We start from the raw sequence: 115,343 nt of genomic DNA on the forward strand, positions 1-115,343 counted from the left end.
AATAATTTTGCATTAAGAAGCGATGCTTATGCAGCTTTGATACGAATGGTGGAGGGCGACAATAAGTTAGCTGAGTTTGTTGGTACATCTCACGATCTTTCTCTCTTAGATATCAATTTTATTGTAAGCGCGGTAATTAAAAATTTTAAGATGAATATTGATTATCACGACTTCTTAGCATCTCCTATTAAGAGGAAAATCATTGTAGGGTTAATCTTATCAAAATATAGATATCGTAAGAGTAGAAAAAGTTTAATCTTAATCTTGAATTTTATAGGCAATGAGGATTATACGATTAATTATTTAGCATGGGATGCATTTTTGAATCTAGTACCAAAAGATGAAGCTGCTGATATTATTGTAGATCGTTTTTTTCAAGAAAATGACCGAATACAACTAATGATTCTGAAAAGTTCGTACGGTATCTATAATAATAGACTCTACGACTTACTTGAGAAAGCCATTGTTAAAGGGTGTTTACAGGTTAAGTTAGAATCGATGCGAATATTATTTAAAGAAAGATTTGATAGGATTAGTAAATTTTATAAGAGCGAGGACTCTGATATTAAGGTGGTTTTAAGAGAAGTTGCAGATATACACATAGGCGTTTAATTATGGAATGGATCGAATATCTACATAAAGGATTTAATGTTTTTTTCTTCATTTATGGGTCGCTGTTATTCATATCCTATTTGCTCATTGGTGTTATATCCAGTATTGAGTTAAGGTTTTATACTCGCAGAAATAAATATTTTGACTTCACCAAGATAGCTACGTTTAAGGTTTTACCATCAATCTCCATTATTGCCCCTTGTTATAATGAAGAAATGAGTATTGTTGACAATATAAGGAGTCTCCTTTCATTACATTATAATAGTCTTGAAGTTATTGTAGTGAATGATGGTAGTACTGATGATAGTTTGAAATTAGTTATTCAAGAATATCAATTAGTTAAAATAAATTATGCTTATGAACACGTTATAAAAACAGCTAATGTTCGAGGTGTATATAAATCGACAAACCCTAGTTATAGTAATCTAATTGTAGTTGATAAAGAGAATAATGGGAAGGGGGACGCCCTAAATGCCGGAGTTAATATTTCTCGCTCCAATTTATTTTTGGGTATCGATGTTGATTGCATTATAGAACCCGATGCTCTATATCGTATGGTTAAACCCTTTCTTGAGGAGTATGGAATGAAAAAGGTAATAGCCTCAGGCGGGGTTATACGCGTGGCTAATTCTTGTACAGTTGAGAATGGACAACTTACGAAAGTTGTTTTTCCTAAGAATATATGGGCACAATTTCAGATTCTAGAGTATTTTAGAGCGTTTATTTTGAGCAGAATGGCTTGGAGTAGAATTAATGGTTTATTAATTATTTCTGGCGCTTTTGGCTTATTTGATAAGGATTTGGTGCAAAAAGTGGGCGGCTATGATACAAGTACTGTTGGTGAAGATTTAGAATTAGTAATACGTATGCGAAAATATATGCATGAGGTAGAAAAAGTTCCCTATCGAATTGCTTTTATCCCGGATCCGCTTTGTTGGACTGAAGTTCCCGATAGCCTGGGTGTTCTATATCGTCAAAGAAATAGGTGGACCAGAGGGTTGATAGATTCTTTATCAAAACACCGTAAAATGTTTGGTAATCCTAAATATGGCAGAGTAGGTTTAATTGCATTCCCATTTTGGGTAATGTTTGAATGGTTAGGTCCGGTTTTTGAGTTTATTGGTATTACTTACTTTATCATTATGTCTGCTTTGGGACGTATTAATTTAAAGTTTGTGTTATTATATACGATTTTCGTTCTCGCATTTTCGGTCCTTTATTCTGCATTTTCTGTATTTTCTGAGAAATATCTATATGATAGATATAAGGGTGTAAGTTTTATGTTTAAAATATTTCTAATATCAATACTAGAAATCTTAATATATCATCCACTAAATGTAATTTTTGCTTTAGCAGGGAATTTCGACTTTTTTATTAGAGGAAAAAGAAAGGGTTGGGGTAAAATGAGTCGTAAAGGATTTAAAAGCGATACTTGAAGATGGAATTACAACAAAATAATATTAGCGGAAGAGTAGAGATGATTCTAGACCTATTATGTGCCCAAGACCGTAAGTTTAAGGATGTAATAAGTACTAGTAATTCAATGTCTGAAGAGTTTGTTGATGTAGAATTTCTTTTAGATGTACTCACAGAGTATGTGAGTGTTTTTGAATTCGAAGAAAATGTTATGCACGAAGTTGCTTATACAAATGAGGATTTACATAAAGAGCATCATCAATATTTTCATCAAAAGTTAAAACAATTTCAACAAGAGTATAGAATGCGTAATACCACCATCATTCCTCGAATAATTATTTTCATGAAAAAATGGTTGGTGTCGCATATTGTGATTGAGCATGATGAGCTATTAAAAGAGGTACGTGCATTTAATTTTGATAAAAATTGAACTAGTTCGTAGATTATTAAAATTGACTTTATGATTCTAAGGCTTCTGTTGTTTTATGTTTCATGTATGCTTTTTACCGAAGCTAAAAGTCAGTGCTATATAGCTGAGGATGGTTTGATAAGATTCAGCAATTTTTTGTGGGTTGAGAAGGTGACTAGTATAAAGGTTGGGCCTGGACCTAATTATTTTGGTTTGCACAAGAAAAATGTTTTTGTAGATCGATTAGGAAACCTTCACCTAAGTTTAAAAAAGAAACAAACACATTGGTCGTGTGCAGAAGTGATTACAGATTCTATATTGAAAGAAGGGGTTTACGAGCTTAGTTTCTACTGTAATAATACTATGCCGAATAATGTTGTGTTTGGCTTATTTTTATATGATACGGAAAATCCACCATCCTATAATGAAATTGATTTTGAGTTATCTAAATGGAATGTACCTGAGGGGTTAAATGCTCAGCATGTAGTACACTCTAATAAAGACTTTATTGTTAATAGATTCGATTTGCCCAAGGTGCAAGATGAAACGAAGCACATTTTTAAGGTGTACTCTGATAGTATTTTCATAAGTAGTTATGCTACTAACCCTCTCAATTTGCTTCAGAATAGTGTTTTTAGAAGGCCAAAAGCCTTTAATCTAAAGCAAGCTAAGTTCAGGATGAATCTTTGGTTGATTAAATCTCCTGTTGAAGAACAAGAACCATTTGAGGTAGTTATAACCTCATTTAATTATAGGGCATTTTAGTTACTTAAATCTGTTTTATTCAAAGTAGGTTTCAAATTTTTTTAACGATTCTTTGATAATATAGAATGAGGATTTTACGTGTTCTTTGGTATATGGCATTGAACCGGAATCCCATTTCTCCCATTTATACCTTTCTGTTTCAATCATTGAATCCTCAAAGAAAACAGAAACCGCAATTCCATCAGACGTTTCTACTTGTTTGTTGTTTTTTCCAGTACCTCTTCTAGGTTCATAATCTAATATATCCATAACTTCCATTTGAGCAGGATTATTGAAGTTAATAATGGGCCATGGTAGTTTTATGGTAATAATGTTTTCGTTAATAATTACAGCATCTCCTCTAATTGGGTTTTTGCCTTCTCTTAATTTTAATTTGCTGGCATCAAATTCGCTTCCGGCACAATAGTCATCTTCTTGTTTATTTCGCCATAATACTTTATTCCAGCCTAAGCCATCACTTTTTGTAGAATAGAAATGTTGTCCTTCAACAGGGTATCCTTCAAGGCCAATACCAAACATGTCATAGGCCTTCGTAACAAATAAATTGCCTCCGTTATTAGTAAGTTTTACACAAAATTCAGCTCTATTATTCACGTTTTTATTATTAGGTAATATAGACTCACCTTTATTTTTATCGTAGGTATCTAATGCTAACCAAAGAGTATCTGTTGTTGTAAGTTCTGATTTAAGTTCTAGTTGAATGTAGAAGCCTTCAATATCAGAATCTAACTTAATGTTTTTGATTTTTTCTGATTTGGAATCTTGATCGTAATTTGAATATTCTGCTTCCTCAGGAATATAGGTAATCATTCCAAAATTTTGTTCTGGATTATACAGATTATGCCAATGTAATCGAGTATCAGGATTTACATTTTCCTGATAAATCCAGGTTACCTTAAACCACTCATCTATCCAGGCAAACTGTATTGCACCTGCGCAATCTGCATCTTTAATGTTATGCATCATTCTTATTGTTTGCGCAGCCTGAGTTTCTTCATTGGCACCCCCTTGATGCATTTCATTTGAACTATATCTAACAACACCCCAACCATTAGGTATACCAAATTCGGCTATCAATAGGGGACGGTTATTGTAATGGTTTTTTAAATCGTTTAAATAGCCTAAGTAACTGTTTGAGCCTTCATAGTCGCTATATTCTTGGTAGTCTGGATCACATGATATAAAATCAGGAAAATACGTGTAAGCATGATAGCTAGCAAAGTAACCTGCTGGGGCATTGTCTTCGTTTATGTGGTTTAGGTCGATTTGTGTGAGATCTTCATCTCCTATTTCGGTGGGATGATCCAAAGGGTCTAAAGTTGGCCAGCTTGAAAAACTGATGGGATGCTGTTGGTTGTACTTTTCTATCTCGTAGTTAACAGCTTTGTCTAAGCGCTCTGTAGCCCATGCCTCGGTAGGACTAGCATTGTTAATACTAAATGATAATCCATTGTAAGAGTTGATATCAGGATTGGCGTCATCTGTTTCGATTACTTCGTGTGGAGAAATTTCTCTTCCAATTATGTAGCCAATAACCCACTCAGAAACATCTGCAGTATAGTTTCCTGATGCCCATCCCCATCTTTCGGGTAAATTGGCATTTCCATGTATTACGTCTATAACTTCTCTAATTCGTTCATCGAAGTAATCCATTAATGGCATTTTTTCAAATTCGGTACTCTCATTTATATCTCTCACGAACCAAATTTCGCTAGTATAAAAATTGGTAGGCTTTTCATATTCCTCATCAAGCCATGCGCCTGGCATCAAGTATAGTGGAGTTCCTTGATTGGCATCATTAAATTCCTTTAGGGCTTCATAAAAACGAGGGTAATGAATGGTGTAAATTCTAATTGTATTATAGCCTGCGTTGGCCATCATCTTAAACCATTTTGCATATAACTCTTTAGAGGGAGCCATTTCTGCAGGACTGGTTCCGGGTATAGCCGCTCCAAGATTAATGCCTTTTATATAGAATGGAACGTATTTATCTCCATTGTGTTGTTCGATGAATTTTTGACCACATTGAAAAGGTAAGAAGGTGTCTTTATTAATAATAAAGTTTTGTGTTTTATTGTTAGCATTTAGATTTCGTATGGTGTGGGTAGGAAAGCCTTCACCACTTATTGTTGCCGTAAAAAGAGAGTTGTTGTAATCGGTTGTACTTAAATCATTACTATTTGATTCCTCAATGTAGAAATCGAGTCTATTAGTTACTGCCTGAATTAGTTTTACACTCTTGCTATTATTTGAAGACTTGAAATTGACAAAGTACATTTTGTTTTCAAGTAAGCCTTTTATATTTGAACAGTTATATGAGAACTGATGCACACCTGCACCAAAATCTTTGTTTATTATTAAGTCAATTTCTCTTCCTGATATATCATAGATCGCAAGTCTTAGTTTTGATTGATTTTTTAGGGCCACATTAAAATTCATAATTTGAGAGTGCCAATCAACCACCGCATAAGCATATTTAATGTGCTGCGAAAAAATGTTGGAGAGGTCAAGTTCATAATTGCCATTTTCGTCACTAGTTGTGCTTGAGGCTTCGTTGGGATTAATATTATTATATATATCAACCCTTACATTAGGGCAGGGGGTGCCATTAGTAAAGCTGATTCTACCATTAAATTCCTGTCCTGTTACATTAAAAGAGAGTATGTTAAAGAAAAGGAATAATGCGGTTAGCGAGTTGTATGTTTTTGTTTTCATAATGCACATGTTAATAATCTGTATATGAGTGCTGCCACTAATGCTACTATAGGCATTACTAAAATTAGTTAATTTATATTGAATTCATCATGATCTCCCAATAAAATCTCATTAACCAGTTTCTAACTAATTATTTACACTAATCTAAAGAGTAGTAGTGAAAATATCATAAGGTTGTTTTGTTATTTATGAGTACAAATGAGAAAACTATTTGTGTGGTATATTCCAAAATAGGAGTATTGTGGTTTGAATGTTGTTTTTTGTCATTTGGGGCTATTTGTGTGCGGTTATTTAGATTTAAAAATACATTTATATCAAATACACCCCTGTTTTAGAATTCGAATTCGGCTTATAATATAAAAATATTGCAAACAACCCCCTTGTTTAATAATATGATTTTAAACATCGTTTTTCAGTGATAATATTCATTTCTCAAATTCAAACTTCTTATTTAATTTGAAACATCATTAATACTTAAAAACAACAATAACTTTTTAATGCGTTAAGCTATGATTATAGGAGTTCCTAAAGAGATAAAGCCAGCCGAGAATAGGGTCGGTATGACTCCAGCAGGGGTTTTGGAGATGGTTAAAGCAGGACATACTGTTTATGTGCAATCAACAGCAGGTATAGGTACCGACTTTTTTGATGAGGATTATGAAAAAGCGGGCGCAAAAATTTTACCAACTATCGAAGATGTTTATGGCATTGCAGATATGATTGTGAAGGTAAAAGAACCAATAGAACCAGAATATAAATTGATTAAAGAAAATCAATTATTATTTACATATTTCCATTTTGCTTCGTGTGAGCCATTAACGAGGGCTATGATTGAGCAAAAAGCGGTTTGTTTAAGTTATGAAACGGTTGAAACTCCGGATAGAAAGTTACCTTTGTTGATACCTATGTCGGAAGTAGCAGGAAGAATGGCTACGCAAGAAGGCGCTAAGTATTTAGAGCGTACTTATGGCGGACGTGGGGTGTTGTTAGGCGGAGTTCCAGGAGTACCTCCTGCCAAAGTATTAGTAATTGGCGGTGGAATAGTAGGTACTCAGGCGGCAAAAATGGCTGCAGGATTAGGTGCTGATGTAACTATTATGGATTTAAGCTTAGAGCGATTACGTCAGTTAGATGATATTATGCCTGCTAATGTGAAAACTTTAGTTCCAAACGAGATGCGTATGCGTGAGTTTGTTCAGAATGTTGATTTAATTATTGGTGCAGTATTGATTCCTGGAGCAAAAGCTCCTAAATTAATTACGCGTGATATGTTGCCGACTATGCAACAAGGAACAGTTTTGGTGGATGTGGCAATAGATCAAGGAGGATGTTTTGAAACGTCAAAACCTACCACGCATCAAGATCCAACTTATATGGTTGATGATATTATTCATTATACAGTTGCTAATATGCCAGGTGCAGTTCCGTTTACATCTACCATGGCACTTACAAATGCAACACTTCCTTATGCCATTAAATTAGCAAATAAGGGGTGGGAGCAAGCTTGTAAAGAGGATTCTGCCTTAAGATTAGGATTAAATATTATCAAAGGTGATGTAGTTTATAAGGCTGTATCAGATGCTTTTGATATTCCATATGTACCTCTTGATGAGGTGCTATAATTCAACTTTAAGTTGAATATTAAATTGTAATAGATTCCATTTTGATATCTAAATTTGAAGTGGATTTATTAATATAGGTTAATTATAGGTTAGAAGCCGGCTTTAGGGGTAAAGCCGGCTTTTTTGTGTCTTTTATTTTAAAGTTTAGTGTTAATTAATAATTAACAATGTTCGCGCATTATAATTAATGGTTTAAATTTTTTATTTTTGCAGTCCTATCCTTCAATTGACTATTTCTATGTAGTATACCGAGCTTATAATTACCTTAAAAAATAAACAATAGACATATTAAAGAATGAAGAACAAAAAGCTTATTATTATTTTGGCTATCGTAGTTATTATGATTCCAATTGCTTACAATTTATTTAGTGATCACACATATCATCTGGAACACGCGACGGAATCAGTAAGAAACCAGGCTCTCGCCGTATTGAAAGATAATGACTGTATGGCATGTCACTCCGTAAATTCGGTTGCTCCACCATATTCAGTACTTCCTATTATTGGAGAAACAATTAAAAAGGATATGGAATTTGGAAAGCGAAGTCTGTTATTAGATGATGTAGTGGCTACACTAGAGAATGACGGATTGGTTGGAGAAGTTGATTTAGCAAAGATTGAGCATGCGGTTGATGCCAATACAATGCCTCCAAAACCCTATACTGCTATTCACTGGGGCGCTAATATTAAGAAAAACGAGGCTGAAGTTATTAAAAAATGGGTTGCTCATGAGAGAATGAATAACTATAAATCGATGAGCGCTTCTGCTGAATTTGCCTTAGAACCAATTAGACCAATTGAAACGGAGTTTGCCGTAGATGCAAATAAAGTTGCTTTAGGTAATCAATTGTACCACGATACGCGTTTATCTGCGAATAACACAATTTCTTGCGCAACTTGTCATGATTTGGCAAAGGGTGGTACAGACCAATTACCAGTTTCTATCGGTATTCATGATCAAGAAGGACCTATTAATTCACCAACTGTTTATAATGCAGTTTATAATTTGGCTCAGTTTTGGGATGGTCGTGCACATGATTTACAAGCTCAGGCTGTCGGACCTCCAATGGATGCCAAAGAAATGGGAAATAACTCGTTTGATGATATTGTAGAGCGTTTAAGTGCAGATAAGGAATTGGTAACGCAATTTGCTAATTTATATACTGAAGGAATCACTCAAAATTCAATTACTGATGCTATTGCTGAGTTTGAAAAAACTTTAGTAACTCCCAATGCGCCATTTGATAAATATTTAAAAGGTGATAAAGATGCCATTACTGCACGTCAGGCTGAAGGTTATGATGTATTTAAAAGAGTAGGTTGTGCTAGTTGTCATGTTGGTGAAGCAATAGGAGGACAGTCGTTTGAGCACATGGGTATATTTGATAATGGATTTGCGCTAAGAGGTTCTAGTATTGAAACTGCAGATAAGGGAAGAGCAAAATTCACAGGTGATGAAAAGGATAACTTTAAGCAGAAAACGCCAACCTTAAGAAATATTGCTTTAACAGCTCCATATTTTCACGATGCTTCGGCAAATAGCTTGGAAGAAGCAGTTTCTGCAATGGCTAAATATCAAGTAAAAGAAAATGTAACACAAGAGGAAATTACATTGATTACTGAATTCCTAGAGTCCTTAACGGGAGAATATAACGGACAGTCTTTGTAGACTATTAGTTTTACAAGACTAATTCAGTTTATTATAAAAGAATAGCCCCTAGTAAGTCTATTGATTTACTAGGGGCTATTTAGTTTATATCGCTAAGTTATTTGTTTCTTCTCCAGAGTGTTTTTTGTAAAATAATACCCCAGTATACATCTTTAGTATCTGCCATTACACAATATTCTACCCCCAGTTGAATTCCACCTAAAGCTTTTATGTTGTAGTATGCATCAACCCATAAAGAATTATTAGAATATGTACCTCTTGTGAAATTGGTAGTTGTACCTACTGCAAAATCAAACCTACCGCCATATGAGTAATATAAACCGTTTACAAGGGCTCCATTATTCCAAGTTTCTACATTATGATTGTACGTTGAGTAGGGTAGGAATAAATGGTTGTTGGCATAAAATTCATATCCATAACCCAGTCCAATTCCGAAATATTCTCCTTCAAACCTGTGGTGCGATAAACGTAAGTTTACGTTGTGACGAGGGTTATTACTCACAGAAGCCCAAAAACTTGCTTCTATATCATCGTAACCAGCGGTGTTGAATAGCTGAATTCCTAGGTTGTTGATTATACCGGTAGTTTTTGTTGGAGCATCAAGTTCAAAACGCTCGGTTGGTTCTTGTGCATAAATATTAGTTAAAAAAAGCAGCCCAATTATTATAAGCCCATGTTTCCTCAAGTCCTTAATTCGTATTAAAGGACACCTTCGTGTATTAGTTATGTTGTTCATATGGCAAGTGCTTTACAATAACTTTACCAATAAAACAGGTATTAAAGTAATTTGATACTTTTAAATAAATATTATATCACGTTAACGCTTATGATAAAATAATGGGGTTTAAGTAATTTTTCTCTATCAATGAATTGATGAATATTTATGAACTTGAATCACTTTAAGTTTTATTTACTCTCATATTAAAGAACTAAAGTGGCTCTCAAAAACAAAGAGGATGTTAAATATTGAGAAGATTAAGCAATTGAATACTCAATTGTATTAATAGAAGTTAAAGGAATGTATTTTGGTAATTATTGGCATAGGCTTTGATAAGTACTAATACGAAGAGCATGAGAGAGTTTTTCATAGATTAGGTTAGGGTTTAGGTTTAGATCGGAATGTCATTTCGGCATTCCGATTTTTAAAAGAACTCAACTATACAAAATAGACATAAGAAGTTTTTTTTCATAGATTAGGGTTTAGGTTAGAAGAAGAGGCTGTTTCAGAATAAAATGATTCAGCCTCTTTTTTTATGACTTTTTTGGGGAATTACCCAAAATATTTTTTAAATCTTAAAAGTTTAAATTGGGCATCTTACTAAAAAAGTGGGCAGAGTAAGAACTATAGTGAATAGCCCGTTAAACTTCCCTTATTTTATCTTAAAAAATTGTATTTTTTGTAATTGAGATATTATCGTTTAACCGCAATTTGCTTTACAAAACGCTGTGTGCCCGATTCAATTGCAATAATATAATTACCGCTAATAACTGCGCTACTTAAACTGGCAGATAGGGAGTTGCTATTGCTGCGTTTGATGTTTTTCTGCATTACTGCTTCGCCCGACATGCTATAGAGTGAAACGTTAACGATGGGTGCAATTACCGATGCAAAAGTGATATTTAAATCGGTATTGCTAGGGTTAGGGTATACCCTGAATTTAAGGGTTTCATCGTTCCAAATGCTTGAATTACTTGTGGCCAACTCGGGGAAGGTACGCTCCCAATTGGGCATGGCATTGCTATACCACTTGTTTTTTGTGTTTTGGTTGTGAAAAAACTGAGGTTCGGTATGGGTGCGAGTCCAGGCATAAGCTTCGTCCTTTATTTTATTGAGTACATCAGCATTGGCTCCGGCAAGGTTTCTATCTTCATGTAAATCGTTTTCAATATCGTATAGGAACCAAGTGCCATTGCCGTAGGTTTTTGCTTTCCATTTGCCTTTTCTAACATGTATTTTATTGTTTGGCGATGTTATGGCCATGGCAAATAAAGGTTGATCGGGGCGGGCATCTTCATTCTGAATTACTTTACTATAGATGTCGATTCCGTCAATTACTTTTGCTTTATTGCTATTATCGGTAATTAAGTTGATATCAACACCTGCTGCACTGGCGAAGGTTGGATACAAATCTAAACCAGAGACGGGATGATTATAGACATCGGGAAAATCAGAAACCGATTTAGGCCATTTTACAAACATAGGTACTCTATGCCCGCCTTCTTCAATATCTCCTTTATGCCCTCTGAGTGGGTAATTATTCCATGCCACTCGTTTGGGGTTTCCATATCCGCTCATGCCACCGTTATCGCTCATAAATACTATTATAGTATTATCTAGCTGGCCATTGTTTTCTAAAGCTTCAACCAATTTGCCAACTCCTCTATCAAGGGCATAAACCATTCCGGCTAAGGTTAGTCTGTCTTGTTCTTCACCATCATCAATGGTACCATTGTTATTGGCATCGTAGTTGAATGCATATTCGCCTCCATTATTCTTTGGTCGAGTGAGTGTTTCCATGTCTTCGGCCTTGGCATCTAATAAACTATGTGGGGCGTTATACGACACAAATAAATAGAACGGCGAATCATTGTTTTTTGCATCGTTTATAAAATGAACCGCTTTTGTTGTTAAAATATCAGTAATGTAATTTGAGCCTTCAATTTCACCATTAACAGGCTCTGGTGCCCAATTATTATTGTGCTTTAGCGGATCGGGGTATTCCCAACTGGCTTCGGCCTTTGCTTTATTATTGTATTGATTTACGCTAATCCATTTATTAGTGAAATACTCATGTCCACCACCAAGGAAACCATAAAACTCATCAAAGCCGCGCTGGTTTGGTTGGTAAGGTGTTTCTTCGCCAAGGTGCCATTTGCCTACTATGCCAGTTGTGTAGCCTGCTTCTTGTAATACCTGACTAATAAATTTCTCGTTCAAGTCGATACCTTCTTTGCTGTAAGATGCTAAGTTAAATTGAGAGCCTAAAGCATGAGGGTATCTCCCTGTCATTAATCCCGCTCTACTTGGTCCGCAAAAAGGATGAATGGCATAGGCCGATGTAAATTTTGTACCTGCATTGGCTAATTTATCGAGGTTTGGCGAAGCTATATCTATAGGTCTGCCAGGATGCATTTGGGCATTAAAGCCCACATCGGAATAACCCATATCATCTGCAAGTATAAATAATATATTAGGTATAGGCTCTTCAGCTTTTAGTATGCCAACAAAACAGAGAGTAAGTATACCTAGCAATAGTTTTATAGAATTCATATTGTTATAAAGTTTTATTTCTTGTGCACAAATCTATCCTCTTGCTATATATCCGGTTTATTTCTCCATACAATATGCATAAATATCTGTCCATTTATATTGTTTACAGTGTTCAAAGTGCTAACTATCAAATAGCATTTATTGTGCGGATTTTCTATTGACTCTATGGCTTGCATGCTTTATATTGCATCAATTGAGTAGAGCTTTGCCTAAGTGTTTAATTATACACACATTAAATATGATAAAGATAATACTATCTGCCACCCTTACCCTTTTAATGGCCTTTAATAGTTATTCTCAAGAATTTGAATTGGCGAGTACTTTAAGTAATACCACTAATGAATCTTCAGGATTAATACATATCAGCAATAGGCTTTTTACGCATAATGATTCTGGAGACAATCCTCATTTGTATGAAATAAGCAAAATTACAGGTGAGGTAGTTCGTACCATCACAATAAATGGAGCAAAACATATGGATTGGGAAGACATGTGCAGCGATGATACGCATGTGTTTATTGCAGATATGGGAAATAATGCTGGTAGCAGAACTGATTTGCTTGTATACAAAATTCGAATAGAGGATTTACTTTCGAAGGAATTGGTAGATACTGAGGAAATTCATTTTTCGTACGCTGATCAGTTTGATTATACTAGTACAGATAGAACAACAGAGTTTGATGCCGAGGCTATTGTTACCATAGAGGATAAACTCTATATCTTCACTAAAAATTGGACAAGCTATAGAACCAATATCTATGAGCTACCAAAGTCGCCAGGCACATATTCTGTTAGTAGAATAAAAGAAATTGAAGTTGGAGGATTAATTACAGGAGGTGTGTACAATCAACATTCAAACTCTGTTTTATTGGTTGGTTATGAATTGATATTTGTATTTCTTTCACCATTTAAGATAGAAATATCGGGTATTACCAATGGTAGTTTTGATGGTGTTTATGTAACTAAATCTGGTTTAAATGTACCAAGTGGCATGTCGCCGCAGATAGAGAGTATTACCTATAATAATGTTAATGGGTATTATCTAACAGCAGAAGAAAGCCCTTTCGGAGCTTCGGGTTTATATACCCTAAGCAATGGCGTTGCTACTAATAATGCCTTTGTTACTAAAAAAGTACGGGTTCGATATCCGACACAAACTCAAAGAAACCTTATCATTTCGTACCCCGAGCTTACCATAAATAGTATATACGGGGTGAATGGCTCACTCCTTATAAAAACAGAAGACCCTAAAATTATCACTGACCATTTGCAAAGGGGTATGTATATATTAAGAATTAGTGATACGAGTAATCAAATTCTTTTAACCGAGAAGTTTATAGTGCAGTAAAATGAGATAATGAAGTTTAGTATTTAACTCAGTTATTATTTAAAATAGATTATAGTAGAGTTCATGTTAAAATACCCCCCAAAGAGATGAAGCAATCTTCGGAAGGTATTAAAATCATAACGGTATCTAAAAACAATTAATCAGAGTCTATCCTTTTTTCTTCGCTTTATTTTCGGCTTTATCCTTCTTCTTGCTAGCTTTTACCTCATTATTATAGGTTTTGTATTCAGCCTTACTCATCAATTGCGATTGATCGTAGGTGCGCAAAGTTGTTTTATGCTGCACATAAGGCAAGGGAGCAATGGCGAAAAACCAAGGTTGCGCCACCGCTCCAATGGTAATTGCAGCAGTACATAAAGCCTTTTGGTTTTGTCCCTTTTTATATCGTTTTGTCGAGTAATACCTTAAAGCATCATTATCTAAATCCGACACATCCATACCAACCCCGGTTTTAGTTAAAAAATGATGCGTGGCATCGTAAGTATCCATCGAGTGCACAGTCATGCTTTCAATGGCATCTACTTCAATATATTTAATTTCCTTATCCACCTTAATGGCAATTTGAGTGTCCGACGATTTTTTAGCTTTCAACGCAGAAGGTAACACTCTAATTACTTCCCCTTCTTGCATTTTTACCTCTAGTAAATCGGCTGAAGTTGGCACCGATATAGAGCTTGCGATACTCGCTGCTATTATTGCTACTGGCATAAGCTGTAATTTTAGTAAAGGCTTTTTATCGCCTTATTGTTATACAACAAAACTAAACCATTGCGTAATAGTAAATTTGCAGAAAACAATCTATCGTTTACTCAAAACCGTATTTTAGGTATTTTTTAAGCATCTTATTTAGGGGCTTCCCTTCGGGGCGGGCTATCCACTATATCTTTGTTTCGCCCTAAAATCCTGAGTTCTATTATAAATAAAGTTTTATGAATAGGTGTTTTTATCTAAATTGGTGATGCAAACAAATACCGATATGAAAATACTAACTAGCACACCAATCTCCTCATTTGGAGGTTTAAGTTATGTGCTTGAGGAGGTTTTAAAACTAGTTTTACCAAACTTATTTCATGCTAAGCTTTTGAGCTACGGAGGCAAAGCCAAATTATCCTAATGGTCCATATTCTTTTGTGGAGGAACTTGAGCCGAGGATTCGATAAGCTTACAATAGCATCGTATTTCTAATTTACTTTTTATACTTTTGGCAGCTCTTTAATCGTAAATAACCAATAAAGTTATTTACGATATTCAGTACAATATTATAAACAAGAACGATGTCTGAGAATTATAAGTTTACCCAAAATCGCAAGTGCGAATATTTCCCTTGCCATAAAGTAAAAAATGAAGACGATTTTAACTGTCTTTTTTGCTTTTGCCCTCTGTATATGTTAAAAGATAAGTGTGGTGGAAACTTTAAGTATACAAACGGATTTAAAGATTGTAGCGATTGTACCATTCCGCATACCCGCAAATCGCACGCCTTTGTTATGAGTAAAATGAAAGAAGTAACTAAAATAGCTAGCGAACGCAACTAAAAGTAAGTACAAACATCATTATTATACCTAATATTTCTAATCTTCTTTAATTAGTATTCACCTTCTTCGGAAGACAAAGAACAACAAATGAAATTACGAGGATTATTAACACCATTATTTTTCACTCTACTAACTGTAGGAATTTTAACTAGCTGTAAAAAAGATACACCCAGTAACCCTTGGGACGATTATGATTTAGAAGAACAGCTAAAAATTGACGCCAAAATAATTGAAGATTATATAGCTGAAAATAATATTGATGCAGAGAATGTGGCTGTAGAAAACTCAGAAGGAGAGGCTGTTGAAACAGGAATTTATGTAGCTGTTACAGATTCATCACACTCTGAAGTTTACCCTAATAGCGATTCGCTTGTTGAGGTAAAGTATAAAGGCTATTTTACAAATGGAGATGTTTTTGAAGATACTGGAGACGAAAGTATTAAGTTTTTATTAGGGCAGGTAATTGTTGGTTGGAGAATTGGTTTTACAGCAGTTGCAGAGGGAGACAAAGCAACAATTATTATTCCTTCGGCATATGCATATGGACCTGTAGGTGCTGGTCCGATAGGACCGAATGAAGTAATAATATTTGATGTAGAATTAATTAAAGTTAGCAACGGGAATATATCCGAACTTTAATAGCTTAAGATATATAGACAGAGGTTGGCTAAGTTTAGTTATACTCAATAGAGTAATACCAAGTGAACTTAAAATGCGCTTTATTTCCACGTTCTGTGATTAATGAAACTGTACGCACTTTAAATTCATTTGGTCTAGCTGTAATTCTAAAGCTGCTGAATATTCATTATTAACTCGGCTGCCTTTTGGTTTTGACCGGTTTCTTTATAAACAACAGCCAAGTCATAAAGGGGGTCTAATTCATTCTTAGGTGCATATTGTATGGCTTTTTTTATATTTGTAATGCCAGCCTCTGATTCGCCCATTTTATGCATGCATAAACCTAGGCCTTTAAGGGCATACCAGTCTGTTGCATTATTTTTTAATATAACTTCATTGCTATTACGAGCAATATTATAATTACCCAAGAAGAAATTAACAAAACCATTTAAAGAATTAAGCTTTGTATCATCAGGATTGTTTTTTAACATGTGTTTTAATATTGTAGCAGATTCTTGATAGTTGCCACTAAGAGCTAAATCTTCTGAAAATTTATACAGATTAGATTCTGAGTAATTCAGTAAAGATGCGCTCAATTTACTTAATGCAACATTGTAAGCGCAGAATTTATTTTCGGCATAAATAGACCCTTCAGTGGTTAATCTGGTATTTGGGCAACCACCTAAACAAACATCTCCGTATTTACATTCATTGCACGTACCCTTTAGGTCGGCCTTTTTCATGTTTCGTGACCAAGCAAACGAATTTGCATCTTTCCATATTTCGGGTAAAGTCCGCTCACGAATATTACCTTCAATAAATTCACGGTCACGAATTGATGTACATCCTATTATATCACCATTGTGTAAAACACCAAAACCTCTTATTCCGGCATTGCATCCCGACCATGGCATATCAGTGGAGTTACCCAGACTAATTTTACGTACTTCTTCTTCTTCTTCGGTATAATAGCCTAAACAATCAGCAGGGTAAACTGTAATTTTATTTTCGCGTGCTGTTTCAAGGCAAAATTCTAATATCTTGGGTATGTCTTCAGGCTCTATAAGTTGTTCTTTTTGTGTTTTCATATTTCCCATAGGAATACAAATCTGTAGCTGCCAAGATTTCACACCTTTATCTACTAGGATATTCTTTATATCCCTTAATTGATTTATATTGGTTTTAGAGATACTTGTAATTGCCCCAGTATATTGATTATGCTTATGAAGTAACTCAAAAGCATGCATACTTTTATTAAATGAGCCTTTTTTACGTATATAATCATGTGTTTCTTCTGTACCATCTATACTGATTGCAGTTGTTCCTATTCCTGAGTCAACCATTTTAGAGACAATATCTTCCGTAATAGCCCATCCATTGGTTATAATATTAGGGATCACACCATTTGATCTTAGCGTTTTAGCAATAAGCGGCCAATCTTTTCGTGTTAATGGCTCACCACCAGAAAGTGTGATCCACTGTAAGCCTAACTCTGCAATCTCATCGCAAAGAGATAGAGCTTCTTTAGTGGATAATTCGCCTTTTAAGGCATTTTCGCAGCTTGATCCACAATGTTTGCATCTCATATTACAAGCCATTGTAATTTCCCAAACTGCTGTTGTAGCTTTATATTCCGACATAACAATAAAAATTTTAAATAAATAAGGGCTACTTAATAGCCCTTACCTTATTAGTTAACAACAATCTGAAGGATCATCACAAGGATCATCACAAGGATCACATTGGTAATTTGGATCACAAGGGTTTGGAAAACCGTAAGGTATCATTGGAGTGCACATGTTCGCACTATTGATAGGATATCCATAATACATGCGAGTATTTAGACCTTGTATATTTGGTCGAACATTATATAATGATGATATACCTGGTATATTGTATTGTGTTTGCGGACGTATGCCGTACTTCAATCTTCCGTCTCCAGGGCCTTGTGTAAGTACACCATATTTTAAGCGAAGATCTCCTCTTCTTTCGATAGGTATCCCATATTTCAAACGAATATCACCAATAGTACCGCTGCTTCTTTTAAGATCACTCGGCATTTGAACTGCATACAACATTGTTGGGTCGTATTGTCTTAATGATACCTCGGGCTTACTTACAAAGCCTTTTACTTTTAACTTATCTAGATCAATATTTTCTTCGCTCTGTTTATCTACAGTGATTTGATATTCAATTGTTTTAACAGGTTCTCCTTCTTCTTTCCATGAAGCAGCGAGCACAAATGTAACAACAGCTTTACCAGTACCTGTTGGTATAAAAGAAAATATTTGTTCAATCGGACCCATGCGTCTGCTAGAATTTTGTACTCTTATATCCAATAGATTAACACAACCATTTAGTCCTTCCAATTGCCATCCATATCCTGTTGAACCCATCATAGATTCAAGGCTAATGTCAATTACATGCCCAATTTCGGCGCTGAGAGTTTCTTTGTTTATTTTATCCATTATTGTTTAATTAAAGGTGTTTGAAGATTTATTTGCAAAGCTCAATTGATGAGATGTGTTCTTCTCCTTTTAAAGGTTGGAAAATTGTAATCATCGCAGGTTGTGTGATAGCTTTAAGGGCAGTTACCTTTGTATTACAGAAAAACTTGTAATTAGTACCAGCCACAACTTGTGTAGCAACAGCTATAGGTTGATAGTTTACACCATGTAAACCTTGGGTAGCTCGTTCGAAAATTTGTTTCTCATCATCAGAGATTTTTGAATTAAAGGCTGTGTAAGCTCCTGTCATTAATGAAGTTTCCATAATTTGTTTGTTAAAGTTAAAATAGAATAATTCCATAAAGTAAGTTAAACAACGTTGCGCTGTTTCTATTTAAATTTACGGGAAACTGGGAAGAAAAAATATTACACAATATTACATACAGCCAATTGGCTTTAACCTGTATTATATATTATAATTTCGTCATGAGTATTGAAATAGTAATAAAATATAGCTTTACAGAAATGCTCCAAGGCATATTTCTAAATGGTTGAGGTTAAGTAATTATGGGTCTTGTTTGAAGATAGTTTAAGGTAGAGTAGTTTTACAAATGTGGGTCTTATTATTTAGAATACGGAATAAATAAACTAAGAGCTTACAGGGTAAGGTCAGCATCTTCGTGATTAAAACTTGTGTTTGATTCTATTTGGTGTTTTATTGAGGTAAAATCTAATGAATTAAACTCATTAAAGATGATTTGAGATTCATTAGGTCGTTTATTTGGATCTTTATGGAGTACTTTTTTTAGTATAACTCCAAGTGGATGATTTGCAATGTTTGGGGGAATAAAAATATTGTTTGAAGATAATTGGAGTTGTAGTATTTCGTTTATAGAATTACCTATAATTGCCGGCCTGCCAGTTAAACATTCTAATAGAATTAGTCCCCACGAATACAAATCAGTTTTGTAAGTTGTGGGTTCTCCTCTTAATTGTTCAGGTGAACTATATGCTGGAGAGCCTGACATTTGATTATAGCAGTTATTTTTGTTAGAGTGAATATATAGGGTTTTGTTGGTAAACTGACTTATACCGAAATCTAAAATTTTAATATGCTTTTTTGCTCCTGAGTGCTGTATCATTATATTTTTCGGTTTTAGGTCTTTATGTATAATTCCCTTATTATGTATACAAACTAAAGCATCTAGCACTTGACTCATTAGCTCAACAATATCCGAAATAGACAATTTTTTCTTTGTTAAAATATAATCCTTCAGTGTTATTCCAAATATATACTCAAATACAGCAAACTGTAAGTTGTCATTTGTAATTCCTCTATCCAAAACTTTAATAATATTTGGATGACTTATTTTAGTACACAAGTGTATTTCTTGTTTAAATTTTGTTATCTGCTTATTTTCAAAGTTACTATAAGAGCCATTAGTGTATTTGATTACTTTTATTGCAACTACTTGTCCAGTACTAATTTGTGTGCCTTTATATACTCTGCCAAATTTTCCTTCGCCAATTTTATTGTGCAAAATATAATTATTGTGAGAGAATTGTTGGGTAATAGGATCAGTCATGATTTTTATCTAATAAAAGTAGGATTGGCTAAAAGTGGATCTCAATAATATGGATTGAAATATTTTAATGGACCCTTGAGTGCAATTACTAATAAATCTCGAGAACAGGCTGTTTCTGTTTTGCAATGTTTAGCGAATTACTTCTTATAATCTTGAAATGAGGATGCGTAAATCTAAGTTTTCCTTTTTTTCGTTCAATAATATTTGAGAAGAGGTATCCATATGGTTTAATTTCCATTATTTTTTTTCTTAATCGGTGTACCTGAATATTTAAATAGTAATCATCAATATCTATTAATAATTCTTTACTTAAGAAATTCTCCATTTTAGATACAGAGATCCACCCCTGATTTCTCTGATCAAGCCCACTATTTCTATCTATTAATTTCTGACGTACTAGCTCTAATAATAGATGGTTATATACTTTGACGCCTAACTCTAAGTGCAAATCATTAATGATAATCTTTACATCAACATCTTCCTCATCGTCGCTTATTGTAAAGAGAAAGTATGATTGATCGATGATATTACAAAAATCTATGGTGTACTCTATTATTTCATTTTCAATAAAGAGCCATTCATTATTTCCGAAAATATATTTATTACCATTCTTAAGTTCAATAGTTTCGTGACCAGTATCGGCATTCCATTTATAGGTATTAGTTTTAAAAAAAGATACTAGTGGAGTTTTATTATTTGGTAACATGTTTAAGGAATTTAGCTCGAAGATACAATTAGGTATTTTTGTTGAGAGTAAATAGCTAGAAGGAGGTTTATCATCAATTATTTCCCAAATTATTGATTTATCATTGGCAAATCGAATAATATTGCCAATAGATAATGTTTTGCATGAGTGATGAAAGTACTTGTTATCTAATATAGTTCCATTCTTACTATTGTCAATAATTTGCCATTCTGATTCTTCCCATCTAATTACAGCATGAAAGCGCGAAATGCAATTACATGTTAGTTGAGTTTGATTATGTTTCGCACGTCCAAATTGATGGATCGATTTTAAGATTATTTCTTCACCTGTATTTCTATTTTTAATGATACCCATGGGAGTTTGGTATTGAGTTTAATAAAAAGTATCATGATCTATATATGTTGAGAAAATAGACTCAATGTAAACAACTTTAGACCCATGTTGATTTTTATTCAAAATTATTAAAGCTGTATTTTAGCCGTAGTTTTTATTAAGAATGAAAATTGCAGAGTTTTAAAGTTGATTAATAGCTCTTGATATTGATTAGAATAAAGTTAACTCTTTTCTTGAGAAGAATAAAGGTCATTTTTTATATTCCATTAAAAAGTAATCCTACGTGGGTTGAGAATGTCTTTTATTCTTTATATCATAGAATAATAATGCCTCAATAAATTGTGGGTTATACATTTTATTGAGGCATTAATTATGATATTGTTTGTATTACTGTTTATTATTCAGGAGAATGTTCGTCAAACTCCATTATCAATGGATTTTTCATCATTCGTTCCTCAACCTTCTCAAATTTGTCAGTCCATTTATTTGCAAAAAATAAGAATTGCGACTTTTCTATACCATCTGCAATACGATAAATAACAGGATGGTGCAGGTGCGGGCTTAGCATTTCAGCATCATCAACCGCAAATATCTTCACTTTAGTCATTGGAATCCCTTGTACTGATAGTAACTCACCAATACGTTTTGGAGTTCCAATAACAACATCAACACCTTCGTAGATCATATCTTTTTGGTATTGCATTATTCCTTCATCAAAAACAATAAAAGAACGTAATTTGGTTTGTTTGCTTAGCAAGTCAAACTGTTCTTCTACAGCAAATGCTTTGGCTTTTGATTCAACCATAATTATGGCTCTTGGAGCCTCCTCAAAAGGTTTTTTTAATTGTTGAATAATAGAAATAATAATAGCAGTTGTTTTTCCGCTACCTTCAGGAGCAATTACAAACATATCTGCTCCTGATTTAATTTTAGGGATACATACTGTCTGTACCTCACGAGGTTCTTTATCGTACTCGTGATTTATAAGTTCCGAAGCTAATTCAGGTATTAATTTCTTTAATTTCATTAATGTTATTTTATGTTCAAACCTGACTAATTAAATAAAGTCAGTTTTGAGTTTTTGCTCTTGCCGTACCTGATTTAAAAGGTCGCGGGAGTTTTATTTCAATTCGTTCTTCACAATTATAGCAGATGTAAATTTCACACCCTGTACAAGCAAAACAATTACTACAGGCCCTCTTTAAGTCATCTTTTTGAAAGTATGCCTTACACGAGGGACAGTATATTTTTTCAGACTGGTTACTCATTAATCTATAATTGTGGTGCAAAAGTAATTAAATTAAACAAAGTTCTTACTGTTTGTAATTGCAGAAACAATATATAGGGCTTTAGTTAGTTTCTTATTATATTGGCAATCGATTATTCAATAAAAACAAGATAGGATGAAGAAACTTATAATTGCAGTATTATGCATTTTACCACTAGGATTATTTGCACAAATAAATGCAACTACTGAGGATGGGAAGAAAGTGTTACTCTACGAAAATGGTACATGGATTTTAGCTGACACAACAAGTTTTTCAGAAACAGTGCAGGCGGGTGCAGGCGGAGTATATGAGCTTGACGCCAATGTAAATAAAGAATCAAACATGGGGGAATTGCTCTATGAGGTTAGTCCTCGTTTAGAGAAGTATTTTGGCCCTATAAAAGGTAAGGTAAAAGCTAGCAGTAAAGTGATTGCGCAAAATGGTAAGGTAAAAGTATTTTTTCAGTTTGAATATACTTTACCTGATGCAAACCGTTATTATGGCCGAGTTCAGTCGGGTACTATTATAAAATTATATAATAAAAAGGATGAAGAAATAGAGTTAAGTTTAACTGATGACATAAAGTTTGAGGTACTTGAAAAATATAACTTTTCATTTTATACAGTAAGTGCATGGTTAACACCAGAACAAGCTCAAGATTTATTTGAAACGCCAGTTGAATATTTAGAGGTACATTGGAAAAAAGGTGCTGAGAAATATAAAGTAGGTAACGAGTTCTTAATCATGAATGGTTTAAAAGAACTTAAGAAATAGTGTTTTTTGACTGAAATTCACCATTACAGCAAGTAATGGTTACAGCCAGCTACTAAAAGAAAAGCATCAAGTGGAAGTTTATTTCACTTGATGCTTTTTTTGTTCTATACATCGGCTTAGCCAGAATGAGTATTTGATGGGATTAAGGCACTTATTCTAAAAATTAAAGACTAACCCTTTTTGCTAGGTTTATTATCTTTCCATAAGCCTTTATACAATTGCTTGCCATCCTTATCTAGAAGCACGCCATTACCGTGTCTTAAATCATTTTTCCAATTACCTATATATCGTTCTCCACTTTCAAAATGATAGGTTCCAAAGCCACTACGCATGCCATTACTATATTCTCCATCATAGAAATCGCCATTTTGCCAAAAGTATTTGCCATTGCCGCTGCGTAAATTATTATCCCATTGTCCTTCGTAATAACTCTTATTGTCAAAAATGGCATAGCCATATCCACTAGCTTTGCCATCTTTGGTTTCTCCTAAATACTTTATATTAACTCCGTCAGCATTTACAATGCTTAGAGTGTCGTTTGTTTTAATGGAATTAATACTATCGTTTAATTGATTAACCTGAAGGGCAATGTTACTATTATAGGCTAAAATTGAGTCAAACTCTTCTTGTAAAACACCCAGTGTACTTTTAATATTTTCAAGGCTATCATTCAGTTCCTTTTTATTATCACTTAGTTTTTTTATTTGCCCGCTACGCTTACGTAAATTGTTATAGAGCTTAGAATAGTTTTTGCTAAAGCGATTTCTCTCTTCATAAATTTTTGAGGCATATTGTGAGTATTCATCACTATTCGTAATACTATCCATTTGAGTATATAGTATCAATGCTTCATCAAACTCATCTTGGTTAAGCAGTGAATCAGCTTTAGCTCTTAATTTATAGAACTCAAGTTCGCTAGTGTATTCGTTCAAAACACTATTTTCGAGTTTTAATTTTTTGTTTGTTTTTACTGACAATGTGTTCAGTACAATTAATATCACAACAGGAACTCCGACAAGAATATATTTTTTAATCATTTTTCTTTATTTAGTTTGTGCTGACTCTGATCTCACTTGAGCAATTAGAATTATTGGTTTTGATTAATAACCAAGGTTAATTCGAGGTAGCTTTTTATCTAACTTACGTGCATCGAGACCTATTAAAAGGTTAAATCTTAATATGTGCGATGTTCTGTATGATGAACCATCGCTTTTTTGACCTATAGTCCACATATGACCGGCAAAAAAAGTAATGTTATTATTAAGTACATAGCCAAATCCATTGTAGGTTCTAAAGTCTTCTAGTGGATTATAAACTATTGATTTACCTGTGTGCATAAAGATTTCGGCACTGGGAGAGAAGTAGAGCGTTTTTTCTTTAATAGTAGGCGAGTTCAAAGGTATATATGCAAAAAACTTATATCTGTATCTATTGGTGTAATCATGTTCATCGCCAACATTATTATCACGTTTCCACCTGTGCTCAAATCTAAATTGATGATATAGGTTAAACCTTCCTAAGTCAGGAGTTTTAAATAACCATTGGTGCCAAATTCGAGGTTCGTAGGTTACCTTTTCATAATCCGAATTACCAGGATCAGGACTATAGTTCATTACTAGTGCAGGACCAATAACAGCCTCAAAGTTTTTGTTAAAATACAAATTGATTCCGGCTCTATTGTATATCTGGCGTGTTCTTCCGTAAAAGGAAGTTACATTATCAATTTCGTTGCGGACCCTGTAGTGGTGTTCTGCGTAGTATCCTATTTTATCGCTTAAGCGAACTTTTAAATAAAGACCGTTCCATATACCAGTTTCTTCTAAATTAGTAGTGCTATGTTCACTGTTGTTTTGGGCCATGCTAAACCCGTAAAAGCATAGTAGTGTAAATAGTATCGTGCTCTTTGTCATTCGTATTAATGGTTGTTTTCAACCATACTTTTATTAGTAAGTGTTGTTGTGTAATCGTAATGTGTAACTTATATTTCACGCATTAAACAATAACGATGCCATATTTCAACTCAATTTGTTATTTTAAGGAACTGAAGTATTTGTTCACATTAAATTAAGCTCATCGTAGTTAGGAGCGTATTATAAAGTGAACTTGGTGTATTTACTTATCTAGGAGTAGAAATTAGAGGTGATATTATGAAGGTGGGGCTTTCTTTTACTAAAGCTGTTTATGTTTTCGAGAAAGGATAAATGTAAAAAAGCATCAAACAAGCGTTAATCTTGCATGATGCTTTTTATAATATTGAGAAATATATTAATCATGTTGCCTTAAGGCATCCATAATTTTTTCTTCTTTTGTTGTTTCTCCTTCAGAGATATTTATGGCAGTTTCAATTAATGCCAAGTGTGAATAGGCTTGTGGGAAATTACCCAACTGTTGTTTCGTTTCAAAATCTAAATCTTCACTAAATAACCCCAAATGGTTATTATAAGTCAATAGTTTTTCAAATCGCTCCAAGGCAGCTTCTTTTTCACCGATTTTATAAAGTGCATTTACTAACCAAAAAGTACAAATTGTAAAACTTGATTTTGGTAATCCGAAGTCGTCTTGATTGATATAACGATACATTAAACCTTCGTGCTCCAATTCTTTCTGAATTCCTAGAACAGTAGTTCTGTACCTTTCGTCTGTTGGTTTTGAAAAGCCATAACTTTCCATTAATAAAACAGAGGCATCTAAGGCATCATCGCCATAAGCTTGCGTGTACGATTGTTTTTCCTCGCACCATGCATTCTCTTCAATATCTCTTCGGATCTCATCTTCAAGTTTCTTCCACTTTTTCTTATAAGTATCTTGCTTTAACAAGCCAGCAATCTTCATGGCTCTATCAATAGCAACCCAACATAAAACTTTACTAAATGTGAAATGCTTGCCTTCGTTACGGATTTCCCAAATACCTTTATCGGGTTTATGCCAATTGGCTTCTACCATTTTCACAACATTTCTTACAACAGTCCAAAGGTCTTCGCTATATCCAAGCGAAGCTGAAAACATTGAAAAGTGTTGATAAATGGCATCCATTAAAATACCATAGATGTCGTTTTGTTTTTGCTTATAAGCAGCGTTACCAACACGTACTGGTTTTGAATCGGCATAGCCAGATAGGTGTGGAAGTTCATATTCAGATAAACGTTTTTCGCCGCTGATTCCATACATTATCTGCATTTGTTCGTCCTTTTCAGGTAACACATCTAATATAAATCGTAGGTAATTTTCAGCAACAGTATGATGTCCAATTTGAGTTAATATTTTAACCACCATCGAACCATCTCTAATCCAACAGAAGCGATAGTCCCAGTTACGCACTTCACCAATAGTTTCGGGTAACGAAGTAGTAAGAGCTGCCAAAACAGCCCCAGTCTTTTCGTAACTTAATAGCTTAAGCGTTAATGCACTTCGGTTTATTTCATCATTAAACCTCTTAAAGGTAGTGGTGCGCTCCGACCAGTTTAACCAATATACTTTGGTGCGTTGCAGTTTAAGATGGGTTCTGTGAATATCTTGGTTTAAAAGTTTTTGATTGTAGCTGATTAAGAGGAATTTATTCTTCTCAAGCGTAATTGTTTCCTTATTAAGGATTGAAGAAAACTCAAAATCTGTATATAAATACAAGGAGTCATAAGGCCCTTCAGTTGTGTAGGCTTTTATATAATTTTTGTGTTCCTCAAGTTCTGTATTATGAGCCGCATACTCTAGTTTAGGATCGTAGTTAATCGTAAAACTTGGCTTTCCACTAATTAATTTAAAATAGCGTACAATATCAGGTGGCGAATAATAGTCGCCCTTTTCGTTGAGATAGCGAGGCATAAAGTCAATTACCTCAAAAACACCATCTTCACAATTAAAAGTTGTTCTTAATAAATTTGTACGTTCAATATACTCTTGTTGTATATTAATAAGCTTGTTGGCTTCAATAGATATAGCGCCACCTTTCTTAGTATCAAGCAATTTGCCAAATACCGATGGGGCGTCAAATTTAGGCAAACATAACCAATCAATACTTCCTTTCTCGGAAACCAGAGCCGCTGACTTACAATTTCCGATAATACCGTAATTAAGATTTTCCATATTTTCAATTTTATTGGTTAGTTTTGTATCACACCTTAAAAAAAGGGGATATATTCTTAAAAACAAAAATAAATGCGTTAACATATGCAAAAAATTCACATTGTATCAAACAGACTCCCATTTAGTATAAAGGAAGAAGACGAAAAAACAACACTTGAAGCGAGTGTAGGTGGTTTAGCCACAGGTATGAAGTCTATTTATAAAGAATACGGTGGAACATGGATTGGATGGCCAGGTGTTGACAGCGATTCCTTAAGTGCAGAAAAGGAAAGCGAAATTGATGCTTTATTCAAACGCGAGAAATGTGCCTCGGTACATTTAAATGCTGAGGATATTGAGCTATTTTACGAGGGTTTTAGTAACAGAACTATTTGGCCTTTATTTCATTATTTTACACAATATGCCGATTTTAACCAGGAAGCTTGGGATAAGTATGTAGAAGTGAATCAAAAATTCGCTGATGCTGCTCTTGAGACTGTTGAGGATGGCGATGCAGTATGGGTGCACGATTATCAGTTACTATTAGTACCAGAGATGATAAAATCAAAGAAACCCAATGTAACCGTTGGTTTCTTTTTACATATTCCATTTCCTTCGTTTGAGGTATTCCGAATTTTACCTTGGCGTAAGGAAATTATTCAGGGTATGCTAGGTGCCGATTTAATTGGTTTTCATACCTATGATTATGAACGACATTTCTTTAGTTGTGTTCGTCGATTATTTGGATACGAAATTTCATTTAATCAAATTCATATTGATGATAGAATTATTATCGCCGACTCATTCCCAATGGGAATTGATTACGATAAATTTGTGAAGTCGGCACAGGCCGTTGCAATGAAAGGTGTTAGTGAGAAATCAGAGCTACATCAAGAGCTTGATAAGTATTTTTTAGCATCGCCTGACCGAAAACTGATCTTATCTATTGATAGATTAGATTATACTAAAGGTATACCTAATCGATTGAAGGCCTTTGCTCGTTTCCTTGAGAAGTATCCTGAGTTCAGACAAAAAGTAACCTTAATTATGCTTGCTGTTCCTTCGCGCGATCAGGTAGATCATTACCAGTTGCTAAAGAAAGAGGTTGATGAACTTGTAGGACAAATTAACGGAGATTATGGTAGTATAAACTACACACCTATTTGGTATTTCTATCGATCTATGCCATTCGATAACCTCATAGAGCTTTATAGTTCATGTGATGTGGCACTAATTACACCCGTTAGGGATGGTATGAATTTGGTTGCTAAAGAATATGTAGCTTCTCGTATAAATAATACAGGAGTTCTTATTTTGAGCGAAATGGCTGGTGTTGCAAAAGAAATGGGAGAGGCTTTAATCATTAACCCAGTTGATGATGAAAATATGGCCGATAGTATCCATCAAGCATTAACAATGCCAATTGAAGAGCAAAAATCGCGTACTGCATTTATGAAAGAACGTATACAACGTTACGATGTATTTAAGTGGGCTAGTGAGTTTATAAAATCATTAAAGAAAGCAGAAGCCAAGCAATCAGATTTTCTTGCCAAGATGATTACACCAAGCATTGAAAAAACGATGCTGGATAAATATAATAAGGCAGAGAAGCGTGCCATTTTCTTAGATTACGATGGAACCTTAACTTCGTTTAAAAAGAATCCGCAAGATGCGATGCCGAATGAAGAGTTGCACAATATCATTAAAAACTTAACCGATAACGAAAAGAATATAGTTACCATTATCAGTGGTAGAGATAGATATACGCTTGAAAAATGGTTTTCAGGGCATAGAGTTAATTTGATTTGCGAACATGGCGTTTGGATGAAGGTTGTAGATGGTACTTGGGAAATGCTGAGTACTGTAAATAACAATTGGATGCCAAATGTACGACCTACAATGGAGAACTTTGTAGATAGAACACCTGGTAGTTTTATTGAAGAGAAAAATTACTCGCTTGTATGGCATTTCCGTAAGTCAGAACCAGAACAAGGTGAACTTAGAGCTAACGAACTGAAGGATGAATTAAATACACACCTCTCAAATCATAACCTTGAGATAATGGAAGGTAATAAGGTTATTGAGGTGAAAAGTGGAGGTATTAATAAAGGTATCGCTGCATTGCAGTTCCTTAACAATGAGCCCTACGATTATATTATGGCTTTGGGAGATGATTGGACTGATGAGTTTATGTTCCGTGAGTTACCTGAAGAAGCCTATACTATTAAGGTGGGCCTAACGCATACAAAGGCTTCTTATAAGGTTGAGTCAGTAGCTGCTGTTCGCGCTTTATTGAGTAAGATGTAAAAAGTAAGATCATATTTTATTCAAAGGTCGTTCTATTATTAGGGCGACCTTTTTTTATTCGTTAATTATTTGTTAATTGATTGTGAAAAATTGTAACTAAATATGAATACTCGCAGTATAGGTAGTGTTAATACGCACTGCATCATATCAGCCTCATATTCATTTAAATTTCATCTTAATGAAGAAGTACACGTTTTTAATCACACGCGAATATTCTGTTAGAAATCGATTGATAGTCAGTTTCTCATTAATGGTATTTTTGTCAGTAATTATTGGATTTATTGGTACATCAGGATTGAAAAAATCAAGAGGTCTGGTGGATGCAAAGAATGAGCTTGTGAACATTGAGAAGGAATTGCTGAGTGCTCGATTACAAGTAATGTATTTTAGTAATTATAAAGATACATCTCGAATAACGGATATAACTAATCAGTTAAACTATAACATTGAAAGACTAGAAACTGCTAAACACAATCCTTATTTTACTGATGCAAATATTGATTCATTATTATTGCAAGTAGTTAATTTTAGAGATGGTTTTACATCCTATGCTAATATTGAAATTGAGAAAATAGAATTAATAAAAGAATGGACTAATCAGGGGGATGTTGTTAGTAATCAAATTGGTTTATCCTCTGAAAAGATAAGGGAACGGAAGACATTAAATTATGTAACTACGCTAACTAGCCAATTAAAAGTAATCTGTTCAGGTTTTTACTCTTCACCAATCGATGTTGATGGCTCAATAAATGAAAAACTAGCTAATCGTGTTAAAGGTAGATATGAGAAAGCATTTACAAGCTTAAATAAAGTTGCCACAAATAATAAAGCCTACGCAAAAGAAGTAAATAAGATTATAGATGAATACTTAAAATATCAGAATCTATTTAGTAAATATCTTACCCTAAATGAGAATCAAAGTTATTCTCAGAAAAAAATGAATGGAGCAGCTTGGTTGGTAGGAACAGTTAGTTGGGAGATAGCGCAAGCAGCCGGACATGAAGAGTATTTAATAATGCGATCGGTTAACAGCAATATAATCGTGTTTTTAGTGCTATCTCTTATTTTTGGTGTACTTATAAGCAGAACTACAATAATAAATATATTAAAGCCACTACGTAAAGGTCTTGATTTTGCAAAAGGATTAGCAAATGGGCAGTTATATCATGAGATAGAATTAGAAGGTAAAGATGAAATAAATGACTTGATGATTTCTTTATCAGAGATGAAAATGAAATTAAGAGAAGTGGTTACTGAGATTACCGATAATGCAGAATCATTGGCCAACTCAAGCACGCAATTATCAAAAACTACAGTTGATTTAACTTCAGGGGCTAACATTCAAGCGTCTGCAATTGAAGAGGTTTCTTCTACCATGGAAGAAATAATGTCGAATATAGAGCAGAATTACTCTAATGCAAATAGTAGTGAATTAAAGGCAACAGAAGTGCATTCTAAAGTTTTGGCCACTAGAAAAGAGTCGGACAGTGCAGCAACTGCAAATGTTGAAATTAGTAAGAAAATTGCGATCATTAACGAGATTGCTAGGAGTACAAATATATTGGCCTTAAATGCAGCTGTTGAGGCAGCGCGAGCGGGTGAGCATGGCAAAGGTTTTGCTGTGGTGGCAGCCGAAGTGCGTAAATTAGCTGAAAGAAGTCAGAGTGCTGCTGTTGAAATTATAAAGTTAGCTAAAGAGGGAGGTGAGTTATCCTTAAGTTCTAACGTGAAGTTAAACGAAGCCATTCCGTTTATTGAAGAATCTAACCAACTCTCTAAAGAGATTGCTGCTGCAACCAGAGAGCAAAGAGAAGGGGTTAATCAGATTAATAACTCCATACAGCAAATGAATAACTCAACCCAAGCAAATGCATCTAGTAGTGAAGAAGTATCAGCAAGTGCCGATAACCTGAGTAAACAAGCCAAAATATTACAGGAGTTAATTCACTTTTTCTCTCTTGATGAGGAAGTGATTGAGGAAGAAGAATAGGTCTTTAGTTAATTTTGTAATGATGAATTCTGAACCTTGATCAAAATTAGGTTTGGAATAATTCCTTATACAATAAATATGGTTAAAAAACCTATCCATTTCTCCCCCAAAAAGAGTGATATAATTTCCATCATGTTTATGTATGGAATGCCTTTGTTTTATCCCTCATAAAACCGGATTATATAGTTTTTTGTACAGTTGCATTAATTCACTTCATAGTAACTTATGCAACATGAAATAGCAATTAATTCGCACTCCCAATGCTTAACAATTACTTTACTGAAGCTATATTTCGCAATAAAACAACTTAACTATAAATTGTTGTGATTTTTATTAGGTGTTGGTATTTAGATTCTTAGATAATATGTGTGGTTCTTGATTACTTTATCGATGTACTAAATTGGGAGTAAAAAAAACTTACAAATGCATAATGAGTTATATCTTTTTAGACGTTCAGTTACATAGAAAATTTTTAAAAAAAATAGAGTTTTTCAATGTTTCTAATTCACTTCTGAAAATCCATATTAGGACGGAATCACGATAGCTGATTAAATGGAAAGAGCCAGTTGAATTTCATTTGGCAATAAATAAACTGCCCCCGTTAATTCTCAAATTACTATACCCTCACACAATACCGAAACCTGTATGTTTGGTATAATATTAAAACTCATGAATCGATTAGGTGAGAGATATTTTACCTAAGACTACTATCTGTGGGTTTCTTCAAAGAGTATTATACAATTTAAACTATAATAAGATGAAATCATTGAAAACCATATTAATTATTCTAAGTTTTCTTTTTATCGGGAAGACTTATGCGCAACAACCTAATGTGTTATATATTTTAACGGATGATCACCGTTATGATGCAGTCCGATCATTTAACAAAATGCTTACGGGTAATGAAATGAGTGAGTTGGGTTATGTTGAGTCTCCTCAGGTAGATAAGCTAACCCAAATGGGAACAACGTTTATTAATACCTATTGTCAGGCGCAAGGTTGTGCACCATCTAGGGCATCAATGCATTATGGGCGTTACCCTTTTAGATCGGGTATTTACGAGTTTGAATATCACAACAATATTGCAGAACACACACAACCAACACTACCTGAGCAAATGGCCAAATTGGGTTATCAAACATTTCATGTAGGTAAACTTGGTGTTCGAATTAAAACCTTAAAAGATGGCAAATCTAAGCCGTATCCAATCTATCAAACCGATATTGATTTTAGAACTTTAGCACGTCAGGGATTAAGCGAATGGGGAAGTGATTGGATTAGGGAAGTTAACGGGCAAAAGCTTAAAACACCTATGCAGAATGTTTCGTTCTTTATAACTCCTGATGGGAAAAGGGAATACCTTTCTTCAGAAATGGAAAGTATGGGTTTGCAAAAGAAAGGAACAGCTGAGGCTACCATGAAGAAATACGACCTTTTGCGTTTTAAAAAGGGAAAGCAAAAAGCCTATTATGAAAATGGAATGATAGTAGGAGGGGTAAGCCCTCGAGAAGCAGGTAAAACTCGCGATGGTTATTATACTTCTGTATTTCAAGATTATATTATAAATGGAGATAAACCATTTAGTGTAGGAGAGTTAACTTATGATGGGATTAATACTTCTAAGCCCGTATTCTGCCATATTGGATACGATTTTCCACATACACCTGTTCTTCCTCCGTCCGATTACCGTAAGCGATTCAAGAAGCATACTTATAAGGTTCCTGAATTAACGAATGATGAGTACGAAACTATGGCTAAACAGATGAAAGTTCAGGTTGATAAGAATTTTACCGATAAGTTTAGTGATAAAGACAAACAAATAATGATTCAGGATTATTTTGCCTTTTGTGCCTATGGCGATAAACTTATTGGCGATGCTGTAAATACTTTTATAGAGTATAGCGAAGCGCAAAAGCAAGAGTGGATGATTATTTACGTACATGGAGATCATGGTTGGAAATTGAATGAGCATGGAGCTATTTCAAAGTTTACTCCATGGAGAATTGATAGCCATAACCCAATTGTAGTGGTATCTTCAGATAAAAAGAAATATCCGGCCGGAAAAGTTGTTCGTGAGTTTACTGAGTTTGTTGATGTTGCACCAACTGCACTATCTGCCGCAGGCGCCAAGTTAAATAATGCGGAATACAACTATTTAGATGGTTTAGATTTAGCCAAGGTGGCTAATGGAAGTGCTCCTGTTAGAGATTATGTAATTGGCGAAAGTCATGCAGTTACCGGACCTCGTGCTTTTATCAGAACTAAAGATTATGTCTTCTCTATGAAAACGCGGCCAAGTAAAAAACGTGGCGAAAACATAGAGTGGGCAGTAAATGCAAATTACAGCGATTTAGATCCAGCACTGTATGATATGCGCAAAGATCCTAACGAAACCAATAATGTGGCCTTTAACGCAGAGTATAAGGCTATTGCCAAGGCAATGAAAGAGAAGCTGATTAATATTGTATTGGGAGATAATAGAGTAGAAATAAACTGGGAAAAGTGGGGCACTGGAACCGAAGTCTACAAAAGTAATTTTGCTCCTGGGGCTCACGATTATAAGCTAAAGCTTTAAGTAGCTTATAGATTAGTTGATTTTAAGTTAACAACCAATAATATTCTTTGCCATTCCCTTTTCAAATCAGATTGTTGAAGGGGGAATGGATTAAGAAAGTGATTTATATTTAAGACATCATGAAAATGAAAGTACAAAGTATTATTGTTAGTGCATTACTTTTTTGTGGTATTGCCATAGCGCAACAACCAGCAGTAAAAGTTTACGCTGTGCAACTCGAAAAAGGAAAAGCGAATCCTTTAGTGGAAGTAAAACAAGAAAATGTAGAAGAAAAGATTGGCTGGAAGAACTTTATTTATCTTCAGCCAGAGATAACCTTCCAAACCATTGAAGGTATTGGTGGCGCCTTCAACGAAATTGGAGGAGAGGCTTTGTTAGCAAGCTCAAAAAAAGACCAAAAAGCATTAATGAAGCAATTGTTTTCTGATGAAGGAGCAGGTTTTACTTTTTGTAGAACAGCCATTGGAGCTAGTGATTTTGGTATTGATGCCTACAGCTATTCTATGGTTGCAGATGATTATAGTATGGAGCACTTTTCTATTGATCGCGATAAAAAGTATGTGCTTCCTTACATAAAAAGTGCTTTAAAAGAGAATCCGGATTTAACTGTTTTTGGTTCTCCTTGGAGTCCACCGGGATGGATGAAAGAGAGTGGTTATATGATTGGTTTAAAAGAACCAAATAACAATATTAAAAACGACCCAAAAGTTTTTAAGGCATATGCCAATTACTTTATAAAATACGTTCAGGAATACCAAAAGGCAGGAGTAACAATAGATCGTATCTGTATTCAGAATGAAAACGATGCCAATACGAAATATCCAAGTTGCACATTTCCTGCTAAGCAGATGGTAGCTTTTGCCAATGATTACTTGATACCAGCTTTTAAAGAAAATAAGGTTGAGGCAGGTGTATATGCGGGTACACTGCGTGCTGCGCAGAAATTGGATTTGATGGACTTTATTACTGCGGATGGGCATGAAAATTTAGAAGGAGTTGGTATCCAATATACCGATACCCGATTTTTAGGTGATGTGCGAGCCATTAAACCCGATTTAAAGATCTTTCATACCGAAGGACATTGTTACAACGGCAAAAACACGGTAGAACAAGCTGCAGATCGTTTAGAAGAAGTTGCAGGATACATTAATGCGGGTAGCACCAGTTTTACCTACTGGAATATGATATTGAACGAAACCACTGAGAGTGGATGGGAATGGCCTCAAAATTCATTAATTAATATTGATCGTAAAACCGGAGAGATTACTTACAACCCTGATTACAATGCAATGTATATCATTAGCAAGTTTATCAAGCCAGGAGATGTTAGGTTTGCTGCTGTTCAGCGTGGTAAAGAGCCTATTATTTCTGTTGTATCGCCTGATGGAACAATTAAGGTTTTGATTCAGAATACCAATGCCAATGATAAAAGTTTTGAGATAGCTTTAGGCAAAGAAACGATAAAGGTTAAGGCTTTGGCAAAATCGATTACTGCAGTGGTTCTTAACTAATTTAATTCATTAAGGTCTATGTATGGCTTGCCAAAGCTCGTCTTACATAGGCTTTCTTTAATCTATTTAAATATCATGAAAATTGTCGCCTTTCTTATTTCGTTTTTATTCATTTCCTTTTCTCTATCCCAAACGTTTGCCAGGCCAAGTTTCGATAAATCAAAAGACTTACTTCTTGTAAATTTTGACCTAAAGCCCGATGAAGACGATGTTATGGCAGCAGCAGCGTTTGCTTGTCAATTGCATCATGCTGATTTTGCTGGAATAAATTACTATGTGGTTGCCGGGGCATATGGTTTTCAGGAACACGATTTTATCGAAATAGCAGTTCCTGGCTTTTACAACGAATTGTTTGGATCTCACAAAAGCAATTGGACTAATGCGCATCAAAATTGGAAAGCATCGGTAAAAAGAGCAACAAACAAGGTGCATAACGTAATCAAGCAAGGAGGTAGCATTTTTATTGCCGAAGCAGGTCAATCAGACTTTACCTTCGATGTTTGCCAATCTCTTTTAAAGAAAGGAGTACCATTATCAACCATCAAATCAAAAATGATACTGGTTCAACACAGTAATTGGAATGAGAAAATGACTACCCAAACCAAGTTGGAATGGTTAAAAGAAAATACCAATTACTATAAAATTGAGGATGGTAATAAAACCAATAGAACGCCAAATTATAAAGGATGCGAATACTACCTGGCTTAAGCAAGCAAAAAATTCTACAAACACCTTTGCCAAAGCAGCATGGATTGAAGCAGCGCAGATTTGTGACGAATGGAATGCCTCTTGGGATAACGAAGTGATTACAGGTGGAGGAGTCGATTTTTCTGATGTGGTAGAGCTTTGGTGGATATTTCAGTTAGAGAACAAAGCCAATACTATTGAAGCATTTTGGAACACTTACGTAGTTAACGAAAACTAATTCCACAGTATGAATCCTTTTACAATAAATAAAAAACAACTGCTTCTTTGGGCAATTTTTACCAAGTCACTCTTTATTTGTTTCATCAATTACAGCAGCGCCAGTTTAGTAGCAACGTCCATCATTATCCCAAAAAGCGAAGGATCGATACCCGGAGCATCTTTTAATCATACAGGACACTAAGGTTAATGAAGACTTCTATACGATTCTTAAGGATAAATATCCAAGTTTATCTACAACAGATTTAAAAAAGTGTGCTTTAATCCAGCTAGGATTACCAAGCAAAGAAATGGCTGATATTATGGCTATTGGCGCAGATAGTGTGAGTGCATCTCGTAGCAGAATTCGAAAAAAGATGAACTTAACACGCGATGTGAATTTAGTAGAGTATTTAGGCTCAATCAACTAAGTTGAGTTACTATTCAATAATTTCTAATTCTACTAATTCGCATGTAGCATCAGTTCTTTCAATGCCTTCTACTTTAAATAGTGCATTGAAGTAACTAGCCTCCGATGGAAGCTTTTTGTAGAAGCTTTTAAGGTAATCTACATTGGTGAAGTTATTCACCAAAGCCATAGTGCCTATATCATTATCCGAAACAAAATACAAGGCATTGTTTCCATTATTTAGAGGCATAAAAGAAACCATCGCATATTCTGATTGAATATCGTTTTTGTATTTGGGACGATACTCTTTTTTATTACCATCCTTAGTCGCAATAAAATAATCACGTTCAGTTTCAAAAATCTTGCTGTTTCGCAAAAAAATCTCTTTCGAGATACTCATGGTTTTTTGCTGGCCAACATAAATAATGTTATTCCTCTTACTTTGCGCATATTTAAATTCGCTTTCTGCTAATGTCGCAAACTCAGAATCGTGCTTAAAAAACCAATTAGCTAATTTATAAACAGAGTGAGGAATTGCTTTTGTATAAAAGGTATAGCCTGGTTTCTGCAGGCTGTCAATATTGTTTTTTTCAATATGAGCCACAAAATCTTCAGTGCTATTTACGCCTGCTATAGTATGTAATTCGCCAATGTTGCCACATTTTCGTTGCACAACAACCTGATCGGCTAAAACGCAAAAGTTAGAGGCATTCTTACTCATAAACGAATCCCACAGGTATAATTTACCTTTACCATTGAGTGAATGAGCGATAATTCCAGTAATAAGCATTAATGGTATGATGAATAAAAGGAGCTTTTTTAAACTATAAAGGTTCTTTACAGAACTTGTTTTGTTATCTTTTGGAGTTTTGATTCTCACATCAGATGGCTTGGTGAACTTTACCTTATAACTTCCTTTTTCCAGAACAAATAAGATAGGAGCATTCTTACCATCCTCAGCATAATAAGTGTCTAATTTTTTACGCAGCTTGTGCATATACACACGCACAAGTCCATCGTTTTTTGATGATGAGTAATCAGCATCGAATACCTCAATACCAATAATATCTTCTTTTAAGTGAGTTCCCTTTAAAGATTCTTCAACCAGAAATGTAATAAGATTAATAAGCCTTGGAGATTTATTAAAAAGACGATTTTCGGTGATGGTCTTGAGCTGTTCCTTTATTGTTTGTGTGTCAAAATTTTGCTCCATAAGCCAACAAACTTACAAATGTTTTGTGTCATATTAAAGTGTTTTTGTAACATGCAATAAGCGAGGTGTTTGTGATTGATGAGTTACGGTAACGTAACCGTTATTTCGTGTTTTATATACCGTAATTACTCCAAGTTGGAAGGTTTTGAGCAAGCTGATATTTAATTTTGAGAGTACTGATAAAAAATACCATAAACCAGTGTCTAGATCAGAAAAAAAATTACAATGAAGCTCGCAATTACAACTCTAATTATTGTACTTATATGTAGTGCTATTTCGGCACAAGTTATAGGCTACGAAAACTTACCAAGGACAAAAGAAAATATCAATGTTGATTGGCATTGGATGAAGGATAATGCAGAAACGCCTGAAAAGTTAAATGCCAATGGATGGAAACGAGTTTCTTTGCCACATAATCCCGATCCTGTTTCATTAGGGCTAAAGGAAATTAACGATACCTGGCCACAATCCGAAAGTATGCGCGATATAAGTTGGTATCGAAAAGAAATAAAAATTTCGTACAATGAGAACCAGCTAGTGTTTTTGGAGTTTGAAGGTGTTCATTCTGTAACAGAACTTTGGGTAAATAAGCAATATGCTGGGAAAAGTGACATCAGCGGATATACGCCTTTTCATTTTGATATTACTAAATTTTTAAAACCAAACTCGTCAAATGAAATTATAGTTAAAGCGGATAATAGGTTTAATGCTTTGGTACCGCCCGATCCGCATAAGACGGACTTTTTAAAATGGGGAGGTATTTATCGCGATGTCTATCTGGTTACTACCAACAAACTTCGTGTTAATTTTAATTGGGAAGATAAAGAAGCTGGTGTGCGAATTACAACGCCAACGGTAAAACGTCGGTATGGTATAGCCGCAATTACCACAACCGTAGTTAATGATTATAATACAAAGCAATCTGCCGAAATTATTACCAAAATTGTTAATGCTAGCGGACTTGTATTAAAAACAGTCATCGATTCAAATATCATTCAAGCTGGTACATCTTATACATTTAAACAATCGTCAGTTCTCGAAGATGAAGATTACTATACATGGTCGCCCGATAATCCTTATCTGTATCGTGCAGTTTCTTATATCTATGCCAATGGTAAGTTAGTTGATTTTATAGAGAATAAATTTGGTTTTAGAAAACTTGAATTGGTTGATGGACAGGGTTTGTTGCTAAATGGTAAACCGTTTTTTATGATTGGAGCTAATAGGCATCAAAGTTTTGCGCATATAGGCGATGCTGTTCCAAACTCAATACATTACGAAGAAGCTCTTCGTTTTAAAGAAGCAGGTTTTAATACCATTCGCCTTTCTCATTATCCGCAAGATGATGCTTTTGTTGAGGCCTGCGACGAACTGGGTATCCTTCTGTACGAAGAACCTGCTACCTGGATAAATTGGCAACAGGGCGAGTGGATGGATAAACTGGAAGAGCAAACCCGTATCATGATTCGAAATCATCGAAATCATCCTTCTATTGCCATTTGGGGAGCAGGAATCAATCACAGAGGTAATGTGCCACGGTTGGCAAAAGCTTGTAAAGAAGAAGATCCAGAACGTTTGACTGCAAGTGCTTCCAGTCCTTGGAATGGTATGCGACATGCAGGACCAACAGATATTTTTGCAACGATGGATTATCGCAGATCCGATTGGGCTGAGGAAGGTTTTACGCTTGTTATGGAACATGGCTGTAATCCGAGTGGAATTGCCAATCAGTTTCATATTTCCAGATATAAAAAACGAAATAATAATATTGGGACAATAACTTGGTTAGCCTCCGATTATTATCATTTTAAAAAGCAAGTTGATCATCCCAATAAGCACACAGATTATGCTGTGTTAGATATGTATCGCAACAAGCGTCCCGTCTATTATTGGTATCAATCGGAGTTAAATGCTGAGCATATGGTTCATATTGCCGATGAGCGTGTTTCTACAGATGGAATTATTCATGTTTACAGCAATGCTGATAGGGTTGAGCTATATGACAACGGTAAATTAATAGGTTCTCAAGCGCCGGATAATGTGCATGAGAAGTCAAATAATAACCATCCATCTTTTACTTTTTATCATCAATGGAAAGGAGAGGATTTAAAAGCTTTGGCATACAAAAAAGGAAAGCTTGTGGCAGAGCACGAGCGTAAAATGCCAGGGCAACCATATGCTTTAAAACTGATTGAAGATTATCCTGAATTAAAGTTAAAAGCAGGCGGATCTGATATAAAGATGATAAGAGCTTTGATCCTCGATAGAAATGGAACTATTGTTACAGATGCAGAGAACCTTATTCATTTTGAAGTAGCAGGCAATGGCAAGTTGGTAGATGCTGAGAAAGATTATATTGATCAGATGAAATCTTTAAATGGAATTGCTACAGTCTATGTCCGTGGGAAATCTCAAGCAGGGGAAATAACAGTGAAGGCGACTTCAAAAAAGCTAAAATCTTCAAATATGTCTATGGAGACAGTGGCGTTTGAGTCCAACCAGATTTTGGTAAAAGCAGAACCTATTTACGATTTTCCAATTTATCAAATCGATTTAGGACATAAAGGGCAACTAACTCAATTTGATTGGACAGCCTGGGATGTATCAAGCGTAAATGATTTAAAGTTTACAGATAAGTCGGGCCTTCAATTTTCGGTTTCATCAGTTAATGAAATTCAATGGTCAAAAGGACAACCTTCTATGCTTGGCGATTTGGCCTTTGTTGGAGCCGATGGCGTTTTTGTTCAAGATGCTTCTTTGGTGTTGTCAATTAAAGGTTTGGAGCTAGGTAAGTACAAAATGGTAAGCTATCATAATGCACATTCACATAAAGGCCAGTTTCCATACAATATCAATAATAGTAAACATCTTGACGAACGATGGAAAGCACCAGAGCAGCATATGGTTGGGTATTTTAGTAATTCAGATTCCGGCGAACGTGCTCCAATCCATTACACACAGTTTTTTGAAGTAAGGGAAAGAGAAGAAATAAACCTGAATTTTCAAAGTGATAAACCCGGCAGCTACACTTGGTTGAATGGTTTTGAGTTGAGAAGAGTAGTCAATAATAGAAAATTAAACACAGAGACACAGAGTCGCAGAGGATTATAAAATTGCTCAAAAATAACTCAGTGCCTTTGTGTCTCTGTGTTTTTCTTTTAAGCATAAATGCAGACAATATGATGAACTAGAGTCTTAATACTAAAATTTTAATACAATGAAACAATTCATATTTATAGCTCTTTTGGTACTATCCTTAGCGGGATGTAAAAAAGAAAACAAACCAGAAGAAGTCGCCGCTCGTTATCCAATTCTTTACAATATGGTTCATCATAACCCAGGCGAACCACGTTTTAATACCAAGTATACCGAACCTTCTTATATAAAGGAGTTGGGCTATAATGGTCAAGTGCCAAAATTCGAAATTCAGTGTGCCGTTACTTACGATGCTTATGAGGATAACTTAGTGCCAGATAATACACCCGAAAAAATGTGGATTCACCGAAAGGCTGCAGATGTTCGTATTATGCTTGAGAATGCCAAGCGTGCAGAAATGCCAATTTATCCGTTTACGGATGTTTTTGTAGTGCCTAAATCAGTAATGGCAAAGTATGGTGATGAAATGAAACTTGATGGCAGATTATCTATACATCAACCACGAACGCAGGAAATTTTAAAAGCTCAAATTGATGAAATATTTACTAAGTTTCCTGAGTTAGGGGGCTTAACTATTCGTTTTGGAGAAACGTATTTGCACGATACTCCTTATCATGAAGGTAACAGACCTGTTTACGGGCCTGACGATCATATAAAGATTCTTAATTTGTTAAGAGAAGAGGTTTGTGTAAAGCGTAACAAAAAGTTGATATACAGAACTTGGGATTGGGGAAAAGTGAAGGAGAAATTTCACTTAAGACCTGAGGTTTATTTAAAAATAACCAATGCTGTTGAAACACATCCAAACTTATATTTTTCAATAAAACATGTAAATGGCGATTTCCTTCGCGACCTTCCTTTTAATAAAACCATCGGAATTGGTAAGCATCAGCAAATTGTTGAGGTTTCTATCAATCAGGCAGGTATGTACGGACGTAATGCACACCCTTACTACATAGGTAAGGGTGTAATTGAAGGTTGGCCAGAAATGGAAGAAAAGAAAGGGCTACGTGATTTGTATGATAATGAACAAGTAAAAGGTATTTGGACATGGACTTGGGGAGATGGCTGGTTTGGGCCATACTTTGGCAATGAGTTTTGGATGGACTTAAATGAGTTTATGATTCGTGAGTTCACCAAAAATCCCTTAAAATCAGAAGAAGCGATTTTTAAGGAATACGCAAGCACTCATTTAAAAATGTCAACTGATAATATCACTAAGCTTCGAGACTTATGCCTATTGTCTGTTGATGCTGTATTTAAGGGGCAGGCAACACATATGCAGTATATGCAACCATGGTGGATTCGTGATCACTTTTTCTCTGCAATGGACATGTCCATTTATGTAAAAAAAGGTATTGCTGATGCAGTATTGGTTGAGAAAAAAGAGAATCTTAAAACCTGGTACAAAATGGAAGAAATAGCCAATAGTATCTCTTTGCCAAATAAAGAAGACCAAGAATTTTTAAAAGTTTCTACCACTTATGGATGTATCAAATATGAGTTGATAGAATTGATTTTCCGTACGCAAATTATGTTTGCACAAATGGAAATAGACGGTAAAGCTTTTGATAAAGAAGAGGCCCAACTGATTCTGAAAACCTATAAGGATAAATGGGATGAATGGTTGACTCTGAAGAAGGAAAACCCATGCTGCCCAACTTTGTATGTCGATTATGCAGCAGATCATTGTATGGGCAATGAGCCTTTTAATACTTCTATTAAAAAACTAGAATCTCTTTTGAAAAACAACTAAAATCTGATAACAGGATAATCACATGAAACTGTCTTGATACTTTTATCTTGACACTAATTTTTAAACAGATGAAAAACATTATAACTCTAATTATTGCAATTTTATTTATTACTGAATTTACAAATGCACAAGTAGCTGTAGATGTGAATTTAAATGTAAAACATATTGTTGGTGGTAAATCCACGTTCGATCGTGAAAAATACATCACCTTACATGCAGGTTTGCACCATGGCGAATGGCCCAACGAAACCATGCGCGACACTTTCCTTTTAAATTATGATGTTTATTTAGGACGCGAAAACGGAACATTACCCGGAAATATCAGGCGAATAGGAGAAGACCCAAATAAGCCGGGATGGCCCAATGTAAAAGATATTGAGAAATTAGGGAAGATTCTCAAAAAGAAATATGCTTCAAAACCTCTTGAAAAAAGTATTGAGGAAAGATCCAAAGTTATGATGATTGGCGGACAGTTTAACAATTATCCAACCGGAAAACCAATACCAATGTACAAAGGTTACGAGCCTTGGACCATTGCCAATAATGAAGCAGCAGCAGAATATTATGCAAACTTTATTAAAGAAGCTTTTGGCGATGATGGTGAAGCACAACCTAAATATCTGGAGGTAATCAATGAGCCATTTGTAAAGGCAGGTAGTTATGGTACAACCCGACAAGCCATTTCAGAATACCATGTGGCTGTGGCAAAAAGGGTAAAAGAGCTTAATCCGGATGTTTTAGTTGGAGGATACACAGCAGCATATCCTGAGTATTCAGCTGGTAATTCAACTTTTGGGCACTGGAACAACAATTGGAAACGATTTATTGATGTTGCCGGAAAGGATATGGATTTTTTCTCATTGCATATTTATGATGGAATGGCGCGCGAGGGTGTAGAAAACTATTACAGATGTGGTAGCAACATGGAAGCCATGCTTGATATTATAGAAGCATACAGCATGATAAAATTAGGAGAAGTAAAGCCTTTTATAATTTCTGAATATGGGTATTATTGGCAAAGAGAAACCATTGAAAAATATACCAAAGAGTTCGACTGGCAAAATCTAAGATCATTCTCAACCATAATGATGCAGTTGATGGCAAAGCCTGATGTAATGGAATGTACCATGCCATTTATGTTATTACAAGGTAATTGGTGGAAACCAAAAAATGACTCTCCAACAGCAAAATACCCTTATCGTTTATTCCGACAAAAGAAAGATGTGGAAGGACAAACAGGCGATGAATACGAGTTTACAGAGTTAGTAAAATTCTATCAGTTATGGAGCGATGTAAAAGGCACTCGTATTGATACAAAATCGGCTGATATAGATATTCAGACCGACGCCTATGTGGATGGTAAAAAGATGTATTTGATTTTAAATAATATGGAAACTACCCCGCAAACTCTCAATTTGAACCTAGTAGATAGTAAAAAGAATAAAGTACAAAGCATCAAACTAAAACATCTTTACGAGGTAAACGAACTTCCGATATTGGATGAAAAACAGTTGGATATAAATACTAAAGAGGTAACACTTTCACAAAGTGCCACCATGATTTTAGAGTACACATTTAAGAAAAATATCAATATCAGTGAAACCAATCACGAGACAAAAGTATATGCTGATTCATATCTGAAAAAGATAGAAGCAGGAAAAAAGAATTCATTTGAGTTTAAATCAGATAAACTAATAAAAGCAGCAAATGGTGAACTAGTTCTTCGCCTCGGTATGGGTAGGGAGCACCCAGGTGAGAACGCTTCTTTTGTTTATCCTGAGGTATATTTTAATGGTACTAAAATTAATGTTCCAACAGATTGGAGAGGCGATGATCAGAGCACAAGAGCGCGTTTCTTTGGCGTACTAGAAATTCCGGTTCCTTACCATCTTCTTGACGATACTTTATCAAGTCAAAAAGTAGAAGTTCAGTTTTCTAATACTGGTGGTTTTATCAGTAGTGCAGTGCTTCAAAAATTCGATTTCAGTAAAGATTTAAATAGAGGAGGCAAATAATGCGGTATTTAGTTTTAGCTGTTCAGTTGTTATTTGCAACATTGCTATTTGCACAAAAGAGCCATCAAAAACCCAATATCATTTTCATCATGTCTGATGATCATGCGGCTCATGCTATCGGAGCTTACGGTGGGAGGTTATCCAAGTTAGGCATGACACCTAACTTGGATGAAATGGCATCGGACGGAATGCTTTTTCAGAATGTGTTCTGCAATAATTCCATTTGTACCCCAAGTAGGGCATCCATCATTACAGGGCAGTATCCGCAAACCAATGGCGTTTTAGATTTAGATCATAAGCTAGATACAGACAAACAGTACCTCCCTATCGAACTTAAGAAACTAGGGTATAGCACTGCTGTATTTGGTAAATGGCACTTAAAAAACGAACCAATTAACTTTGATTACTACAAAGTTTTACCCAGTCAGGGCAAGTATAATAATCCTGTTTTCCTCGAAAAAGGAAAAGGAGAGTGGCCCAGCAATAAAGTTGAAACAGAAGGGCATTCAAGCGATGTAATTACCAGCTCAGTTATTGAGCATATTAAAAACAGGGATCAATCAAAACCTTTTTTTGTAATGCATCATTTTAAAGCACCACATGGATTTTTTCATTATGCACCACGTTACGAGAGTTACTTAGCGGATACAGAAATTCCAGAACCTGCCAGTATGTATTATCAGCCCAATTGGGGTTCTGAAGGTTCTCGTGGTAAAAACGATTCATTACGAAATTATATTGGATCATCCACTTCTAACAGGCATTTTGATATCAATTACTACAGCAACTACTTTCAAAAAACAGATGATCAACAGCAGTCTGCTCATGAGGCTTATCAGCATTACCTGAAAGCCTATTTACGTTTGGTAAAAGGAGTGGATGATAATATTGGAAAATTGATTGCTTATTTAAAGCAAGAAGGTTTATACGATAATACGGTTATTGTTTATACTAGCGATCAAGGTATGATGCTTGGCGAACACGATTTTCAGGATAAACGTTGGATGTATGAAGAATCAATGCGTATGCCTTTTATTATGCATTATCCTAAAATGATTGAGCCTGGTAAAGTAAACGATTTGTTAGTTAATAATACCGACTTTGCACCAACCCTTATTGAGTTAGCCGGAGGTAGCGCCCCTAAATATATGCAAGGTAAAAGTTTCATTAATACTTTACAGGGAAAGGATGAGTTAGGATGGCGAACGGCAACTTACTATCGTTATTGGATGCATATCATACACCATTACGTTCCGGCGCATATTGGTATACGTTCTAAAAACTATAAGCTGATGTTCTTTTATGGCAAGCATTACCTGCCCGAAGAAGAACACGAAGGTCATTACTGGAAAAAGCGATATGATGGCGAAGAGCGAGAAACCCCGCATACTTGGGAATTCTATGATTTATCAAATGACCCTCAGGAACTAAACAATCGCTATAACGATACTGCTTATTCCGAAATTATTGCAGAGCTAAAAGCAGAGATGTTAAAGCAACGCGAAGAACTTAACGAAACGGACAAGGACTATCCGGAGATTCAAGCCATAATTGAAAAGCATTGGAATGACTAAATTAAAGACAAGAACAATGAATTATAGATTATACTTATTACTAATCGCCTTTTTATCAACCATGATAACTAGTGCCCAGAAAGAATACCACGTTTCGCCAACGGCAACAAAAAACGGGAAAGGAACGCTTGAATCTCCATTTAATTCTTTAGAGGCGGCAAAGAGAAAAGTAACCTCAATCAATAAAAATATGAAAGAGGATATTGTGGTTTATCTGCATGGCGGAACTTATAACTTAACAAGCCCAATTATTTTTAAAGAAAAAGATTCTGGTACAAACCAACATACCATTACATACAAGGCCTATAACAAAGAAGTTCCTAAAATCAGCGGAGGGGTTCAAGTTACAGGATGGGAAAAAGTTGCGGGCAATATCTATAAGGCCAAATTAAACCGAGATAGTAAGTTGCGCACTCTGTTTGTAAACGGTAAGAGAATGCGCATGGCCGGTACAGAAGTCCCAGTGAAAGGACTAGGGCCATGGGGGAATTTTGAAGTAGAAGGAACAGAGAGCTGGGCTTTCGATGCAGGTTCAGCTCTGGATGGAATTAAGTTTAAAACGGCAGAGGTTGCAGCATACAGGAATGCCGAAGATGTTGAGTTGGTACAATGTAATGTTTGGACCGAGAAAATTTACTGCATTAGAGAATCAGAGCAAATTGCAGATACCACTATTCTTAAACTACAACAACCCTATGGTGCCATTGCAACAACCATGGGTTGGAATGCAAAAATAAATCACAGAATGCCTTTTGTGGTGCGTAATGCTTATGAATTATTAGATACGCCTGGCGAGTTTTATTTTAATCGAAAAACACAGACACTTTACTATTATAGCAATGGTGAAGATATGGCTAAGGCCGAGGTAATTGTTCCTACTTCAGATGGTTTAATTCGTGTAGAAGGCACATCAATAAAGTCTCGAGTAAAAAACATCCATTTTGAGGGAATCACTTTTTCATACGACCATTGGAACTTAATGGAAATAGAAGGTTCGCATGCTTTTGCTGGAGTTCAAAGCTCGGCTATGGCCACTCAATTTATTTCAGATGGTAATTGGCATCGTACAGAATACAATTGTACCGGTATCCCGCGGGGAAGTATTGAAATTAGTAATGCCGAAAATATTTCGTTTGAGAATAATCGCTTTGAAGGATTAAGTTCTGCCATTGCCATTAATATGGTGAATGATGTAAAAAACGGTAAGGTTAACGGAAACTGTTTTCACGATTTATTGGGAAATACTGTTAATGTCGGTCATCCGCAACATTATAAAATAGGCGATGGTCATTTATACGCTCCAGAGGAAGAAGCCATTTGTGAGAACATCAACATCACCAATAATTACATTCGCAATGTTTGCCTCGATTTCCGTCAATTAGAAGGCATAACAGCCTTTTTTGTAGCCAATGTAAAGGTAGATCATAATGATATTGCCAGAATGCCATACGGAGCCATTACCATAGGTTGGTGGTGGGGTAATTCAGGTCTGCCAGCTTCAACAGTCGCAAAAAATAATTCCATGAGTTTCAACAAGGCCGGAGACACACATCAAGCACTAAAAGATGGCGGTATCATTTACAGTTTGGGTGAGCAGCCAGGGAGTATTATCGAAGGGAATTATTTGTATAGAGGACAGCGATGTATCTATCCTGATGATGGTTCTGCCTATTGGACCATAAAACGGAATGTAGTAGATAATCGTATTCCGCATAAAAAAGGTATTTTTTGGCTACATACCTGGACCGATAAGTGTCATGATATCATAGCAACGGATAACTTTGTAAAGGATAATAATATCAAGAACAACGGTACCAACTGTCCAATTGAGAATACGGAGTCTTTTGTAAGAAGAGACTTCTCTGATGAGGCTAAAGCGATAATGAAGGCTGCCGGTATTCAAGATGATTACAAACATTTAATTCCTGCCAAAGAGCCTAAGAAGATTAGGCTTTATCCAAAGGATTTTAAAGATACCGACCACTAATAAGAATATAAGGAAAAGACCACCATAATACAATAATAATACCCCTTTATGAACGAAATAGTGAGCTTATATTTACGCAACAGAATAAAGGGAATAGTTGTTGGGCAGATAACTTTATTTAATTGTCATGAGAAAAAGAAACACCATAATAATTGGGGCTACTTTAAGTTTATTTTTTGTTTTACCTGGTAGTTCACAAAATAAAACAAAGAGAAGCGAACCATTAGCAAAACCAAATATTGTATTAATTATGGCCGATGATATTGGTCAGGGAGATATTGGAGCATACCATAAATTAAGAACAGGTCAAGAATCGGCTATTCCAACTCCTAACATTGATAAACTGGCCAATGAAGGAATGATTTTTACAGATGCACATTCGCCAGCATCATTATGTGCGCCTACTCGGTTTTCTATGATGACCGGAAATTATGCATTTCGGAATCCTAAAGGAGTATGGGGAGTTTGGGGCGAAAGTAATGATTCTGGTGTTGACCCAAACTTTACTACAATAGCTCGTATTGCAAAGAACGGAGGTTATCAGACTTCATTTTTTGGTAAATGGGGATTAGGTGGTAATTGGAATCGTGAACCAAAAGAATATTCGGGATATGAGAAAGCGGATATGGGTCCTGATTATTTCGGATTTGACTATTCTTTTTGGACGCCTGACGGCATACAACATCACCCGTATATGTATTTTGAAAATAGCGATTGGGTAAAAATAAAGCCTGATTCTAAGATTGTGCATATTGAGTTTGAGCAAACGCAATATTTACCAGAGTGGGGTGATCGAAAGATGGACGGCCCTGGAGATTCTAATTGGAATCCGGCTATGGCCGGACCTAAGTTAGTTGAGAAAGCGGTTGATTATATAAACACCTTGGAAAAAACTGAAAAGCCTTTCTTTTTATACTATTGCAGTCAGGCGGTTCATGAGCCACATACGCCGCCTGCTACATTAGGTAAAACTAAAATTAAAGGTAAAACGGATTATGCCCATGGTGATATGATTTGGGAGCTCGATGTACAGGTGGGAGAAATCATTAAAGCTTTAAAAAAGAACGGTCTGTATGAAAATACATTGTTAGTTTTTACTTCGGATAACGGGGGATTAAAAGGTGCGGCCTATGACCATACACCGAGGCATGATGCCAGTAATGGTTGGGTGGCCGCTAAAGGATTTATTGAAGAAGGTGGGCATCGTGTTCCATTTATAGCAAGATGGCCCGGTAAGGTTAAGGCAAACAGTAGGTCAGATGTCATCATTGAAGGACATGATATGGTTGCAAGTTTAGCTTCAATTGCCGATGTTACATTGGATGGGTTAAATGTTCGAGATTCTAAAAGCTTATTGCCAATTTTAATTGATGGAGATAAGAAAGAAATACATCCATACATCATTCATCGTTCTGCAGCTAATCGAAAGTTCCGTTATGCTATCCGAAAAGGAGATTGGAAATTGGTGATGAAAACAGATAAAAGAGACCAGTGGGAAACTCTGGAATCGATGGCTCTTTATAATTTGAAAGAATGGAAGGAAGAAAGTGATGCATATAATCAAATCCAACTGAAGAAGAATAAAAAGCGGGTGGAAGAATTGGAGTCCTTATTAAAAAATGAGCTTGTTAACTAATGAAATAAATTAAATCTAAAAATATGCAAACAAGAGTATTATTGTTAGTTCTGTTGCTTTGTTTAGTAGCCTCTGGCTCTAAAATAAAAGCACAGGAGTTTTGGAAAGATAAACAAGTATACACCGTGGGTACTGAGCCCCATGCATGTAATCATTTTAGCTATCCTGATAAAGCTTCGGCTCTAAAAGGGAATTATGAGGCATCGCCTTATTATAAAAGCTTAATGGGCGATTGGAAATTTAACTGGGCAGAAACACCTGATGATAAACCAGAGGGATTTGAGGCATTAAATTATGATGATGCACACTGGAAAACTATTCCAGTTCCTTCTTGTTGGGAGCGAGAAGGATATGGCGTTCCTTCGCATCGTACCATTGGTTCTTTAGTTAAAGAAGGCAAGATAAAAGTGCCCGATGTACCCAATTACAACAACCACGTAGGTAGTTACAGAACTACTTTTGAGCTGCCATCCGATTGGAAAGAACGCCAAACAATGCTTCATTTTGATGGTGTTTCTAGTGCATTTTACGTTTGGGTAAATGGTGTTAGAGTGGGTTACGATGAGGATGCCATGACTAGTTCTGTATTTAATATTACGCCTTATTTAAAAGAGGGGCAGAACACATTAGCAGTTCAGGTATACCGTTGGTCAACGGGTAGTTATTTAGAGTCGGGCGACACATGGACTTTTAGCGGAATATTCCGTCAGGTTTATCTGCAAAGTCGTCCTAATGTTCAAATCAGAGATTTCTTTTTTACATCTGATTTAGATGAGAATTATAAGAATGCTGAGTTAAAGTCGAAGATCAAGGTTTATAACCACACCAACGAAATTGTACAGGGATATAAAGTAAATATTGATGTGTATGATGAATTGGGTAATATTATTTCTAAACCAGGATATAGCAGTCCTAAGGTAGGTTGGCGTATGGGAAGCCCGGGTACCGAAAGCGTATTAGAATCCTCAACTACCATTGAGAACCCCAAGCTCTGGTCGGCTGAGTTCCCTAACTTGCATACTATCGTGATGACCTTAGTTGATCCGGAGGGAGAAACGGTAGAGGTAAGCCAATTTCCTTTTGGTTTTAGAGAAATTGAGATGAAGGACTTACAAGTGCACGTGAACGGAAAAGCCATTAAATTTAAGGGTGTAAACCGAGGAGAGTCACATCCCGAATACGGAAAAACATTAACAGAAGAATCCATGATTCAAGATATCTTGTTAATGAAACAGCACAACATTAATTCAGTGCGCTCTAGTCATCACCCCAACGATCCACGATGGTATGGCCTATGTGATAAATATGGACTTTATGTGATGGATGAAGCATTAGAATCTCCTGATTTTATCATACGCGGTAACGTATTGCCAGGAAGCGATATTGCATGGTTGGCCACGAGTTTAGATAGAGGTGTAGCCATGGTTGAGCGCTCTAAGAATCATCCATCCATCATTTTTTGGTCGTTGGGTAATGAATCAGGATGGGGGCAAAACTTTGCGCTTATGAGCGATTACATTCGCAGGTTCGATCCAAGTCGTTTAATTTCATATGATGGAAGAGAAACAGACTGTTGGGATGTGAAAGATTATTTTGATTTAAACAGTTCGATGTATCCCTTTATTGAAGATGATGCGGAGCAAAAGCATTGGAAACTATTGAGCTTTTGGGCCACCCCAAGGTACAATAAACCTTACATAATGATTGAATATGCACATGCACAGGGTAATTCGTTGGGTAACTTTGCCGATTATTGGCGCGTGGTTGATGAAAATCCATCCTTTGTAGGCGGTTATATTTGGGATTGGGTAAACCAGACTTATTATGAGGAAATGCCCAATGGCAAAAAGCGCGAAAGCCATCGAATAGATTATCATCCTATTGATAGTGTTTCAATAGATACTGATTTTTCGGATATGGAGCGACCAAGAGCTGCTTGTGCTAAGGGCGTTATTTTTGCCGATAGAACTCCAAAACCATCGTTGTTAGAGGTTAAAAAGGCACAGCAATACATTTCAATAAGTCCAGATGAAAATCGTAATAATGTATTTCATATCACCAATAAATACAACTTCACAAACCTGGGTGATTTTAACGGAACTTGGCACTTACTAAAGAATGGTAAAGAAGTAAAAGAAGGCAAAATCACAGGTTTAAACCTGAAACCAAACGAAAGTCGAGAGCTTGTTTTGGAGCTCCCAAAAATGGATGCATCTTCAGAATATGTCATCAACTTTAGTTATAAATTGAAGCAAACAACTTTATGGGCCAATGCGGGTTTTGAGGTAGCTAAAGAACAAATAGTATTGCAAAAATGGCAAGCCGGCAATGTTGCAGAAAAAGGCAAGCTGAACTTATCAGATACCGATAATACTATTATTGTATCCAATAATAAATTCAAGCTTAAGCTTGATAAGGCAAGTGGTACCATAAGCTCTCTATTGGTAAATAAACAGGAAGTAATAGCGCAAACAAATGGTATTACAGGGCCAAGGCTGAATGTATATCGCTCGCCAATTGAAAACGATAAAAAGTTTTATACAACAAGTTGGAGAGATGCTGAGCTGAATCATTTAAATGTAAAAACCATTTCTGTTGAATCAGAAATCGTAAATCCATCTGTAATTAACATTAAAGTGCTTCAAGAATTTAGTTCTGATGCCGGTAGATTTTTGCATGAGTGCACCTACAAAGTGGGCGCTAACGGAACAGTAAAGCTTAACAATAAAGTTACGCCTAAAGGTTTTGATGATATTAAAAGCTTACCTCGTATTGGTTTAAAATTAGGCCTGGCTGAAGAATTAGAAGATGTAAGTTGGTACGGAAGGGGCCCTCACGAGAATTATCCCGATAGGAATGAATCTGCTTTCATTGGTTTGTATCATTCAAATGCAACAGATTTGTATACGCCTTATTTGATGCCGCAAGAAAACGGGGCACGTTCAGATACGCGTTGGCTCGGACTAAAATTTAAGAACAGTAAAAAGCCAATAGTAACTATCGAATCTGATTCAGCCTTTATATTCTCAGCATTACATTATGATGCCAGCGATTTAGATAGCGCCATCCGACCCGAATATTTGAAAAGTAGAAAGGAAACCATTTTATGCATCGATGCACATATGATGGGCCTTGGTAATGCCAGTTGCGGACCACCTCCGTTTAAGCAATATTTATTGCCGGTTAAACCTTACGAGTTCAGTTTTACTTTTAAGTTTTAGTGAGGTAGGTGTTAGGTAATTGTTGTTAGCTATTAGGGAGTAAATAAATGCGTTATTGCTACGCAGGAAGCAATCTCAAAGCGAGATGTAAACGCTTTAAATTATAGATTAACTAGGAATACATAAATAAACAAAGCCGCATTTTATAAGTGCGGCTTTGTGGTTTATAAATGATTTTTTTTAACCCTGCTGATAAGAAGTAGTTTGAGTGCTTTACTTGGCGCCTTTAGATTCCTTCGTTCCTCGGAATGATGAGGTGCAAAAAGTACATTATTGCTATACGATATTGCGTCATTGCGACGAAGGAAGCAATCTCAAGGCGAGCTGTAAATCATCTTTATACTACAAGCTAACGCGAGTTTGTAACTCGTGCTTCTAGCACATAAGTCTTGCAGTATCTAAAACACATGAGTTTTGTGCTACCTTAGCAAAGATAATAATATACATAATAACCAAGTATAGCAGTGCAATAAGAATGCTAACGAATTTAGGTTATTAGATTTAAAAAAAACTATAGTCACGCGCTAAAAGCTCCGCTACGGGACAAAATACTTATTAATTAGTGATAAAATGAGAATACATGTTCGATTAAAAAATGTTAACAAGATGAGAAGGGATGAACTTATGCAAGCCTTAAAAGAACAATTTATAAGTAATAACATGATGTTCACTATTAAAAATAAAGGAGTCATTAAGTTTAGATTTAAATCAAAAGGAACTCGTTCTTTTAGTTTAAGACGTGGTGAAATTAAGCAAATTAAAATTACGCCTGAATTTATTATATTTGAAATTAAAGATAGTGTAATTATGTTGAGAGCATTGATCTTGGCTATTGTTTTATCAATAATAGGTCTCACCTTGTTATATAATCTTAACCCAGTCATTTCTGTGATTTTAGCGACAGGGTTATCAATAACTAGCTACATCTTATCATATATATATCATAAAATAAAATATTATAATCAATATAATTCCTTAGTTAAGGAAGGTTCGTCCCCCGCTCACCATAACAACTAAACAATGTAAATCGTTCGGCGTATGCCTCTGGCTACGCCGCATAATACATAAGGCTTTTAGCTTGTAAACAAAAAAGCCGCATTTTAAAAGTGCGGCTTTTGTTTTAAACTCTCTCACAAGCCTTGTTAGTAGTAAAAAAACATAGGAGAACACCTTGCAACATACTTTTGAATATAGGTTTTGCACTTCGCAATACTTGCGAGGTCCATTTTGAACGTTCTTAAGTTACTCGCAACACTTGTTAAATGATCTTCTAAGGTTCAAAAGTAGCTAGCAACACTTGCAACATACTTTTGAATGTAGGTTTTGTATTTCGCAATACTTGCGAGGTCTATTTTGAACGTTCTTAAGTTACTCGCAACACTTGTTAAATGATTTTCTAAGGTTCAAAAGTAGCTAGCAACACCTGCAAGGTGCCTATTAAACATTGGCTTTGGTACTTGCAAGGCTTGCGAGCTCCTTAGGCAACGTTCTTACAGGTGGTTTCAAGCATTGCGAAGTGCTTGTGCTTTTAAGAGTAATATACTAGTCATATAAGTTACCTACCTATGCCACAAACATTGAGTAGCATTAACAAGCTGCAAACTCTCTCGTCTAGATCACTCACCGTAACAACTAAACAATGTAAATCTTTCGGCGCATGCCTCTGGCTAAGTCGCCTAATAAATAAGGTCTCTGGCGTGTAAACAAGAAAGCCGCACTTAATAAATGCGGCTTTTATTTTATGATTGGCAAGATACCTTGCTTTTGTTTAAAGTTACAGGTCAGCTAACTCACCAATTTTTCTATCATATAAAGGTTGTACAGGTCTGTTATTATGGTCTGGCATTACTTTGTGCAAAGCTTCAAGCTGTTCGTGTGTGGCTTGCATATGTGTTTTTCTAACAAACCAGTTTACACCTTCAGTACAAGGAGGTGTGGTTAACGAACCTTCATAAACATAAAAGTCATCATGTTCTGAAAAGGCACTTTGTGCACAAATACTTTCAGTAACCGTAGTGGTTTCTCCTTCTTTGGCAGGAATATGATGCGTAAGTCTTTCTATAAAATCATTCGGCTCGCCTTCTTCAATAAATACCCCTAGTACTGAGATATGCCCGTCTTCAGATACATGTACAAAGTGCGCTTCACCGGCTAACTCTTTACCATCAATAGTATGCTCACTTGGAAAATGGAAATGAAATTGTTTTAAAATAAAATCTTTGCCATTCACATTCAGCATGTTCTTTTGAGCATCGTTAAAGTTAACCTGTATTGAATGACCATTATTTACAAAATCAACACCTGAAACATAACTGTAATTTTGGTGTATTTCTATATCGGTAGATGTAGATAAGTCGGATGAAATATCGATTGGCGATTGGTGGTGCCCCTTACATTCTGAGTAAGCCGGGCATAATTTATCCCACTGCTCAGGGCCTTCATCCCCTTCGTATCCCCAATGGGCAAGTTCTGTGTCATCATGTTTCTCATGTGTTGTACATGACTTTTTACCAGAGTTGCTGCACGCAAATGTCAATGATAATAGCATAGCGGCTATTATAGATTGAATAGGTTTCATCTTAATATGTTTATTTGTGAGCCGCAAATGTAATTTTTATGTGTTTTAAAGAAATTAAAAATCTGTTAAAATAAGTAATAGTAATTAATATATATAGCTTCTAAATAAGGTGGCTTATTGTAATAAATACCATTTTTTAACTGCTGAGTGGTATGTTTCAGGGGGTATATTATACTATTTATTGTGTTTTGCATTTGGCTTTCTCGATGCGTTTCAGGGTCGTACTTTTAAAGGTAATTACACTTCGCGTATGATCAATTTTATTGCTGCCGATAAGGATCGGAGATTAAATAACGTATTTAGCAAACTAGGCATTGGGATTTCAGATATCTGCCATAGACAAAAGAGAGTTTGAGAAGATAAAAGTGTACTGAGATCCGTTTGTTTTACTCAAAAAAAAAGTAGCAATTCAGAAGATTCACTCTCTGATTTGCTACTTTTTCACTAATCTATATAGTTGTGTTATATTTTACTCAAATAGATACGCTTACATGTCATTCCAATGCGCATCGATAATCTCTTTTAGTTGCGGGTAGTTGTTGTCCTCCTCGTTGAGTTCTTTTCTTTTCGCAGTCAACTGTTGTTTAAGTTCTTTGATAATTGGACCATATTCAGGGTTATTGTATCTGTTATCCATTTCGTTAGGGTCCGATTTTAAATCGTAAAACTCCCATGCAACAGGTGTTTTTATTGCCGGTACGGGCCTTTTCTTTTTGCCTTCAGCTTGCCAATTGGCAAATCTTGAATCGTAATTAGCGCCATAAAACATAATCAACTTATAGTCTTTTGTTCTGATTCCGAAATGCGCTGGGTTATTATGTCTGTGTGCCATGTGCATCCAATACCTGTAATAAGTGGCTTGTTGCCATCCATCAGGTTCTTCACCTGTTTCAAGTATGTGAGCAAAGCTATGTCCTTGCATATATTCAGGAGTCTCAGCTCCAGCCAACTCTAGGATAGTTGGTGCATAATCCGCGTTGTTTACTATCGCATTTGTTCTGCTTCCGGCTTCTATTTTTTTAGGGTAGCGAACCATAAATGGCATGCGCATGGCTTCTTCATACATCCACCTTTTGTCAATGTAATCGTGTTCGCCAAGCATAAAGCCTTGGTCTCCTGTGTATACAATAATGGTATTGTCCATTAAGCCTTCTTTTTCAAGGTAGTCGAAAATACGTTTCACATTATCATCTACTCCTTTTACGCAACGTAGGTATCTTTTTAAATACTCTTGATAAGCTAATTTTTTGTATTCATTTTCAGGTAAGCTTTGATCAATATCCATATGCATACCCATGTTACGTATTACATTTCTGTGACCAACAGATGAACCAATAGTATCTATTAAACTGTTGTTGTAACCTCTGGTTGCTACCGATCCATTATTTTGGTTATCATATAAACTGGCAGGTTCAGGAATCTCAACATCCTCGAGATAATTTGAATAGCGTGGTGCAAATTCAAACATATCATGCGGTGCTTTAAAATGATGTAAAAGCATAAATGGCTTGCTTTTATCCCTCTTGTTCTGTAACCAATTGAGTGAGGCATCTGTTACAATATCAGACGAATGACCCTCGTATCTTTTACCTGCGAACGTACCTTTTGCACGATGAACCTTATAATTATATACTGAGTCGGTGCTACCTTTTTCGTACATAACCGGGTTAAAATATTCGCCTTGGTTGTAAAATACCTTATAATAATCAAAAGCATTCGGCTGATCTTTCAAATGCCATTTGCCAATTACCGCAGTTTCGTATCCTATTTTTTGCATTTCTTGCGGTAGATATTGCTTGCTGGCAGGTAGGTGTCCGTCTAAATCTAATACCCCGTTAGCCTGACTATATTGCCCTGTAATGATTGTTGCTCTCGATGGTGTACATATGGCATTTGTGCAGAAGGCATTTTCAAATAACATACCTTCGTTTGCAATTCTATCAATATTTGGTGTAGGATTTAGTTTTGCCAAGCGACTACCATATGCACCAATGGCCTGAGATGTATGATCATCAGACATGATGAATAAAATATTTGGCTTTTTAGGAGTCCCTATTTTTTTCACCTTTCCATTACACGCTGTTATTATAGCTATCAGAAGTATAATTAGTGCTAATTGTGTGTTTTTCATATTGTTTTTTAGTTTGTTTCTTCGAATTATTGTTAAAGACTATTATGTCTTTGTATCGCCTTTATTCGTGTTTTTGCTTTTTAACTTTTTGAGCATTTTTAGGTAAAGCACCTTCATAAAACTGATCTCTCTTTTTATGATAGTCTTTATAACCAAGCATATTACATGGAATATTATTTTTGTTCCACTCAGTCCAACTTTTGTAAAGTACCTCTGCACGTTCGGGGTGCTTGCTCATTAAATCTTTAGCTTCACTAGCATCATCTGGTAAATAATATAATTCAGGTTTATTGCTGTCTTTGTCATTTACACTTTTCATTTTATCAGATGCTAATATGGCCCAATTTTTTCCATTGCCGCCACGCCAATAAATGAACTGATGCGGAGCACCTTTATCTTTACCTGAGGCAAATGGGATTAAATCAACGCCTTCCATTTGAGGAGACGTGTTGGCATTAGCACCTGCAACAGCAACGGCAGTTCGTGCAATATCAAGTGAGTTTACAGGGTATTCAATTACCGTATTGGCTGGTATTTGTGCGGGCCAAGATGCGATAAATGGTACATGTACCCCGCCATCGTAAAAGTTGCCTTTTCCTCCTCTGAAAGGTTTGTTGCTTGACCCATTTCCTTTAGTTGGCTGCTTAGTAGAGCCTATTGGGCCGCCATTATCACTTAAAAAGAAAACCAAGGTATTCTCGTAAATATCGTTCTTCTTTAGTGCGTTCATTACCTCGCCAATACCGCGGTCCATAACATCAATCATAGCGGCATATACTTGGCGTTTTTTATTTTTAATGTGTGCGTAACTTTCAATATCTTCTTTAGGGGCTTGCAATGGCATGTGTGGGGCATTGTAAGCTACGTACAAAAAGAATGGGTTGTTTTTATTTTCGTTTACAAAGTTTACTGCATCGTGACTTAAGGCTGTGGTTAAATATCCTTCGAAGTCAGCAGGTCGTTTATTACGAACCAATCCTTGTAAATATGCTTCCCATACGGGTTTTGTCATGTCTATTCTGAAATAGTCATGACCACCACCTAGAAAACCATAAAAATAATCGAAGCCTCTGTTATTCGGATGAAAATCTTCAGCAGCACCTAAGTGCCATTTTCCTATGGCGCCAGTTTTATAGCCTACTTCTTGTAAACGCTCAGGGAATAATTTTTCACTCTTGCTTATTCCTAAATTAGGGTTAGCCGGGTCATAAGCCGGATTTGTTTCGAAGCCAAAACGATAAGGGTAACGTCCCGAAAGTAATGCGGCTCTACTTGGTGCACAAAACGAATGGTTTGCGTAGCCATGAGTGAATATTGCTCCTGAAGCTGCTATTTTATCAAGGTTAGGAGTAAGTATATCTGTTGCTCCTGTAAATCCTGCATCTTGATATCCCATATCATCAGCCATAAAAATAATGATGTTGGGTTTGCTTGCTGTGTTTTGTGCATTACAATAAACAGAGCTTATAGCAAGAAAAGATAGCAAGGAAATCAATGAGCGTTTTAGTAATTCCATAAGAAGTATATTTTTTAGTCGTAATACAAATATGGAATATAGAGCTCAATATAAACGGGTACTAAACAGGGTAAAAACCAAGGCTGTTTAGTAATTTGAGTATTTATATAGTGAGGGTGTGAAGGGGTGTGTATGAAATGTAATGTTTCAACCCATTGATAGGTAGTTCTATATGGGTTTTTGTTGGAGTGGTAAAATTTATTTAAAAAAAGCGGGTAGAATAGGGGTAATTTGATGAGGCTAAGAAATGTTATACATGTATTTATGAGTAATGGAAATGTGTCTTGCAGTAGTGATAGAAACGACAGTGAATGCTTTGTGCACGTATTTTATAGGGAGGGTGTAGGCGACCAACGGAAGCACACGCACCGACCATATAAAATAAGATGCGCAAAGCATTTACTAGAGTGGATAGCACGTTTAACTGCCCAAATTAATATTCGGCAGTATATGGAATGGGTGCTATTGCTTTAATGCGGCTTTTGTAAATATATACTCAGGAATATCTTGATTGAATTTAATGCTGATAACATTCATATCTGTTCCTTTTCCTTGTTTAAGCATATCTTTGTAATTCATTTTAGTAGGATACCATCTATTATTAAATTTTTTAACCTCACTTACTGTAAATTGTTTTAATAGTTGTCCGCTTTTAGCATAGAGTTCTTCCTTAAGGGGAATGAACTTTTGTTTGTCGACCCACATTTTTCTGCTATGATATGCAATGTCGTTTACTGTGGCATTGAGTTCGAGAACATAAACCGCTTTATCTTCGTAAGTTTCTTCACCTATAATATTAGCTTCATATACTTCACTTAGTTTTCTATCGTCCATAGCATCTTCGTAAGACATATCAGACCCCATTACTGATTGACGAAGCATGTGTCCGGATATTTGTATGGTACGATCGGTGCTAGGCGAGTATATCCAAAGCTTATCAGTTAGCTTTAGCATTTTTGTGCCTTTTTCGCGAGCTGGTGAAAGGTATTCGGTAAACGATTTTTCAGTTCCTACGGTATAGGTAATGGAAGTGATGGTTCTGCTGTTTCGCTTGCCATGAATTGTCATGCTTGATTCGATAATTTGATTATCAGATGACATGTTATCGTCGATTTTTTGTAGAATTTCGGAAGCGGTTTGTGCCCAGATTGAAATGGATAAAAGACTTAATATGATGATGGCTATGTATTTCATGATTTTATTATTTGTTGATTAACTAGTTGTAACATAATGCTTATAATTCCATTAGACCTCTAATTCTTTAAAAAGAGTGGCTGTTTTTCTTTTGTAGATTGAGTATCCGGCTAGTGCATTACCTAAAGTCATGGCAAATAAGCCTGGTATAAAGCCAATGTAAAATAAATCAGGCGTTACTATAGCTCTGTATACTGGCGGCATCATCATATCTACGTTTTTCATTAAATCACTAAAATCGATACCATTCTCTTGGAGGTAAAAGCAGGCACTTAATCCGAATATTGTACCCACAATAGAACCAATAGAGCCTATAATGATCGCTTCGTAAATGATGGTTTTATAGATGTGGCTTTTTTCTTCGCCCAAAGCTAAGCGAACGCCATACTCGCTATAACGACGCAGACCGCCCAATAGGCCAGTATTCCATAAAACAATTGACATGGCTACAATAAATATAAATACCATTATGCTAGTCATATTTTCAGCTTGCATTAACATCTCTTTTAGTCCGCCTTGATCGGTAAGTTTATACATTTGTGGTGAATATTCATCATCGGCTTTGGTGTACTTATTATTGAAATTGGTTTTAATAAGTTCAGCCTGATTATCGTTATAGTCGCCGTTAAAATACCCTAATATTTCGCTGGTAACATCAAGCATATCTAAGGCTTGTTGCGCATCGCTAATGTCAATAATTATGGCACCTCTATCGAGGGCACTCATTCCAAAATTTAAAGTGCCCGAGACTTTAAAGGTTTGAAAGGTCATACTTCCGTGCATGGTAGATCCAAATAAAGTAATATCATCACCTACGTTTACTCCAAATCGTTCGGCAAATTCATTACTGATTAAGGCCTGTCCGTTTTTGCTAGGCAGGCTTCCTTTAACCAGTGATTTGGTAATATTCATTCTGTTGGCCTCGTGCGAGTTTGGGCTTAGTAAATCAATTGCTTTTCCGATGGCCGGACCTTGTGCCCGAGTTTCACCATTGCTATCTGGAACATCCAACAGGCCTCCGAAGTGGATGCGTTGTACCCATTCCATTTCTGGATTCTCTTTTTGCAAGATACTCAACCATTTATTGGCATCCATCAGCGCTAAATCATTAGGCAATTGCTTTTCGTTTTCAGCATAGGCTTGGGTCATTACCTTAACGTGACCTGTTGTAAATTTGGCATTAAGGTCAATCATATCTGTAAAGATACCCTTCATCCATCCACTCATAAAAATGGTTAGAAAAACCCCAATGGAAATAATAATAACCGGTAGCAAACTTCGGCTTTTATCTCGTAATATTCCTTTAAATAGAAATTGTATCATTTGAGTATAATTAGTCTTCTTATATTTTTGTTGCTCAATGTTTACTTGAGCTTAGTATTGAGTCAATTAAGTTTGTATATGCGAGTTTTGTATGTAATTGTAGAGAAGCCTTGAGTTATTCGTTATTGAATTTTTCCTTTTAAAGCTTCAGTTGGTTTAAGTTTCGCAATTTTACGTGCTGGCATATAACTTACTATTGTTGCCGAAATAATAACCAATAGGAGAGAGCTGATTATTAAATCTAAGCTATAGTAAGGGTAAATGGTGTCGGCAATGGTGATGCCCGCATCTTGCGAGTTTGCCGCCATTGGAATGCCAACCTTGTTGAGCCATATGAATAGTGGTATGCCATAAATAGCTCCAACTAGTGCAGCTAAAATGCTATGTGCTCCTCCTTCAACGGTGAAAATACCTACTACTTGAGAGCGTGTCATACCCATTGCAATGTAGGTTCCAATTTCTTTTTGTCGTCGAAAAATTGACAATACTTGCGTATCGAATATGGCTAAGAGAGCAATTATAAGTAGTAGGCCACTCATAATAATCCCTCCGGCCTTTTTGGATTGTATCATAGCATCAAAATCAGTTAATAAAAAGTCGGGTGTTTTAAAATCCCAATTTGTAATATCGTATAATTTAGAATCCTTACCAGCAACTAAGATGCTTGCCTCATTAGTCATTCCAGTCATTTTTTGCAATACTTCAATGTTGAGATACATATTGCCATTTTCAACTGAAGGAACATCCGTTTTAAAGATGGATGCAATCTTAATTTCTATTGCATCAAACATTCCATTTTTATCGCGCCAACGCACCAATACTTTATCTCCAACACTCAGTTTATTTTCATCTGCCAAGCGTTTACCTATTATTGCGCAGGTTTCGTTTGAGCTAAACCTTAAATCCGACGTGGGTAATTTTAAAATATTTTGCTTTGGATCAACCCCTTTCAGTAATACACTCTGCATCCTACCTTGAGGATACATATTGGCTTGTACTAATAAAATGGGAGTGAGTAAGCCTTTTTTTATTTGTTGTATAATTGGTTCTGATATAACTTGATGAGCATCTTGGTAGGTATATGGGTCGTATCTGTCGAAAGAGGGTTCCCAATATTGTCCTTGACCAATTTCCCAGTCTTGCGTATCGTTGCGGGCTTGACGATTCCAACCTTCAATCATTCCGTTATAAAATATCATCAACACAAATGCGAATGAAAGAACAGAAACATTTAGCCAAGTGCGCAAACCTGCACCAACTAAATTTTTATATGCGAGTTTTATGGCAATCATTTAAGCATTTTTTATAGTGTCACTGATTACTTTACCATCCTCGAGCGAAATAAGTCTATTTAAATATTGCATTACTTTTTCATCATGTGTAGAAAATAGAAAAGTTACGCCCAATTCTTTATTTAGCTTTTGCATGGTTTGCAGAATATGATGCGAATTTTTTGAATCGAGATTAGCGGTAGGCTCGTCTGCTAAAACAATCTGTGGCTTTTTAACCATGGCACGAGCTATAGCAACACGTTGACACTCTCCGCCAGATAACATGCTAGGTTTCGACTTTATCTTATCCGTTAATCCGACCCACTCCAAAGCCTCCATTACCGCATTTTTGCGTTGTGTCGCATTTTTGTTTTGAAGCAAAAGTGGGAATTCAACATTTTCAAATACCGTGTAAACAGGTAGTAGGTTATAGGTTTGAAAAATAAATCCGATATGTTGGTTTCTCAGCATAGCTGCCTCTTTGTGACTTAACTCAGCAATTGACTTATTCATAACAATGGCACTTCCATAGCTTGGAGAATCTAAAGATCCGATGATATTTAATAGAGTTGTTTTACCAGATCCACTAGGGCCTACAAGTCCGGTGAATTCGCCCTCTTTAAAATTTAAATTAATATCATTTAAGGCAGTAAACTCTCCGTTACCAACAGGATATTTTTTTACTAAATTATTTAATTGTATGATGTTCATTATATATGAATTGTTGTTGATTTCGTTTTAATGGTTAAATACAAACATAAATTGAATGCCCTTTCCTGCATATAGATTTTGTATTCCTCCGGTAGGTACTACTGCATTTTCGGGATTCCAGTATGCCATTAAGTAAAATGTGGTTTTGTCGAAACTACGAAACCAATTTACGAAATTATAAATCTGTTTTTGTTCCCAGTTATAGTAGCTTATTGCTTGTATGTTATCAAACATTCCTATGGGATACATCATCGAAAGTGCTGTATTGTTATTTGTATTGGCAAACTCAAAAGCATTTTCGTCGTTAGAGAAAAGCATATGCTCAAGGGTTACATTAAGTCCAGCACCAAGGTTAAAAGTATAATCACTTCCTAAAGTAAATATTTGTTGATGCGTTAGTGCGCCTACATATTTCGATTTATTTACATATGCACCTTCAAACCAAAGACCAACAACCAAGTCCCATTTGCCGTCTATTCCTATTCTGTTTTCAGGTATCTTTTCATATTCAGGAATCACACCTTCAAATTCCTCTGAGTTTGCCACTCTATGGTGATAAGAAATTCCGGTTTCTCCCATGGGTACCGGAAATTGAATTCTACCACCAAATTCTGGAATAGTTTTATTAGTGCCAATTACTTCCATCCCTTTTTGGTTATTATTCCCGTATAAGCTCCATAACCATATATTGGCATTGTTTAGAAAGTAATACCTAGCAAGAGCACCATAAACCCCATCAGTAAGTTGCAGCGGATCGCGCGGATCTACTTGATCGAACCAACGCAGCGCACGTAAAATTTGAGCAGTACCAAAGTCAATTTTTTGGAGGCCTATTCTAACCTCAAGTTGATCTGTAGAATATCTTCCCCATAAACGATAAGCGTTTAGGCTAGCGTTACCCTCTGCCTTATCCCAAAATTGAATTCCCACATCGCCAACAGCATTGGCCGAAGCTTCAAAATCGATTTTATAATTTGTACTAGTGTTGAATTCGTAATTTAGTTGCGGGATATAACGAGTGCCTACATAAACGGGATATGTATTATTGTTATTATAATGCACCCAACTAGATAGTTGACCTTTAAACTCGAGTTTGTTTTCTTCTTCTTTCGATTGCGAAAACGCGTTTAATGAGGCGAAAATTAGAATTGATATGTGTAAGATTTTATTCATCTCGAACTCCTAAGCCATAAAATAAAAATCGCAAGGATTCCATGATCAACTCTTCAGGATTCTCATATTGATTTACTAAATCAAGATTCTCAAATATTAAATTCATTTGATTTAATTGAAATAAAACAAAGTCTATTTTTATGTCAGATCTCATCAGCTTATTTTTCTGAGATTCAATTAAGAATTCAATAAACAAATTAAGAGACTCCTTTCCTTTTTCTTCTATTAATAAGGATAATTTATCATCCTGTAATTGATTGATATCTTTTAATAGTTCGATACTAATACCTTGAGCGCTTTTTCTTTTGAGAATAAAAAGCTGTTTCATCTTTTCAGTGAATTCAATATTTGATGACAAGATTTCTTTGAATTCGTTTAATGATTCATCATAAATTTCGGATAGGATTGAATGAACAAGCGCTATTTTATTGGGAAAGAATTTATAGAAAGTCATTTTGCTAACTTTTGCTTCTCTACATATTTCCTCAATACTAACACGTTTAATACCATATTTCCAGAAAAGGTCTTTTCCTTTAGTACTTATGGCAATTAATTTGGATTGTTTTGTAGGTGTCATTTTAGTACAAAATTTTCGTAAATGTACGAAAAATATCAATTAGTACAATTATCGTCTATTTTTATAGTAAGTGATTGACTGTGTAAGAAACTTTATTTTGTTAATTTCGCCTTAAAATAAAACCAATGTTCAAGCATCAAGGAAATACTCGCACTTTAACACACAATTTGAGATTAGCAGTAGTTTTATCTTTCGTAGCAGGCTTGGTAAATATTACTGGTTTACTATCGTTGGATATATTAACCACTAATGTAACAGGTCATTTTGCTTTTTTCGTTCAAAAAGTGTCGCAGTTAAATTTTAGGGGAGGACTTGTGTTTTTAACTTACGTAAGTTCATTTCTATTTGGTTCGTTTTTATCAAACTTGATTATGGAATTTTTTAGGCATAATCGAAAGTTAAATGTGTACCTCGTTCCAATACTTCTTGAAGCATTGTTGTTAATGTTAATTGTAATAATTGGCTTAAATTCGGGGGTACAATCTTTTGTAATAAGTAACTTGCTATTACTGTCAATGGGACTTCAGAATTCATTTGTTACTAAAATATCCAATGCCGTTGTGCGCACAACACACTTAACTGGGTTATTTACTGATTTAGGTATAGAGTTGGCTCAGCTTCTTTTTGAAAAAGATAAGGTAAAGCGTAAGGAAATTCAATCAACAATCTCATTGCGTATTTCCATAATATCTTTCTTTTTTATAGGTGGTCTCGTTGCAACTATTCTCTATATTAATCTGAACTTGGGTTTAGTAAGCTTGCTTTTGCCATCTATAATTTTAATTCTAAGTTTAATTTATGATGATCAAAAGTTTATATCTAAACATACTATTATTCGCTTTTAAATTAGCTTATCGAAAGTAGAATTTTAATCTATTATTAATTTACTACTAGTAGGCCTATAGTTAGGCCTTAGGTGACATTAATTTGTGCAAAATGAACAAGATCTTAATATCTTATAGTAAATAAGTGTAAAACTTAGGTATTAAATATCAATAAATTGATTAATATTACAGCCAATAATTATGGAGATAATAATTTAAAACCTTAAAAACTAACTTAAACCACTGTTATGGGACTAGATAAAACTATTGTTTTTTTTAACAAGCAGTTAGAGGAAGCAAAAAGCGAGTCTGAAAAGAAGGCTTTAAACAGATTTGTTGTTGTTTTAAATGACTTGATTAAGAAAGAATTGTCAGTTGATGAGATAAAATCGATTGAGCATCAGATTGCAAACCTTGGAATACAAGCCAAAGTTAGTAATAAGGGATCATACGTAAATAGGCGATTAGCTGAGTTTGAACGATACCTGCAGCAGCAATTTAAATTTAGACCAGTAAATTACCATAGGTCATTCGGTATTATTTTAGGTTTAAGCTTTGGTATTGCATTAGGCTTTTCAATCGGATCTTTATTTGAAGGTTTATTAGCGTTAATTGTGAGCCTTATATTTACAACTATTATTGGAGGAAGTATTGGGTATTTACTAGGTACAAAGAAAGATGTAGCTTATGCCAAAGAGGATAGGCTTTATCAAAATAAATAGATCTCTGCAGGATTGTAGAAAAGTCTATTAGGTTGTAAATTCGATTTTACCGAAATAAAAATATTATGCGTGTTCTTTTATTGTGTTTGCAAAGCATGATATAAGAACATTTTTTTTGTGCTAACTTAAAGTCATTAAGCGTAAATAGATTTTTGTTTAGTTATGGATTATAGAGATAAAGTTTTTTTAATTGTAGCTGAGAATTTAAGTTTTTCTAAAGCTGCAAGTGAGTTGTTTATCAGTCAGCCTGCAGTAACCAAGCATATTAAAGAGTTGGAAAGAAAGTTGGAAATATCTGTATTTGAACGCAAAGGAAATCGGATTTATTTAACTAAGGCAGGTAAGTTGGCTTATTCAAATTTAAAGAAAATTGAACAGTTATACCAAAACATGGAATTTGAGATTGGTAGACTTAATGATACTTTTAAAGGGGAGCTTACTTTAGCAGCTAGTTCAACAATATCTAATTATATTTTACCCAAAATGATGGCTTCGTTTCATAAGCGATACCCTAAAATACAACTCGACTTAATAAGTGGGAATTCGTTTAAAGTAGAACAAGCTTTAATGAATAACGAAGTAAATGTTGGTTTGCTTGAGAACGATACTGTCCATTCCGATTTGAAGTACTCAAAATTTATGGATGACGAATTACTTGTGGTAACTGGGGTTAATAGTATTTATGCCAAGCGAAAACAAATTAGTTTAAGTGAGTTTAAAGAAATACCACTAGTTCTGCGCGAAAAAGGGTCAGGTACCTTGGAGGTGGTAATGACAAAACTGAAAGAGGCTGGTGTTTTGGTAGAGGAATTAAATACATTAATTCACCTGGGAAGTACCGAAGCGATAAAGTCATTTCTTCACGATTTTGATGGAATTGCTATTGTGTCAGAGCAGTCCGTTCTAAATGAGTTGCATCAGAATCGGATTATCAGACTAAATGTAAAAGGCCTCATTATAAACCGAGAGTTACGTGTGGTTATGCGCCATGGTTATGAAAATAAGCTGGCATCGATGTTTATTAATTTTGTTAATCAATATAACTTTTAGTTATTCAATATAAAAAAATACTATTTGCTTTGGTTATAGTGGGCGGATATCTTTGTAAAAAAAGATAAGGTATGAAACTCACAAATAAACAGCTTAATTACTTATTTATTGGCACAATGGTATTCTGCTTTATGCCATTTGTTTCTCCAGCAATTGCATTAGGTATTGGGATTTTATTTTCAGCATTAGGTTTTAAGAATGCTGATGTCTCGAAGAACTCTTCTCTCTTTTTAAAAGGATCTGTTGTTTTGATGGGTTTTGGAATGCAATTACCTGATGTTTTAGAAGCTTCAAAAGATGGTTTACTAGGCACTGCGGTATCCGTTATATTGGTGATGTCTTTGGGTTTTGTATTAACCCGCTTATTGAAGGTTGATACAAAGGTAGGTTTACTAATAGCTTCGGGAACTGCCATATGCGGAGGAAGCGCCATAGCAGCAATAGCTCCTCTAACAAATAGTAAAAATGAACAGATATCCTTTTCCTTAGCAGTAGTCTTTATATTGAATGCCATTGCCTTAGTCTTATTCCCATTGGTAGGACATGCATTAAATATGGATGAATATACTTTCGGTAAATGGGCAGCAATTGCTATTCACGATACTAGTTCAGTTGTTGGAGCAGGTGCTATTTATGGAGAAACCGCATTACAAATTGCTACAACAGTAAAGTTAATAAGGGCATTGTGGATCATTCCTTTATCCTTAGTAGTTATGTTTTTTTCAAGAGGGCAGGAAACCGGAAAGATCCAATTCCCGTGGTTTATTCTATTGTTTGTAGGCGCTATTATTTTCTCGTATTTCGTTCCAACATTAAATGGTATTTATCCAAGTTTTGCATGGTTGGGTAAAAAAGGGATGGTAGTTGCGCTGTTTTTAATTGGGTCTAGTATTTCATTGAAAAGTGCTAAGCAAGCAGGACTTAAAAGTTTTATAATGGGTATTGGTTTGTGGATTTTTATATCAGTTGGTTCCTTAATCTTTTTAATGCAATAGACATGGTTAACATCGGTGCAATTGTTGTTGTAATTTTTAGTAGCCTTTTAAAAGGCATTACGGGTTTTGGTTTTGCCCTGTTATCTCTTCCGCTTCTAATGATCTGGTATAGCCCAAAAGAATTAATACCAGTATTGGTAATGTGCAATTTATTGGCTTCAGTATTTATTATACTTCAAAAAAAGGAGAAGAAATTGATAGATAAGAAGTTTATGAGCCTCATTATATTTGGCGGTATTTTTACAATATCTGGTGTTGGGGTATTAAAGTATATTGATGAAGGCTTTCTTATTCAAATTGTATCTGGCCTATTTATTATTTTATGCTTGCTATCGATTTTTAAAGTTCGGTCAAACATAAATTTGCCTAAATGGACTTATAGTTTGGCCGGCTCTATTATTGGTTTCTTAACAGGTAGTATTTCAGTGAGTGGACCTCCATTGGCTTTATTTTTAAATCAGACTAATACCAGCAATCAAACCTTCAGAGAAGTATTTGCATGGTTTAGCATTGTTACCTCTGTTGTTGCTGTTGTTGGATATTTTATTGCCGGTTTAATTTCGCGACAATCTATTGAAATGGTTCTTGTTTTTGCACCTATTCTATTAATAGGTGCAGTGCTAGGTAAGCGATTAAATGCTGTGATACCTGCCCAATTATTTAAAAATATTAGCGTTGTTATTACATTGATATCTTGTGTGATTCTTTTAATATCATAATAGCAGAAATCTTGAGATCATTAATTATTTATATGCTACATCTAAGATTGTATTAGTAATTCTTTAAATTTGCGATTCTAAAATAAGAATAATGCAAAAAGAAAATGAGTACTCAGCTAAAATGACCACCAAATCAGAAGCTGAGTTGTACGAATATATAAATAACGAAAACCGATATCAAGAAGGTGCTATTGTAGCAGCAATTTGGGAACTCGAAAAGAGAGGTGTTAGAAATGAAGCATTGGTAATGCTAGAATCTAAATTAGATGGTGTTTTGAGCCAGAAAAAAGCCAACTCAATTATTGATACGATAGAGGAGGATGCTCAGGCAATAAATTTACCCGCTCCAGAATTATATAGTCCATTTTTTATGAGGATTTTCGGGGTGTTGTTTTCGGTATTTGGAGGTAGTATTTTAATGGCAATTAATTTCTCTCGACTTGGGAAAAAAGATATTGCTCGTAATGTAGTTCTTGCTGGATTGGCATATTCATTATTGCAAGGAGTCGTATTGAACTTCTTCGGACCATCGGCCACCATACTTAGCGTTCCTGCTAGTTTAGGTGGGGTTTATTTAATGGAACATTGGTTTTGGAATAAACATGTGCCAAGTAGTCAGGTGTTTGTTAAGCGTAGTTTTTTACCTCCTGTACTTTTTGCAATTACTATTGCTATGCTGTTGGTTTATCTAATGATAGAAAATGGAATAGCTCTTCAGTAATTTAATAGATCTACTTTATAATGACTTCTAATAGCGATGTTTAGAAGTCATAATATAAGTTCTTTAAGCTTGTTCTGATTGCAAACCAAACTTGCTGTGTTTCTAATACTTGTAAATTATTACTTTCTCTTCTTAGCCTTGTTCCAAGGGCAATATTGAAGTTATTTCTTGGGTTGATAAGGTAGCTAACACTTAAATCAGTATAATATAAGTTAGTTTTTAAGCCTTGCCCAATATAGTGGCCATAATCACCAGGTCTATTATCGTTACTTTTATAGATGTCTTTACCCCAGCTAATATCATCATCTTCATAATCCTTACCATACATGGCTAACATAAACTCGGCATTAAAAATGAAACGTCGGTATTGATATTTAATATGGGTAACACTTTCTCTAAAGTTTGCCCCCAAAGGATGCGCCAATGATTGGTTATAGTGTCCGTAATTAGTAATGCTTTCTCGGTGAGAATAGGTGTAAGGCCTCACCTGATTATACTCGGTTTGGAAGTCGAGTTTGTTTATTTTAAACACATCAAAGCTTTTAAAACCTAGTTGAAATCCATGTTTATTGGCCCACCACTTATTGCCTCCAAATACCTCGTCAAACTTAAATTCACCTAAAACGAATTGTCCATAGAATGCACTCTTGTTTCCTACAATATACTTTGCATTTAATCCCATTGTTACAGCGTCAGGTGATCCTGTCGCATATTCTATTGGTCTAAAAAACGCGAATGGATTCAAGTAAGTAAAATCAAAACCTCTATAACCCATAGTATCTTGCGCAGCCCATACAACATTCTCAAAAAAACCAAGGGAAAGCCTGTTTCCTATGTTAGCGGTGAGGTAATGCGAAACAGAATATTTCTCAGGGTAACGAGCATCGTTACCCTCTAGGGCTGGATCAATATTTAAATCGCGGTGTTGTGCCCATTGTATCATATATTTTATTTTACCAAACTCAGCGTTTAGTCGTAAAAACGGATAGCTAAAAGCATTATCAGAAAGCAATAGAGAACGATGACCATCACCAATAAACATTTTGCCATTACCCATCTGAATATTAATATATTCTTTATAAGCATTGAATGAAATATAACCAGTGGCCTGAGAAAAGTCGTGCGGACTTTCGTTGGCAAAGTTCTTACTTTTTCCTTGCCCGGGAACAACTTTGTTGGTTCTAACAAAGTCATCAATATAATTTGGGAATACCGCTTGATTCTCGTAAAAATCTGCATAAAAATAGAAGCTTTTACCTAACTTTCCATCTACTGATATGCCACGTGTATTAGTCCATGTAGTTTTATTTTCAATACGTTCTTGTCCAACATTAAAATCAAAAAGAGGGTTTATCTTAACCCACCAATCTTCGTTTTCCCATTTAATTAAATCATCATGTAAGAAGCGTTTCCAGATATTTAACTTTCCATCTGGTACTTTTATACCGTCATACAAAATAGAGTCAACATTCGTTAATTGCTGTAGTTTTGTATAGTCAATTGGTCTTAACGAAGTATGATAATTAGTTCCGGGTTGATAAAGTACTTTGCCAAAAGGGTGGAATTGCCAATTGTCATAGTAGCTTACTTCTTGAGCTTTAGTTTGATGAGAAGCGCAAATAATTGCTATAAATAGAATTTTATATAAGTGTGTTTTTAATTTCATTAATGTCTTAATTGGTAAAATAGGGTATTAAATAGCCTAATATTTTAACGTTTTATAAATTGAGGAAGCTTAGATAGGTTTTTCCAAATTATGGTATGAAACCCTCCAATCTTATTATTCCTTAAAGCCTGAATATCTTCTTTTGATTTGGTTATAATATTCGTAAGGTTTTTATTACTAGCTCCACCCAGTCGCATTTTTGTTATAACATTTGGTAAATACGAAAAGTTAAGGGTTTTGTTTTTAAAAACGCGTAAAATAAAATCATAATCTGCAGCTATCTTAAAACGCGTATCAAAATTCCCATACGTTTTGTAAACTTCTTTTCTTAAAAATAGAGTAGGGTGGGCGGGCATCCATCCTGCTTTTAGCATTTTGTACTTAAATGCTTTACTTTTCCAATATCGAATTACTTTATTGGTATTATCGGTAGCAACATATTCTAAATCGCCATATACACCATCCGATTTTGTGTTTTCAAAAAGAGAAACAATTGCTTGTATGGTGTCTTCCGATTTAAAGATATCATCAGCATGCAGAAATCCAATTATATCACCTGTGGCTTTATTTAGTCCTTTGTTTAAGGCATCATAAATGCCTTTATCAGGTTCAGAAATATGCTGGCTTATATACTGTTTGTTATCGGCAATAATTTGCTTAGTGTTATCCTTCGAATCTCCATCAACTACTATATATTCAATATTTCTGTACGATTGTTCAGCAATGGAATCAATGGTTGATTGAAGTGTTTTCGCTGCGTTATATGTGGCCGTTATTATTGAAACTTTCATTATTCTTTGTTACTTACCTTATTCAATAAAGGTTTCGCTCTTGCTAAAAAATGATTAAAGAATTATTGTATTTTGTGTAGTATCGATATATTTATCGGCAAATGTACTATTTAATGTGTTTAACAAAGCATTGTTTAATGTTCAAATATTGTTCATCCCCTTTTTAGAATAGCGATTTAATTATAAGCCTTGTCTTTAACTAATGGTTGGAGTTTAAATAAATGTTAAATGCGCTTATCATGTATAAAAATGCACAGTGTATTTGAAAGTTTTTATATTTTTGCCTCCGTATGATGTTTAATTTTATTGACAGCTAAATTGGAAAAAACTGATTATAAAAGGATAATTAAAGAAAAATGCTTCTATGATGTTATTGGAGATATCCACGGTTACGCTAACGAATTAGAAGAACTATTATTAAAATTAGGCTATCATAAAATATATGGTGTTTGGCAGCACGATTATAGAAAGGCAGTATTTGTTGGCGATTTTGTTGATCGTGGTCCAAGCTCGCGAGGGGTTCTGTCTATTGTTAAAGGAATGGTTGAAGGAGGATTTGCTCATGCTGTATTGGGAAATCATGAACTTAACTTGATACTTTATCTTACTAAAAATCCTGAAACCGGGAAGCCCTTTAAAAAGCCGAGTGAGTCGGGTAGAAAATACCTTGAAGCTATCAAAAACGAATTTAAAGGAGAGCCAAATGCATTGAAAGAGTATTTGCGTTGGTTACGAAAGCTACCTTTCTACCTCGACTTTGTTAAGTTTAGAGTGGTGCACGCCTATTGGAATTCAGAATATCTTCAATTGATAGATGATCACCGAAAAGGAGGGAAGTTATCTAAAACGATGCTGGGTTTATTGTCTGATCCTGATCATCCGTTTACCGCAGCTGTAAATGGAGTTAGTAAAGGGTTGGAAATGAAATTACCTGCAGACCTAGTAATAAAGGATTCAAATAATATTAGACGGACTAATTTTAGGATTAAATATTGGGAAGAGCCAGCTGATAAAACTTTTTATGAGTTGAGTTATGGTAACAAGTTTAAATTACCTGACTATACAGTACCGAAGCAATTATTATTTCCATTTGAGGTTTACGATAACTCAAGGCCCTTATTATTCATAGGCCATTACTGTATGGGTAAAGAGAATATGATTGCAACCAAAAATATTTGCTGTATCGATGCCTGTATTGCATCTAAGGGAACCTTGGCTGCTTATAAATGGAATGGCGAAACTGAGATAAACCCTGAACATTTTGTATTTGTTAATCTGAAAGAAAACTAAAACTATTTCGTCAAATTTGGGTTGTTCTTCTTGTATTGGATAAAGGAGTAAAATAATGATTACAGGCTGTATATTGTATTGTTTATGCCCTGTGCACAACTTTTATTTTAAACTTTAAAGCCATCAAATTAATATTATCTTTGACGTAATATTAGAAACCTAGTTTATATGCGTAAAGTTATTCTTACACTGTTTATGGCAGTGTATTTTAGTTTAAATATATTTTCTCAAATTAATACTGATCGAGTATTAATTATGGGTAGAAGTGCCCTTTCTTACGAAGACTATGTTCTTGCTATTTCCTATTTTAACAAAGTAATTCGCGTAAAGCCCTATTTAGCAGATCCATATTATTTTAGAGCTTATGCCAAATACTCGTTAGATGATTTTAATGGCGCTAAATTAGATATGACCGAAGCGATTGATATCAATCCTTTTCACTCAGAGTTTTTTAGGTTCAGAGGAGATATAAATAATCGATTAGGTGATTATAAAGAGGCATTAGCCGATTACAAAAAGGGCTTAGAAATTGATCCAAACTCCATAGGTATTTATTTTAATCGAGGTTTAGTTAATATGACCATGAAGCGTTATGCCGATGGGGAGAGTGATTTTACCGATGTAATTAATCGTGATAACACACAATATGGAGCTTATATAAACCGTTCAATAAGCCGTTTAAATCAAAAAGATACATTAGGAGCCATTAATGATATGGAAGAAGCCATATTGGTGAATCCATTGGTAGCAGATGCCCATAAATTTAGTGCAGCAATTTATTATGAGCTAAATAACTTTGACTTGGCTTTAGAACGAATAAATGAAGCAATTAATCTTGACTATAAGCAAGCCATGTATTACATGTTACGTGGTGCTATTCGTTATCAAACAGATAACTTAAGAGGAACGTTGGAAGATTTTAATCGTTTTGTTGAGTTGGAACCTCGCAATCCAATGGGATATAGTAACAGAGGAATTTTGCGTGTTGAAATTGGTGATATTAATAATGCTATTGATGACTTCTCGAGAGTGTTAGCTATTAATCCAAACGATTTATTAACCTTGTTTAATAGGTCGTTACTATACTTGCAAGTTGGCGAGTTGAACGAAGCAGCTTCTGATTTAAGCTTAATTATTGATGCTTATCCTGATTACGCAAATGCCTACATGGCGCGTAGTCAGGCATATCAAAAGCTTGGTAAGAATGATTTAGCGCAGAAAGATTATAATATGGCGGCAAAGCTTGAAATTGATAAGCGAAATAAAGCCGATAAAGAGGGTGATGAACCTAAAAAGGGAAAAGCTAAACCTAAGAAAACCAGAAGTGAGAAGGATGAAGATATTAATAACTACGATAAAATTGCCGTGCTAGATGACTTTGGTTTAGATGAGGCTGAGTCGGATGAGGTTGATAACATCAGAGGAAAAATTCAAAATAGAAATATCGTAATAGATATGGAGCCTATGTTTGGTTTAACTTTCTTCTCTGTGGATTCATTAGTTAACAGAACGCGTTACTTTAAGCCTGAGGTTACTCAGTTTAATATGCGTAAAAAGTTTGGTCGTCCTTTAATATTCTCTAATAGAGAAGTGGAAACAGACGGCGAAAAATCACTTGAATATTTCAAGACTATAGAAGATATTACTGCTGAAATTAAAACAAATAATGACCCATATAGTCTGAAGTTTATCAGAGGTATTCTATATGGTGTTGTGTTGAATTATAGTAGCGCTTTAGCCGATTATAATAATATAATTAAGAATAATGCTGAAGTAGGTCATTTCCCATATTTCAATAGAGCTTATACTCGATTTAAGATGGTTGAGGTAATGCAGTCGTTTAATGAAGATGATATGCCCGATAATTTACTGGGTAATAGTCTATCTAAACCTGGCGTAAGCAATACACCACAAGTAACACAACAAACAATTGATTACGATTTAATAGAGCGTGATTTATTAGTGGTTATAGAAAAGGCACCGCAATTTGAATTTGCCTATTATAATTTGGGAATATTAAAATGCATCAGAAAAGATTATGAAGGTGCTCTTAAAAGTTTTGATAAGGCCTTAGAAATCAATCCATTCTTTGCAGAAGCGTATTTCAATAGAGGATTAACAAAAATATTCCTTAAGGATGACGATGGAGGTACGCTAGATTTAAGTAAAGCGGGTGAATTAGGCTTGTACAAGGCATACAATGTAATCAAACGATACGGAGCTAAAAAAGATGTTCCCATTGAAGAGGAGGAGTAGTAATAATATATGAGTAGTTGGTTTGAGAACATTGATACTGATAATGCCGAGTTTCAGGATGCACTAAAATTAGTGCAATATACCAATAGGTCTGTTTTTTTAACGGGTAAGGCTGGTACAGGTAAGTCTACCTTTTTAAAATACATTTGTAGCATTACCAATAAACGCACAGTGGTACTTGCGCCTACAGGTATTGCTGCTATTAATGCAGGAGGTCAAACTATTCACTCTTTTTTTAAGATTCCATTCAGGCCAATTTTACCTGATGATCCTGATTTAAGTACAAAGGATGGTCGTATCTACGATTTCTTAAAATATAGAAAAGCCCATCAAAAATTAATCAAAGAACTTGAACTCTTAATAATAGATGAGGTATCCATGTTACGTGTTGATATCCTTGACTTTATAGATCGGGTTCTTCGTATATATTCGGGCAATAAGCAAGTGCCATTTGGGGGTAAGCAGCTGTTAATGGTTGGCGATGTTTTTCAGCTTGAACCAGTTGTACCTCGCGATGAGTGGAATATATTGCGTAGGTTTTATCAAACACCTTTCTTTTTCTCAGCTCGTGTATTTCGTAATTTGCCTATGGTGCAGATTGAACTAAAGAAAGTGTACCGTCAAAATAATCCCGAGTTTGTAAATTTGTTAGATCGAGTTAGGGTAAATCAAGTGAGACAGGCAGATGTGGCTACCATAAACGGAAGGTATAATCCTAACTTTAAGGTTCCCGTAGATGAGCTATTCATCACCTTGGCCACTCGCAGAAATACGGTTGATTATATCAACGAAAATAAGTTAGCCGAATTACAAGAGGAAGAATTGTTGTTTGAAGGTACCGTAACGGGTGAGTTTCCAGAATCAGCATTGCCAACACCTCGCACATTAGTACTTAAAGAAAATGCCCAAGTGATGTTTATTAAAAACGACATACATAATGAAGGGCGTGATCGTAGGTGGTATAATGGTAGCCTGGGTAGGATTGATGAGATTAACGAAGAAGGCATTTCAGTGCGCCTAGAGAATGATCAAACCTACCTTGTTGAGAAAGAGGTTTGGCGAAACGTTAGATATAAATACGACGAAAAGAACAATAGAATTATTGAAGAAGAATTAGGTTCGTATATGCAATATCCCTTGAAGCTAGCTTGGGCTATTACGGTTCATAAAAGTCAGGGTTTAACCTTTGATAAGGTGATGATTGATTTCTCAGGAGGTGCATTTGCTGGCGGTCAGCTTTATGTGGCACTAAGTCGTTGTCGCTCATTGGATGGTATCGTTATGAAATCAAATATCTCGCCACGCGATGTTATTGTGCGTAGAGAGTGTGTTGATTTTTCTCGAAAGTCAAATAATAAATTACAGATTAAAGAGAGTTTAGACTCGGCTCAAGCTGATGATTTATATAAAAGTGCCCTAAAAGCTTTTAAGAAATACAACTTTCGCTTTAGTGTTGAACAATTTGCTGCTGCAATTACAAAGCGAAACGACTTAAAGAGTCCTTCGGTAGTGCGTTTTATTGGTCTTCAGTTAGGGGTAATTCGTAAGTTAAAAATAAAGATTGCAACGCTGGAAAAAAGAGAGCGTAAACGCAATAATCAACTAGCAGAGTTTGCTCGTGAGTACTTTTTAATGGCCAATGAGTGTATTGTAAAAGCAGGGGATAAAACTGCCGCTATCGCAAATTTAAATAAGGCTGTTCTGCTCAATCCTGAATTTTTTGATGCCATTTTTAAGCGCGCAGGAATAAAAGTGGAGTTAAAGGATTATGATGGTGCAGAAGCCGATTATTCTTTAGCTCGTAAATTAAAACCACGAACCTTTAAAGTTTATTATAACAGAGGTAGAACTCGTATTTTATCGCGTAATTATAATGGAGCTTATAATGACTTGAAAAAGGCAATTAATTACAAAGAAGATCATGCTGAATCCTATTATTACCTATCGCAAGTGTGCGAAAAAATTGGTGAGAAGGATGAAGCTGAACATTATAGAAATATGGCTGGAAACTTGGGTTTTGAGGATAATGCATAAACTGCTAATGATAATTCTTTCTTCTATGGTGCTATCAAGTTATTGAAAATTACTCGGAGTTGTTATTATCTATAATTAGAGGAAATAAAAATGCCAAACATAATATAGATGTATGTGTCTGGCATTTTATGTTTTAGAGTGAAATTACTCTATTTCATTAATGTTTTTATATAGCCTGCTACTTCTGTATGTCCTTTAGATATAGCAAAGTCGTATGATGACTCTCCATCAACATCAAGCATATTTACATCTGCTCCCGCATCAAGTAATATTTTTAATATTTCCATTTGTCCTTCGCCAGCTGCAAACATAAATGGAGTCCAATTTTCGTGGTTGTCGGTTAAGTTTACTTGAGCACCCGCTTCTAGTAGAACCTTTACTGTTGGGGCAAACGGACCTGTACAAGCAAACATTAACGGTGTACGATCAGTAGCATCTCTGGCATCAACTGTCGCTCCTTTTTCAATTAAAGCCTTAACAATTTCAGTATGGCCATTAAAAGCAGCAAGCATTAGGGCTGTTCTTTTCTCTTCTCCTACTGTATTCGCATCAAAACCTTTATTTAAAGCATTGGTAACTACTTGTATGTTACCATTCAGAGCGGCTTCAAATATATAATCTAAGTTGAAGCTTTCACTAGCTACTACTTTTTGCTCAACTTCTTGAGGTTTTTCTTTAGTGGTTTTCTTTGAATTATTACAGCTGCTTATTGTTATTGCAGCTAATAAAAGAAGGCTTGTTCTTACGAAATTCATATTCATTAATTTTGTGAATTGCTAAAGTATTTAAAAATCTTTTCAAACTCAGGGAAATGTTCTTTTTTTTATTGTCGAGCCCCAGTTCGAAGTACCTCGGTTAGGTGGTGTGGAGGTTTAACCACATCCATTATGCCCTAATTCTCTGTAGAAAGTATGATACCGTGTGGTTCATGATTACGATATCTTAATTCATGGTAATTTTGGAGTAAATTAGGTTAAGTGTAGGCTTTCTGAAAAACGCATGAAGGGTAAAAATTGGGAGGAGTTATTCTTTTTTAATAAATTAAGAGTGAATAATTTAATAGTATCGTTTATGGCTAATGATAAAAAAGGAGAATTACGTAATAAAGATTATCTGCAAGAACTGGAGCGTTTGGAACTAGAGTTGGTAAAACTGCAAGAGTGGATTAAGAAAGAGAAGCTAAAAGTTGTGGTTATTTTCGAAGGTAGAGATGCTGCTGGTAAAGGCGGCGTAATAAAGCGAATTACAGAATGCCTTAATCCACGAATCTGTAAGGTAGTCGCTTTGGGAGTACCTACTGAAAGAGAAAAAACACAATGGTACTTTCAACGCTATGTACCCCATTTACCCGCTGCTGGAGAAATGGTGATATTTGATAGAAGTTGGTACAATAGAGCTGGAGTGGAGCGTGTTATGGGATTTTGTAATGACGAAGAATACGATGAGTTTATGAGAACTTGCCCTGAATTTGAGCGCATGCTTATACGATCAGGAATTCTGTTAATTAAATATTGGTTTTCGGTTTCTGATGAGGTTCAGGAAAAACGCTTTCAGGATAGAATTGATGACCCTACGAAACGATGGAAACTAAGCCCCATGGATATTGCATCCATTGATAAGTGGGTAGAGTATAGTAAAGCAAAAGATAACATGTTGCGCTACACAGATACCAAACAATCGCCGTGGTATGTAGTAAATGGCGACAAGAAAAAACAAGCACGTTTGAATTGTATCAATCACTTACTCTCGGTAATACCTTACGGAGAGGTGGAGTATGAAAAATTAACGTTGCCAGTTCGTAAAGAGGATGTGGGCTATATTCGTCCTCCGTTGAGTGATCAAACTTTTGTGCCTGAATTGTTTTAAAGATTAGGTTAATGTAAAAGGGTGAAGATTGTAGTGGTGCTTGGTGATCAAAATGGGGATTAAATACCCATTGTATCACGCTTATCACTTCATTCTTCACCCTTCTTTATTTATTTTTACAGATTACTTTTCACTTGGGATTTTTTTCATTTTAAGATGGTCGCCAGTTTCGTCAGCAACTCTTTTATAATAGTCTTTGCTATAACCTGGGAATTTAGCATGAGCAGGATTTCCATGAGCGTTCTTTAAGAATACTCCATTCTCCTCAGGATGCAAGTTGCCATCAAGGAATTTTACCATTAAAAACTCGCCCAAGTGTTTCCACTCTTTGACTGTAATGCTCGACTGATTTAAAGAGTACTCAGTTAAATAATCTTTGGCCAGATCAGGGTTTACTTCATAAAGCGATTTTGCAGCAATATCAGTTGCTGAGGTAAAGTTTTCGAACTTATTTTCTAAAGCCAATTGTACCTTTTCTATATCTTCAATCATTAAGTTGTAACGTCCGTAGGCTTGGTTCGATACCCAATTGAAAACCCAAAAGGCTGACTCCCAACTGAAATCAAGCAATGATCCATTACCCACTTCAAATTCTGTAGGAATAGCATTAATACCACAGTACATTGGTACGTATACAGTGGTTGCAGCATCATCCACACCAAACCATAAAATTCCGCCAATAGCATCAGGTAGCCAGCTGCGCATTTGTGCCACAAACGAAAATCCGGTTTGCTGAGTTGCGATGGCTCTTTCGTTAAAATACTCTTGTCCGTCTACCTCCCATGTCAATGGTCTAAAACGGTATGGCGCTTTAAATGGTCCTGCACCAGTATCTTTTGACATATCCAATGAAGTACCCTCAAAATGGTCTCTCATAATGTTTTGTATGTCTCGGTACGATACTTTATTGGCTGGTTTCATCCATAAAGGCATTCTTTCTGAAGATTCACCTTTAATAAAGGATTCGTATTTATCCATCTCAGGATTCATTATACGGAAACCTGCCCATACGCGAGCTTCGCAAAAACGAAGCGCACCAAAATCTAAAGGTGCATATGCATCGGCAAAACTGAAGTCTTTATCTTTTCCTTCAAAGTAACCCTGTTTTTTTGCAAATGAAATTACATCTTTTGAATATAGGCAGTTCTCAGTATCCTTAAAAGGAAAATTTGTGATGCGAGCTTGGTTGGCATGTCCTGAAACCATTCCATCCGGAATTCGTTGTGCTACCCAAACGGCACCTTTGTTGCCAGCGCCTTTTCCTATCATTTCCATTATCCAAAGCTCATCTTTATCACCTATAGAAAAAGATTCACCTGAACTGTAATAACCATATTCTTCTACTAAATCTGTCATTACTTTTATAGCTTCTTTAGCAGATTTAGAACGCTGCAGAGCAATATATATTAAGCTACCATAATCCATTATTCCTGTAGAATCGGATAATTCTTTTCTACCACCAAAAGTAGTTTCGGCAATGGTAACTTGGTGTTCGTTCATATTACCAATAACAGTATAGGTTTCTTTGGCTTGTTTAATTTCGCCTAAAAATTTACCCGTATCCCATTCGTATATTTTAAGCATTGCATCATCTTCCCATATTTGTCCGGGCCAGTAATATAGTTCTCCGAAAAGGTCATGTGAATCTGCTGCGTAACTTATAATGGTTGACCCATCTGCAGAAGCACCTTTGGTAACCAAAAAGTTAGTACACGCCTCGCTAAGCTGTGGGGAAAGCATTAAAAGGCCTAATGAGAATACTTTAAGTAATTTGCTCATAACAATATTGTGTTTAAATTTTTATTGATTGAAGTGCAAAAATAAAGGATATTTTAACTTCCTATAATTTATTGTGTGAAAATAAATTATTTCCTTTAGCGCCTTAATCACAGGTAAAAGATATTTTAAAGGTATGAGGTTTATATATATATGTGTATTTAGTGTTTTTTCTTTTTTTGTAAGTGCTCAGAATAGCGATTTAGAAACAATTGTGAAAAAGGGTAGGGAGGCCTACGATGCGGGTAATTTTGAAAAATCAGTTAAATGGTTTAAACAGGCACATAAGTTCGATAAAAAGTCGGAGGAAATTATGTGCGAATTGGCACTTTCTTATTTAGCGCATGGCGATTATACCAATGCTGCTCTTTATAGTGGAAAAGTAATAGCCAATAAAAAGGGGAGCGATTTTGCGGAAGAATGTTATATCATACACGGAAATTCGTGGGATAAACAATTAAGAAGAAAGCGCGCCCAAAAAACATATAAAGAGGCCATTGAAGCCTATCCTGATAATTATTTATTGTGTTATCATTTAGCCAATAGTTTATACAGAGAGAAGAAGTATGAAGAGGCCCAAGAACAGTTGATTCATTTGTTTAAGATAAATCCCACCTATGGAAGTGGGCATTTATTAATGGCCTATATTGAATACGATAAAGGAGAGCGTATTAAAGCTATGCTTCCATTATATTATTACTTATTGGTTGAGCAGGATTCTGAAAGAAGTGAGGGTGTTTATGATTTTTTAAATAACCTTTGGAATCAAGGTGTTAGAGTTAAGGCGCAGCGTGAGTCGAAATTATACACTGCTGGCGTTAATTTAGGCGACTTTGCGGAGCAGGAGCACTTGTTAAAGGAATATGAAATTAATAGAGATACTGTAATTAATGAGGTGGGTGGTATTAAAAACCTTACTTTAATCCGTTTTGCAGAAAATACCAACTATTTATTTTCAAGTTTAGGAAATACGCCCGAAGTTAATTATGGATTTTATTGGGAGTTTTATGTTGATCTTTTTGCCAAGATAAATAGAAACCATTATAGCGCTGCCTACTCTTACTTTATTAGCGATTGTAAATATAAAGATGACGTTTTACTATGGATGTCTTCTAATTACCAAACTTTTAAGAAATTTACTGAGTGGATGGAGTTGCAGTAAGTAAATTAATCTCGAATAATTATTTGTATAAATCGTTGTTATCACTAAATTAGCCGGGGTTATTAAGTAGTAATACAAAAAACATTTTGACTATGGAGAGAACAAAAACAAAGCATTTTCAGTATACGGGAGTTGATGATTTTGATGTGGCTATTGATGAGCAAATCAATGCTTTTCTTGTGGAGGCAGAAATTACTGGAGAACGATTAATTGATATTAAATATCAGGCACACTCTTCGCAGGGGGTGAATAATTATTCTGCTTTAGTAGTCTATGTAGATTAGCATAAATAATTTTTAAATATATGAAGCCAGTTTTTTTTGAACTGGCTTTTTTTATGCTTTTAATCAGTGTTTTTTTCATTAAACTATAATGATAATGAATTTAACTCTTATTTCTAATACACCCATTGCTCACTTTTAATATTTAGCTTGCTTTTTAAATCTTTAAATAGCTTGTTATGTTAATGTTGGGGATATTAATCATACTCAAATCCTGATTGATTATTTTACTTTTATTAATACTTGAATCATTGTCATATGCTGTATTATTAATAAATGATAATTTATTAAATTATACTGAGCTAATATCAGTTATCATAATGGATATACCTAACCAACGTTATGCTATAATTGAATAGGCCTTGTATGGTTCTCATTTAATAATAAATGTGGTGTAATTTAATTTTACAATTCTTAAATTTTACAGCTTTTAATTTTAGCTAATTATAGTGTTAGTGTTGCTTGTATATGGCATTTTAATTGATGTGTGTTAAAATATTAACTTAATGTATAAAGAGGTTGTTTATATTGATTATTTATAAGCCAGGCTAGTATTTAGATGAAGGATATTAACTTTCAAGGGGTATAATCTTACGTATATGAAAATATTTTTATTTCAGTTTGTTTTTTTTATGTAAAATTGATAATCCTTGTAACAATTTGTGTATTTTAGCGTACAAAATACGTGCAGTTGTGGTAGTTAATTTAAAACTCAATTATCATAATTGTTATCAGGGTGTTGAATTTTAATGTTGCATTAGAGGATAACAACCTTATCAGAATTATTTAACTAGACTAAGATTATATGTATCAATATCTTAATAGTATGAAAAATAACTTCCAGTTTTTACGAATTGCATTGTTTAGTGCATTTATAATTATTGGGTTTAGTAATACAATTGCTCAGAGTAGCGAGGAATGGTCAGAGAAAAAAATAGAGAAATATTACTCGAAACGAGAAAAGTCTCTTAGTTCTTCATCCTTAAAAAGTACAAGTTCATCGGTTGAGCTTAATGGTGTGGATGGTACAATACCTTCAATAAGTGAAAAGTATTGTTCTGATGAAGGAATAATTGAGATTGTTCCAGATGATTGGACGGGAGCAAATGAGGTTGTATGGACTATTAAAACATTTGTAGGAGATGTTGAAGACAAAACTGATGAGTGGTCTGAGATTGTAGGTGAAGGTAAGGATGCGATTCTTCGATTTGACTTAAGTGCAATAAAAGACACTAAATACTTTGGTGCTAAAATTTATTTTGAATTTCAACTTTATGATTCAGGCTTGTGGAAACGAGGAGGAGTTGATTATACTATTGTTTATCAAACCCCTACGATTTATGATTTGACATCGGATATTACTATATGTTCGGGTGAATCTGCGGATCTTTTACTTTCTGGTTCTGAGATAGGAATGAACTACCAACTTAAAGATGGGGATAATAACAATATTGATGTAGAAAGGAATGGTAGTGGAAGCGCTTTTACATTTACCGTTTCACCGATTACTACTACTGATTACTATGTTGAAGTTACAAATGGATCTGATGTAAGTTGTAGTTCTATTATGAATAATACAGTTACAGTAACTGTTAATACTCCAATACAGGCAACCGCATCGAACGATGGTCCAACCTGTGAAGGTGATCCATTAATACTCACTGCTACACCTATTGGGACAGAGTATACTTATGCTTGGACGGGGCCTAACGGTTTTACAAGTACTGAGCAAGCTCCTGTTATAAATCCAACAAGTGCCGCCAGTGGGGGTGATTATACCGTTGAAGTAACAAATACAAATACAACTTGTCAAAGTAGTGCCACTACAACTGCTGTTGTTCGTTCAATTCCTGTTCCAACTATTACAGGAGATCAAACAGTTTGTCTGAATTCGTCAGTTACTTATACCACAGAGTCAGGGATGTCAAATTATGTGTGGACTTACCCAGCAGAATTTGTTCCTACGAGTGCTACTAATACCAATACTATTACTGGTACCTGGATCACTTTAGGAGTAGGCAAATTACAAGTTGTATATGAGAATTTAGATGCTTGTACTTCTCCTGTTCTTGGAGAGTTAGATATAACTACAACAGAAGCTACTGCAGGTCTAACATCTGATAAAGGGACGAGTATTTGTGTAAATACACTAGTAGTATTTACTGCTACAGGTGGAGTAAGCTATGAGTTTATGGTTAATGGGATGACAGTACAAGGTCCTTCTGCTCAGAGTACCTTTAGTATAAATACATTAAATGATGGAGATGTTGTCACTGTCAAAGTAATTGATACTAATGGCTGTGAAGATACGCATTCTGGTATAACTATGACTGTTTTACCCGAGCCTACCATAAACCTAATTGCTGATGATTTAACTCCTTGTGAGAATACACCTATTACCCTAACAGCTAGTGGAGCTACAACTTATACCTTTTATAAAAATGGTTCTATTGCTCAAGGGTCAAGTACACAAGCTACATATACTACTGTAGCCAGTCTAAATAGTGGAGATGAATTTTATGTAGTCGGAAATGATGGGTCTTGTGATGGAACAAGTAATACGCTAACAATTAATGTAAATCCTTTGCCCGTGATTAGTTTAGTTAGTGACAAGGGTAATGTATTTTGTGCAAATGAGAATGTAACTTTTACAGCAAGTAATGCCATAACGTATGAATTCTTTGTTGATGATGTTTCTCAAGGAGCAGCATCTACAACAGCAACTTTTACTTCTAGTTTGTTAACCGATGGACAGGTAGTAAAAGTAATCGGGACAGATGGAAATGGTTGTGAAGGTGAAACTTCAATTACTGTAACAGTAAATGAGACGACTGCTGGTTTAAGCTCAGACTTAGGTACTACAATTTGTGAAAATACACTAGTAGTATTTACCGCTACAGGTGGAGTGAGCTATGAGTTTATGGTTAATGGGATGACCGTACAAGGTCCTTCTGCTCAGAGTACCTTTAGTATAAATACATTAAATAATGGAGATGTTGTCACTGTCAAAGTAATTGATGCTAATAGCTGTGAAGATACGCATGCAGGTATAACTATGACTGTTTTGCCCGAGCCTACTATAAGCTTAATTGCTAATAATTTAACTCCTTGTGAGAATACACCTATAACACTAACGGCTAGTGGAGCTACAACTTATACTTTTTATAAGAATGGCTCTATTGTTCAAGGGTCAAGTACACAAGCTACATATACTACTGTAGCCAGTCTAAATAGTGGAGATGAATTTTACGTAGTCGGAAGTGAAGGGTCTTGTGATGAAACAAGTAATACGCTAACAATTAATGTAAATCCTTTGCCAGTGATTGGTTTAGTTAGTGATAAAGGTAATGTATTTTGTGCAAATGAGAATGTAACTTTTACAGCAAGTAATGCCATAACGTATGAATTCTTTGTTGATGATGTTTCTCAAGGAGCAGCATCTACAACAGCAACTTTTACTTCTAGTTTGTTAACCGATGGACAGGTAGTGAAAGTGATTGGTACAGATGTAAATGGTTGTGAAGGAGAGAATTCAATTACGGTTACGGTAAATCAAATAACAGCAGTACTTAATATTACAAACCCAAGCCCTCCAGGAACAAGTGTATGTAGTGGTACTGAAGTTACTTTTAATGCAAGTGCAACCGGAGGAAGTGGTAATAATTCGTATGAGTTTTTTGTGGATGGTACTTCTCAAGGGGTATCTTCAAATCCTATTTTTAAATATACTATAATAAGCGATACTAAAATATCCGTTAAAGTTGTTGATTTAACTAATGGTTGTGAGGATACAGAAGAAGCAGATATGGTTGCATTGGCTTTACCTTCTGTTTCAATTGTTAATCCTGCTGATGGAGATTCATTTTGTGCTAATACCCCTGTTACAATAATGAGTTCACCTGCTGGTTACAATAGTTATACTTTTTATTATGATGATGGTAATGGGCCAACTGTATTATATACAAGTGCTTCAGAAGAATATACAAAAGCTGATGGTTTTACTCAGGGTGGGCAATTAGCTGTTGTGGCTGATAATGGTAGTTGTTCATCACAATCTACGATTATTGATTTTACAATAAATCAACTCCCATTAGTTACTTTAACAAGTGATCAAACAAATGATGAATTTTGTTCTGGAAGATCTGTTACATTTACAGCAGAAGGTGCAGTGAATTATGAATTTTTTGTTGATGATGTTTCTCAAGGAGCATCATCTACAACAGCAACTTTTACTTCTAGTTTGTTAACCGATGGACAGGTAGTAAAAGTAATAGGGACAGATGGAAATGGTTGTGAAGATGAAACTTCAACTACAGTAACAGTAAATGAGACGACTGCTGGTTTAAGCTCAGACTTAGGTACTACAATTTGTGAAAATACACTAGTAGTATTTACCGCTACAGGTGGAGTGAGCTATGAGTTTATGGTTAATGGGATGACAGTACAAGGTCCTTCTGCTCAGAGTACCTTTAGTACAAATACATTAAATAATGGAGATGTTGTTACAGTTAAAGTGATTGATGGAAATGGTTGTGAAGATACTCATGCAGGAATTGTAATGAGCGTTTCTCCTGTGCCTGTAGTGATACTTAGTCCTGACCCTGCGGAAATATGCCAAGGAGAATCAATTAACTTTGCAGCTAGCGGAGCAACTCAGTATGAATTTTTCGTTAATGAACTTTCGGTACAAGGGCCTAGTAATCAGGATACCTTTGTGTTAAGTGGTGCTAGTGATGGGGACGATGTATATGTTGTTGGGAGCGATGGCACTTGTGTAGGAACCAGTAATAGTGTTTCTGTAATAGTAAATCCATTACCAACAGCTAGTCTAAGTTCCTCACCTTCAGGCGCTATAGTTTCTGGAACTGAAGTGGTATTTACTGCAGGAGGTGGAGATGTATATGAATTTTTTGTTAATGGTTCATCGGTTCAAGCAGGTGCCAATAATATATATATTATATCTACTTTAATTGACGGAGATATTGTTAGTGTAGAAGTTACAGATTTAGAAGGTTGTTCTAATTCGGAACAGCTAACAATTAGCGTTCTTGAAGGTATTGAACTCAAAGATATTATTGCTACAAGTGAAAATTATTGTGAGGGTGAAAGTGGAATTAGTATTTATGTAGATGATCCACAAGTTGGAATAACCTACGAACTTGTTGAGTCTGTGGATAATAGTGTAATTGTTGGTGCACCATTAGAATATACAGGAAAAGAGGCTATTGAATGGCAAGATATTAAAGAGGGAAGATATACCGTATTGGCATATTATGCAAGTCTACCAGATACGTACGTTGAAATGAAAAATGTTCCTGTTGTTGTTACAGAAATTACTCTTCCTAAAACTTTTGAGATGGACCCTATAGGAGTAATTAATACTTGTAGTTCTGGAGGAACAAATATTTCTATTCCTGATTCTGAAAATGGTGTTACCTACACTCTTATGCTTAATGGATTTTCTACGGGAAGATCATTCCAAGGAGAAGATGATAAACCAATAATATTTTATGCAAATACATCGTTAGGTGTATACACTATTTTAGCAGAAACGGATAAAGGTTCATGCCCACAAGTAATGGATGGTCAATTAGAAATCAAAGCTGATGACACTCATCGTATTTTTGATTTGGAAGTAAAGGATCCTGCTGATTCATCTAATCCTTTAGATGGTCGTTTTTGTGTTGGTAATTCAGGAGTAGAACTGATACTTACTAATTCTGCAAGTTCTGATACAACATATGTATTAAAAAGGGAAGGTGATACTGATCCAGTTAAAATAATATCAGGTGGAGATGGTGAAATCTCATTTAATATTATAGATGTCCCTGGGGTATATGCTGTATTCTCCCAACCTGATAATGGTTGTGAATTGCAAATGAATAATGTTATTGAAGTTATTGAAGTAGCACAACCTATACAATATAAGTTAGTTACAGATAATGTTTTAGATAATTCATCAGGCGAATTTTGTAAGAGTAGCGCTGGTGTTACCTTATCACTTGATAATAGTGAGGTAGATATTAGTTATGACTTACTTAGGGATGGTGTTGATGTGGTTGATAACCAAGTCGGTACTGGTTCTGTTATTGAATTTGATGGTCCTATTGATGTAGAAGGAGACTATAGTGTTCGGGCATCAGTTCAGAACCTTGGGTGCTCTTTAACTATGTTAGATACTATTGATGTGTTTATTAGCCCAGATCCAATTGATGTAACTGTAAAACTTGACCAAGGATTTTTCTGTTTTGGTGATAGTGCAAGGTTAGTAGTTCAAACTCCTGAAACTAATGTTGTCTATTCATTGGTTGAGACAAATACAGGTAATGTTTACACTGATTGGTTGCCAATTTCTTCAAGTGTTGATTCTATTGAATTCTATATAAAGGATGCTGGTGATTATGAAGTTTATGCTAAAAATAATTTAACGGATTGTGATTCTGTATTAATAAGTGGCGGACCTTATAATATTTCAGAGATAGGCCTTCCGGCTAAACCAACAATTAGTAGTGCTGCTGTACCAACTGGTTGTGGTGGTGAAATTATTACAGTTACAGCAAGTGAATTAGATGTTGTTTATCAACTTGCCTATGAAACTAGCTCGAATAATTTTGTTGATATGTTAGGTAAAACTGTCATAGGTGATGGGAGCGATATCGATATTGATACTGTTTATAATAGTGGTAGATATTATGTATACGGCACAAATGTAAATGGATGTCTATCTGCAAATAGTGATACGCTTACGATAACAACTACATCTACCATCACTCAATATGATTTATTAGAGAGTGATAATAATGGAAGCGTATGTAAACCTACTGATATCTTGAAACTTAGTTTGTCGGATTCTGAAGCAGGAATAACCTACACCTTATGGTTTATTGATGGTGTTGGTACTAGTACTTCTTTCGTTCAGGATACTGTAAGTATAGGAGGATCACTTGAGTTTAGTGAAATTTCGTATGACACTTATGGACATGGTCAGTATTATGTAACAGGAAGTAATGGTACTTGTACTGTTGATATGAATAATCGAATTACTTCTAATTTGATAGTTCCCAATTTAGGCTTATCAGTTGACCCAGATACGATTATTTGTGAAAATGATGCAGTATTGTTTACTGCTTCTGGAACTGAACTTTATCAATTTTTCCAAAATGGAGTGAGTAATGGTGTTCCAAGTAGCACAAGTACATTCAAGCCATCATCTGTATCTGATCGTGATCAGTTTTATGTAATTGGTGATACTGTTGGATGTTTATTCTATTCCGATACTATTACTATGACCGTGAATCCTGTACCAATTATAGATTTATTAGTCGATAATTCTATTATTTGCGAAGGTACTGAAGTGCATTTTGAGGCAACAGGCGCAAGTCAAGTTACTTATTATCTGAATAATGTAGTTGTTTCTACTTCTACACTATATAAATCTTCTACACTTGAAGATGGTGATAGTATTTATGTTATTGGTTCAAATGGTAATTGTGAGACACATAGTGATACTATTGTAATGACTGTCTTTGATAAACCTGAAGTCACTTTAAGTGTAAGTCCTAATGATACAATTATAGCAGGTGAAAAACTTACATTTACTGCAGGAGGTGCAGATGAGTACGAATTCTTTGTTAATGGAGATAGCGAGCAAGGACCAAATGTTTCAAATATTTTTGTACGTAGCTTAATAGGAGATAGTACTGTTACGGTTGCTGGATATATTAATTCGAGCGGGTGTATTAATGATTCTTCTATAGCGATTACTGTATTAGATGCCATTACAAGTATTAATGTTTATCCAGAAGAAGGTAACTACTGTATTGGTGAAGATGGCGTAGATATTTATCTACAACCGGCAGATAGTCAGTTTGATGTTACTTATGAATTACGTAATAGTTTAGGAAATTCTATTTCTGCACTAAAGTACGATGGCATTAATCCTATTATCTGGAATAATATTAAGGGAGATGATACATACTCTGTGTATGCCTACTATGATATTTTTTCTAGTGCAGAGATTAAAATGCAAAATGATGTGGTTGTAACAGAGAGGCCCTTACCGGATGTCTATAATATGTTCCCAACTGGTGATACTACCGGATGTGCAAACTATATTGAATTTGGTGTTGATTCAAGTCAATTAGGTATTAACTATGAGCTACTAGTTAATGGTACAAGTCAAGCTCAAGAGTTGGGCATTAATGATACAATTAAATTTGGAACCTTTAATCTTTTAGGAACTTATATTGTTGAGGCTATAGATACTACATTCGGATGTCGATCGGTAATGAATGGTAACTATATTATGAATACAGATAGTTCTGAAGTTGCCTATGACTTATATTTTGAAAATGGTATTGATTCTACTTATGCTGTTTTATGTACTGATGATAGTGTTCAAATCAGCTTGAGCGGCAGTGATTCTGTTGTAAAGTATGTATTATTTAATAATAGTAGCTCAACTGGAGATACTATAGTGGGTGATGGTAATCAATTAACATTTGGATATTATAATGCCCTAGGAAACTATTATGTAGAGGCTATAACTAATGATGATTGTAGATTACTAATGAATAATCAACTTCTACTTGAAGCAGGTTCAGAAGTAAATAGTTATCAACTAATTTCAAATAACGATGATCCTACATCAGGTAAATTCTGTGATGGGGGTAGTGCTGTTATGTTGGGTATCAATGGTCAACAAGCCAACGTGGTTTATCAATTATTGCATAATGGAACTGCCATAAAGGATACCATAGGCCTAAATAGTATTCAGATACTATGGTTTGGAGAGTATTCAGATCTCGGAGAATACTCTGTTGTTGCAAGTTATGGAGGAGAGGCATGTACGCGTGATATGGATAACACCATCGAAGTAGAGATGCTTGAACAACCCAGCGATATATTTTATGAAACCACCGGATTCTTATGTGGGTCTGATGCTTATGCTATGGTACTTAATGGTGCTGAAGACGATGTTTTTTATGAGTTAATTTCGTTAGGTAATAGTGACATAATTTACGAAGAACGTGATAGTCAAAGTCAAGTATATTTCACAATATCCGAAGCTGGAGAATACCTTGTTCGTGGGGCTAAAAATAGGGGTATGAATCAACTATGTTCTTATCGAGAGTTTAGTGATACCGTATCAGTAATACAATCAGATAAACCTTATTTTGAGATTACATCACTTGGTAATAGTTCTGACTGTAATGAAGTAACAATAGGTGTTAATAGCTCTGATTCTGATATTACATATCAATTGGTTTATTTTGATGGTAGCAAATATGTTGATGTTGTTGGGCCAAATGGTGACCCTAGTTATTATACAGAACAAGGTAATGATGGTTTACTAGAATTTAATTCAATCAGTGATAATAACCGTGATTATTGGGCCAGAGGGGTTAATAATATTACGCTTTGCTCTGAGTTATCAATTAATTCTGTAAATGTTAGTGGAGGTATTGAAAAGTTTGAATTAAAGGGAGACACGCCTTTATGTAAAGGTGAGCCTGGTGAGTTTTATTTAGAAAGCTCACAGCCTGGTGTTACGTATTTATTATTTAATAGTAGTAATGATACATTAGCTACTGAGCAAGGAACTGGTGAAAAAATCGATTTCGATTATTTAGCATTTCAAGCAGATAATTATTACGTAGAAGGCTTTAAGGTAATTAGTGCTACAGATACATGTAGTGCTCCTGTGTCAGACGTTCTAAAACTTGAGGTTGCAGATCTTCCAATCGCTTTCCCAATGTCGGGTAGCGGCATCACATGTGATTTAGAAAATAAAGGAGCTCTTATTACCCTTGATAGTACAGAGGTAGATACAGATTATTATTTATTTAGGGATAAGGTGAATTATGTAGGTACTTTAAATTCAAGTGCTGCACCTAATGCTATTGATACCCTTATTCACCAAGTTGGGTTGTATACTATTGTTGCAAAGAATGAAATAAGTAACTGTACATCAAATATGAATGGTTCAGTGAATGTTGAACAGTATTCTCAGGTTCTTTTAGATACTGTGCTATACGATAAGAATGGATACTGTGAGAATGATGAAGATTTAGGTTTACCAATTAGTTTAACTAATGGACGAGATAGTATTTATTATCAGGTTATAGACATAAATGATCCTACTATCGTATATCTTCCTACTGAAGGCAGCACCGATTTAGGCGGATACCCAGCAGGTACGTATAATGTATTTGCTTATCGTGAAGGTGGTGCTTGTGAAGTTCAGCTTTCACATGTTACTGATGCTGGTGATCATGAATATGACATTATAGTTGTAGAAAACCCAAGACCAGAACTGAATTACGAATTATTTATTGAAGGTACTGAAGGCTCTAAGCAAGGCTTTATTAATTCTAAAATAGGAATGGACAATAGTCAATCGAGCGTAACTTATCAACTTAGCTTCGAGATGAATGACGTTGTTGGTGAAATGAACGGTGTTACAGGTGAATCTATAGTTTTTGATAAACCTGTTGATACCTCAGGTAAATACTATGTATTTGCAGAGACTGACAAAGGTTGTTCAGGTTGGATAAACGATTTTGTTTCTATCTACGATTCACCATTAATAACTTATGATGACCAATTGAACTTTAAGAAAGGCTATAATCAGGATACGGTTAATGTAGCAATAAATGACATATTTGTCTTACCACTGGATTCTTGTATTAGAGATACAGCAATAGGTGTACATCCTGATTCTTTGAATATTAATTTCTTCTTGTTAGATATTGATGAAAATGGAGATACAACTGAAGTTGAATCAATAAAACGAAATAGAGTAGGCGATTATAAAATCAATTCAACTACAGGAGAAATTATTTTAGTCAAAACACCAGAGTTTTTTGGTAGAGATACTGTAAAGTATGTGGCAAAAAATATCAACAAGAATTATTCTTACCGTCTTGACACTGCCTCTGTTTATATTTATATCGGTAACAAATATTTCGATGATAAACAGTCCTTTTTATTACCAAATGCCTTTTCACCTAATGGAGATGGTATAAATGATTTATTCAAAATTACAGGTTTAGATTTATATTACGGTAGTGGAGCTATAAAATCAACACTTGAGGTCTTTAATAGATGGGGATCGATGGTATATCGCTCTAAAGAGGATTATTATGGTGATGGTGATAATTGGTGGGATGGAAAATCTACTGAGTCAAACATGGTATCTCTAGGCCAAGATTGCCCTAATGGCACATATTTCTATATTTTCACAGTGAGTGTTAATCTTGGTGATGGCGATATTATAGAGGATAAGTTTAATGGTTACATTGAATTAAGAAGATAAGCATACCTAACATTTCAAATAAAGATTATGAATAGATTATTAGTTATATTTTCTTTGATTGGCTTTTTAGTAATTGATATGTATGGTCAGGATGCTGTACAGTACAATAACTATATTGCCAACCAGGGAATGTTAAACCCGGCATATAATGGTACTCGTGATATTATTAGTGGATTAGTTACGCACCGTAGCCAGTGGATTGGTATGGAAGGTGCTCCTATGAATCAAAGTATAAATGTTCATAGTCCAATTGAAGATACAAACATAGGTGTAGGTTTAGTGATGCAAAACGACATGATAGGCTTCTCAAATACCTTTGATGCTATGGTTGCCGGATCCTACAAAATAAACCTAGATAATAGGGGTAAGAAATGGGTATCGTTGGGCTTACAAATGGGAGTCACATCTTCTGTTTATGACGGAACCAAAGCTATTACTGATGAATTAGATCCCGTTTTTCAGGGAAGAACCTCGAAAGTTGGTTTTAATACTGGCTTTGGGGCATACTATTATGCTACAGATTATTTTCTTGGTTTCTCCATACCTAAAATGTTATCCCAAAGTTTTGATGAATCAACATCGCAGTTTACAAATAAGTTTGATGTGAAGAATATGACTATGTTTATATACGGTGGTTATGTTTTCGATATTGAACCTGTAAAGGTAAAGCCTACCTTATTATTTAGGGAAGTATACGGTGCCCCTTTGCAATTTGATGTAACATGTAATGTATTATTAGCAGAAACCATATGGGTAGGTATGTCTTATCGATCGACATCTCATTTAGTATTCTTATCTGAATTTGTTTTAAACAGACAGTTTACTTTTAGATATTCATTCGACTATGCCTTAAATTCATTAAGTCAATTCTCACAATATGGTTCGCATGAGATTGGCTTACAATTCGATTTTACTTTTAATAAGCGACCTGGAATGAGGTCTATAAGATACTTTTAATGCTTATTGTTCGACAACAAATAAATGCTTAAGAAAAACAATAGCATAAAAAATAGCAATTTTAAAAAATGTTTGTAACTTTTGTTAAATAGTTAACATGGGAACCACTTTTGATCTTACATATAATATGAAACATATTACTAAGTATTTAATTTTTTCAGTAATTCTTTTTACATGTTTGCAAGGCACAGTTGCCCAAAGTAAATCTGTAAAGAAAGGTGATGGATATTATAAAAAAGGAGAGTATTATCATGCTCTAGTTTCATATAATTACGCAAGAACCGAGGGAGAAGAACTCGATTCTAACACTAAGAAAAAAATAGCCAATTGTTATTATCAATTAAATGATATACAAAATGCTTTTGAATATTTCGCAAGTGTGCAAGATGATCTTTCGGGTGATGATGTTTTAACTTACGCTATGGTAGCACATCGTTTTGCTGCGTATGATATGGCGATTGAATGGTATGAGTTAGCCAAGAAAGAAGGTGCTAATGCTATGAAAGTTAATGAGCTTATCGAATCTTGTAAATGGGCTTTAGCGAATAATGAATTTGATGAAGATTATCGTGTTAACCCGAGTAGTATATTTACTTTTGGTCAGTCATTTGGTATTCAGTTTTATAAGTCAGGGGTTGTGTACTCATCTTCCTCTTCTGAAGGAAATACAAAGAAGATTGATAAACAAGGAAAGGCTTTTTTAAATTTATACTTTTCTGAATTGGTAGATTACGAAATTCAGAAAGGAAGTTTATTCTCTAAGAGTCTGAATTTTGACTATCATATTGGAGCAATCAGTTTTACCACTGATTATAACACAATGTACTACACACGTAGTGTACGCGTAAAAGGAGGACAAAGTAAACTTAAGATATTTAGAGTAGAGTATGATGGTAAAGATTGGGGTAACGAGTTAGAATTGCCTTTTAATTCTGATGATTATGATTGCGCTCACCCGGCAGTATCTCCTGATAATAAATTTATTTATTTTACCTCAAATAAAAAAGGCGGCTATGGAGGGAAAGACCTCTATAAAGTGGAACGTCTACGTGGCGGCAGTTATGGTAAGGTAATCAACCTAGGTCCAGAAATCAATACATTTGGTGATGAAGTATTTCCATTTGTAGCTAAAGATTATACTTTATATTTTTCATCAGATGGACGATTGGGTTTTGGTGGTTTGGATTTATATAAAGCAGAATATGAAGAAGGTGCCTGGAAGAATGTAGCGAATATGTTAAAGCCGTTCAACTCGGAGCGTGATGATTTTGGTTATGTCCAAAATCCACAAAATAAGAACAAAGGGTTTCTATCAAGTAACAGGACTGGAAATGGTGATAAGGATGCAATCTTTTATGTTAATTTCATAGGTCAGGAAGAATCTGATGAGCCTAAAGTTGGTGAAGAAATTGTATTAGAAGAACTACCCGAAGAAAAAGTAGAAGTTGTTGTTCCTGTAGTAGTAGCACCTGTTATTATTGAAAATACACTACCTGCAAGTTTTAATCCAACAATAAAGTCAAGCATGGGTAATGTGCCTGTTGCTGGTATTCAGTGTGAGATCGTCGATGATGTTACTGGTCAGGTTGTAGCCACAGGTATTTCAAACTCGAACGGAAAACTTGCTCTTACGATACCAGATGCTTATAGAAAAGAAGGTCAGGAGTTCGAAGTAGTTTTCTCAAAGGATGGGGATTACGTTTCAAAACGAATGATAGTAAATATTATGGAGCTAGAAGACTTATCTAAAAATGGCGTTACTTTAACTCCTGTATTTAATGATGTTGTTTTAGATGATTTAAGTGAAATGGTCCTTTACTATAAAAATGGTGAGCTTACCGCAGATAGTGAAAAGGTATTAGGTCGTTTAGCAGCTTATTTAAATGCAAACCCAAATATTGTAGTAAAATTAAATACCCACACTGATGCTAAAGGTAGCAAGTTAGATAACCTATTAAACTCTCAATCGATGGGAGAGAAGGTTGAAGGTATGCTTGTGGATAAAGGTGTGAATGATGATAGTATGATTCCTCGTGGTTATGGTGAGCGCTATTTAGTAAATGAGTGCAAAAGAGGGGTTGTATGTGATGAAAGTGAGCATCAAAAGAATAGAAGAGTAGAAGTAATTGTTTGGAAAGTGAATAAGTAACTAATATTGATAATACAGACTATTGATGGAACAAATAAGTAAGTTTAATATTCACTTATAGTGATGAATTGAATTAAATTACTTGACGTTTCAATTGTCAAAAACAAATAAATATAACAGATGAAAGCTAATATATTATTCTTAACAATATTCTCTTGGTTCTTAGGCTTTACTTTTTTTACTGCTAATGCGGATAAATTGGAACATCTTAGAACTTCAAAAAAGATTGTGAGTGTAAGCCACCTACCAACTTCAGATGATTTTGCAGTTCAAATTATAGCTTTAAAGTTACCCGCAAACGAACCTGGATTCTTTAACAATATTGAAAATGCTCGTGAGTTTACCTGTTCTGATGGATATGTGAGGTATACAGTAGAGAGTTTTGCTACCTACAATGAGGCCAAAGCAATGGTAGACCATTACAAAGAGTTGGGATATGTACAGTCTTTTGTTGTTAATTGTGCAGATTACATTTTAGACGGTTCTGTAAAAAATCGATTTGATCCCAATGCCAATTATACGGTTCAGTTAAGTGCTTTTCGTTTTCCAGTCTATTTAAGCCACTTTGATGGTGTAGATAATGTAATGGAGTTCTATATGAAAGATAGGGTCTATAGATACACTGTTGGAAGCCTAAAACATGAAGCAGCTGAGGTATTGCTTGCCGAATTAAAAAAGAAGGGCTATAAAGATGCCTATATCACTGCCTTGGATCCTTATTTGCCATTTCAAATTGAATAATGCTTGATATTCTACTTAAAGAACTATCTTTGCAGAAATAGCAAGTCAGTCTATCGCCGCACTATGTGGGGAGGAAAGTCCGGGCAATAAAGAGTACCATGCTTCCTAACGGGAAGATACTTGTGAGAGTATAGTAATGTAACAGAGAATAACCGCCTTGCTTTCGGGTAAGGTAAGGGTGAAAAGGTGAGGTAAGAGCTCACCGGTGTTTGTGGCAACATGAATAGCCGTACAACTGATGGATTGCAAGACCAAATATATTACGATTTCCTTCGGGATACAGAGCTACTCGCTTTGATATTTATAGTCGTAAGGGGTAGGTTGCTGAAGCTTATGAGTAATTATAAGCTTAGACAAATGATAGACACATTCCTTTGTGAATGACAGAACCCGGCTTATCGACTTGCTATTTTCTTTTAAACTATATCCATGAATGATTATATACAAAGAGCCGTAAAGTATTTTACAGAAGATATTTGGAGAGTGCAAAAGTTTGAACTCTCTAAGCCTCATGTATTAATTATTAACACGGTACGTATCATATATCTGGCTGTTAAGGGATTCATCTACGACCGCTGTCAGCAAAAAGCTTCTGCACTCACTTTTTACTCACTTTTATCAGTAGTACCACTACTTGCCTTAATTCTTGGAATTGCAACAGGATTCGGATTGGATAATGTTGTTGAAAGGGAATTGATTAAACATCTTTCCACTCAGCGAGAGGTTCTGGATTATGTACTTAAGATGGCAAAGAACTACGTTAGTCATACCAATGAAGGTATTATTGTTGGAGTTGGTTTGGTGCTCCTGTTTTGGTCTGTGATGAAAGTGTTGGGTAATATTGAGCAAAGTTTTAATGAAATTTGGGAGGTGACACGCGCAAGAAGTTTTGCACGTAAATTCACAGATTACCTTGCTATACTTGTTGTAGGCTTATTGTTTTTAGTTTCAACGAGTAGTATGTTAGTTTTTGTCGCCAATAAATTCGGCGAAATAGAATTGTTTAATAACAATGGTTTTGCTGAAGCCATAAATTTATTATTGCCATTTTCATTAACAAGTGTTGTATTTACGCTATTGTTCTATATTATGCCTAATACAAAGGTTACTATACTTTCAGCAGCAGTTGGAGGTATTGTGGCAGGTATATTATTTCAGTTGTTACAGTATTACTATTTTCATTTTCAAGTAGGTGTTTCTCGCTATAATTCTATTTATGGTAGTTTTGCAGCCTTACCTTTATTTTTAATATGGTTACAATCGAGTTGGCTAATTGTTTTATTTGGAGCTGAAATAGCATTTGCTGTGCAAAATGTAAACAGTTATGAGTTTGAAGCCGATACTAAGAATCTTAGCAATCGGTATAAAAAAGTGGTTGCACTTATTGTTACTTATAATGTTGTGAAGCGTTTTAAGGAAGGAATGAAGCCCAATGATAGTTTACATATGTCAGTGGATCTGAAAATTCCCATAAGGCTCTTAAATGAGGTTATAATGGCTCTTATAAAAGCAGAGGTAATTGTTGAAGTTAATTTGAATGACGGAGACACTGGTTTTATTCCTGCAGTTGATATTAATACATTAACTACTTACGATGTAATTGATAAAATGGAAAACGCAGGTATTTCAGATGTGTATTATGAGAAAACAGAGGAACTAATAAACTTCGAAGGGGTGGTTAACGATTTTAATAAGACCTTGATCAGTCATAAATCAAATATCCTTGTAAAAGATATGTAAAGAAAAAAGGTTACTGAAAACAGTAACCTTTTTTTATAAGAGCCGCATCAACCGGATTATTTAAACTCCTGTAAACAGGATTTGAGTGTGCCGTGATTCGCAGTAATCCTCCGTACCATAAATGATAACCCGAAGGCGAGGCCCGCCTTTAAACCATGCAACTTTACTCGGTTCTATTGTAGCGTTGAGTTTAACAATCTAAATAAATTGATGCGGTGTGCATTTGTCAATAACTACATAACAAAAATAGGCATTAATAGTATTCTAAGCAAGTATTAAGGCGGCTTTTAGGCTTATGATGCTCGTATTACTTCGTAAAATATTTTCTAACAAACATATACGCGTTCACTTTTTTTGTTGCTAAATATTTAACTAATATTGCAAACATGCGCTATGCCATTATAGATATAGAAACCACGGGGAATAAAGCCACTCTTGGAAAGATCACAGAGATTGCTATTTACGTTCACGATGGAAAGGAAATTGTAGATGAATTTGTATCCTTAGTTAATCCCGAGCAGTATATTCCTCCTTTTATCACTCAGCTTACAGGTATCACAAATGATATGGTGAAAGATGCCCCAAAGTTTTACGAAATTGCTCGTAGGGTGGTTGAGGTTACTGAAGATTGTATTTTTGTAGCACACAACTCTAGCTTTGATTATGGGTTTATTCAAGCTGAGTTTGAAGCTTTGGGATTTCAATATGAGCGAGAAACTCTGTGTACAGTTAAGTTGAGCAGAAAGCTAATACCTGGACATAAGTCGTATAGTTTGGGTAAAATATGTGATTACTATGGAATAGGAATAAATGGCAGGCATAGGGCAGCTGGCGATGCCATGGCGACTGTCAGCTTATTTGAGATATTATTATCTAAGAACAGTGGTATTATTATCCCGGCAGATAATGGATATGTATCCTTAGCCGATTTGCATCCTAATTTAGATATTAATAAGGTTAAAGAGTTACCTCATAGCACTGGCGTTTACTACTTCTATAATGAATCGGATGAATTAATTTATATTGGTAAAAGTACCGATATCCGCAAAAGAGTATTTAACCACATTGGTAATGTAAAAACTCAGAAGGCTATTAAGATGAAGAGTCAAATTAGTAGAGTGGAATATGCCATTACTGGGAGCGAATTAGTAGCATTGTTAAAAGAGTCGGCAGAAATTAAAAAGAATAAGCTAGTTTATAATAAAGCACAGCGTCGTAATAAAGTGTTTTATGGTATTTTCTCCTTTAAAGATAGGAAAGGTTACATTCGCTTTAATATTGCTAAAAATGATGGTCGTTTAACCCCTCTTATTAGTTTCGATTCACAAAAGGCGGCTAAGGAGTATATGATGAATTATGCTGAGGAGTTTAATTTGTGTCAGAAGTTAAGCGGATTATCAGACTCTGTAAGTGCCTGTTTTCAATATCAAATTAAATTGTGCAAAGGTGCCTGTGTGGGTGAGGAAGCCAGTTCAGAGTATAACCTTAGAGCAGAAGCTTTCATCAAGCGTATATCGTTTGGAAATAGTTCTATGATTATAAAAGATATTGGCCGAACAACTGAAGAAAGTAGTTTTGTACTTATCGAAAAAGGAAAATACCTAGGTTATGGTTTTGTAGCTAGTGATACTTCGGTAACAGATACTAATTATTTAATTGATCAATTGGTTTATCAAGAGGATAATTACGATGCTAAAATTATAATAAAAAGGCAACTCAGCGAGAATGAAAACCTAGAGGTGATTAAACTTTAGGTGCCTTTGGTTCTGCAATAAGGTTGTTTTTATTAACTATAATTCGCTCGTGTGCACCAATAGCAATCACATCATTTTCATCATCCAATAACACAAAATCAAAAAAAAGTTTCTCGTCATCTATATACTTCAGGTGTACCGATGTAGTAACCGTTTCTTCAATATAAATAGGTTTTGTATGTTTAATATTAATTTCAGCAGTTATAGTTGTATGTTCTTTAGGTAGGTGTTTATTCAAAAGTATATTACAAGTTTGTTCCATCAATAATAATAACGAAGGGGTAGTTGCATAAAGGTTGTCTCCTAAGTTTTGGTTTGAAGCAATAAGGTTATCAGTTATCATTTTTTTAAAAGATAAACTCATTCCTTGTTTTAAACTATTCTTCATATCTCGTATTTTATAATTCTAAAATCAATACGTAATTTGTTTTCTAAACTTAAAGTATTTAGGTAAACCGCATTGTGATTTTAGAGTCCTATTTGAACTTATTAAATTACAAAAAAAAAGATAAGATGTACATCGTTTTTTACGAGTAAGGTAAAAATACATAACAAAATACCCTAAGCCAATTATAACAATCAACTTAGGGTATTCTTTTATTCTTAATTGTTTAAATATTAAAACTCACTAGTAAAGTGAAATTCAATATCTTCGAAGTTTTGTTGTGCCAACTGAAGCATGTACGATGAGTCTGCTAAAAACACATCTCTTCCTTGCTTGTCTTTTGCCATATACTGGTGCTTTCTCTTTTTAAAGTCAGCCAGTTGGGCTGCGTTTTCTGAGCGTATCCAACATGCTTTATGCAAGTTAATAGGCTCGTATCTACATTTGGCATTATACTCGTGTGCCAAACGATGCTCAATAACCTCAAACTGAAGTGCACCAACAGTACCAATTACCTTACGTCCGTTAAAGGAGCTAGTAAATAACTGCGCCACACCTTCGTCCATTAGCTGATCAATACCCTTAGCCAATTGCTTCGATTTCATCGGATCATCGTTCTCAATGTATCTAAACAACTCTGGCGAGAAACTAGGCAAGCCCTTAAAGCTCATCTTTTCGCCACTGGTTAATGTATCACCAATAATAAAGTTACCCGAGTCTGGCAAACCAACAATATCACCAGGGAAAGCCTCATCAATAATCGATTTCTTCTCAGCCATAAAAGCAGTAGGAGAGGAGAATTTAAAGTTTTTCCCCTGACGTACGTGCAAGTAGTTTTTGTTACGCTCAAATTTACCCGAGCATATTTTCACAAAGGCAATACGGTTACGGTGGTTCGGATCCATGTTGGCATGAATCTTAAATACAAAACCACTGAATTTATCTTCCTCAGGTTTTACCTCTCTTAAATCAGTGTTCGAAGCTTGTGGTTTTGGCGCAATCTTTAAAAAGCAGTCCAATAACTCGTTTACACCAAAGTTATTTAAAGCACTACCAAATAAAACCGGAGCCAAGTTACCCGCTAGGTAATCTTCCACTTCAAATTCAGGGTAAACACCCTCAACAAACTCATGCTCTTCGCGCAATACTGCCGAAGCATCGTCGCCAATGTAGCCTTCAAGTTCCGAGCTATTAATATCAGCAAAGCTAATACTTTCGCCAAGTGTTTGTTTACTTGCCTCAAACAAGTTAAGGTTCTGTTCAAATATATTATATACCCCCTGAAAGCTTGGTCCGTTTCCTATAGGCCAACTTAATGGGCGAACGTTAATCTTTAATTCCTCTTCAACCTCTTCCAATAAGTCGAACGGGTGCTTACTTGGGCGGTCCATTTTGTTAATGAAAACAATCACAGGTGTATTTCTCATTCTACACACCTCCATTAACTTACGAGTTTGTGCCTCAACTCCCTTAGCGGCATCCACCACAATAATTACACTATCAACCGCTGTTAAAGTACGAAAGGTATCCTCAGCAAAATCCTGGTGACCCGGAGTATCCAAAATGTTTACCTTGTGCCCACCATATTCAAAGCCCATTACCGAAGTAGCCACCGAGATACCTCTTTGCTTCTCAATTTCCATAAAATCCGAAGTAGCAGTCTTCTTAATCTTATTCGATTTAACAGCTCCTGCCACGTGAATAGCACCACCAAATAACAATAATTTTTCAGTAAGTGTTGTTTTACCTGCATCGGGGTGACTAATAATAGCAAATGTCCGTCTGCGTGATATCTCTTCTTGTAATCCCATTTTGAATCTGTTTTAAGCGGCCGCAAATTTAGTTAATGTATTTAACTTATACTAAACTAAGTCTTTCTTTTATCCTAAGTGCGTTTATATATAATGTGGGCGCCTTAACCAGCTATCCGTTATAGCTTCTGCGCCTTTGTTAAGTTTGCTTAGTTGGTGCGTGTGCTCCTATGGTCGCAACGCATCAACAAAGCGCCCTAAACAAAGTACTGCAAAAGGCTGTCACTCCTATCAGGGGCGCGGTGCATATAATGTTCCTGAGTAATTACTTAAGAGCATAATTATGGTTTTTATCAATGTCGCTAATTTTATATATTTGTTAGTCTACTATTTAACCAACTATTTTATGGATGATTCATTAAGTGAGTTTTTAGAGAACATTAGTAAAATCACAGCCGATTATAAGGAATATGTAAAAATGCGTGATGCTTTTGCTAAAGATTTGGCGCAAGCCCTATCAAAATACACACTAAAAAAATACCCCTTTATAAATAATAATACCGAACGAGTACAATTTCTTGAGAAGGAAGCTAATGATAATGCGCTATTGGCTTTCGAATATGTGATAGATGCAATTGAAAAGGAAGACTTTGGTGAAGAAGTAAAATCAGACTGGAAAATACCCCGACAACAAACCGATAAAGAATATGAAGTAGAATTAGAAGAGTTCTTAACTCTTATGCCCAACGAAAAGCATGACATTGCCAGAAAGATTTATGGGAAGGATAGAGAAGATCTAATACAGGCCAAGCAGGAAGAAATAGATTTGCATAATATAATAAAGAGAGTTATAGTACAGCACTTTGAAGCAGATATTATAGGAATTGATGCCGATAATATCCGTTACCTCGATTACATAAGTTGGTTAATGTGTGGCTTTGGTTTTTTAGATATTATGTACCAATGCGCCGAAGCTAGTGGCTACAATTAACATGCTGGGCTTATAATTAATGCGTCTATTTGGTATAAATACTTTGATTTGCTGAAAAAATGTTCAATTTTTAAGGTTCAAACTGAAAAACTACAACTAATTATGAGTTGGACTAATTATCACGGGCATAGCAAATATTGCGATGGTCACGGCGAAATAGAATCTTACGTGCAAAGTGCAATCAAACTCGGAATGCCAGTTCTTGGTGTTTCTTCGCATGCTCCCGTTCCTTTTGAGTGTTTCTGGACCATGAAACCAGAAAGCTTAAGTAATTACAATGCCGAATTAATTACGCTGCAAGGTAAGTATGAGGGTAGAATAAAACTACTCCGATCACTCGAAGTAGATTACGTGCCCAAGCAAATTGGCCCAAATACCGATTACATAAAAGCGCTTCAGCTCGATTATATTGTGGGCTCCATCCACTTTATTAACCAACTTAATAATGGCGAGTATTGGGCTATTGATGGCAGCTTCGAAGAGTTTCAGCAAGGCCTAAACGAAATATTTAATGGCGATGTAAAAGCAGTGGTTCAGGAGTTTTACCGACTAAACCGCGAAATGATTGACACTCAAGATTTCGAAATAGTAGGGCATCTTGATAAAATAAAAATGCATAATGCCACCGAGGTCATCTTTAATGAAACCGATCAGTGGTACAAAAACGAAGTTATTGAAACCCTAAAAAGCATTGCTGCAAAAGATTTAATTGTAGAAATAAATACCAAGTCCATAGAACGAAACGGACTTTTATTTCCGGGTATTGAGTGGTTCAGTACCATGTGCGAAATGGGTATTAAAGTAACTATAAATAGCGATGCCCACTTCCCTGAAAAACTAATTGAGGGTTTTGAGTTTGTGGCCGAAGAGTTGCTAAAAGCTGGGTATACCCATTTAAGCGAATACATTGACGGACAATGGCAGCAAGTTGCATTTACAAAACACGGGATTCAATGGAATTAGTAAAAATAGATATAAACACCCCTTCTCATCAAGCTGCTATTATTGAATTAATGAACGATTATATGCTCGATGAAATGGGACTTGGCGCACCCATGAAAGCGGGTTTAGCAGAAAAGATTATTGCGGGTTTAAAAGAGCAGCCTAATTATTTAGGCTTTCTTTATTTTGATGGAAACGAGTTTGTTGCCTTAGCCAATTGTTTTGTAGCTTTCTCAACATTTAAGGCCAAGCAGCTTTTTAATATTCACGATTATGTGGTGCATCAAAAATATAGAGGAAAGGGGTATGGACGTTCCTTTTTAAAAGCCATAAATGATTATGGTGCCGAGCACGATTTTTGCAAAATAACCTTAGAAGTAAGGCACGATAACCCGAAGGCTCAGAGACTTTATAAATCACTAAATTTTGAAGAGAGCAACCCTCCAATGTACTTTTGGTCGGCAGAGTTGTAATGGCTAGCTTTCTATAGATAGTAATATTTATTATAAAATAGTAGTATGACTAGAACCTTATTATTTGTTTTGATTTGTTTAGGTACATATGTAAAATCACAAGAAAAAAAGAAGCCTATAATTTTATTGAAAGAGACACATTCTGCGAATCCTTCTATAGAGAATTATTTGGAGGTGTCTGAATGTGATTCAACTTACCGATTAACCTTTTCATATTTGCAATGTAGAGATGAAAGTCGCTTAACTAGAAAAGATAAAAAGGGAAAAAAAAGTTAGCTAAGTTATATATAAAGGAGACAGATAGAAAAGAAATAGCTAAGTATGAAGTTCAGATGTTAAAGTATATAGATAAAGAAAAGGTGTTCACTCATGAGGAAGTTATGGTTAGTAAAACTAATGATTCGGACTTCTCGGAGAAAGTTAATGCCATATTAATGAGCGAAAAACTACTTCTCGAAAGAGATATTAGAAAAGGTACATATATTACACTCGATGAAAGGTGTTTAAAACTTGAAGTATACCAAGATAGTAAAATAGAGAAGACTGTATGTATTTACGGTGCAAGTGCAGAATCACATCCAATAGTTTATAGCTTTTATAGACATGCAAAAGATATTAGAAATGATAGTCGTTAATATATAGATTTTGTTAAAAATAAAGTATTCTTAGTGCTAAGGCATGATACTCCCAATAAACAAGTTCTACGCAAACCGCTATCTTAAACAAAGCATGCCTCCAATGTACTTTTGTTCGGTAGACTTTGTAAGTCATTCATATATGAACGTGTATGAGGTGTGGGGAATGGTTACGAAAAAATGCCCATCATTTTTCAAAAAACAACGGACATTTTTTTAAAAACATCCGTCATTTTTCTAAAATCGTTGGGTGGTTTTTGTGTATTAACCTTAAACTAACTTTTTTTAGAGTTGAATATCTATAAATCAACCCCAACCGGACAATGATCCGACCCCATTACATCCTTTAAAATATAAGCATCTTTTATTTGAGGTAATAAGCTTTCTGAAGATAAAAAGTAGTCGATGCGCCAACCTACATTTTTGCCTCTTGCACCAGCTCGGTAGCTCCACCATGAATACATGTCTGTTTTATCAGGGTTGATGTGGCGGAATGTATCGGCTAAGCCCCCTTGTGTGAATCTGTCCATGCCATCAATTTCTTCTTGCATAAAACCGGCCGACTTGTTGTAGTTTGGTTTCGGTCGGGCTAAGTCAATGGCTTTGTGTGCCACGTTAAAATCGCCACAAACTAAAACTGGTTTCGTCTTTTCAAGGTCTTTTAAATAGTTGAAGAATGCCTTATCCCAATCTTGTCGGTATGGGAGGCGCGCCAAAGCACTACCTGAGTTGGGTACATAAACAGTAACCACAAAATAATTTTCGTACTCGGCACATAAAACCCTTCCTTCGGTATCGTGCTCTTCAATGCCCATATCTTTAGTTACGTTTAGGGGCTTGGTTTTTGAAATAATGGCCGTACCCGAGTAGCCTTTCTTTACTGCTGAGTTTGAGTAAATATGATAACCTTCGAGCGGAGCAAGGGTTTCCGCCACTTGATCGTCTTGTGCTTTGGTTTCTTGTAGGCAAAAAACATCGGCATCTATATTTTTAAAATCTTCAAAAAAATTCTTTTTGGCAACGGCTCTGATGCCATTTACATTCCACGATATTATTTTCATTATGCTTTTGTCTTATACTAAATACCTGGGTATTTATATTTTTTGTAATATTTTACAAATATAACTTTATACGGCATTTTATGTTTCGAATACTTTATATTTTACTGGGTGTTATTTGCCGCGACCTCGATAGGCGTGATAGCCCTTTGCTTTTGTGGCTTTGTGCAGCTTACTTGGTGGCTGCGACCCCAGGAAGCACCCGCACAAGTTAGCTAAACATGGCCACAAAAATAAAGGCTAAAACAGATAGCGAGATATGGTTCGCCATAATATTACTTTTTCTTGTACTTATCTGTGGTTTAGTTTATTTTTGGGAAACATTTAAACCACTAGCATGGCAAATAAAACATCAGACTTAGAAAAGGGCGTGCAACTTTTTAACGCCGGTTGTAATTGTGCGCAGGCCACACTGCAAGGTATTGCGCCTGATAATATGAACTCGGAACAAATGCAATTGATATGTTCTGCCTTTGGAGGCGGAATTGCGCGATACGGAAAAACCTGTGGGGCTGTTACGGGTGCCCTAATGGGAATTGGTTTAAAATATGGCTATACCCTGGATACAAAGGATAGTGAAGCGGCAAAGTGTTTAAATTTATCGCAGTTATTGGTTTCTAAATTTGAAGCGGAATTTGGTTCAAGCGATTGTAAAGCCCTAATAGGTTATGATATTTCAGACCCAGAGAAAAAGGAGCTAGCTGGTAAATCGGGTGTTTTTGAAACACGATGCCCTAAATTTGTAGCGGGAGCCATAAAAATAGTTGAGGAACTAGATTTGTAGGTTGTTTATATACAGATTTATTAGTGGTTGCTGGTTATGTTATTAAAAATTAGTATCTTAACGTTGAAAAATTTTAAAATGCATAATATGAGACCAAAACTACCCTTTTTATTATTAACTATAGTTTATTGTTTATTGAGTTGTAGCAGTAATGCTCAAATTTTGGATGCTCAAATTTTTGGCTTTGAACCAGATGAAGGAATTCAATTTAACCAAGGTGGTATAATTACCACAGGAAACATTATAGAAGCTTGGGAAGAAGAGGCGGGATTTAGTCAAACAAGTGAAGATAAACATACAGGTAGCTATTGTGTAAAGGCCGTTTTAAGTAATACAACTGACCCATTGCCTAAATTAAATACAGAATATGCTATTACAGGAGAAGGTACTTTTAATTTAGCGGCAGATACCTATACAGGAAGTATATGGGTGAAGATTATAGGAGATAAACCTAAAGCAATAAAAGCAACTTTTGATAAGCCTAGCGATACACCATCTTTAATATTTAATTTGAATGATTTAACAGAAGCTGATGGTTGGGTTGAAGTAACTCCTAATAATCCGATAATTGTAACCTCAGCTACAGTGAGTAATTCTATAAGATTTGCTATTCAGGATGTTAGTAAAATCGGCGCAGGGGGGGGAACCTTGTATTTTGATGACTTTAATATTGTTAAGGATATATCCACAGATGAAAAATCGATTGCAGGTAATGATATTACTATTACTAACACAACATCTAATCTAAAGGTTGAAGCACCTATAAAAAGTAGAATTTATATTTACAATACAACAGGCTTTTTAATGCATTCTATTGTAACAGAGTCTAACAAAACGGAGTTTGCTATAAGTAATTATAAAGTTGGTATTTATATCGTTAAGGTTGTGTCGGATAATAGTACTTACTCAAAAAAAATTATTAAAAGATAAGTATAGCTCTTCTACATAGGTATAATAGTTTAATCATTAAAATGCCCTTATTTCCTTAAATAATTTGGCATTATAATGTATAAAATAGCAAAGAAACTGGATGTTTACAATATCCAGTTTCTTTGTGTTTAACTCAATTTTCTTTTATAAAAAGTAATAGTGAACTACAGCTGGTAAGAAGTATAATGTTAGTTTTATATGGATAAATAAATTTGTGTGAATATAAAAATGTTATTTTTGCACTTTCAAAATTTAAATATTAATGATGGATATACAGTTATTGACGGCAATTTCGCCAGTAGACGGACGATACAGAAGCAAGGCGGATGGTTTAGCACTTTATTTTTCAGAGTATGCATTAATTCGCTACCGTGTTTTAGTGGAAGTGGAGTATTTTATTACGTTATGTGAGCAGCCATTACCACAACTGGCAGATTTCGATAAGTCGCTTTATAACGATTTAAGAGATATTTACAAGAAATTTCAGTTAGAAGATGCCGAGCGTATCAAAGAAATTGAAGGGGTAACTAACCACGATGTTAAGGCTGTAGAGTATTTCATTAAAGAGAAATTTGACGTTCTTAAATTAGATAAATATAAAGAGTTTATTCACTTCGGATTAACTTCACAGGATATTAATAACACCGCAATTCCTTACTCGTTGCGCGATGCTGTTAACGAGATGTATTACCCATTATTAGAAGAGCTAATTGAGCAATTAGATGGCTTATCTAAGGATTGGGAAGATATTTCAATGTTAGCTAAAACGCATGGTCAGCCAGCTTCTCCTACTCGTTTGGGTAAAGAGATGAAGGTATTTGTGGAGCGTTTAAATACACAATTAAACTTATTAAAAAGGATTCCTTGTTCGGCTAAGTTTGGCGGTGCTACAGGAAACTTTAACGCACATAAGGTTGCATATCCTGAAATTAACTGGGTTGATTTTGGAAACAACTTTGTAAATAATGTATTAAAATTAGATAGAGAGCAGTATACAACTCAAATTTCTAACTACGATAACTTAGCTGCCATTTTTGATAGCTTAAAGCGTATTAATACAATTATGTTGGATCTTTCGCGCGATTATTGGACTTACATTATGATGGAGTACTTTAAGCAAAAGATTAAAAAAGGTGAGGTAGGTTCAAGTGCTATGCCACATAAGGTAAATCCAATTGATTTTGAAAATGCTGAAGGTAACCTAGGTATTGCCAATTGTTTGTATGAGCACTTATCGGCTAAGCTTCCTGTATCTCGCTTACAGCGCGATTTAACTGATTCAACCGTATTACGTAACATTGGTGTACCTATTGCACACACGGTTATTGCCATTAAATCCTTACAAAAAGGATTGGGTAAATTGTTATTAAACAAAGCTGCTATCGATAAAGATTTAGAGGATAACTGGGCAGTAGTTGCTGAGGCTATTCAAACTATTTTACGTCGCGAGGCATATCCAAACCCATACGAAGCGTTAAAAGAGTTAACACGAACAAATGAAGGCATTACAGCCAAAAGTATAGCTGAATTTATTGAAACTTTAAATGTATCAGAAGCAGTGAAAGATGAACTTCGTTCAATCTCTCCTCAGTCTTATACAGGAGTTTAAGCATTTCGGTATAATTTTTTTGAAAGTCAGCCTTGCTATTACTACTTTAGCGGCTGACTTTTTTTGTACATCGTAATGATGTTTTTACAGACTTAATAGATTAATGAAAGATTTTATTCAGATTCTAAAGCGATTTATACCTCCGTATAAACGTGCCCTTGTTTTAAGTATTTTTTACAACATTATATCAGCCTTGTTTTCAGGAATAGCTATGCTATTTATGATTCCTATTTTAGAGGTGCTATTTCAAACAGCAAAAGAGGTAGATGTTTTGTTGCCTTGGCAAATGACAAAAGATGTGTTGGCCAATAATTTATACTATTACGTTACCCTTGTGAAGTTAAAATACGGGGTTGTATTGGTTATGCCATTTATTGGATTATTCATGCTTGTGGCAACCTTAATTAAGGTGGGTAGCATGTATATGGCCGATCATGAAATGGTAGGTATTAGAAATGGAGTAGTAAAGGATTTACGTACCCAAATTTTTAATAAGCTAATGCGTTTGCCAATGGCTTATTTCTCCGATGAGCGTAAAGGCGATTTGATATCTCGCGCCACAGGCGATGTTACCGAAGTTGAAGGTTCAATAATGGCCTCGATAAATATGTTATTTAAAAACCCAATTATGATTATTGTATCGGTTGGATTTTTATTTGCCATTAGTTATCAGTTAACCATTTTTGTTTTTATTATGCTGCCTATTGCAGGTTGGATTATTGGTAAAACCGGAAAAACCTTAAAGCATAAATCTAAAGAAAGCAGAACTAAGCTTGGCGATTTATTAGGGATAGTAGAAGAAGCATTAGGAGGTTTAAGAATAATTAAAGCCTTTAATGCAGAGCCTAAAATGGAAAGGTGGTATGGCGATGAAACAGAGCAATACCGCACCATAATGAATAAGCTACAGCGTAGATATGCCTTAGCGCATCCGGTCAGCGAATTTTTAGGAACCATTGTAATGGTGTTTATAGTTTGGTTTGGTGCCATTATAATTAATGGCGAGGGAAGTACTCTTGATGGGGCTAGTTTCATTGCTTATATCGGGGTATTCTATCAAATTATTAATCCTGCAAAACAGTTTTCAACAGGATACTTTAACGTGCAAAAAGGCTTGGCGGCCATGGAGCGTATTGATACCATTTTACTCGCTGAAAATAAAATTACAGATAAAGCAACTGCCATTGATAAAAAAGGGTTTGAAACAGCCGTAGAATATAAAAATGTGACCTTTGCCTACAAGGATAAAAAGGTACTTAAAAATGTATCTGTTTCTATTCCTAAAGGAAAAATGGTTGCCTTAGTTGGTCAATCGGGCTCAGGTAAAACAACCTTTGTTGATCTAATGCCTCGTTTTTACGATATACAAGAGGGAAGCATTGAAATTGATGGCACTGACATTCGTGATATGAAAGTATTTGATGTTCGCGAATTAATGGGTAATGTCAATCAAGAAGCCATTTTATTTAACGATAGTTTCTTTAATAACATTGCTTTTGGCGTTGAAGATGCCACTTTAGAGCAGGTTGAAAATGCCGCTAAAGTAGCGAATGCCCACGAGTTTATTATGGCTACTGAAAATGGTTACGATTCTGTTGTGGGCGATAGGGGAGGAAACCTTTCGGGAGGCCAACGCCAACGTATTAGTATTGCGCGTGCTGTACTTAAAAATCCCGATATTTTAATTCTCGACGAAGCCACATCGGCCTTAGATACCGAATCGGAAAAGCTAGTGCAAGAAGCCTTAGAAAATTTAATGAACTCACGAACTTCAGTGGTTATTGCTCACCGTTTATCAACCGTGCGTAATGCCGATATGATTTGTGTTTTTGATGATGGAGAGATTGTAGAACGTGGTACACATGACGAGTTAAAAGCTAAAGGCGGTGTCTACAGTAAATTGCACGATTTGCAGGTGCGATAATTATACCGTATAATTTTAAATAATCAGATTTAAATATGGAGCTTGTCTTTTTTCAGACAGGCTCTTTCTTTTTGGGGCTTCCCCTGCGGGTCGGGCCATCCGCTATATCTTTGCTTCGCCAAAATGGGCTCACAAAGGATGCCGCTTCTGTCCCTAAGCCAACTGGGTTCGCAGGCAATATAGCAGCCGCATTTTTTCTTTAAACAACTTCTTTAACAAAAATGCAAACCCCATTGCTGTAAAACCATTTTTAGGCAAAAAAATGCCATCCCCTAAACCGATATGTTCCACCATGCATTAAAAAGTATCAATCCGCAAAAAGGATTCTGTATCTGCCATCATAAAGTCCCCTCCCGAAAAAATAAAAGGTTCATCATCGCCTAAAAAGTACCATACACAAAATGTAGATGGAGCATCTGCGTTTGTAAAGTACCCTCTCCAAAAAATAAATGCATCATCGGGGCCCAAAAAGTGCCATCCCCAAAGTGTTGATGCTCTATCGTGGATAAAAAAATACCATCTTGAAAAAAAAGAAGCCCTTTTAATCCCTAAAAAGTACCATCCCGAAAAAAGGATACAACTTAATAAGCTCCAGTTGTACCCTCACGCAAATGTAGATGCCCCTTCAGAATGAAAAGCATGGCCTCACCAAATAGTTGATGCCATTTCACGGGCGAGGATGAGAAATAAAGAAGTAGAAGATTGCACTCCCTACTTGTATTGGAACTCAACCAACGAGAAACTGGCTATTTTTAGTTCTCCATCTATTCTTTTACCAGTTAATGATACCATGGTATTAGTGGTGTATTTACGATTATCATTCTCATACAAACTCATTTTAAGTTTATATAAAGCATTAAAAAAGCTATTTTCCTTGGTTTCAATATCAAGTATATTAATGTTGTCAATTACATACCTGCTCTTTTTTTCTTTGCTTAAATCCTTTAAATGTTTCTTATAATCCTCGTGATTATACTCTGCAATATGACCCAAATTATCGGTATCTATTTTTACGTGTTTAATAGAGAATTGAGGTAAGAAATATTGTAAAACAGCCCCTTCTTGTTGCTCGCTTCTAAGTTGGTTAATGGCAGTATGTAAATTGGTAATTAAGTTTTTTATTTCCTGATTCTGAACTTGCTTTTGCTGCTTCTTTTCACTTAGCATGCT

General features: G+C 35.2%; 83 protein-coding genes and 1 other RNA gene (2 of these 84 running past the window's edge). 53 read left to right on the forward strand and 31 right to left on the reverse strand.

Going from position 1 to position 115,343, the window contains the following annotated elements; genetic code table 11:
- The 4 genes in view from A8B35_RS13555 to A8B35_RS13570 are tightly spaced (at most 30 nt apart) and all read left to right on the forward strand, a layout consistent with a single transcriptional unit that may run on beyond the window.
- On the forward strand, positions 1 to 612 hold the end of the coding sequence (locus A8B35_RS13555; protein ID WP_075603176.1) for a hypothetical protein. Its footprint begins 621 nt before the window's first position; the window shows 612 of its 1,233 coding nt (coding positions 622–1,233); its start codon lies off the left edge, out of view; it ends in the stop codon at positions 610 to 612.
- A gap of 2 nt (positions 613 to 614) precedes the next feature.
- Complete coding sequence (locus tag A8B35_RS13560; RefSeq protein ID WP_068473513.1) at positions 615 to 2,048, forward strand: glycosyltransferase family 2 protein; 1,434 nt, start codon at positions 615 to 617, stop codon at positions 2,046 to 2,048.
- A 2-nt stretch (positions 2,049 to 2,050) separates the two neighbouring features.
- Positions 2,051 to 2,458 carry a hemerythrin family protein gene (locus A8B35_RS13565; RefSeq protein WP_068473516.1) on the forward strand — a complete coding sequence of 136 codons (408 nt, stop codon included), beginning with the start codon at positions 2,051 to 2,053 and terminating at the stop codon, positions 2,456 to 2,458.
- 30 nt (positions 2,459 to 2,488) lie between these two features.
- Positions 2,489 to 3,202: a LamG domain-containing protein gene (locus A8B35_RS13570; RefSeq protein ID WP_075603177.1), complete on the forward strand. Its 714-nt coding sequence runs from the start codon at positions 2,489 to 2,491 to the stop codon at positions 3,200 to 3,202.
- 15 nt (positions 3,203 to 3,217) lie between these two features.
- Here A8B35_RS13570 and A8B35_RS13575 read toward each other — a convergent pair whose 3' ends face one another.
- Positions 3,218 to 5,917: a hypothetical protein gene (locus tag A8B35_RS13575; RefSeq protein WP_068473521.1), complete on the reverse strand. Its 2,700-nt coding sequence runs from the start codon at positions 5,915 to 5,917 to the stop codon at positions 3,218 to 3,220.
- Between the two features lie 509 nt (positions 5,918 to 6,426).
- Here A8B35_RS13575 and ald point away from each other — a divergent pair.
- Both ald and A8B35_RS13585 read left to right on the forward strand, forming a co-directional pair.
- A complete protein-coding gene (gene ald, locus A8B35_RS13580; protein WP_068473524.1) occupies positions 6,427 to 7,539 on the forward strand; it encodes an alanine dehydrogenase in 1,113 nt (370 codons plus the stop codon).
- Between the two features lie 295 nt (positions 7,540 to 7,834).
- Positions 7,835 to 9,208 carry a cytochrome c peroxidase gene (locus A8B35_RS13585; protein ID WP_068473526.1) on the forward strand — a complete coding sequence of 458 codons (1,374 nt, stop codon included), beginning with the start codon at positions 7,835 to 7,837 and terminating at the stop codon, positions 9,206 to 9,208.
- Between the two features lie 97 nt (positions 9,209 to 9,305).
- On the opposite strand, the gene A8B35_RS13590 is transcribed toward A8B35_RS13585, so the two are convergent.
- Both A8B35_RS13590 and A8B35_RS13595 read right to left on the reverse strand, forming a co-directional pair.
- On the reverse strand, positions 9,306 to 9,944 hold the full coding sequence (locus A8B35_RS13590) for a hypothetical protein (protein WP_068473529.1): 639 nt from the start codon (positions 9,942 to 9,944) through the stop codon (positions 9,306 to 9,308).
- 675 nt (positions 9,945 to 10,619) lie between these two features.
- A complete protein-coding gene (locus tag A8B35_RS13595) occupies positions 10,620 to 12,479 on the reverse strand; it encodes a sulfatase-like hydrolase/transferase (RefSeq protein ID WP_068473532.1) in 1,860 nt (619 codons plus the stop codon).
- 238 nt (positions 12,480 to 12,717) lie between these two features.
- Between A8B35_RS13595 and A8B35_RS13600 the strand changes: the two genes are divergently transcribed.
- The gene (locus tag A8B35_RS13600; protein WP_068473534.1) at positions 12,718 to 13,827 is read left to right on the forward strand and encodes a T9SS type A sorting domain-containing protein; all 1,110 of its coding nucleotides are present in this window, start codon (positions 12,718 to 12,720) and stop codon (positions 13,825 to 13,827) included.
- A 147-nt stretch (positions 13,828 to 13,974) separates the two neighbouring features.
- On the opposite strand, the gene A8B35_RS13605 is transcribed toward A8B35_RS13600, so the two are convergent.
- The gene (locus tag A8B35_RS13605) at positions 13,975 to 14,535 is read right to left on the reverse strand and encodes a hypothetical protein (RefSeq protein ID WP_068473537.1); all 561 of its coding nucleotides are present in this window, start codon (positions 14,533 to 14,535) and stop codon (positions 13,975 to 13,977) included.
- A gap of 268 nt (positions 14,536 to 14,803) precedes the next feature.
- On the opposite strand from A8B35_RS13605, the gene A8B35_RS23375 reads away from it, so the two are divergent.
- The 3 genes from A8B35_RS23375 (at position 14,804) to A8B35_RS13615 (ending at position 16,001) form a co-directional block, all read left to right on the forward strand.
- On the forward strand, positions 14,804 to 14,941 hold the full coding sequence (locus A8B35_RS23375; RefSeq protein ID WP_171973210.1) for a hypothetical protein: 138 nt from the start codon (positions 14,804 to 14,806) through the stop codon (positions 14,939 to 14,941).
- Between the two features lie 160 nt (positions 14,942 to 15,101).
- On the forward strand, positions 15,102 to 15,362 hold the full coding sequence (locus tag A8B35_RS13610) for a cysteine-rich small domain-containing protein (protein WP_068473540.1): 261 nt from the start codon (positions 15,102 to 15,104) through the stop codon (positions 15,360 to 15,362).
- An 87-nt stretch (positions 15,363 to 15,449) separates the two neighbouring features.
- Entirely contained in the window at positions 15,450 to 16,001 is a 552-nt protein-coding gene (locus A8B35_RS13615) for an FKBP-type peptidyl-prolyl cis-trans isomerase (protein ID WP_083634446.1), read from the forward strand.
- A gap of 146 nt (positions 16,002 to 16,147) precedes the next feature.
- Here the strand turns inward: A8B35_RS13615 and A8B35_RS13620 are convergent, their stop codons facing one another.
- From A8B35_RS13620 to A8B35_RS13645, 6 genes are all read right to left on the reverse strand, one after another.
- Positions 16,148 to 17,620: a radical SAM/SPASM domain-containing protein gene (locus A8B35_RS13620; RefSeq protein WP_068473543.1), complete on the reverse strand. Its 1,473-nt coding sequence runs from the start codon at positions 17,618 to 17,620 to the stop codon at positions 16,148 to 16,150.
- Positions 17,621 to 17,674: 54 nt separating this feature from the next.
- Positions 17,675 to 18,448, reverse strand: coding sequence for a protease inhibitor I42 family protein (locus tag A8B35_RS13625; protein ID WP_068473546.1), 774 nt, complete (start codon positions 18,446 to 18,448; stop codon positions 17,675 to 17,677).
- Between the two features lie 28 nt (positions 18,449 to 18,476).
- Complete coding sequence (locus A8B35_RS13630) at positions 18,477 to 18,752, reverse strand: hypothetical protein (protein WP_139314900.1); 276 nt, start codon at positions 18,750 to 18,752, stop codon at positions 18,477 to 18,479.
- A 331-nt stretch (positions 18,753 to 19,083) separates the two neighbouring features.
- Positions 19,084 to 20,013, reverse strand: coding sequence for a protein kinase domain-containing protein (locus A8B35_RS13635; RefSeq protein ID WP_068473549.1), 930 nt, complete (start codon positions 20,011 to 20,013; stop codon positions 19,084 to 19,086).
- An 88-nt stretch (positions 20,014 to 20,101) separates the two neighbouring features.
- The gene (locus A8B35_RS13640; RefSeq protein ID WP_068473552.1) at positions 20,102 to 21,073 is read right to left on the reverse strand and encodes an FHA domain-containing protein; all 972 of its coding nucleotides are present in this window, start codon (positions 21,071 to 21,073) and stop codon (positions 20,102 to 20,104) included.
- A gap of 376 nt (positions 21,074 to 21,449) precedes the next feature.
- Positions 21,450 to 22,079: a DEAD/DEAH box helicase gene (locus tag A8B35_RS13645; protein WP_068473555.1), complete on the reverse strand. Its 630-nt coding sequence runs from the start codon at positions 22,077 to 22,079 to the stop codon at positions 21,450 to 21,452.
- A 376-nt stretch (positions 22,080 to 22,455) separates the two neighbouring features.
- Between A8B35_RS13645 and A8B35_RS13650 the strand changes: the two genes are divergently transcribed.
- Positions 22,456 to 23,094 (forward strand): hypothetical protein, encoded by a 639-nt coding sequence (locus A8B35_RS13650; RefSeq protein ID WP_068473558.1) that lies wholly within the window; start codon positions 22,456 to 22,458, stop codon positions 23,092 to 23,094.
- A gap of 170 nt (positions 23,095 to 23,264) precedes the next feature.
- Here the strand turns inward: A8B35_RS13650 and A8B35_RS13655 are convergent, their stop codons facing one another.
- The 3 genes from A8B35_RS13655 to A8B35_RS13665 all read right to left on the reverse strand — a co-directional run bounded on the left by A8B35_RS13655 (position 23,265) and on the right by A8B35_RS13665 (position 27,174).
- Complete coding sequence (locus tag A8B35_RS13655) at positions 23,265 to 24,131, reverse strand: MORN repeat-containing protein (protein WP_068473561.1); 867 nt, start codon at positions 24,129 to 24,131, stop codon at positions 23,265 to 23,267.
- A gap of 63 nt (positions 24,132 to 24,194) precedes the next feature.
- Positions 24,195 to 24,953 carry a DUF2490 domain-containing protein gene (locus A8B35_RS13660; RefSeq protein WP_171973211.1) on the reverse strand — a complete coding sequence of 253 codons (759 nt, stop codon included), beginning with the start codon at positions 24,951 to 24,953 and terminating at the stop codon, positions 24,195 to 24,197.
- Positions 24,954 to 25,359: 406 nt separating this feature from the next.
- A complete protein-coding gene (locus A8B35_RS13665; RefSeq protein WP_068473745.1) occupies positions 25,360 to 27,174 on the reverse strand; it encodes a glycoside hydrolase family 15 protein in 1,815 nt (604 codons plus the stop codon).
- A gap of 84 nt (positions 27,175 to 27,258) precedes the next feature.
- Between A8B35_RS13665 and A8B35_RS13670 the strand changes: the two genes are divergently transcribed.
- The 7 genes from A8B35_RS13670 to A8B35_RS23770 all read left to right on the forward strand — a co-directional run bounded on the left by A8B35_RS13670 (position 27,259) and on the right by A8B35_RS23770 (position 36,870).
- Positions 27,259 to 29,460: a bifunctional alpha,alpha-trehalose-phosphate synthase (UDP-forming)/trehalose-phosphatase gene (locus A8B35_RS13670; protein ID WP_068473564.1), complete on the forward strand. Its 2,202-nt coding sequence runs from the start codon at positions 27,259 to 27,261 to the stop codon at positions 29,458 to 29,460.
- A 178-nt stretch (positions 29,461 to 29,638) separates the two neighbouring features.
- A complete protein-coding gene (locus tag A8B35_RS23380; RefSeq protein ID WP_083634449.1) occupies positions 29,639 to 31,450 on the forward strand; it encodes a methyl-accepting chemotaxis protein in 1,812 nt (603 codons plus the stop codon).
- A gap of 757 nt (positions 31,451 to 32,207) precedes the next feature.
- Positions 32,208 to 34,025 (forward strand): sulfatase-like hydrolase/transferase, encoded by a 1,818-nt coding sequence (locus A8B35_RS13680; protein WP_068473571.1) that lies wholly within the window; start codon positions 32,208 to 32,210, stop codon positions 34,023 to 34,025.
- A 119-nt stretch (positions 34,026 to 34,144) separates the two neighbouring features.
- Entirely contained in the window at positions 34,145 to 35,536 is a 1,392-nt protein-coding gene (locus A8B35_RS13685) for a glycoside hydrolase family 30 protein (RefSeq protein WP_068473574.1), read from the forward strand.
- A 75-nt stretch (positions 35,537 to 35,611) separates the two neighbouring features.
- Positions 35,612 to 36,244 (forward strand): hypothetical protein, encoded by a 633-nt coding sequence (locus A8B35_RS13690; RefSeq protein WP_068473576.1) that lies wholly within the window; start codon positions 35,612 to 35,614, stop codon positions 36,242 to 36,244.
- Positions 36,186 to 36,461, forward strand: coding sequence for a hypothetical protein (locus tag A8B35_RS13695; RefSeq protein WP_068473580.1), 276 nt, complete (start codon positions 36,186 to 36,188; stop codon positions 36,459 to 36,461). Before A8B35_RS13690 ends, A8B35_RS13695 begins: the two co-directional genes overlap by 59 nt.
- 205 nt (positions 36,462 to 36,666) lie before the next feature.
- Complete coding sequence (locus A8B35_RS23770) at positions 36,667 to 36,870, forward strand: helix-turn-helix transcriptional regulator (RefSeq protein WP_262506921.1); 204 nt, start codon at positions 36,667 to 36,669, stop codon at positions 36,868 to 36,870.
- Between the two features lie 9 nt (positions 36,871 to 36,879).
- Here A8B35_RS23770 and A8B35_RS13705 read toward each other — a convergent pair whose 3' ends face one another.
- Positions 36,880 to 38,061, reverse strand: a complete 1,182-nt coding sequence (locus tag A8B35_RS13705) for a hypothetical protein (RefSeq protein ID WP_068473583.1) — start codon at positions 38,059 to 38,061, stop codon at positions 36,880 to 36,882.
- Positions 38,062 to 38,286: 225 nt separating this feature from the next.
- Between A8B35_RS13705 and A8B35_RS13710 the strand changes: the two genes are divergently transcribed.
- The 8 genes from A8B35_RS13710 (at position 38,287) to A8B35_RS13745 (ending at position 54,423) form a co-directional block, all read left to right on the forward strand.
- A complete protein-coding gene (locus A8B35_RS13710; protein ID WP_068473586.1) occupies positions 38,287 to 41,172 on the forward strand; it encodes a glycoside hydrolase family 2 protein in 2,886 nt (961 codons plus the stop codon).
- A gap of 106 nt (positions 41,173 to 41,278) precedes the next feature.
- Positions 41,279 to 42,973, forward strand: a complete 1,695-nt coding sequence (locus tag A8B35_RS13715) for a hypothetical protein (RefSeq protein WP_222844157.1) — start codon at positions 41,279 to 41,281, stop codon at positions 42,971 to 42,973.
- 68 nt (positions 42,974 to 43,041) lie between these two features.
- Entirely contained in the window at positions 43,042 to 44,988 is a 1,947-nt protein-coding gene (locus tag A8B35_RS13720) for a hypothetical protein (protein ID WP_068473589.1), read from the forward strand.
- The gene (locus tag A8B35_RS13725; protein ID WP_068473592.1) at positions 44,988 to 46,562 is read left to right on the forward strand and encodes a sulfatase family protein; all 1,575 of its coding nucleotides are present in this window, start codon (positions 44,988 to 44,990) and stop codon (positions 46,560 to 46,562) included. The genes A8B35_RS13720 and A8B35_RS13725 overlap by 1 nt, the downstream gene beginning before the upstream one ends.
- A 16-nt stretch (positions 46,563 to 46,578) precedes the next feature.
- Positions 46,579 to 48,549: a hypothetical protein gene (locus A8B35_RS13730; RefSeq protein ID WP_139314901.1), complete on the forward strand. Its 1,971-nt coding sequence runs from the start codon at positions 46,579 to 46,581 to the stop codon at positions 48,547 to 48,549.
- A 127-nt stretch (positions 48,550 to 48,676) separates the two neighbouring features.
- Positions 48,677 to 50,185, forward strand: a complete 1,509-nt coding sequence (locus A8B35_RS13735) for a sulfatase family protein (protein ID WP_068473598.1) — start codon at positions 48,677 to 48,679, stop codon at positions 50,183 to 50,185.
- A gap of 23 nt (positions 50,186 to 50,208) precedes the next feature.
- Complete coding sequence (locus A8B35_RS13740; protein ID WP_068473601.1) at positions 50,209 to 53,406, forward strand: glycoside hydrolase family 2 TIM barrel-domain containing protein; 3,198 nt, start codon at positions 50,209 to 50,211, stop codon at positions 53,404 to 53,406.
- 606 nt (positions 53,407 to 54,012) lie between these two features.
- Complete coding sequence (locus A8B35_RS13745; protein ID WP_075603180.1) at positions 54,013 to 54,423, forward strand: UbiA family prenyltransferase; 411 nt, start codon at positions 54,013 to 54,015, stop codon at positions 54,421 to 54,423.
- Positions 54,424 to 55,180: 757 nt separating this feature from the next.
- Here A8B35_RS13745 and A8B35_RS13750 read toward each other — a convergent pair.
- From A8B35_RS13750 to A8B35_RS13800, 9 genes are all read right to left on the reverse strand, one after another.
- Positions 55,181 to 55,984, reverse strand: coding sequence for a carbonic anhydrase (locus tag A8B35_RS13750; protein WP_083634451.1), 804 nt, complete (start codon positions 55,982 to 55,984; stop codon positions 55,181 to 55,183).
- Between the two features lie 487 nt (positions 55,985 to 56,471).
- On the reverse strand, positions 56,472 to 58,115 hold the full coding sequence (locus A8B35_RS13760) for a sulfatase family protein (RefSeq protein ID WP_068473606.1): 1,644 nt from the start codon (positions 58,113 to 58,115) through the stop codon (positions 56,472 to 56,474).
- 61 nt (positions 58,116 to 58,176) lie between these two features.
- Positions 58,177 to 59,631: a sulfatase-like hydrolase/transferase gene (locus tag A8B35_RS13765; RefSeq protein ID WP_068473609.1), complete on the reverse strand. Its 1,455-nt coding sequence runs from the start codon at positions 59,629 to 59,631 to the stop codon at positions 58,177 to 58,179.
- A 462-nt stretch (positions 59,632 to 60,093) separates the two neighbouring features.
- Positions 60,094 to 60,825, reverse strand: a complete 732-nt coding sequence (locus A8B35_RS13775) for an outer membrane lipoprotein-sorting protein (protein ID WP_068473617.1) — start codon at positions 60,823 to 60,825, stop codon at positions 60,094 to 60,096.
- A gap of 51 nt (positions 60,826 to 60,876) precedes the next feature.
- The gene (locus A8B35_RS13780; RefSeq protein WP_068473619.1) at positions 60,877 to 62,148 is read right to left on the reverse strand and encodes an ABC transporter permease; all 1,272 of its coding nucleotides are present in this window, start codon (positions 62,146 to 62,148) and stop codon (positions 60,877 to 60,879) included.
- Between the two features lie 122 nt (positions 62,149 to 62,270).
- On the reverse strand, positions 62,271 to 63,440 hold the full coding sequence (locus tag A8B35_RS13785; RefSeq protein WP_068473622.1) for an ABC transporter permease: 1,170 nt from the start codon (positions 63,438 to 63,440) through the stop codon (positions 62,271 to 62,273).
- Entirely contained in the window at positions 63,441 to 64,130 is a 690-nt protein-coding gene (locus A8B35_RS13790; RefSeq protein WP_068473625.1) for an ABC transporter ATP-binding protein, read from the reverse strand.
- 27 nt (positions 64,131 to 64,157) lie between these two features.
- Positions 64,158 to 65,303 carry a hypothetical protein gene (locus tag A8B35_RS13795; RefSeq protein ID WP_068473628.1) on the reverse strand — a complete coding sequence of 382 codons (1,146 nt, stop codon included), beginning with the start codon at positions 65,301 to 65,303 and terminating at the stop codon, positions 64,158 to 64,160.
- Positions 65,296 to 65,880 carry a TetR/AcrR family transcriptional regulator gene (locus tag A8B35_RS13800; protein WP_068473631.1) on the reverse strand — a complete coding sequence of 195 codons (585 nt, stop codon included), beginning with the start codon at positions 65,878 to 65,880 and terminating at the stop codon, positions 65,296 to 65,298. Before A8B35_RS13800 ends, A8B35_RS13795 begins: the two co-directional genes overlap by 8 nt.
- A gap of 125 nt (positions 65,881 to 66,005) precedes the next feature.
- Between A8B35_RS13800 and A8B35_RS13805 the strand changes: the two genes are divergently transcribed.
- The 6 genes from A8B35_RS13805 to A8B35_RS13830 all read left to right on the forward strand — a co-directional run bounded on the left by A8B35_RS13805 (position 66,006) and on the right by A8B35_RS13830 (position 70,911).
- Positions 66,006 to 66,725: a YoaK family protein gene (locus tag A8B35_RS13805; RefSeq protein WP_068473634.1), complete on the forward strand. Its 720-nt coding sequence runs from the start codon at positions 66,006 to 66,008 to the stop codon at positions 66,723 to 66,725.
- 227 nt (positions 66,726 to 66,952) lie between these two features.
- On the forward strand, positions 66,953 to 67,426 hold the full coding sequence (locus A8B35_RS13810) for a hypothetical protein (protein WP_068473636.1): 474 nt from the start codon (positions 66,953 to 66,955) through the stop codon (positions 67,424 to 67,426).
- A 162-nt stretch (positions 67,427 to 67,588) separates the two neighbouring features.
- A complete protein-coding gene (locus tag A8B35_RS13815; protein WP_068473638.1) occupies positions 67,589 to 68,476 on the forward strand; it encodes a LysR substrate-binding domain-containing protein in 888 nt (295 codons plus the stop codon).
- 71 nt (positions 68,477 to 68,547) lie between these two features.
- Positions 68,548 to 69,471, forward strand: a complete 924-nt coding sequence (locus A8B35_RS13820) for a YeiH family protein (protein WP_068473641.1) — start codon at positions 68,548 to 68,550, stop codon at positions 69,469 to 69,471.
- A 2-nt stretch (positions 69,472 to 69,473) separates the two neighbouring features.
- The gene (locus A8B35_RS13825; RefSeq protein WP_068473644.1) at positions 69,474 to 70,190 is read left to right on the forward strand and encodes a sulfite exporter TauE/SafE family protein; all 717 of its coding nucleotides are present in this window, start codon (positions 69,474 to 69,476) and stop codon (positions 70,188 to 70,190) included.
- 91 nt (positions 70,191 to 70,281) lie between these two features.
- Complete coding sequence (locus A8B35_RS13830) at positions 70,282 to 70,911, forward strand: hypothetical protein (RefSeq protein WP_068473646.1); 630 nt, start codon at positions 70,282 to 70,284, stop codon at positions 70,909 to 70,911.
- Between the two features lie 40 nt (positions 70,912 to 70,951).
- Here A8B35_RS13830 and A8B35_RS13835 read toward each other — a convergent pair whose 3' ends face one another.
- Positions 70,952 to 72,577: a hypothetical protein gene (locus A8B35_RS13835; RefSeq protein WP_068473648.1), complete on the reverse strand. Its 1,626-nt coding sequence runs from the start codon at positions 72,575 to 72,577 to the stop codon at positions 70,952 to 70,954.
- 44 nt (positions 72,578 to 72,621) lie between these two features.
- The gene (locus A8B35_RS13840; RefSeq protein WP_068473650.1) at positions 72,622 to 73,368 is read right to left on the reverse strand and encodes a glycosyltransferase family 2 protein; all 747 of its coding nucleotides are present in this window, start codon (positions 73,366 to 73,368) and stop codon (positions 72,622 to 72,624) included.
- Between the two features lie 318 nt (positions 73,369 to 73,686).
- Here A8B35_RS13840 and A8B35_RS13845 point away from each other — a divergent pair, with 318 nt between their 5' ends.
- The 3 genes from A8B35_RS13845 to A8B35_RS13855 all read left to right on the forward strand — a co-directional run bounded on the left by A8B35_RS13845 (position 73,687) and on the right by A8B35_RS13855 (position 78,948).
- Positions 73,687 to 74,658, forward strand: coding sequence for a metallophosphoesterase (locus tag A8B35_RS13845; RefSeq protein ID WP_245820791.1), 972 nt, complete (start codon positions 73,687 to 73,689; stop codon positions 74,656 to 74,658).
- A 168-nt stretch (positions 74,659 to 74,826) separates the two neighbouring features.
- Positions 74,827 to 76,914 carry a tetratricopeptide repeat protein gene (locus tag A8B35_RS13850; RefSeq protein WP_068473653.1) on the forward strand — a complete coding sequence of 696 codons (2,088 nt, stop codon included), beginning with the start codon at positions 74,827 to 74,829 and terminating at the stop codon, positions 76,912 to 76,914.
- Positions 76,915 to 76,923: 9 nt separating this feature from the next.
- Positions 76,924 to 78,948: a DEAD/DEAH box helicase gene (locus A8B35_RS13855; RefSeq protein WP_068473655.1), complete on the forward strand. Its 2,025-nt coding sequence runs from the start codon at positions 76,924 to 76,926 to the stop codon at positions 78,946 to 78,948.
- A gap of 149 nt (positions 78,949 to 79,097) precedes the next feature.
- Here A8B35_RS13855 and A8B35_RS13860 read toward each other — a convergent pair whose 3' ends face one another.
- Positions 79,098 to 79,703 carry an ankyrin repeat domain-containing protein gene (locus A8B35_RS13860; protein WP_171973212.1) on the reverse strand — a complete coding sequence of 202 codons (606 nt, stop codon included), beginning with the start codon at positions 79,701 to 79,703 and terminating at the stop codon, positions 79,098 to 79,100.
- A 244-nt stretch (positions 79,704 to 79,947) separates the two neighbouring features.
- Here A8B35_RS13860 and ppk2 point away from each other — a divergent pair, with 244 nt between their 5' ends.
- The gene (ppk2, locus tag A8B35_RS13865; protein WP_222844158.1) at positions 79,948 to 80,814 is read left to right on the forward strand and encodes a polyphosphate kinase 2; all 867 of its coding nucleotides are present in this window, start codon (positions 79,948 to 79,950) and stop codon (positions 80,812 to 80,814) included.
- Between the two features lie 123 nt (positions 80,815 to 80,937).
- On the opposite strand, the gene A8B35_RS13870 is transcribed toward ppk2, so the two are convergent.
- Positions 80,938 to 82,593 carry a dipeptidase gene (locus A8B35_RS13870; protein ID WP_068473661.1) on the reverse strand — a complete coding sequence of 552 codons (1,656 nt, stop codon included), beginning with the start codon at positions 82,591 to 82,593 and terminating at the stop codon, positions 80,938 to 80,940.
- A gap of 133 nt (positions 82,594 to 82,726) precedes the next feature.
- Here A8B35_RS13870 and A8B35_RS13875 point away from each other — a divergent pair, with 133 nt between their 5' ends.
- The 9 genes from A8B35_RS13875 (at position 82,727) to A8B35_RS13915 (ending at position 102,691) form a co-directional block, all read left to right on the forward strand.
- On the forward strand, positions 82,727 to 83,752 hold the full coding sequence (locus A8B35_RS13875; RefSeq protein ID WP_068473664.1) for a tetratricopeptide repeat protein: 1,026 nt from the start codon (positions 82,727 to 82,729) through the stop codon (positions 83,750 to 83,752).
- A gap of 92 nt (positions 83,753 to 83,844) precedes the next feature.
- A complete protein-coding gene (locus A8B35_RS13880; RefSeq protein ID WP_068473666.1) occupies positions 83,845 to 84,036 on the forward strand; it encodes a sporulation protein Cse60 in 192 nt (63 codons plus the stop codon).
- Positions 84,037 to 84,859: 823 nt separating this feature from the next.
- On the forward strand, positions 84,860 to 95,350 hold the full coding sequence (locus tag A8B35_RS13885) for a T9SS type B sorting domain-containing protein (RefSeq protein ID WP_068473669.1): 10,491 nt from the start codon (positions 84,860 to 84,862) through the stop codon (positions 95,348 to 95,350).
- 27 nt (positions 95,351 to 95,377) lie between these two features.
- Complete coding sequence (locus tag A8B35_RS13890; protein WP_068473671.1) at positions 95,378 to 96,307, forward strand: PorP/SprF family type IX secretion system membrane protein; 930 nt, start codon at positions 95,378 to 95,380, stop codon at positions 96,305 to 96,307.
- A 127-nt stretch (positions 96,308 to 96,434) separates the two neighbouring features.
- Complete coding sequence (locus A8B35_RS13895; protein ID WP_068473756.1) at positions 96,435 to 98,456, forward strand: OmpA family protein; 2,022 nt, start codon at positions 96,435 to 96,437, stop codon at positions 98,454 to 98,456.
- A gap of 120 nt (positions 98,457 to 98,576) precedes the next feature.
- A complete protein-coding gene (locus A8B35_RS13900; RefSeq protein ID WP_068473674.1) occupies positions 98,577 to 99,197 on the forward strand; it encodes a hypothetical protein in 621 nt (206 codons plus the stop codon).
- Positions 99,198 to 99,234: 37 nt separating this feature from the next.
- Positions 99,235 to 99,611, forward strand: an RNA gene (gene rnpB / locus A8B35_RS13905) — RNase P RNA component class A.
- 15 nt (positions 99,612 to 99,626) lie between these two features.
- Positions 99,627 to 100,937, forward strand: coding sequence for a YihY/virulence factor BrkB family protein (locus A8B35_RS13910; RefSeq protein WP_068473677.1), 1,311 nt, complete (start codon positions 99,627 to 99,629; stop codon positions 100,935 to 100,937).
- Positions 100,938 to 101,323: 386 nt separating this feature from the next.
- Entirely contained in the window at positions 101,324 to 102,691 is a 1,368-nt protein-coding gene (locus A8B35_RS13915; RefSeq protein WP_068473680.1) for an exonuclease domain-containing protein, read from the forward strand.
- On the opposite strand, the gene A8B35_RS13920 is transcribed toward A8B35_RS13915, so the two are convergent.
- Both A8B35_RS13920 and A8B35_RS13925 read right to left on the reverse strand, forming a co-directional pair.
- Positions 102,681 to 103,079 (reverse strand): thioesterase family protein, encoded by a 399-nt coding sequence (locus A8B35_RS13920; RefSeq protein WP_068473683.1) that lies wholly within the window; start codon positions 103,077 to 103,079, stop codon positions 102,681 to 102,683. The two genes, A8B35_RS13915 and A8B35_RS13920, sit on opposite strands and share 11 nt — an antisense overlap.
- A 230-nt stretch (positions 103,080 to 103,309) precedes the next feature.
- On the reverse strand, positions 103,310 to 104,887 hold the full coding sequence (locus tag A8B35_RS13925) for a peptide chain release factor 3 (RefSeq protein WP_068473686.1): 1,578 nt from the start codon (positions 104,885 to 104,887) through the stop codon (positions 103,310 to 103,312).
- Positions 104,888 to 105,233: 346 nt separating this feature from the next.
- Between A8B35_RS13925 and A8B35_RS13930 the strand changes: the two genes are divergently transcribed.
- From A8B35_RS13930 to A8B35_RS13950, 4 genes are all read left to right on the forward strand, one after another.
- Positions 105,234 to 105,818, forward strand: a complete 585-nt coding sequence (locus tag A8B35_RS13930; protein WP_068473688.1) for a hypothetical protein — start codon at positions 105,234 to 105,236, stop codon at positions 105,816 to 105,818.
- Positions 105,819 to 105,920: 102 nt separating this feature from the next.
- Entirely contained in the window at positions 105,921 to 106,781 is an 861-nt protein-coding gene (locus tag A8B35_RS13935) for a histidinol-phosphatase (protein ID WP_068473690.1), read from the forward strand.
- Positions 106,772 to 107,233 (forward strand): GNAT family N-acetyltransferase, encoded by a 462-nt coding sequence (locus A8B35_RS13940; RefSeq protein WP_068473693.1) that lies wholly within the window; start codon positions 106,772 to 106,774, stop codon positions 107,231 to 107,233. The genes A8B35_RS13935 and A8B35_RS13940 overlap by 10 nt, the downstream gene beginning before the upstream one ends.
- 332 nt (positions 107,234 to 107,565) lie before the next feature.
- Positions 107,566 to 107,868, forward strand: a complete 303-nt coding sequence (locus A8B35_RS13950) for a hypothetical protein (RefSeq protein ID WP_068473699.1) — start codon at positions 107,566 to 107,568, stop codon at positions 107,866 to 107,868.
- A gap of 299 nt (positions 107,869 to 108,167) precedes the next feature.
- Here A8B35_RS13950 and A8B35_RS13955 read toward each other — a convergent pair whose 3' ends face one another.
- Positions 108,168 to 108,929: an exodeoxyribonuclease III gene (locus A8B35_RS13955; RefSeq protein WP_068473701.1), complete on the reverse strand. Its 762-nt coding sequence runs from the start codon at positions 108,927 to 108,929 to the stop codon at positions 108,168 to 108,170.
- Positions 108,930 to 109,263: 334 nt separating this feature from the next.
- Here A8B35_RS13955 and A8B35_RS13960 point away from each other — a divergent pair, with 334 nt between their 5' ends.
- The 4 genes from A8B35_RS13960 to A8B35_RS13975 all read left to right on the forward strand — a co-directional run bounded on the left by A8B35_RS13960 (position 109,264) and on the right by A8B35_RS13975 (position 114,173).
- Complete coding sequence (locus A8B35_RS13960; RefSeq protein WP_068473704.1) at positions 109,264 to 109,710, forward strand: C-GCAxxG-C-C family protein; 447 nt, start codon at positions 109,264 to 109,266, stop codon at positions 109,708 to 109,710.
- An 87-nt stretch (positions 109,711 to 109,797) separates the two neighbouring features.
- Entirely contained in the window at positions 109,798 to 110,640 is an 843-nt protein-coding gene (locus tag A8B35_RS13965; RefSeq protein WP_171973213.1) for a T9SS type A sorting domain-containing protein, read from the forward strand.
- Between the two features lie 262 nt (positions 110,641 to 110,902).
- Complete coding sequence (gene purB / locus A8B35_RS13970; RefSeq protein WP_068473711.1) at positions 110,903 to 112,249, forward strand: adenylosuccinate lyase; 1,347 nt, start codon at positions 110,903 to 110,905, stop codon at positions 112,247 to 112,249.
- 103 nt (positions 112,250 to 112,352) lie between these two features.
- Positions 112,353 to 114,173 carry an ABC transporter ATP-binding protein gene (locus A8B35_RS13975; protein ID WP_068473715.1) on the forward strand — a complete coding sequence of 607 codons (1,821 nt, stop codon included), beginning with the start codon at positions 112,353 to 112,355 and terminating at the stop codon, positions 114,171 to 114,173.
- A 711-nt stretch (positions 114,174 to 114,884) separates the two neighbouring features.
- Here the strand turns inward: A8B35_RS13975 and A8B35_RS13980 are convergent.
- On the reverse strand, positions 114,885 to 115,343 hold the 3' portion of the coding sequence (locus A8B35_RS13980; RefSeq protein WP_075603184.1) for a hypothetical protein. 315 nt of this gene lie beyond the right edge of the window; only the last 459 of its 774 coding nucleotides appear in the window; the start codon falls outside the window, past its right edge; the stop codon is at positions 114,885 to 114,887.

Origin of the sequence: Saccharicrinis aurantiacus (genome assembly GCF_001660705.2) — a bacterium.
GTDB classification, from domain to species: Bacteria; Bacteroidota; Bacteroidia; order Bacteroidales; family Marinilabiliaceae; genus Saccharicrinis; species Saccharicrinis aurantiacus.

Bases quoted from the DNA above. Each gene is read 5' to 3' on its own strand.
- A8B35_RS13920 (WP_068473683.1), bottom strand. From the start codon at position 103,079: ATGAAGAATAGTTTAAAACAAGGAATGAGTTTATCTTTTAAAAAAATG.
- A8B35_RS13620 (WP_068473543.1), bottom strand. From the start codon at position 17,620: ATGTCGGAATATAAAGCTACAACAGCAGTTTGGGAAATTACAATGGCT.
- A8B35_RS13685 (WP_068473574.1), top strand. From the start codon at position 34,145: ATGAAAATGAAAGTACAAAGTATTATTGTTAGTGCATTACTTTTTTGT.
- A8B35_RS13665 (WP_068473745.1), bottom strand. From the start codon at position 27,174: ATGGAAAATCTTAATTACGGTATTATCGGAAATTGTAAGTCAGCGGCT.
- A8B35_RS13835 (WP_068473648.1), bottom strand. From the start codon at position 72,577: ATGAAATTAAAAACACACTTATATAAAATTCTATTTATAGCAATTATT.
- A8B35_RS13605 (WP_068473537.1), bottom strand. From the start codon at position 14,535: ATGCCAGTAGCAATAATAGCAGCGAGTATCGCAAGCTCTATATCGGTG.
- A8B35_RS13565 (WP_068473516.1), top strand. From the start codon at position 2,051: ATGGAATTACAACAAAATAATATTAGCGGAAGAGTAGAGATGATTCTA.
- A8B35_RS13720 (WP_068473589.1), top strand. From the start codon at position 43,042: ATGAAAAACATTATAACTCTAATTATTGCAATTTTATTTATTACTGAA.
- A8B35_RS13560 (WP_068473513.1), top strand. From the start codon at position 615: ATGGAATGGATCGAATATCTACATAAAGGATTTAATGTTTTTTTCTTC.
- A8B35_RS13585 (WP_068473526.1), top strand. From the start codon at position 7,835: ATGAAGAACAAAAAGCTTATTATTATTTTGGCTATCGTAGTTATTATG.
- A8B35_RS13765 (WP_068473609.1), bottom strand. From the start codon at position 59,631: ATGGAATTACTAAAACGCTCATTGATTTCCTTGCTATCTTTTCTTGCT.
- A8B35_RS13740 (WP_068473601.1), top strand. From the start codon at position 50,209: ATGCAAACAAGAGTATTATTGTTAGTTCTGTTGCTTTGTTTAGTAGCC.
- A8B35_RS13855 (WP_068473655.1), top strand. From the start codon at position 76,924: ATGAGTAGTTGGTTTGAGAACATTGATACTGATAATGCCGAGTTTCAG.
- A8B35_RS13610 (WP_068473540.1), top strand. From the start codon at position 15,102: ATGTCTGAGAATTATAAGTTTACCCAAAATCGCAAGTGCGAATATTTC.
- A8B35_RS13570 (WP_075603177.1), top strand. From the start codon at position 2,489: ATGATTCTAAGGCTTCTGTTGTTTTATGTTTCATGTATGCTTTTTACC.
- A8B35_RS13650 (WP_068473558.1), top strand. From the start codon at position 22,456: ATGAAGAAACTTATAATTGCAGTATTATGCATTTTACCACTAGGATTA.
- A8B35_RS13900 (WP_068473674.1), top strand. From the start codon at position 98,577: ATGAAAGCTAATATATTATTCTTAACAATATTCTCTTGGTTCTTAGGC.
- A8B35_RS13695 (WP_068473580.1), top strand. From the start codon at position 36,186: ATGGTAATAAAACCAATAGAACGCCAAATTATAAAGGATGCGAATACT.
- A8B35_RS13725 (WP_068473592.1), top strand. From the start codon at position 44,988: ATGCGGTATTTAGTTTTAGCTGTTCAGTTGTTATTTGCAACATTGCTA.
- A8B35_RS13815 (WP_068473638.1), top strand. From the start codon at position 67,589: ATGGATTATAGAGATAAAGTTTTTTTAATTGTAGCTGAGAATTTAAGT.
- A8B35_RS13735 (WP_068473598.1), top strand. From the start codon at position 48,677: ATGAGAAAAAGAAACACCATAATAATTGGGGCTACTTTAAGTTTATTT.
- A8B35_RS13965 (WP_171973213.1), top strand. From the start codon at position 109,798: ATGAGACCAAAACTACCCTTTTTATTATTAACTATAGTTTATTGTTTA.
- A8B35_RS13960 (WP_068473704.1), top strand. From the start codon at position 109,264: ATGGCAAATAAAACATCAGACTTAGAAAAGGGCGTGCAACTTTTTAAC.
- A8B35_RS13615 (WP_083634446.1), top strand. From the start codon at position 15,450: ATGAAATTACGAGGATTATTAACACCATTATTTTTCACTCTACTAACT.
- A8B35_RS13590 (WP_068473529.1), bottom strand. From the start codon at position 9,944: ATGAACAACATAACTAATACACGAAGGTGTCCTTTAATACGAATTAAG.
- A8B35_RS13715 (WP_222844157.1), top strand. From the start codon at position 41,279: ATGAAACAATTCATATTTATAGCTCTTTTGGTACTATCCTTAGCGGGA.
- A8B35_RS13625 (WP_068473546.1), bottom strand. From the start codon at position 18,448: ATGGATAAAATAAACAAAGAAACTCTCAGCGCCGAAATTGGGCATGTA.
- A8B35_RS13760 (WP_068473606.1), bottom strand. From the start codon at position 58,115: ATGAAAAACACACAATTAGCACTAATTATACTTCTGATAGCTATAATA.
- ald (WP_068473524.1), top strand. From the start codon at position 6,427: ATGATTATAGGAGTTCCTAAAGAGATAAAGCCAGCCGAGAATAGGGTC.
- A8B35_RS23380 (WP_083634449.1), top strand. From the start codon at position 29,639: ATGAAGAAGTACACGTTTTTAATCACACGCGAATATTCTGTTAGAAAT.
- A8B35_RS13955 (WP_068473701.1), bottom strand. From the start codon at position 108,929: ATGAAAATAATATCGTGGAATGTAAATGGCATCAGAGCCGTTGCCAAA.
- A8B35_RS13975 (WP_068473715.1), top strand. From the start codon at position 112,353: ATGAAAGATTTTATTCAGATTCTAAAGCGATTTATACCTCCGTATAAA.
- A8B35_RS13795 (WP_068473628.1), bottom strand. From the start codon at position 65,303: ATGAATAAAATCTTACACATATCAATTCTAATTTTCGCCTCATTAAAC.
- A8B35_RS13870 (WP_068473661.1), bottom strand. From the start codon at position 82,593: ATGAGCAAATTACTTAAAGTATTCTCATTAGGCCTTTTAATGCTTTCC.
- A8B35_RS13800 (WP_068473631.1), bottom strand. From the start codon at position 65,880: ATGACACCTACAAAACAATCCAAATTAATTGCCATAAGTACTAAAGGA.
- A8B35_RS13950 (WP_068473699.1), top strand. From the start codon at position 107,566: ATGTTAAAGTATATAGATAAAGAAAAGGTGTTCACTCATGAGGAAGTT.
- A8B35_RS13830 (WP_068473646.1), top strand. From the start codon at position 70,282: ATGCAAAAAGAAAATGAGTACTCAGCTAAAATGACCACCAAATCAGAA.
- A8B35_RS13785 (WP_068473622.1), bottom strand. From the start codon at position 63,440: ATGATTGCCATAAAACTCGCATATAAAAATTTAGTTGGTGCAGGTTTG.
- A8B35_RS13810 (WP_068473636.1), top strand. From the start codon at position 66,953: ATGGGACTAGATAAAACTATTGTTTTTTTTAACAAGCAGTTAGAGGAA.
- A8B35_RS23375 (WP_171973210.1), top strand. From the start codon at position 14,804: ATGAAAATACTAACTAGCACACCAATCTCCTCATTTGGAGGTTTAAGT.
- A8B35_RS13600 (WP_068473534.1), top strand. From the start codon at position 12,718: ATGATAAAGATAATACTATCTGCCACCCTTACCCTTTTAATGGCCTTT.
- A8B35_RS13885 (WP_068473669.1), top strand. From the start codon at position 84,860: ATGAAAAATAACTTCCAGTTTTTACGAATTGCATTGTTTAGTGCATTT.
- A8B35_RS13880 (WP_068473666.1), top strand. From the start codon at position 83,845: ATGGAGAGAACAAAAACAAAGCATTTTCAGTATACGGGAGTTGATGAT.
- A8B35_RS13705 (WP_068473583.1), bottom strand. From the start codon at position 38,061: ATGGAGCAAAATTTTGACACACAAACAATAAAGGAACAGCTCAAGACC.
- A8B35_RS13860 (WP_171973212.1), bottom strand. From the start codon at position 79,703: ATGAATTTCGTAAGAACAAGCCTTCTTTTATTAGCTGCAATAACAATA.
- A8B35_RS13750 (WP_083634451.1), bottom strand. From the start codon at position 55,984: ATGAAACCTATTCAATCTATAATAGCCGCTATGCTATTATCATTGACA.
- A8B35_RS13930 (WP_068473688.1), top strand. From the start codon at position 105,234: ATGGATGATTCATTAAGTGAGTTTTTAGAGAACATTAGTAAAATCACA.
- A8B35_RS13630 (WP_139314900.1), bottom strand. From the start codon at position 18,752: ATGGAAACTTCATTAATGACAGGAGCTTACACAGCCTTTAATTCAAAA.
- A8B35_RS13730 (WP_139314901.1), top strand. From the start codon at position 46,579: ATGAATTATAGATTATACTTATTACTAATCGCCTTTTTATCAACCATG.
- A8B35_RS13840 (WP_068473650.1), bottom strand. From the start codon at position 73,368: ATGAAAGTTTCAATAATAACGGCCACATATAACGCAGCGAAAACACTT.
- A8B35_RS13660 (WP_171973211.1), bottom strand. From the start codon at position 24,953: ATGGCCCAAAACAACAGTGAACATAGCACTACTAATTTAGAAGAAACT.
- purB (WP_068473711.1), top strand. From the start codon at position 110,903: ATGATGGATATACAGTTATTGACGGCAATTTCGCCAGTAGACGGACGA.
- A8B35_RS13690 (WP_068473576.1), top strand. From the start codon at position 35,612: ATGAAAATTGTCGCCTTTCTTATTTCGTTTTTATTCATTTCCTTTTCT.
- A8B35_RS13635 (WP_068473549.1), bottom strand. From the start codon at position 20,013: ATGACTGATCCTATTACCCAACAATTCTCTCACAATAATTATATTTTG.
- A8B35_RS13915 (WP_068473680.1), top strand. From the start codon at position 101,324: ATGCGCTATGCCATTATAGATATAGAAACCACGGGGAATAAAGCCACT.
- A8B35_RS13895 (WP_068473756.1), top strand. From the start codon at position 96,435: ATGAAACATATTACTAAGTATTTAATTTTTTCAGTAATTCTTTTTACA.
- A8B35_RS13775 (WP_068473617.1), bottom strand. From the start codon at position 60,825: ATGAAATACATAGCCATCATCATATTAAGTCTTTTATCCATTTCAATC.
- A8B35_RS13890 (WP_068473671.1), top strand. From the start codon at position 95,378: ATGAATAGATTATTAGTTATATTTTCTTTGATTGGCTTTTTAGTAATT.
- A8B35_RS13875 (WP_068473664.1), top strand. From the start codon at position 82,727: ATGAGGTTTATATATATATGTGTATTTAGTGTTTTTTCTTTTTTTGTA.
- A8B35_RS13745 (WP_075603180.1), top strand. From the start codon at position 54,013: ATGAGAAGGGATGAACTTATGCAAGCCTTAAAAGAACAATTTATAAGT.
- A8B35_RS13910 (WP_068473677.1), top strand. From the start codon at position 99,627: ATGAATGATTATATACAAAGAGCCGTAAAGTATTTTACAGAAGATATT.
- A8B35_RS13940 (WP_068473693.1), top strand. From the start codon at position 106,772: ATGGAATTAGTAAAAATAGATATAAACACCCCTTCTCATCAAGCTGCT.
- A8B35_RS13595 (WP_068473532.1), bottom strand. From the start codon at position 12,479: ATGAATTCTATAAAACTATTGCTAGGTATACTTACTCTCTGTTTTGTT.
- A8B35_RS13645 (WP_068473555.1), bottom strand. From the start codon at position 22,079: ATGAAATTAAAGAAATTAATACCTGAATTAGCTTCGGAACTTATAAAT.
- A8B35_RS13850 (WP_068473653.1), top strand. From the start codon at position 74,827: ATGCGTAAAGTTATTCTTACACTGTTTATGGCAGTGTATTTTAGTTTA.
- A8B35_RS13670 (WP_068473564.1), top strand. From the start codon at position 27,259: ATGCAAAAAATTCACATTGTATCAAACAGACTCCCATTTAGTATAAAG.
- A8B35_RS13790 (WP_068473625.1), bottom strand. From the start codon at position 64,130: ATGAACATCATACAATTAAATAATTTAGTAAAAAAATATCCTGTTGGT.
- A8B35_RS13680 (WP_068473571.1), top strand. From the start codon at position 32,208: ATGAAATCATTGAAAACCATATTAATTATTCTAAGTTTTCTTTTTATC.
- A8B35_RS13825 (WP_068473644.1), top strand. From the start codon at position 69,474: ATGGTTAACATCGGTGCAATTGTTGTTGTAATTTTTAGTAGCCTTTTA.
- A8B35_RS13935 (WP_068473690.1), top strand. From the start codon at position 105,921: ATGAGTTGGACTAATTATCACGGGCATAGCAAATATTGCGATGGTCAC.
- A8B35_RS13655 (WP_068473561.1), bottom strand. From the start codon at position 24,131: ATGATTAAAAAATATATTCTTGTCGGAGTTCCTGTTGTGATATTAATT.
- A8B35_RS13710 (WP_068473586.1), top strand. From the start codon at position 38,287: ATGAAGCTCGCAATTACAACTCTAATTATTGTACTTATATGTAGTGCT.
- A8B35_RS13640 (WP_068473552.1), bottom strand. From the start codon at position 21,073: ATGGGTATCATTAAAAATAGAAATACAGGTGAAGAAATAATCTTAAAA.
- A8B35_RS13780 (WP_068473619.1), bottom strand. From the start codon at position 62,148: ATGATACAATTTCTATTTAAAGGAATATTACGAGATAAAAGCCGAAGT.
- A8B35_RS13820 (WP_068473641.1), top strand. From the start codon at position 68,548: ATGAAACTCACAAATAAACAGCTTAATTACTTATTTATTGGCACAATG.
- A8B35_RS13925 (WP_068473686.1), bottom strand. From the start codon at position 104,887: ATGGGATTACAAGAAGAGATATCACGCAGACGGACATTTGCTATTATT.
- ppk2 (WP_222844158.1), top strand. From the start codon at position 79,948: ATGAAGGGTAAAAATTGGGAGGAGTTATTCTTTTTTAATAAATTAAGA.
- A8B35_RS13805 (WP_068473634.1), top strand. From the start codon at position 66,006: ATGTTCAAGCATCAAGGAAATACTCGCACTTTAACACACAATTTGAGA.
- A8B35_RS13575 (WP_068473521.1), bottom strand. From the start codon at position 5,917: ATGAAAACAAAAACATACAACTCGCTAACCGCATTATTCCTTTTCTTT.